Raw genomic sequence first — 115,343 nt, forward strand, 5'->3', positions numbered from 1 at the left:
TTTGACTACAGGCTTTTCTTGTTTCTGAAAGTCTCTTAAATCCGCTCTTATTTATCATAAACTTATATGAGGCCAAAAAAGATCCATTGCCACTATGGCGCCCTGAGCTGTGGAAATATGATCGGAAAAGTACTATAACAATAGCCTTTGGGATAATGGATTGAGTTAGTACAGAAGCAATCAGAACATGATTGATCAGCTGCATTTGCGGAGTGTTAAAAAATGCTAAATTCGTATTGAAAAGGCAATAAAACCGTATTATTGTATTTTACGTTTATTTTATAAGGGAATTTTATTATGAATTTGAAGCGGATTTCTGTATTGATTTGGTGCATTGGATGGAGCTTTACTGCATCTCCTCAGAATAAGGATGTTAAACTTCCTGCAAACTGGTATAATCTTGATTTAATTCAGGATGGATATTTTGGGATCAGCACCGAAAGAGCTTATAAAGAACTGCTAGCTGGCAAGAGGCCAAAAGAAAAAATAATAGTTGCCGTTATTGATGGGGGCGTAGATATTAAACACGAAGATTTAAAAGATGTTTTGTGGGTCAACAAGAAGGAAGTTCCGGGTAATGGGATTGACGATGATGCGAATGGGTACATTGACGACGTAAATGGATGGAATTTTATTGGGTCAAAAAAAGGTAATCTAGCCTATGATAATTTGGAAATGACAAGAATTAGGCGGTCTCTTTTGCCTAAATATGCTTCTACAACAAATATGACTGTTTTGGATAGTGTGCAAAAAGAGGAGTTTGAATTGTATAAAAGGGTCACACGGGAATTTGGCAAGAAGTATAATGAAGCCGATCGAACATTTTCTGTTCTAAGCGTCATTAACAAGGTACTTGATTCTGTAGCGCTGATCAACAAGAAGAAAATACCTTCTCTTGAGGATATTGATAAATATGTAGCCGACAATGAAGAAGAGGAACAGGTTAAAAAAATTATAAGGGGAGGAGTAAAGGAGAGCGGGAGTATTGAAAAGTTCTTTAAAGAAATAAAGGATGGCTATAAACAGTACGATGTTATGTTGAGGTATAATTTGAACTTGGATTACGATCAAAGAGAGGAGTTGGTGGGCGACGATTATGCAAACTCAAGAGAGCGTAATTATGGAAATAATGATGTAGCCGGACCTAATGCCGAGCATGGCTCACACGTTTCAGGAATTATTGGGGCCAACAGAACTAACGGCATCGGTATTAATGGAGTCGCAAATAATGTTAGTATTATGGCCATCAGGGTAGTTCCGGAAGGCGATGAAAGAGACAAAGATGTAGCCAATGGAATACGTTATGCTGTGGATAACGGAGCCAGAGTAATCAATATGAGCTTTGGTAAAGGATTTAAATGGGACAAACAAGTCGTAGACGAAGCAGTTAAATATGCTGGGGATAAAGGCGTATTGCTTGTGCATGCTGCAGGCAATGATAACTTAGATACTGACCTGGAGGAGAATTATCCCAATAAGTTCTTTGATTCCCCAGAATCAATTGCTTATAAGAAGGCTCATAAACGGATAGAGCCAAAAATTCCTTTGCTGCCGGTACAAGGCCAGATGCAAAACCAGAGCATGTCCCGGAATCAGGGACCGGGGATAGTTAAACCTGTTCCTGTAGATACCGCAAAGTTTAAGCTCCCGCATGCCAGCAACTGGATTGAAGTAGGCGCGAGTGCTTACGCCGATGACGCATCGTTAAAGGCTTCGTTTTCTAATTATGGTAAGTATATGGTTGATGTTTTTGCTCCTGGTTTTATGATTAGATCTACGGTTCCGGGTTCAAAATATGAAGAATTTGATGGTACAAGTATGGCCTCCCCTGTGGTCTCCGGACTGGCTGCTATGATATTATCCTATTATCCCGATTTAAAGCCACAGCAGGTCCGGGACATCATTATGAAATCCGTTACCAAAGTAGACCGTAAAGTAAAATACGTTAACAGCAGAAATGAAAGTTCAAGAATTGCTTTTTCCGAGCTATGTGTTAGTGGTGGTATTGTGAATGCCTATAATGCAATGAAGATTGCTGAAAGTTATTCTTCTAATAAGAACTGACAGTGCTGTTCCGGATTGATTCAAGAGGTGTTATTTAAATAAAAAAAGCCGGTGTAAACCGGCTTTTTTGTAGCGGGGAGCAGGATCGAACTGCCGACCTCAGGGTTATGAATCCTGCGCTCTAACCATCTGAGCTACCCCGCCGGAAATCTTATTTTTAAAGAGTTGCAAATATAGAATAAATTACTTTTCTTTAGAAACAAATAATAAAAAATAGTCTAATTAATTCAGAATATAAGGATTTAACGATGTCAGAAAAGAAGAAATTTACATTGGAATATGAATTGAGATCGTCTCCACGTATTTTGTTTAGCTTTATTAGTGAGCCGAATGGTTTGTCTCAATGGTTTGCCGATGATGTTATTTTCAGGGATCAGGTATACACATTCACATGGGATGATGAAATTCAAAAAGCAAAGCTTTTAAGCGTCAAAGAGAATAAGTCTGTAAAATTTAAATGGGTTGATGATGAGCCGCACTGCTATTTTGAAATGGAAATAGTTCAGGACGAACTTACAAACGATGTGGCACTTTCTATAACGGACTTTGCAACTGAGGAAACGCTGGCTGAACGGACTTTGATTTGGGATAATCAAATAAACTATCTGCATAGCGTGATAGGAGCATAGTTTTTCAATCGCTTTGTGTAAATTTGTACATTGAAAAAGATTCATTTACTTCTGCTCAAAGCATTCATAAGACCTTTTTTCGTCACATTTTTTATTGTGATGTTCATTCTGTTGATGCTTTTTTTATTTAAGTACGTTGATGACTTAATTGGAAAGGGTTTTGAATGGTATGTCATATTGGAATTGATGTATTATGCATCTGCGTCTAATGTGTCGATGGCCTTGCCATTATCTATTCTCCTTTCTTCTATTATGACTTTTGGGACGCTTGGTGAGAACTATGAACTCGTAGCAATAAAATCTGCCGGAGTTTCGCTTCAAAAGGCGATGACGCCGCTCCTTATATTAATTATAGGGATTGCGATCAGCTCATTTATGTTTTCCGATTATATTTTACCAAAGGCTAACTTAAAATTTGGCTCTTTGCTCTGGGATATTACCAATAAGAAACTATCTTTTTTAATTAAGCCTGGGGTATTTAACAATAGTATACCGGGTTATTCCATAAGAGTTAATAAGAAGGGTAGTGATGGTGTATCGTTATATGATGTAATGATCTACGATCATACCAGCACAAGCGGAATTGCTAAGATCATTATTGCCAAAGAGGGAACAATGTCCAGCAATGATAAATACCTGTTTCTGAAATTAAAAAACGGTGTTCGGTATGAGGAGTCAAGCAACAGAAATACCTTCAATAATCCAAGACAGGAATTAACCAGGATGCGTTTTTCCGAAACTGATCAGAAGTTTGATATCTCGAGCTTTAAAATGAACAGAACAAACGAACAGGATTTTAGGAACAATACCGCAATGCTGAATCTGAAAGGATTAACCAGGAAACAGGATTCTTTAGTTAAAGATCTTGATAGCATTAATAAATTTGCCGCAATTAACACCGGTAGTTATTATAAACAAAACAACTATACTAAGGGTTATACCAGGTTTAAAGCTCCTGTTAAGGAGATAAAAGGAGATATTTTAAAGGCTATTCCTGTCGCTAGCCGTCTTTTTGCACTTCAGTCGGCATTTGACAATGCAACAACTATAAAGCAAACCACTTCTGCCAGGACAGCAGATTATGAAGACAGGTTGAAGAGTATCACTAAAGTTGAGCTTGAATACCAAAGAAAGTTTACTTTGGCTGCATCATGCTTATTGCTTTTTTTTATTGGTGCCCCTTTGGGTGCGATAATCAGAAAAGGCGGTTTGGGGCTTCCGGTGGTGATGGCTATTGTGTTTTTTTTGCTATACCATATCATAGCAACAGTGTCTGAAAAATCTGCAACTACAGGTTCACTGAGATCTTTTTTTGGAATGTGGCTCGCCATATTTATATTGTCGCCACTAGGCGCATTCCTGACCTATAAGGCAACGGTTGATTCTGCCTTGTTTGATGTTGACTATTTCAAACAGCTTATTATAAATCTTTTTAAGAATAAAAAAAAGAAGGATATGGCGCCGGCTTCAGAATAATTTTAGGTTAAGGCGATTGCGGGCTTATTGATTACTTATATATGATATTTTATTAAAGAATATTGAAGCGTAACATTGTAACTTTGTAGCAAACTTAATATATAATCAAATTGTCTGTTAAGATTTGATTATTGATAGATTCATAGAAGATGGAGATTAAATTAAATGCGATAGAAGATGCTGTTGCAGATATAAGGGCAGGTAAGGTCATTATTGTTGTTGATGACGAGGATAGGGAGAATGAAGGTGACTTTCTAACGGCAGCAGCCAATGCTACACCTGAAGTGATAAATTTTATGGCTACTTATGGCAGAGGTTTAATCTGTGCTCCCTTGACTGAAGAAAGATGTGATCAGTTGGGGCTTGAACCAATGGTGGGAAAGAATACGGCAGCATATGAGACAAATTTTACAGTATCTGTAGACTTGCTTGGTCATGGCTGTACAACCGGAATCTCGGCTTCTGACAGATCAAAAACCATTTTGGCATTAATTGATCCTGATATCGATCCGGCAGAGTTAGGCAAGCCTGGCCATATTTTTCCGTTGAGGTCTAAGGATGGGGGTGTGCTCAGGCGGTCAGGACATACAGAAGCCGCTGTTGATTTGGCGCGATTGGCTGGAATGGAGCCGGCTGGAGTTTTGGTGGAAATCATGAAAGATGATGGTGAAATGGCCAGATTACCTGATCTTGTTAAAATTGCTGCCCAGCACCAGCTTAAAATCATTTCTATTAAGGATCTCATCGCTTACAGGCTTAGTAAGGAAAGTTTGATAAAACAAGAGGTTACAGTAAATTTGCCGACTCAATGGGGCGATTTTAAAATGACAGCGTATACTCAGCTAGATACAAACGCTACTCATTTGGCGATAAGTAAAGGGGAGTGGACTGAAGATGAGCCCATACTGACCCGTGTTCATAGTTCATGCGTTACAGGTGATATATTTGGCTCTTGCAGGTGTGATTGCGGCCCCCAGCTGCATAAAGCGATGGAAATGATCGACAGAGAAGGCAAGGGCGTTATTGTTTACATGAACCAGGAAGGAAGAGGGATTGGATTAATAAACAAGCTTCGTTCCTATAATCTTCAGGATGCTGGATTTGATACTGTTGAAGCAAATATTAAGCTTGGATTTAAAGGGGATGAAAGAGATTACGGTGTCGGTGCACAAATATTGAGGGCCCAGGGGATTACAAAAATGAAATTGATGTCTAATAATCCAACCAAAAGAGCTGGCTTAACAGGCTACGGACTGGAGATTGTGGAAAATGTGGCAATTGAAATTGAAAGTAACGTTCACAATGAGCATTATCTTAAAACAAAACGTGATAAAATGGGACACCAGATCATGAAAGGATAGAAGAATTATTTCTTCCTGTTCTTCTTGTCTATAATAACGGCCTCTTTATTAATTGAATTTTTTGAAGCGGCGCGTGTCGGTTTTTTAGCATCCGCTTTCTTTTTTTCGACCTTTTTGTATTGGCCTGTAATTCTTTGTAAAAATTCCTGGAAGCTGTCAAATTGCTGTGTATAAATCAAACCAAGGGAGGTTACATTATTATTTTGGTTGTTAATGTTTGCAAATTTGTATTGTTGGGTTTGAGGTTTATTTGCCAGTTTACCTACCAGTGTCCCGTCCTTTTTTATTAGTGTCAGTAGCTCCACTTCCCCGCCGACATTATTGCTGGTGAAACCAATAGGGGACAAATCACTTGTGCTCGCTTTATCAACTATTCCAGCATTTAATATGACCCGGTTGTTGAAGAATCTAAATGACGCATTGGCTTCGCTCAGAGAACGGATATTGATGTCTACAAAATCCAGATTAAGTGAGGACAAAACATTATTGAATTGGTTAAACAGGAGTTCGGTAGCTGTACTGGCTACTCCGGATGTCAGCTGCTTACCCAAATCCTCTTTTCCTGTACCTGGCGCAAAACTTCTTCTGATAATCAAACTGAGCGCTTGCAGATTTCTGTTATTGTCATCATTGAAATAAGATTGCATTTCTTCCTTAATTGAGGGGTCTGAAGGGAAGAAGATATCTAACTTAATATCTGGTTTTAAGAGAAGCCCGGATAACCCCATTTCCACCTCTGTAAGTACACGGCTGCTTGCTCTATCTGTCCCAGCATCTCTGTTGGCAGCAATATAAAGGTCGGCAAGGCTGGCTCTTACCGCATATATGGCCTTTAAATTTATTTGGGCCGTCGTAGGATTGCCAGTCCATCTGATTGTGCCCCCCTGCCTGATGCTAAATTTTTTATTTATAATTTCCTGCGCCGTAAAGTCAAAGCTTCCTGATTCAATAATGTAATCACCAGACATCTCGAAATCGCCCAAACTATTGATATTCAATTCAAGATTTTTGGAATTTCCTTTGCCGCTTAAGTTTCCAAGTGTAGTAAATATATTGGCTGTGCTATTGGGGTCAACACTCAGCCTTAGGTTCATGGTCAGCCCGTCAAAGCTCGTTTGTTTTTTAACGACCTTTGTGGTGTCTTTACTTACAAATGTGATAAAGTCTTTGCTGGATACCATTTCTGAGCTATTTAAAGGAAGATTAAAAATCGTTCCTTTTTCAGTCTTGGCATCGATGTCAATAAACATTTTGTTTGTTGGCCCTTTGAACTTGAATGTACCGGTTCCATAGGCCTTTCCAAAATACATGCTGTTGTCCTTTTCTGTAGTATTTAGCGCCATAAAGTTTTTGGCATTTACAGTAACGTTTAGTATAGGCGTATTGATATCATTGAGATCTACAGATCCGTTTGCGATGGCCTCGTTATTATCTGCGTCAAGTAATTTAAGATCGCTTAGCCTGATAACACTATTATCTACAACCACCTCATCATTTAAGGTATAGGTGGTTCTCAAATAATTTATGGTCATCGTTCCTTTGTCAAAAGATATTTCACCGTTTATTGATGGTTTTTCAAAAGGGCCTTTTACTGAAAGGTCAGCTGAAATGTGACCTTTCAAATCTGATACTAATTTTTTAACAAAAGGACCCAGCACCGCAAGTTCACTCTCGTCTAATTTTATGTTGAGGTCAATTTCCTTTTTATCCAGGTCAAGGTTACCCAATACCCGGAGCGTTTCCTTATCCGTGGTCACTATATTGGTGAAGACATTCGCTATATTATTCATCTTGTCGTAGGATGAGGTATCTGTTAGATCTCCGATGTAAGTCTTGTTAAATGCCAGCGAATCTATTTTTAAGTTATCAGATATCCGTGGCGATTTTAAAATGTTATATAGCTTAGTTTCACCATTTACATTTCCTGAGAGTTGTACTCCAAGTGTTTTTACAAATGGATTAATGCTTTTCAAATCGAAGTTTTTAAAGCCGACCTGTAAAAGATCGCCCGCATCGCCAGATACAATTCCATTGATAGTAAGCAACTGATTTCCATTGCTCAGATCAAAATTATTGATATTGGTTTTTCCATCCTGGAATCTGATACTTACTTTTTCCTGAATCTTCCAGTCTTCATTGTTTATTTTGAGAATAGAGGGTAAAATACTTACACGAGCGCTGGTGTCATTTGCAAATTCAACAAGGCCGTTCAAATCGAGCTGATTCGCATCATCAGAATTTGCAAGCTTTAAGTTTAATGCGAGGCTGTCATTGCGGAGGATATTTGAAATATTCACATTTTTAATGTACAAACTATCATTCAAATCCACTCTGTCTGAGGTGATGATGGCCTGGAGTTGGTTTGTCGATGCATTTTCGTCTACAATAATGTTATTTATAGTTATTCCTTTGTATTTTAGTTTTTTAACAAAGCCATTAATTGTAGCCACATTGTGTTGTGAGTCAAAATCTCCTGAAAAAACAGCCTGATCATTAATTTCCAGACCAGGAGCTAGAAGCTGGGCAATGGGCTCAAATCTTTTGATCTTAAGATTGAATTGAAAGATCTGATCCCCATAGGGTTTAATATCTGTCTTCAAAGAAGGAATGTATTTTCTCGCCAATGCCTTATAGTATGAAGGTATAGTATTAAGGTCGTACTGGCCTTTTATACTGGCTTCAAGGACATCGGAGTTGATCATCAGACTTCTGCCCTTTCCGATTCCGCTGGCCTCTAATTTTACGGAGTCAATATTATATATACCTTTTACATTGTCTAATCTTACCTGCTGGATCAGTAAATCACCCTGAATATTGTTTAGGTTAGTGCCTGAAAAGTTCGTTTTAAACTTCGCATCTATCATTAAGGAGTCTTTGTAAATTTTTAAGGCTTTTAGTTTTGCGTTGGTAATTGTGGCGTCGAAATTAAATACAGGCAGTTTTGGATTTAGGTTGACCCCGCCATCAAATACCAGTTGAACGTTTTTGTCATTTATTTTTAAACTTCCATCGAAATATTTTTTGTTAAAAGTTCCATCAATTTTTACATTTCGATACCTGTAATTGTTGAAGTCAATATAGTCAATGTCACCATCGAGTTCTTCAGTGAGGTGTTTAACTTCTGTGCCCCTTCCTTTTACGAATAAAGAAGCAGAAATTCGACCCAGGGTTTTTTCATTTAGCAATGTTCCCAGATTAAAGTCGTATGTTTTAATATTGCCTGTATAGGAAGGAATCCCCTCCTTGTCGATTCGCATATTTACATCAGAAACAACCCGGCCCAATTTGGTTTTAAATTCTCCATAAGCGATAAAATCATTCTGAAATCCTGTAAATGACCCCTTGAAATTGATGTTGCCAAATTTGGAGATTATAATGGGTATTGCCCCAGTTCTTTTTCCCTTAATGTTGCCTACAATATCATCTAAATCAGTTTTATTTGTGCCTGCCATCTCTATTTTCAGATCCACAAACGTTTCTTTAAGATTGGGCAGCCCTTTCAAAGAAAAATCTCCCTTTATGTAGGTCGCCTTTCCAGCCTTTACCAATAGTTTTTTAGCTTTGAGATTATTAACTAAACCTGACATTTGTCCGTCAATTTCGACATCCAGGTTTATGTTGTTGAGTTCAGGAGCAAAAAATGCTACATCTCTTGATGCGAGAAAGCTATTTTTGAAATTTGCTTTCATCCGGATCTTGTTTACATAATTACTAAAGTCTTTAAATTTATCGAAACGCATTCTGAAATAATCTGATAGTCTGCTTTTATTAGTCACCAGCATTAACCTTTCCAGTTCAATACTATTAGTATCAATAGTTGCAAAAGCCGTTAAATTCTTTAAGTAAAATCCACTTTTTTCTTTAAAGGTTAAATTCTTTATGTCAGCCTGAAAGATATGATCAGCGGTATTTAACTTCTCAAAAATTCCGTTGAAATTGGTAAGATGTACATCATCAAAATTTACACCTTTGATAATGGTATCCACTCTCAGGTTCTTGTACCTGAAGTCGAAACTGTTGAGAATCACTCTATCAAAAGATATTTTATATGGCTTTTTCTTTTTCTTTATGGGTGTTGTACCTGAGTCGAAATAATTAATTATAAAATCAAGGTTTGTTGATCTATCCTTGTACGATTTCAGATAAAATGTACCTTTATTGATCTGAACGGTATTGATGTCTATTACTCTCTGTTTAACGGAGAGACGATTTATGTCTACCAGAAATTCAGGTGTATTTAGCAATGTGTCTTTTTGCAGATCAAGAACGAGCAGATTTTCGATTACGATTGATTTAAACGGTTTTATGTAAATGCCGGTTAAAGAAATTGTGGTGTTAAGCTCCTTTGACAAATAATTAGCGGTCTTCTTTGCGACGAAAGTCTGTACCGTTTTAAACTGAAGAGAAAACAAAATGACAGCAAACAGTAATAATACCGATGCAAGGGCCAAAAGCAGTATTTTTAATAGTTTTTTAATAATTTTGTAGCTTAATAATAATAAACGTGTCGGTAATACTTGCTATAGAATCTTCTTGCGATGAAACATCAGTTGCTATTTGTAACAACGGCAAAATTACAGCCAATGTTATTGCAAACCAAACAATTCATCAAAATTATGGTGGCGTTATACCCGAACTGGCGTCCCGGGTGCACCAGCAGAATATTGTTCCTGTCATACATCAGGCTTTACTCAATGCTAAAGTTAACAAAAATGAGCTAAATGCTGTCGCATTTACCCAGGGGCCTGGCCTGCTTGGTTCTTTACTTGTAGGAGTGTCGTTTGCAAAATCGTTTGCCCTTGCTCTTGATCTGCCTTTAATTTCGGTAAATCACATGCATGCGCATATTTTGGCTCATTTTATCGATGATCCTAAACCTGAGTTTCCATTTCTTTGCCTAACGGTTTCAGGAGGTCATACTCAGATTGTACTTGTCAAAGACTATTTTGATATGGAAATTATAGGTGAGACATTAGATGATGCAGCCGGGGAGGCGTTTGATAAAACTGCGAAGTTACTCAAGCTGCCGTATCCAGGCGGACCATTAATTGACAAGCATGCAAAGGACGGTGATCCTTTGATGTTTAAATTTGGAGAGCCTCAGATCAGGGATCTGAATTACAGCTTTAGTGGTTTTAAAACTTCCGTTTTATATTTTATTAGAGATAGAGAGAAAGAGAATCCAAATTTTATTGCCGAAAATTTAAATGACATATGTGCTTCTGTACAGTACAGTATAGTTTTCATACTGCTAAACAAGCTTAAGAAAGCTGCAAAACAGCTAGGAATTAAAGAAATCGCTATTGCAGGAGGAGTCTCAGCCAATAGCGGATTGAGAACTGGATTAAGGGATCTTGCTAATGAACACAATTGGAATGTATACATTCCAGCGTTTGAATATTGTACAGACAACGCAGCTATGATTGCTATGGCTGCACATTATAAGTATATAAATAAGGAATTTGTAGGGCAGGGCATTGCGCCTTTGTCAAGAATGGAGTTTTAAACAGATGAATATGAGTACAGTGAGTTTGATATTTTTTGGGTTAATGCTTACGCCGTTAATTGCATTTTTATTTTGGCTGATAAAAAAGGACAAGAAGAGAAATTACATTGGGCTTTTGGTCCTGATTCTTATGGCAATTTTAGCTATAGTCACCATTGTGAAATTCGATTCCAAATTCATGGAATCCAGAAATGGATTAACTGATAAGAGTCAGTCACCTAGTTATAAATAGTCGTTAAAAAAGCAACACTTTTGTGTTGCTTTTTTAACGACTATTATTAAAGTTTTTCTTCTAATTTTTCACCTGTTACCTCTGATCTGATCTTAGCCTCTATTTCCTCCGATAATTCAGGGTTATCCATTAGCAATTGTTTTACTGCATCTCTTCCCTGGCCGAGTTTAGTGTCGCCGTAAGAGAACCAGGAGCCCGCTTTTTTGATAATGTTAAAATCAACACCAAGATCAATGATCTCACCGGTTTTAGAAATTCCTTCTCCAAACATGATGTCAAATTCTGCAAGACGGAAAGGAGGGGCAACCTTATTTTTGACTATTTTTACTTTTACCCTGTTTCCGGATACCTCATCGGAATCTTTGATTTGAGAGGTTCTGCGTATATCCAGGCGGACTGAAGCGTAAAATTTCAATGCGTTACCACCTGTAGTAGTCTCTGGATTCCCGAACATGACACCAATCTTTTCCCTTAGCTGATTGATAAAAATACAGCAACAACCGGTTTTTGCAATGGTGCCCGTTAACTTACGTAATGCCTGGGACATTAGGCGTGCGTGCAGTCCCATTTTAGAATCACCCATTTCACCTTCAATTTCAGCTTTAGGAACCAAAGCTGCAACTGAGTCAATTACAATTACATCAATTGCTCCTGACCTGATCAGGTTATCAGCGATTTCCAATGCCTGCTCTCCATTGTCAGGCTGAGAAATTAATAAATTATCTACATCAACACCAAGCTTTTTTGCATACCCTTTATCAAAAGCATGTTCGGCATCGATTATAGCGGCGATACCGCCTTTTTTTTGGGCTTCCGCAATAATGTGAGTGGCCAGTGTAGTTTTACCCGAAGATTCCGGCCCGTAGATCTCAATGATCCTTCCTTTTGGCACACCGCCAATTCCCAAAGCAATATCTAAACTGATCGAACCGGTGGAAATAGATTCAATAGGCTCTACAGCGTTGTCTCCAAGTTTCATCACGGCGCCTTTGCCGTATGATTTTTCTAACTTATCCAGTGTAAGTTGTAATGCTTTTAATTTGTCTGCACTTGCGCTCATATTGTTATGCTTATTGAGATAAGTATTTTAAGTTGCTGTATTTTTACTAATTATGTTAGCAAATATAAATATTATTAATTTGAAATAACAAATAAGATTCAATTTTTTTTTAATCCCAAACCTATTTCACTAAATATTTTAGTTATTTTCTCATTTTTTTGAAAATATTTACAAATATGTGTAATCTCGCAAATGCTGCATTTTGGCGATCTGGCTACACAAACGTATCTGCCATGCAAGATCAACCAGTGATGGGCGATATGAATGGTATGCTCAGGTAGATTCTTTACCAGTTCTTTCTCCACGGCAAGCGGAGTTTTTCCTGTTGTTAACCCTATTCTGTTTGCCACTCTAAAAACATGTGTATCGACAGCCATAGTGGGTGCACTATAAATTACAGATGCAATTACATTTGCGGTTTTTCTTCCTACACCTGGCATTTTTTGTAATTGGTCAATATCTGAAGGCACTTCACTACTGAAATCATCAACGAGCATTTTTGCCATTCCCACGAGATGCTTTGCCTTATTGTTAGGATAGCTTACACTCCTGATATAGTCAAATACAATGTCGGGCGTAGTTTCTGCCAGGCTTTCAGGAGTTGGAAAACGCTGAAAAAGAGCAGGAGTAACCTGATTTATGCGTTTATCTGTGCACTGGGCCGACAAGATCACCGCCACAAGTAACTGAAAAGGGTTATTGTAGTTTAATTCTGTTTCTGCATTGGGTTGTTTTGCGGAAAAATGAGAGACAAAGTGTCTATACCTTTCTTTCTTGAGCATAGACAAACATAGATAAAACATTAGAAATAAAAAAAGCCGCCAAATTTTGGCGGCTTTAGATCGTTATTAAATTACTTAGCTCTGGAGTATGCCAGAATTTTTGATACAGTCTCGTCAGAAGGATTTCTGCTCAAACCGTCTAATTGTGTTTTAATGTTTTCGTAAAACACAATATCGTGTGCTTCTAAATCTTCAACAAGCATTTCCTGTTGTTTGGATTGTTCGTAATTTAATTTGTTAACTGAAGTAGAGGTTTCCATCATAAGCAATATACATATATTAGTTATTACTAATAAACGCTATTGTTATTAATTTATTTTAACCGTAACAACAATTATTATAATTTATTTTTTGCCTTCAAATTACGAGATCTCTTTTACTTTCATCATCTTTCTGAGGTTGCTTAAAGCATACCTCATACGCCCCAATGCGGTATTTATACTTACCTCGGTCAGGTCAGCGATTTCTTTAAAGCTTAAATCTGCATAATGCCTCATAATCAGAACCTCTTTTTGGTCATCGGGCAGCAATTGGATCATCGCCCTCAGATCTGTATGTGTCTGTTCTCTTAGCATCCTATCCTCAGCACTCTCTTCATAGAACTGGAGCATATTAAATACATCTGTGCCGTCAGCACTTGTTATAACGGGGGCACGTTTCTCACGTCTGAAGTAGTCTATTACCAAATTGTGCGCAATCCGCATCACCCAGGGTAAAAACTTCCCCTCCTCATTGTATCGCCCTGATCTAAGTGTATTTATTACCTTAATAAATGCATCCTGAAATATATCTTCTGCCAAATACTGGTCTTTTACCAGCAGATAGATAGAAGTATAAATTTTTGACTTGTGTCTTCTCAGCAACTCCTCCAAAACAGATTCATCACCTGTGAGGTATAACTTTATCAAGTCCTGGTCACTATATTGTTGTAATTTCATAGGAGTATCCTTACTAAATCCCTTGCTTTTTGCTATAAAAAATACTTAGTAGAGGTTTGTTTCGATATGATTTCTCCTATTAGGTTTTAAGAATGCGGTTTGTTAATGTTTAGTTATTATTTCAAAAGAAGCATTTTTTTATTACAATCCAATATAAAAAGTGTTAAAAAATTATAAAAGTGGTTTCAATGCCTTATTTTGCACTCCGCCAAAAAATCATAAATTGTCTTTTTTAGGGTATATTTGCAATCTTTTACCATGAAATCAATGAATAAAGAATTAGACAAAAATCCGCATAAACATATAATCATAAAGGGTGCCAGAGTTCATAATCTTAAAAATATAGATGTAGCAATCCCAAAAAATAAGCTGGTTGTCATTACGGGGATGTCAGGATCCGGTAAATCTTCCCTGGCTTTTGATACTTTGTACGCTGAAGGGCAGCGCAGATATGTAGAAAGTTTATCTTCATATGCGAGGCAGTTTATGGGCCGTATGAATAAACCTGAAGTTGACTATATTAAAGGTATTGCACCGGCAATAGCAATAGAACAAAAGGTCATTACTTCAAATCCACGTTCTACGGTAGGGACTTCGACTGAGATCTATGACTACCTTAAACTTCTGTTTTCGAGAATAGGAGAGACATATTCACCGGTATCCGGAAAGATTGTGAAGAAAGATACAGTAACCACTGTTGTAGATTTCATTTCCGGTATGGAAAAAGAAAGTACAGTGACTATATTTTGTCCCCTGTTTCCCCACAACAACCGATCGATTAAGGAAGAACTAGCTGTATTGCTTCAAAAGGGGTTTTTAAGGGTATCTTTGAATAATAAGGTTCAAAAGATCGAAGGCATTCTGGAAGACGGGTCTTTTAGAGACTTTGAACTTGCCGATGAACATACAGTCAGGATTCTTATCGACCGTGTCGTTGTTAACACAGATGATGAAACACTGAGCCGTATTGCTGACTCCGTGCAAACTGCTTTTTTTGAGGGCAAAGGAGACTGCTATGTAGAGCATGAAGGCAGTACCACACATTTTTGCGATCGGTTTGAGCTCGATGAAATGCGTTTTGAGCAGCCCACGCCTAATTTTTTCAGTTTTAATAACCCATATGGAGCCTGCAAAAGATGTGAAGGTTATGGAAATGTAATCGGAATTGATGAAGATCTGGTCATACCAGATAAAAGTAAAAGTGTGTTTGATAATGCCATAGCTCCGTGGCGCGGTGAGAAAATGCGCGAATGGTTAAACCGTCTGGTCAAAAACGCTTCAAAATTTAACTTTCCGATACACCGTCCTTACAACGAGCTTACAGAAAAGGAACAGCGATTGATCTGGACGGGCAATCAGTACTTTGCCGGACTTGATGCATTCTTTAAGGACCTGGAAGAACAGACCTATAAAATTCAGTACAGGGTGATGTTGTCGCGCTACAGGGGTAAAACATCCTGTCCCGATTGCAAGGGCTCGCGTTTACGTAAAGACGCATCTTATGTAAAGATCGGGAACAAGTCAATTATCGATATTGTACTGATGCCCTTGTCAGTCATCCTGGATTTTTTTGAAAACCTCAACCTTTCCGCCACTGCAGAAAAAATAGCCAAACGCCTGCTTGCCGAGATCAGCAACCGCGTGTTGTACTTGAACAATGTCGGCCTGGGTTACCTCACACTCAACAGACTCTCAAATACCCTGTCGGGAGGAGAATCTCAGCGGATAAACCTGGCCACATCATTGGGCAGCAGCCTGGTAGGGTCCATATATGTCCTTGACGAACCCAGTATCGGTCTTCACCCGAGAGACACCAATAAACTGATAGAAGTACTGATCTCTCTCAGAAATGTGGGCAATACGGTATTGGTCGTAGAGCATGAAGAGGAAATGATGAGGGCTGCAGATTATATTATTGACATAGGGCCGGAAGCAGGCACACACGGCGGAAACCTCGTTTTTAGCGGCACATATGAGCAGATCATTAAGGATAGCAAGAGCCTTACCGGCCGGTACCTTTCCGGTGCAGAGCAAATTGCAGTTCCTTTAAAGAGGAGAGGGTGGAAGGATCACGTACTCATCACCGGGGCAAGGGAAAATAACCTTAAAAATATTGATGTTAAGTTTCCTCTTGGTGTGTTCACTGTTGTCAGCGGCGTGTCCGGCTCCGGTAAAACCAGTTTGGTCAAAAAGATATTATACCCTGCACTTCAAAAAGCGATAGGAAACTATGCTGGTGAACAGACAGGGGCGCACAATGGAATATTTGGCAATTATGATTTGGTCAGCCAGGTAGAAATGGTTGACCAAAACCCGATAGGTCGTTCGTCCAGATCAAACCCGGTAACCTACGTCAAAGCATGGGACGATGTAAGGGCACTATTCTCAGCGTTGCCGGCTTCTAAAGCAACAGGTTTAAAACCGGCTGCTTTTTCTTTTAACGTTGAAGGAGGGCGATGTGATGTATGTCAGGGCGAGGGAGAGGTAAAGATAGAGATGCAGTTTATGGCCGACATCTATTTGCCTTGTGAGGCGTGTGGAGGCCGGAGATTTAAACAGCAGGTCCTTGATATTACATATCAGGATAAAAATGTTGCAGATATTTTAGACCTCACAATTGACGAGGCTGTAGATTTCTTTAAAAATGAACCTAAAATACTGAACAAATTACAGCCACTGGTCGATGTTGGCCTGGGTTACGTACATTTGGGTCAGTCATCCAATACCTTATCCGGAGGAGAAGCGCAGCGCATCAAACTTGCTTCATTTTTAATCAAAGGGAATAACGCCAACAAGACCTTTTTTATATTCGATGAACCTACAACCGGATTACATTTTCACGACATCAAAAAGCTCCTTATCGCACTAAATACACTTATTGAGCAGGGCAATACGATATTAGTGATAGAACACAATATGGACATGATCAAGTCTGCTGACTGGGTCATAGATATTGGCCCCGAGGGAGGGGACAAAGGCGGTAATCTTGTTTTCGAAGGAACGCCAGAGGATCTGCTCAATGCAAAATCTTCTTATACAGCCAGGTTTTTAAAAGCACATTTATAATAATTGTATCTTAGCGCATGCTTTTTTTGACACTCTTTTTAGGAATCATCTTGAACATGTTAGGGTACATTCCACCCGGAAACATAAATCTGACGGTAGTGCAGATCACCATTACGAGGGGCATCCGTCAGGCCTTATATTTTATAGCCGCCTTTTCAGCGGTCGAGGTTTTGTTCACTTTTGGCGTGATGCGTTTTGTCCAGTGGCTTTCCAGCGAGATCAAACTTGGAGACATCATAGATGTCATCATGATCCTGATGTTTGGGGTTCTTGGTGTCATTACCTGGCGGTCGCGCAAGGAAATGCCCAAAACTGATTACTCAAATAAAGATAGCATCAGGTACGGGATGTTACTCGGGGTGCTCAACCCCATGCAGATCCCTTACTGGTTATTTGTTGGTACTTATCTCATCTCCCATGAATGGATAGATATTGGTTATTTGTCCCTGAGTATTTTTAGTATAGGCTCAGGAATTGGTGCAGGGCTTGCATTGTACGGTTTTGCAAGATTTGCCCAATATATTCAGGAGAAGTTCGCTCTGAGCAGTTATATCGTTAACAAAAGCATCGCCATTCTTTTCTTTGCATTATCCGGGTACCATATCTGCAAAATCGGTTATATTCATTTTATCAAGTAAACAGTTTAGGAACCCTTTTATTATTTCCTACAATCCAGACGATGTCCCCGTTTTCGAAAATCAAGTTGGAGTCAGGATTTAAGATTCGTTGTCCGTCCCTTTCAATACCGACTACCAGGCCTTGTGTTGACTCTCTGATACCCGATGTACGAATACTTTGCCCGAATACCGGAGAAGTGCTGCTGATAACAATTTTCTGTAAAGCCATATCCTCTCTAGGGAAGCTTGACTCCATATTTTCATTTGTACTTCCTTCAAAAAGTTCCTTTATAGCGGCAAGCTGATCATCAGTACCGATCACCATTACTTTGTCATTTGGATATAATCTTTCGTCTCTGCCAGGTGTCGGGATCATAATCTTCCCTCGTTCTATCAATGCGATGTTAACACCATATTTCTCTCTTACAGATAATTCCACCAAAGTTTTCCCAACTAATCTGGATTCCGGAGCTACAACCAGATCTGCAAGGTGTGTATCCCAGGGGAGTATCTCTGGTTGTGAGTTTTGTCTTTCTCGCGCATTAAGATTCAACAAAAACCGGCTTTCGAGTTTGTTATAGAAGCTCTGCAGTTTCCTGGAGAATATAAACATACCTAGTATAATCAGGGCGATGGCAATACTGATAGAGATCCAAGTACTGTAAAACTGATAAATCAGAAAGCCAACAAAAAATAATGCCAATGCTATACGCAAAACCTCCAATACGATCAGTGGCCCCCGGGTATATTTTTTATTTAGCCATAAATGAGAGTAGGCGGAGCGTTCCAATCGCCTGATAGCCAGTGCCCAAAGGAACGGTGTCATAATGATCAGGCTCAAAACCAAACTTAATATGATGCCATTATTGCCGTCGATCAGATTCTTTGTGATAAAAGGCTGAAGGTACCGTGCTCCTAAAAATGCAAGGGCAATCAGGATCACCGAATGGACAATGGTATTAAAAGTATAAGACTTTAACAGTATTTTCCAGTCGCTGAGTGTAGTGATACCAGCAGTACTTGAACTGTATCGGTTGATCCCTTCTACCCATTTCCTGGGTAAGTTACGTTCCAGAAAAAGATAAAAAGGTTCTGAGGCCTTAATCAGGTAGGGTGTTGTAAATGTAGTGATTGCCGATACGGCTACCGCGATCGGGTATAAAAAGTCACTCGTTACCTTCAATGTTAGACCCAGGGTTGCAATAATAAATGAAAACTCACCTATCTGGGCAAGACTCATCCCGGTTTGCACGGAAGTCTTTAGCGGCTGCCCCGACAATAATGCACCCATTCCCGAACTGAGGAATTTGCCTAGAACCGTTGCAAGCGTGATTACGACTATCGGTACGGCGTATTCAATCAGGATACCTGGTTCTATAAGCATCCCTACCGAGACAAAAAATATGGCTGCAAACAAATCTTTTACGGACTTTGTCAAATGTTCAATTCTTTCAGCTTGAGTAGTTTCTGCGAGGATAGAACCCATGATAAATGCACCAAGAGCAGGAGAGAAGCCAACCTTAACCGCCAGCAACACCATAACCAGACAAAGAGCTATAGATACTACTAGCATAGTCTCGTCATTCATCAGTTTTTTAGTCACTTTCAAAAAAGAAGGTATCAGAAATATACCTGCAATAAACCAAAGAACCAGGAAAAAGCAGAGTTTAAGAATCGACCCCAGCATTTCTCCACCAGCAAACTGTTGGCTCACCGCCAATGTAGACAACAATACAAGAAGTAAAATTGCCACCAGATCTTCTACGATCAGTACTCCAAATACCAGCCCGGCAAATTTCTTATGTTTCACTCCCAGTTCTTCAAAAGCCCTGATGATGATTGTGGTTGAAGATACAGATAAGATGCCGCCAAGGAATATACTGTCCATAGTAGACCAGCCCATGGCCTTTCCCGACACAAAACCGATCAGAAGCATAAATACAACCTCTACAATTGCCGTAATGGATGCTGAGCCGCCAACTTTTACAAGTTTTTTAAAGCTAAATTCCAATCCAAGACTAAACAAAAGAAATATGACACCGATTTCTGCCCAGATATGTATACTTTCATTATCTGTAACTGTTGGTATAAATTGGATGTGCGGACCAACGAGGAGCCCTGCCAGGATATAACCCAAAACCAAAGGTTGTCTGATTGCTTTAAACAGCAGAGTAGTAATAGCAGCGGCTGCCAGTATCAATCCCAAATCAGTTATTAAAACTGGTAAATGTATCATAGGCAAAAAAGATTTTGTCGTAAAATACGAAAAAAATGCCTTTTTTATCCCGAAAAGGACCTGAATTTGCCGTTATGACAATTTATTGAAGTAATCCAGCGTTGCAGTCTTATCTTTATGAAGTTGCTCCTTCAGTGCCTCCAGTCCTGTAAATTTAACATCATGTCTTAGAAATTCCAGAAAGTTCATCTTTACATCCTGGCCATAAATTTCTTTACTGAAATCAAATATATTCACTTCAATGTTCCTGGTCATTCCATTTATAGTGGGGCGTTGACCGATGTAAGCCATTCCTTTGAATACCTCATTGCCCATTTCAACAGTTACCACATAGATGCCATCAGAAGGAATGAGTTTATAGGTTTCCTCCACAAAAATATTTGCAGTGGGATAACCGATAGTCCTTCCGATTTTATCCCCTTTTACCACCTGTCCTGACAATGAAAAATGATAGCCAAGGTAACTTGCCGCCAAGGCTACTTCTCCATTTAGCAATGCTCTGCGAATCTTGGTAGAACTTACTGCCACATCATTGATGTCCTGTTCAGGAATCTCTTCGATCTTAAAATCAAAAAGTTTTGAGAATTCTTCCAGTTCCTTCATCCCACCTTTTCTGTCCTTTCCAAAACGATGGTCATAACCTACTATAAGGTGTTTGACCCCAATGGTATCAACTAATATATCCCTAATGTATTCAGCGGGGCTCAGGTTTGAAAAGTCACGGGTAAAAGGGGTAATAATCAGATGATCCACGCCAAGATCTGCCAGGATCCTGGCTTTTTCACTAATGGTATTGATCATTTTTAAGTCCTGATTTTCCGGATCAATGATCAGTCTGGGATGAGGGAAAAACGTCAGGATCACACTTTCCCCACCGGTTGTTTTTGCCAGTTCACACAATCGTTTAATAATCTTTTGATGCCCATAATGCACACCGTCAAATGTTCCGATGGTAACAACCGCGTTGTTTAGCTTTTTGAATTCAGAAAAATGATTGTAAATTTTCAAGACTAATATTTAATTAATGTAACGACTGGCGTTTTACTACACCGCCTTTTATATCGGCTATTTGCTGCTGTATCACAAAAGCATCAGGATCCAGCTGTCTAATCGCAGCTTGCAGTTTGCTCATTTCAAGCTTGGTAACTACTGTATAAAGAATATTAATGTCCTTCTTTGCGCCATAACCACCTTCACCTTTATAAATGGTCACTCCCCGTTTCATCTGGTTGATGATGTATTTTTTAATGTGTTCATTCTTTTCAGAAATTACAGTAACGCCTGTGTATTGCTCTATCCCGTTCACAATATAATCAACGGTCTTCGATGCAGATAAATACGTAAGGATAGAATACATGGCCGTGACCAGGTTAAGATAGTAGGCAACAACACCAAAAATAAGAATATTCAGGATCAGTATAATATTTCCAACAGTGAGAATGCTGTTCCGACTGATGTACAGGGCCAAAACCTCCGTCCCGTCAATAACACATCCGCCCCGCATTGCAAGACCAATACCTGCACCTAAAAACAATCCCCCAAAAACAGCAATCAGCAATTTATCACTGGTTACAGGCTCAAAAGGAGCGATCAAAAGCATTCCTGCCAAAAGGGTGATAGCGACACCTGTTTTAATGGCAAAGCCTTTTCCTATTTGCCGGTATCCTAAAACTATAAACGGGATATTGATCGCGATGATCAGATAAGACAGTTTTAAGCCGGTTAACCGGGTGATCAGCAAGGATATTCCGGTTACCCCACCATCAATAAAATTATTGGGCAACAAAAAACTCTTCAAGCCAAAACACGCGGATGTAATGCCACATGCAACCAGAAACATATTCTTAACAAAGTTTAATTTTCTTGATTTTGCCTGCCCCCGCATAGTTACTCCTTTTTGTTTCTAAGATAACTAACCAGATCGTTTACCTCAAATGCGTTCTCTAATAAAAAATCACCACTTCTGGTACGTGTCAATTTAGAAAGATAGGCTCCGTTATTCAACTGTTTCCCAAAATCTGAGATGATTGAACGGATATAGGTACCTTTACTGCATACGATCCTGAAATCAATTTCAGGTAGAGCTATCCGGGTAATTTCAAATGCAGATACTGTTACATTGCGCAGGCGTAACTCTGTTTCTTCTCCAAGTCTTGCTTTTACGTATAACCGTTCCCCATTTATTTTTACCGCAGAATGGGCCGGCGGATACTGTTGAATATCACCTTTGAAAGGAACGATGGCCTGATATATGGCTTCTTCTGTAATTCCGGCTAACGGGAATTCCTGATCGATCATAGTTTCCATATCAAAAGAAGGGGTAGTTGCTCCAAGTACCATAGTTCCCGTGTACTCTTTTTCCTGTGCCTGAAAAGTATCTATTTGCTTGGTAAGCTTACCGGTGCATATGATTAACAATCCTGTTGCCAGCGGGTCCAGAGTGCCGGCATGGCCAACTTTTAGCTTAAGCGGCTTCAGTGAATTCCTGATTTTGCCCACCACATCAAAACTTGTCCATTTATAAGGCTTGTTGATGAGCAGCAATTCGCCAGCGGCAAAATTAAACGTTCTGTCTTCTATTTTCTGCATATTGATATATGTTTCAATCTGCCCCTTTATGCTGTCTGCGCTCAATTGAAGTGTTAAATTTGCTGCAAAGCTACGAATTAAATAATTTGCAGTGACTGCCCGCTCAGGATTAAAGCGATCAGGATTAACCCGACTACAATCCTGTACCAGCCAAATATTTTGAAACCGTTTTTATTAAGGTATCCGATGAAACTTTTGATGGCAAGCATGGCTACAATAAAGGCAACAATATTTCCAAAAGCAAGTATCTGTAACTGATCGGAACTGATCACATGTCCCTCCTGATAAAAATCAAGGAGCTTCTTAGCTGTCGCCGCAAACATCGTAGGTACAGCCAGAAAAAAAGAGAACTCAGCTGCCAGTTTCCGGCTCAGGTTTTGCGACATACCGCCCACGATGGTTGCGCCTGATCTGGATACACCCGGAACCATCGCAAGACATTGGGAAAGACCTATCTTAAGGGCTGTTCCGTAGTTTATTTCTTCCTCTTCAGAGATTGATGCGCCGCTAAACCATTTGTCGACAAACAGCAGGATAACCCCGCCTATAACCAGGGATACCGCTACCGTCAGCGGGCTTTCCAGCATCTTGTCTATGCGGTCACTCAGCAAAAAGCCAAAAAGAGCGGCCGGTATAAAAGCAATGAACAGTTTGAAATAAAAATTGATACTTTTAAAGAACCGCTTAAAATACAGGACCAATACAGATAGAATAGCTCCCAGCTGGATCACAATGGTGAAAAGCTTCACAAAAGGATCTGTGGCAATGCCCATAAATGCCGAACCAATAATCATGTGGCCGGTAGAAGAAACCGGTAAAAATTCCGTTAGCCCCTCTATCAACGCGAGGATAAACGCCTGAAAAAAATCCATTAAACTATTTCTTTAAGATGGCGTAGACCCCAAATGCGAAGCCTGCCAATACGACCATTGGGGCAAGCAAAGTCTTTCTGAAATCGTAGATGTCTGCAGTGCCGATCATGAGGATGAAGCCCAATACAACAATGGCAATGCTGATCAGCAGCAACTGATAGTTTTTTTTATTGAATACCAATTCTGTTTTAGTATCCTGACCGGCAGGAGTTGATTTTTTTTCTATCATTATCTTATCTGTAAAGGTCATAAATTTTTAAACGTAAGTATCTGCTCACCGCAAATGATGTACTGATGGCCGTAATAAAAATGCCGACGCCAACCAGTCCCAGCAAAACAATTCCAAATTCGGTATAATTTCTTAGAATCACAATTTCAGGAATTTCGCGCTGCGCATAGTATAAGATGCCAAGAAGGATCAATATTGCAATAAAGGCTGCGATCAGGCCATGCAGTGCTGCCAGCAGTATGAATGGTTTGCGAATAAAGTTTTTGGTAGCGCCGACCAACTGCATGCTTTTAATTAAAAAACGCTGCGAGTAAATAGCGAGCCTGATGGTGTTGTTGATCAAAGCTACCGAAATGACCAGTAAAATAGCTGCAAATCCAAGGATGATCAGGCCGATTGTGTTAATATTTTTATTCACCATGTCAATCAGTGAGCTTTGGTAGATCACCTCTTTTACCACCGGATTTTTAGCAATACTTGCTTTTAAAACCTCTATACTTTTATTATTGGCATAATCTGCTTTTAAATACACATCAATTGTCGAAAGCAGCGGGTTGTAGCCAAGGAAATTGACGAAGTCTTCACCCAGATCGTTGGTCAGGTTTCTGGCAGCCATTTCCTTATTTACATATTGAGTCGTTTTTATGGCCGGGTTAGCGTTCAGGTCTTTTTGAAACTGCAGCACATCAGTTTCCTTGGCGCCTTCATCCACTATAATATTTAGTACTATATTTTCCTTTACGTAGTTTGAAAGGTTTTTTGCGTGTACCAGGATCAAGCCCAGCATGCCCAGCATGAGCAATACCAGTGCAATGCTAAAGATAGTAGAAATATAAATGGTTTTTGTCTTCTTAGAAGCATCGCTCACTTCAAATTCTTCCATGTACTTGTCTTTATGTTTCTGCGAAAATAAAAATATAAAATTTAATAACGTAAATCTATTCCTATTAGTTTAAGAATGATGCCATTCCTGTACCAAAATGAGATGTTTTCCGTTAAAGTTGATAATATATCCTAATGAAAGCATGGAAAGGCATCATTTTTGATGTCAACCGAAGAAAAAAACAAACCACAATGAAGAAACAATTATCTCTAGCTGCCGCATTTCTATTTGTCCTTACCGGAATAGCCGGATGTAAAAAAGAATCCCTTGATAAATTCAAGACAGACATAATCGGACAGTGGCAGATTTCAAAAGTAGATGCCGCTTCCGGACAGGAAGTTGTTTTGCCTGTTCTCCCTGGCGATTATTATGATTTCAAAGAAGGCGAAGACGATATCGTTGAAGTCAGAAGAAATGGAAACCTGCAATCAGGAACTTACGTGGCTACAACCTCACGCGAGATCAACATGACCGTAGGCGGCAAACTTTATACCTGCAAAGTGACCGCACTTGATGGCAATAAACTGGAGTTTACCTCAACACAAGGAAGCACATCTGAAAAAGTGTACCTTAAAAGATAAAGCTGAATTGTTTTATATTTACAGCATATCCATATGTCTGTAAAACAAAAGTCAGGAACAATCCTGCCCGTACTTGCTAAGTGGCTGGCGCTGATTATTACCGTGAGCGCCGCTGCAGGTACCTTGTCTGCTATTTTTCTGAATTTGCTCAGCCGGGCTACTCAATTCCGGGAGCATCATCATCAAATGCTTTACCTGCTGCCATTTGCAGGACTGGGGGTTGGCTTGTTGTACCACTATTTGGGCAAAGGGACCGAACGCGGGAATAATCTGGTATTTGATACCATTCACAATCCAAAGGATGTTATTCCTTTTAAGATGGCCCCACTGGTGCTTTTTGGTACAGTAGTTACCCATTTGTTTGGTGGTTCCGCAGGCCGTGAGGGTACTGCTTTACAGATGTCCGCTGCCGCTGCTGATCAGCTGCACGGCCCTTTCAAGCTAAATACAGCTGACCGTACCATCCTGCTCATTGCCGGCTTAAGTGCAGGTTTTGCCTCAGTATTTGGTACACCACTTGCCGGAGCTATTTTTGGCTTGGAGGTATTGTTGTTGGGCCGGGTGCCGTATAAAGCCATCATCCCTGCTGTTGCAACCGCATTTCTTGCTGCCCGTGTGACAGAACTCTGGGGAGCCGGACATACCCATTACAAGATAGATCTGATTCCGTCCTTTACGCCAACCAGGTTATTCTATTGTGCACTTGCCGGTACGGCCTTTGCCATTGCTGCCATCGCATTTGTGAAGCTTACCGGGTTCTTTGCCATTCTCTTCAAAAAAATTCCATATGCCCCGCTGAGGCCTTTTGCCGGTGGAATAATCTTTGTTCTGCTCGTTTTATTGCTGGGTACTTATAAGTATAACGGTCTGGGGATTGCCGGCATAGTCGAATCTTTTGATCTGCCCGCTGCTCCGCAAGACTTTGCGCTTAAGATACTCCTTACGGCGATCACGCTCGGTGCCGGTTTTAAAGGAGGGGAGGTTACTCCTTTATTTTTTATAGGCACTACGCTGGGCAGCACACTGTCGTTATTTTTGCCGCTGCCCGTTGGATTGCTTGCAGGTATGGGTTTTGTGGCAGTTTTTGCGGGGGCCGCCAAGACTCCAGTGGCATGCTGTATTATGGCAATTGAGCTTTTTGGAATGTCGTGTGGTATTTATGTTACCATTGCCTGCGTAATATCCTACCTGCTTTCTGACCGTTACAGCATCTATAACACACCCGAAAACAAGGAGCCCAAACACTTTCTCTTCGGTAAATTTCATAAACCGTTTCTATAACACCCTTTAATTCATTATTTTCGCGCTTTATATTAAGGAAATAGTAGTAATGGATTACCAATTTAAAGAAATAGAGCAAAAGTGGCAAAAACACTGGGCTCAGAACAGGACCTTCAAAGCAGATCAAGATACCTCAAAGCCTAAATTTTACGTCCTCGATATGTTCCCTTATCCATCAGGGGCGGGATTGCATGTAGGTCATCCCCTTGGTTACATTGCTTCAGACATATTTTCAAGATACAAGAGATTAAAAGGATTTAATGTACTACATCCAATGGGCTACGATTCTTTCGGATTGCCTGCAGAACAGTACGCGATTCAAACCGGTCAGCACCCGGCCTTAACTACCGAAACCAATATCAATACTTACCGGGGACAGCTGGATAAGATCGGTTTTTCGTTTGACTGGAGCAGAGAAGTGCGTACCAGTGATCCGGAATATTACAAATGGACACAATGGATCTTTATGCAGCTATTCAACTCCTGGTACAACCTCGAAACAGACAGGGCTGAAGATCTCACTACATTAATAGAAAAATTCAATGCCTCAGGCAGTGCTGATGTCAGGGCTGTTTGCGATGAGGATACCGCATCATTTTTGCCCAGTGACTGGGCTGCAATGACTGATAAGGAAAAGCAGGAAGAGCTTTTGAAATACCGCCTTACTTATCTGAGGGAAAGTACCGTAAACTGGTGCCCGGCCCTTGGGACAGTGCTGGCTAATGATGAAGTAAAGGACGGATATTCAGAACGCGGCGGCCATCCGGTAGAGCAGAAGAAAATGATGCAGTGGAGCATGCGGATCTCTGCTTATGCCGAGCGATTGCTGCAAGGCTTAAATACCGTTGACTGGCCGGAGCCGGTTAAGGAGATGCAACGCAACTGGATAGGTAAAAGTGTAGGTGCAAGTGTAAGGTTTGCGATAGAAAACGCCCCTGAAGATATTGCAGATTACATAGAGGTTTTTACCACACGTGTAGATACCATATTTGGGGTTTCTTACCTGGTACTGGCTCCGGAACACGAACTCGTTTCTAAATTAACTATCCCGGAGCAATTAGTAGATGTCAACAATTATATTGCACAGACCAAAAAGAAATCTGAACTGGACCGGATGGCTGATGTTAAAAGCGTTTCGGGGGCGTTTACCGGCAGCTATGTGATCAATCCAGTAAGCGGCGAACGGATCCAGCTTTGGATAGCCGATTATGTATTGGCCGGATATGGAACAGGGGCGGTAATGGGTGTCCCGAGCGGAGACCAGCGGGACTGGCTGTTTGCTACCCATTTCAATTTACCAATAGTTCAAATCCTTGATGCGCAGAAAGACATCGCACATCAGGCAGACCCTACAAAAGAAGGCAGGTATATCAATTCCGGATTTATCAACGGAATGGATTATTCGGCGGCCGTCCAAACGTTAAATACCTGGCTGGAAGAAAAAGGAGCAGGTAAGGCAAAAATTAATTACCGTATGCGCGATGCCATTTTCGGCAGACAACGTTACTGGGGCGAACCAATTCCGGTTTACTTTAAAGACGGGTTGCCATACCTGATCAAAGAAGAAGAACTGCCGTTAATTCTACCTGAAATTGACAAATATTTGCCAACAGCAACCGGAGAGCCACCTTTGGGCAGGGCTGAGGACTGGACTTATGACGATCAGTATGAATACGAACTGAGTACCATGCCGGGCTGGGCTGGATCAAGCTGGTACTGGTACCGTTATATGGATGCACAAAACAGGTCTGATTTTGCCTCTAAAGAAGCTATACAATATTGGAAAGACGTGGACCTGTATATCGGTGGTGCCGAACATGCTACCGGACATTTGTTGTACAGCCGTTTTTGGAACAAATTTTTAAAAGATCTTGGTTATGTACAGGAAGAAGAGCCTTTCAAAAAACTGATCAACCAGGGAATGATACAAGGGCGAAGTAACTTTGTATACCGTATTGTAGATGAAGAAGGAAGAGGCACCAATACTTTGGTTTCCTATGGGCTGAGAAAAGAATATAAAACATCAGCCCTGCATGTTGATGTCAATATTGTTGAAAACGAAATACTGAACATAGACAAATTCAAGCTTTTCCGTCCGGAATTTGCCGATGCAGAGTTTATTCTTGAAAACGGAAAATACATCTGCGGTGTCGAAGTAGAGAAGATGTCCAAATCGAAGTTTAATGTGGTAAATCCCGATGTGCTGATCGAGAATTATGGCGCAGACACTTTAAGGATGTACGAAATGTTCCTTGGCCCGCTGGAGCAAAGCAAACCCTGGAATACAAATGGGATAGAAGGGGTTTTTAAATTCCTTCGCAAATTCTGGCGTTTGTTTCACAATGAACAATGGATATTTAATGTAGAGGATTCAGTGCCATCAAAAGCTGAACTGAAAGCCCTGCACAAAATCATTAAAAAAGTACAGGATGACATAGAACGGTTCTCATTTAATACCTCTGTTTCAAGTTTTATGATTGCCGTAAACGAGTTAACAGATCTAAAATGTAAGAATAGACAGGTACTGGAAGATCTTGTTGTAGTGCTTTCTCCTTATGCACCCCATATTTGTGAAGAACTTTGGGAGGCATTAGACCATGAACCGGGAAGCCTGTCATATGCCGAATATCCTAAATTCAACCCGGTTTATATGGTAGAAGATGAATTTAGCTACCCCGTTTCTATCAATGGCAAGACCCGTTTAAATTTAAGCCTGAGCCTTTCTTTAGATACCACTGATATCGAAACAGCTGTCCTGGCCAATGAAGATGTACAAAAATATCTGGAAGGCAAGACACCTAAAAAGGTGATTGTGGTAAAGGGCAGGATCGTAAATATTGTTATTTAATAAAAATCTCAAATTAAATTTGGAGATATCATAGAACGTACATATATTAGCGTCATCAATAGGGATGATTATATGAGGGGAGGAAGATTTATATCGACTTCCCTTTATATTTACTGCACATCAAACTATCAGTGATCAAATTTCTGATTCAATAGTCCACTTTAACTTTTCTCCACCAAATTGGAACAACCCGTCCGGGGTCACTTCGAAAGAAACCTTTTTAGATAAACGGAAGTATACTTAAGGCAAAAAATAGGCGAAGATGAAACTTCTGCCCGGAAAAGGCTTATGGCATTTTGGAGACAACCGGACGTACATCTCTCCAGGCACCCCCCTAGAAAAGGTTGTAAAGAAATTGAGAAAGGGTTGTGATTCTATAGGCTAGGATTTCTAAGTTAAAGCAGGAGATACCTCTATGACAGGGAACACTTAAAAGTGGATTGGGAGAAATGCCATTAATTAGTCTTAACCTTTATGTCCTTGAACATGAACAGATTATCGCTGATCCTTAGCGCTTTTTTGCTGGTCGTTGTGATGTTTTTTAGAATGACCTCTTTGGTTTTGACATACGGGAACTTTTCCTTGTAGGTATTGTCGGTCATTTCCGGATTGAAATTGCTGAAAATAGCAGGCCCCTGGTAATTATCCGGATGCATGGAATCCTCAATCCGTAGATTTTCAATGGTGATTCGTTCCGGCATATAACACGTATAACCGAAATTATGCTGACCTGAATAAGATCCGCTGATCACAGAAGCATTGACCGGTTTGCCGTTTGCCGGCACAAAGACACAGTTGCGGATTACAAGCTCTCCCTGCCACGTACTCCCGTAGTCGGGACGCAGGTTGACAAAGCTCCGTCCACGGCCGGTGGAATTTTCAATTGTTAAGCGTCCGCTGCCAATAGCATTGATTCCCATGTGTCCGAGGGTTGAGTTGCGGATGGTGGCATTGGCTACCCCCTGGTGGGCATCAAACCGGGAGAGGGTACAACTGTCATAAAGAAGATTTTTGCAAAAGTTTGAACCCAGAATGCCCCAATACCTGTTGTCATTGATGTCATTGGTCTGGCTGCAATTTACGAAAGATACATTAAGCGCACGATTGACAGAAAGGTCGTAGGTGCCCATTTTGACGGGCTTACCCGCCGCACCAATAGTGCTATAGGTCCGGTGTCCTGTAAGGATGGTGTTTTTTACCGTTACGTAGGCACATTCACCGATGTTGATAAAGCCTCCGTATGGCGCACCGTGGTCTCCTTCGTCACTGATGTGGTGCTGCAGTCCGTCTACAAGCACATGGGACCGCCTGATTGCGATGTTCCGGTTATAATAGGTGTACTTTGATTCATCTTTATTGGCAATTGTGATGAAACGGCCTCCGGTGATCTTCAGCAGGCGCTCATCAATGGGCAGAGCGGTGATACTCGTGATTTGCCCAAAGTCCCAGATGATTGGCGCGTTTATATCCACGTTGCCGTTTTTGTCCGCGACAAAGATGTCGGTCTTCGAAGAGCCGTTGTTTTGGTTTGGCCCAAACCGGATGTATTGTTTTATATTGGAATCCGTGACCGTAATTAAACACTGGCCGGGTAAAGAAACGTCGATTTTTTTCTGGTTCCTCTTCAATGAAGATACCGTTTCCAGTTTAAACGGTTTCAGGTCCGAACTCACCGTAAAAACAGACGCACTGCGATTTTTCACTTCGGTATCATCAATGATGAAGGTCGCCGTACCGAAGTCGGTGTCTGTCCGGATGGCCGCCGTGCGATTCTTCCCTCCAATATAATAGCTAAGTCCATTGTCTGCTTTAACCGAAAGTCCGTGCATGTTGGCAAATGCATGGGTTGCGACGATAAGATCTATATCATCAGTCTTTCCATCGCCTTTGGCACCAAAGTCACTGTAGCGAACCGTTCCGGCGGCTTTAAACTTAAGAACATCCTTTGGCGATACGTTGACATGCAACTCCTCATTATCACCGGTATATACGTGGGTTTTCTGTTCCTGGGATGTGATCACTACATTATTTTCAAGTGGGGCTTGGTTCTGTGCCTGTGTCACAAATGCACAGGTTAAAAAGAAGAACATCAGGAGCGTATATCTCATGATAAGAATTGTGTATTCACTTTTCTCATCCAGAAAAAATATGCCCTTTGAATTTGCTGCATTTACCTTTGGGATTGTGATATCCAGCTGTGGCTCAAATGCATCGTCGCAGGTAAGTACCGTGACTGCTTTTTGATTGGATGTTTGTTTGCTTACCCGGGTGGATGCGTTTAACTGGAACGGCAACAAAGAGATGGTCAATTGGTTCATTTTTATGTAGTTGGAAGATCAAAGATATGGTAGAAATTTTGAAGTAGTTATTACATTTCAAGTATCGGGGGAATTATTGTCGTTTTCGGAATATGGGCCTGATCGTTTTTGGATAGATGGCTTAGGATACTTTTTGAAGGTGCTGTCTAATCTGATCGCTTCTTTTAAAAGCTTTTTTATTGGATCTTCATCAATCTCCTCCGCAGTCTGGTAGATTCTATAAAAAATTTGCTTGTTGGTTCCATGGGATAGAAAGCAATCGTTGTCATTTAATTTGTGGCCATACCAAAAACCTAGAAGAACTCCTTTTTTGATCCCTCCTCTCGGAACAGTTGAGGGCCAAATAATACATATGCCTTTGTTGCCGTAAAAAAATGGAACATTGTATGATATTTTCTCTTTGCAGTATTCGGGAAGAGACTCAATAATTATCTGTCGCAACACGTCTACAATTATTTTTTCGTCTTCAGGAAGGATAGTAAACAGATCTACAAGGTTTCTGATTTTCATCGGAATTGGTTTGGTAGAATGCAAATCTCGGCAATAGGAATTGTTTCTGGAAATCTAACTGTATCGTTTGCTCAAACGGGACGCGTTCTGCCACATGCGAAAATACAATCAGCCATGCTATGGAAGCGACCTTGCTTCAACGCAAGGTCGGTAATTGACTGAAAATATACTAGGACACTGCTGTTTGATCAAAACAAGCTGGAACACAAGTGGGGCTTCATCTTTAAACCTCGCGGAAAGCCGTAGGTGTAATTGCTGTATGTTTTTTAAAAAAATGGTTGAAGTGTGCCGGTTCTTCAAAACCCAGGCAATAACTGATCTCTGATATATTCCAGCTGGTGTGCTTCAGCAGTGCCTTAGCTTCGGTGGTAAGCCGTTCTGAGATGTGCTGGGATGTGGTTTTTCCGGTGGTTTCTTTAATTGCCCGGTTCAGGTGATTCACATGCACAGCAAGCTTTTCCGCATAGTCTTTTGGTGATCGCATGCTGAATTGCTGAGATGGTGTTTCTATGGGAAATTGTCTTTCAAGCAGTTCGTTGAAAACTGCGGTAATCCGGGTATTGGCATCAGTATGCTGGTAGATACGTTCGGTGGGCTGCATCTTTAGTGCCACATGAATCAGTTCGGTCACATGGTTGCGGATCAGGTCAAATTTAAAACGATAATCGGAATTGATCTCGGTTATGACCTTCTCAAAGATCTGAACAATCAGGCCTTCCTGCTCCGTATCCAGGCTATACGACGGTTTCCCCGAGGGCATAAACATAGGCAGATCTTTAATGTTGCTCCTTAGGTTTTCGGTAAAGAATGCTTCTTTGAAAATGCAAAAATAACCGGTTGCCTCCGCAGATGCGGGCTGCCAGGTATAGGGGACCTGTGGATTGAAAAACATCAGAGCTGTCCCTGATGTTTCGATGCTTTTGTCTGCATAATGATAGATGCTTTTACCGCGGATCATACTGATCTTATAAAAATCCCTGCGGCTGTATTTTACCGGAACGTTACCTCCGATATCTGCACAATCCTCAAGCTTGAAGACATTAAAATGTGACCCGTCACTCCAGCCTTCAGGCAACCAGTTGAGCTTATGCTGGTAAAATTCCGCTAAACTTTCAGTACGGTTAATCATATTTCAAATATAAGATTTATACATCAAATGCAGTAGCTGTGGCTGTAGCGTGCATTTTTTCCAAATCGGCTTTAATGAGGGCTATCTTTGCTTCGGCGAGGTCATAAGCATCCTGGCCAAGGAAAAGATGGAGTGGTGGCTGTTCCTGTCCGGCTACTGCGATCATCTCTCTGGCTGCTTTTTCCGGATCTCCCTGCTGGATTCCATTGATGCTGTTTTGGTGTGTGTCCTGAATTTCTCTTACATTCTGATATTCTTGTATCGGGTTTTGAGGCACACCAAGGGAAGACGCCTCAAGGAAGCTGGTGCGGAAATAGCCGGGAGATACGATAGTGACATGAATACCAAAGGGCTTAACTTCCGCTGCAAGGGATTCTGAAAAACCGTGTACTGCAAATTTTGTCGCGCAATAAATCCCAAAACCAGGAAAAGCACCTGAAAATCCACCAATGGACGCAATATTAAAGATATGTCCTGATTTTTGTTTGCGCAACAGCGGCATGGCAGTGCGGATTACATTTAAGGAACCAAATACATTGATTTCAAAGTTTTGTCTCGCTTCTGCGTCGGTGAGTTCTTCAAGTGCACCTGTCAATCCGTAACCGGCGTTGTTGACGATTACATCTATATTGCCGAAATATGCAGCGGTCTGATTTATTGCTTCTTCAACACTGCTTTCGTCAGTAAGATCTACCTCCAGTGGCAGGAAATTGTCGTTCTTTTCGCCGATTGCTTTTTGAAGCTCACTAACACTTCTTGAAGTTGCCGCTACTGCATAGCCTTTTTTTAATAAAGTTTTTATCAGGATAAGTCCCAGTCCTTTGGAGGCTCCGGTAATGAACCATATTTTCTTTTTCATATACTTGTTTTTTGATACCCCAAAGTTACCTGGGAGTTGTAGGTGCCGTTTGCGCCATTCAAGCCAATACTTGTAGAAATCAAACAATCGGATCAATGAAAAATCATTCGCCGATGAAATAATCCCTTTTACCGTTAGGGAATTGTCAATTGTCTAAATTGTATGGATACTGAATGTAACAATCCCGACCTTGCGCCGACTAATTGAAGAAACTTAAATTTTATGAAACGAATTATACTTTTAATAGCTGGAGTAGTGATGATGCTGAGTGCGAATGCACAATTTTCAATGATGGGAGGAGGGCCTGCCAAGCCCAGGGTTACCGGAAAGATCACCGCGGTTGTGCTGGATTCTTTAACTAAAAAGCCTATTGATTATGCCAGTATCTCACTGACTAAGGTGACTGATAATAAATCTGTGAACGGTGGTGTAACTGATGAAAGGGGGAAAGTTTCCCTCCAGAATGTACTGCCTGATCAGTATAAAATGTCAATTGGTTTTATGGGCTATAAGACCAAAACCATCCTGGTAAAAACCAGTCCTGAGAAACCCGATCTGAATGCCGGGACAATTTATATCAGCCCGACAGAGAGCAGCCTGAAAGAGGTGGCCATTGTTGGCCAGCAAGCATTGATAGAAAACAAAGTTGACAAACTGGTGTACAATGCAGAAGCCGATATTACCAATGCAGGTGGAGATGCCACTGATGTGATGCGTAAAGTACCGATGCTTTCGGTTGATATGAACGGAAATTTGCAACTACGCGGAAGTTCTGTGCGTGTGCTGATCAACGGGAAACCGTCAGGCACGATGGCCAACAGTGTGGCTGATGCGCTGAAGATGATTCCTGCAGAGCAGATTAAAAGTGTGGAAGTGATCACAAGCCCCTCGGCCAAGTACGACGCGGAGGGATCCGGTGGTATCGTCAACATCATCACTAAAAAAAGTTCTGCTGAAGGTACCAGCGGAAGCGTAAATGCTTCGGCCGGAACGAGATCAAACAACGGCGCCTTCAACCTCAACGTGAAAACCGGCCGTTTGGCTGTAACTACCAGTTTGGGAGTAAACCATGCTTATCCGCAGAATTCAAGTGTGGTTAATTTTAACAGCTCTACATTAAATGGAGTGACCAGTACGGTAACCCAGAATGGATTTTCCAAATGGTCGAGGGTTGGTTATAATGGCAGTGCTGGTCTGGATTATGACCTTAATGGCTACAATAACTTCACCACCAATGTAAAACTGAACAGTTTTTCTAACGGTGGCCCGGGAAGCTCTGATGTTTTCGTGAACCAGGATTTTTCAAGAAACATCAGGGATATGGATATGAGTTTCAAAAACCTGGACTGGACCATGGATTACCGGAAGACCAGTAAAAGAGAAGGCGAGGAGTTTAGTGTATCGGCACAGCTTTCGACCGGGCGCAATGGCAGTGATTTTTCCAACCGCTTCATCGCTGCTGGAATACCTGACGTGGAGGTGATCGGTTCTAACACCGGAAAAAACAACGAATACACTTTGCAAAGTGACTATGTCTATCCGTTTAGTAAATCGACGACTCTGGAGACAGGTGCTAAAGGGATTTTCAGAAAGATCAACAGCGACTATGACAATAGCGCACAGGATTTTGATTATGATCAGAATGTCGCCAGTGCTTATGGGGTGCTTGGTTTTAAACTGACCAAAAAGATTACTGCTAAGGCGGGACTTAGGGCAGAGTATACCAAAATCAATGGTCTGGCAGGGAATGCTGTTCCCTTTGACAACGATTACTTCAATGTGTTCCCAAGTTTGATCTTGTCTCAAACATTAAAGGGAATGAGTACCGTAAAAGTGAGTTACAACCGGAGGGTTCAGCGTCCAAGCCTGTTTTACCTAAATCCGTTCCGAAATGAGAGTGATGTGTTCAATCCTATGGAAGGTAACCCTAAACTTTCTCCTGAGCTGACAGACAATATTGAACTGGGTTATTCCACCTTTATTAAGGGGTCAGTGATCAACGCCTCGGTTTTTTACCGCAATACACAGGATGTAATTGAAAGTAAAATTGCACCTATTGAAGGCAACAGGAACCTGACTACCTATGACAATATCGGTACAAGCAAGTCTTACGGTTTCAATGTTTTCGGATCTTACAACCCGAAACCGAAATGGACATTGATGGCAAATTTTGGTTTGAATACTTACGAAGTGAACAATATCAGCAATGATGTAAGCACGGGTACGTTTTTAAATTACAATGCGTTTATGCGTTCTGCGTACGCATTCACAGGCGGATGGAATATGGAGCTTTGGGGTGTGATCAACTCACCGAGACGGACTTTCCAGGGAAAAACTGACATGATGTACTTCTATGGCGGTGCCATCAAAAAAGAAATCATGAACAAAAAAGCAACAATTGGTATTAATGTACTAAATCCGCTAAGCAGAGACCTCAACATTAAAACCGTAAATAATACTGATATTTCTACACAACGTACTGACATTCATTATCCTTTGCGTTCGTTTGGGCTAAACTTCAGTTACAATTTCGGTAAACTCAAGTTTACACAAAAGAAAAGCATTAAGAATGACGATCTGAAGAAGGAAGAGGGCCAGCAGGGCGGCATGGGCGGAGGCATGGGCAATGGAAGTAAGTAATTACTTTTTTTTCACGGTTTTCAGGATCATCCAATTCAGCGGGTTTATGGCATACCCGCTGATGTTGTTTTGGGTCATCACCACCGACTGGTCGTAAAAGAGCGGGACTACATTGGCATTGTCCATGATCATACTGTCCATCTTGTGGTAGAGCTTATACCTTTTCTGATCGTCAGCTTCGTAATAGCTCTTTTCGAGCAACCTGTCAAATTCATCATTGTAATAGGCCGTATAATTTGGCCCGTTTGGAACTTTGTTTTTCGAGTAGAACATTGCCAGGTAGATTTCGCCGTCCGGATAATCGGCTATCCAGGAACCACGGAAAAAATTTACCTCGTTTTTAGACATCAGGTCGCGAAGACTGGCACTCGGGCTTACGTCAACCTTGGTCTTGATGCCGATTTCCCCCAGCTCGCCCTGTACGAATTCGATCAGATCCTTATATGTGGTGCTGGTGCTCAGCATAACCTGGGGCATTCCCCTTCCATTTGGAAAGCCGGCTTCTGCCAGCAGCCGGGCGGCTTTTTTGGGATTGTAGTGATATCCTTTTACGGCGGCGCTGTCAAATCCAGGCATCCCTTGCGGAATAAAACCTGAAGTTGCCGGTATGCCTATGCCATTGCGGAGGTATTTGATCAGTTTTACCTTGTCTATAGCATAGTTAATGGCCTGGCGTACTTTTTTAAACCGCAGGGGAGAATGCTTGGTGATGGCAATATTGGTGTCGACCATTACGCCGATGTATTCGGTGCACAGGTAAAGTCCCTTCCGCAATACAAATTTCCTCTTGTACTTAGCAGTCATCTTCCCGCTCTTGGTCAGGATATCGTCCCGGTAACTGCCATCAACTTTCTCGAAAAAATCAAGCTCTTTTTTAATAAAATTCATAAATGCACTTTGCTTATCACTTATGAATGTTACATTGACGGCATCAAGAAAGGGAAGCTGTTCATTTCCCTGTTTTTCCCAGTAGTGCTCGTTCTTGAGCAGGACTAGAATTTCATCTTCTTTCCAGTATTTAAATTTGAAGGGACCAGTTCCTATCGGATGGCTTCGAAAATCTTTTCCATAGTGCTCTACGATCTCTTTGGGTACAACAGAGCAATATTGTGTGGTCAGGAGATTTAAAAATGCCGGAAAAGGCCTGGTCAGTCTGATCTGAAATGTCGAGTCATCAATGGCTACGAAGCTGTTGATGTCTTTTACCTTATCACTGAATATCCATCCGCCGGAAGAAGCGACCTTTGGATCTATCAGCCGGTAAAAGCTATATACAAAATCGGATGCAACTACCTTTCTCCCTCTTCCTTTCGGAAATAAGGGGTCGTCGTGAAAGTAAACATCACTGCGCAGGTTGAAAGTGTAAGTCAGTTTATCGGCCGATACCTGCCATGTTTTGGCAATGCAGGGCAGTGTATTCAAAGCGCTGTCGATCTGTACCAATCCGTTAAATATCTGGTTGATCATCCATGTGGCGTTTTGATTCCTTGCAAATGCGGGATCGAGGGAGGTCAGGTTTTGATCAAGATTCATATTGAATACCTTCTTGCCGTCGTCTGAAGAAGAATGTCCGCAAGAAATGATGCAGGTCAATAGTAAGGCTGAAAAAAGATGGGTGATGATACGGTGCATCAGCATAGGAATACTAATTTTGCACAAAATAATAAATAAATCGGTATGTCTTTTTTAAATGCGGTGATAAATAAAGTTGAGGATGAGGTCTCCCGTGAATACTTGCAGGAACGGGTCGAAATCGTACGGCATAAGATCAAGTTTATGGACCGTGTAACGGTTGCCGTTCTGGATACAAAAAATGCACTCAGTACCGAGTTGGGGTGGCTGATCGATGCTGCAGGAGGGGAGCTTCAGGATGATGCGCTCAATGCCCGTGTAATTATCTATTATGAAGACGGGGTGGGAATGCTGCAGCTAATGGGGGCCGTGCCCGCTCTTCTGCAAAAAGAATGGCCTTCGGTAGAATACGACAGGGTTTACCTGCTCGATGACCGGTCAATTGGTTCAATTGGTGCTGCGCAGGCTGTTGATGTGCTGGAAGACCTTGCAGAGCTGCTGCATCCGGGTTATTTTGTATTCGGGAATGAAGGAAAAACCTGGATCAGTTTTAAAACGCAATAAATTTATCCATCTGCTGGTCAGTGAACTTCAATGTGTCCTCTTTAAAAAGATTGCCCTGTTCATCCAATTCCATTCTGATGGTGGCAATGTGCAGCCTCAGGGGCAGGACATTGAGGTGAAGGTAGCTGCAGACACCACCAAAATGATCGATTCCCCTGATGTTGCCATATTTCCCCGATGATACGCCTACCAAGGCAGCTTTTTTGTCGTAAAAACTGTCCGGAAAATTGCATGCATCTATAAAAGTTTTGAGAACACCCGGAAAACTGCCATTGTATTCGGGTATGATAAACAGGAATTTGGTTGTTTTCATGATCATTTCCTGGATGGCTTCAAACTCAGGGCTGCGTTTTCCGTAGAGGTCAGAAGAAATGAGTGTCGGGGGCAGATCCTCCAGGTTAAAAAGATGGGTTTCCAGGCCTTTTAGCTTCAATGTTCGCTGATAATATTTAGCAACTTTTAGCGTATTACTTGAAGGTCTGTTTGTGCCTGATATGATCGTAACCATGTATAAATTGTTAATAAGATGTGTAAAACACTTGTAGCTTTAATGCTAGTTTTGCCTTTTAGTTTGTATCTTAGCTATTCGTTAAAATATGCCTGAATCATCGCAAAAATAGCATTTTTTATAGATTTACCACGAGTAAAAGCAAGCCTTAAACGAATAATTGAAATTATTAATAAGATAGATGAGTAAAATTATTGCACTGGCAAATCAGAAAGGCGGAGTAGGTAAAACTACCTCATCGATCAATCTGGCCGCAAGTTTAGCCGTACTGGAATATAGGACCTTATTGGTTGATGCCGATCCCCAGGCCAATTCTACTTCTGGAATTGGATTTGACCCAAGAAGCATCAAGAACAGCATTTATGAGTGTATCATCAACGATGTGGAACCCTCCGAAGCCATTCAGAAAACAGACACCCCGAATCTTGACCTGCTGCCCGCACACATTGACCTGGTAGGCGCGGAAATAGAGATGATCAACCTGAACAACAGGGAATATAAAATGAAGGCAGTGCTGGAAAAGGTAAAAGATCAGTATGATTTTATTATTATAGACTGCTCCCCCTCTTTGGGCCTGATCACTATTAACGCCCTGACTGCCGCTGATTCGGTGATCATCCCGGTACAATGCGAATACTTCGCTCTGGAGGGATTAGGGAAACTGCTGAATACGATAAAGATCGTGCAAAGCCGCTTAAACACTGAACTGGAAATAGAAGGCATATTGCTGACCATGTATGATGTTCGTCTGCGTCTTTCCAACCAGGTAGTGGAAGAAGTGAAAACACATTTTCAGGACCTGGTATTTGATACAATTATTCAGCGCAATACACGTTTAAGTGAGGCACCTAGTTATGGTGTCTCAGTAATCATGCACGATGCAAATTGCAAGGGTGCGATTAATTACCTGAACCTGGCACGTGAGATCGTGAGCAAAAACGGGATGGTGAAAGAAGTGGCAGATTCAACAACGGCGATAATCTAAAAATATATTAATGACATCTTTTCAGCGAAAAACAGGTTTAGGTAAAGGATTAAGTGCGCTCTTGGATGATTCTGATGCTGTTAACCCGCCAAAGAACGGTGTTAATCCGGTAAGTGAGGCCAAACATGAAACCCATAACAATAGTATAGGCCTGATAAATATCAGTGATGTGGAAACGAACCCATATCAGCCGCGTACGGAATTTGATCAGGTTGCTTTAAATGAGCTTGCTGAGTCTATCAAAGTACAAGGGCTTATCCAGCCCATTACCGTTCGCAAACACACAGGCAGCAAGTACCAGCTGATTTCAGGTGAACGGAGATTAAGGGCTTCAAAGCTTGCAGGCCTTAAGCAGATCCCGGCCTATGTCCGCACTGCGGATGACCAGCAAATGCTGGAGATGGCGCTGATAGAGAATATTCAGCGTGAAAATCTGAATGCGATAGAGGTCGCCCTCAGCTTTCAGCGGATGCTTGATGAATGTAACCTTAAACAGGAGCAGTTGGGCGAGAGGGTAGGCAAGAACCGTACGACCGTAACCAATTACCTGCGTTTGCTAAAATTGCCCCCTGCCATTCAGATTTCTATTAGGGACCAAAAAATATCGATGGGCCATGCCCGTGCACTGATCAATGTGGATCAGGCAGATAAGCAGCTTTTTATCCATGACGAAATCATAGAAAAAGGCCTTTCTGTGCGTAAGGTGGAAGAACTGGTCAGAAGCATTAACAGTATACAATTAAAGCCCAAACAGAGTAGGCAGTCTCCTGGTGTCTCTTTCGAATATCAAAAACTTCAGCGGGACCTGGCTTCTAAATTTGCCACCAAGGTCAAACTAAAAGTTGGCGAAAATGGTAAAGGCGCGATCGAAATCCCTTTTGTATCGGAAGATGACCTGAGCCGTATTTTAGAATTATTAGATTGGTAATGCGCAATTTTTTTCTGTTGTCGGTACTGGTACTTTTTTCTGCCTTGTCCTTAAAGGCCCAGCAGCCGGTGAACATTAAAAAAGACAGCACGGTCCAGACTGCTGGGAAAGCAGATACCCTGAAAAAACGGCCTGTTTACATCAATCCGGGAAAGGTTGCCGGAAGGAAGGCTGCATTCCGGTCTATGATATTGCCTGGCATGGGACAGATTGGAAATGGCGTTACCGTCTACCGTCTTGCCAAGGTCGCGGGAATTTATACAGGTGCTACACTCCTTACGCTTTCCTATATTGAAAACAGCAATAACTATCACCTTGTGCTTGATGAACTCGAATTTAGAGTAAAATTTCCCGGACAGCGTAATCCGGAGGGTTTTCTTCAGGACCGTCAGCAGGACGGGCTGATCCTTGCCAAAGATACTTTCCGGCGCAACAGAGAAGTCATTGTCTTCTCATTTGTAGGGCTTTACCTGCTCAATGTAGCAGAGGCTTATATTGATGCGCGTCTTAAATACTTTGATGTGGGTGACATTGCTTTTAAGATCAGCCCCGGCATAATAGACACCAATACGATGTATGGATACAATCAGCCTGTGCCAGGGGTAAAACTTACACTTAAATTTTGATACTTTTGATTCGCAGATAAATTGCCCGGCATATTTATCCGCAAATGGATAATAACGAATAAAAAAATAAACAGATGAAGATAGCATTGCTTGGTTATGGAAAAATGGGGCAGATCATTGAACGTTTTGCTTTAGAGCGAGGGCATGAGATCGTATTAAAAGTCACCATTGACAACCAGGAGGACCTGACAGAAAGTAATTTACGCAAGGCCGATGTAGCGATAGACTTTAGCGCCCCGGATGCTGCTTTAGGAAATATTTATGCCTGTTTTGATGCCAATCTGCCGGTAGTAGTCGGTACTACCGGATGGTATGGACAGCTACAGGAAGTTAAGAATGAATGTTTAGTCAGTAACAATGCCTTGTTGTACGGGTCTAACTTTAGCATCGGGGTTAATCTCTTCTTTCACATGAATAAATTGCTGGCTAAACTAATGAATGATTACCCCGCTTATGAGGTGCAGGTAGAGGAAATCCATCACATCCAGAAGCTGGATTCTCCGAGCGGGACTGCAATGACCATTGCAGAAGATATTATTGCCAATTTGGACCGGAAAAGTGAGTGGGTGAACGAACTGACAGGAACTCCATTTGATGATGTGCTGAAAAAAGAGCAGCTGCTGATCGAGTCGCACCGGATTGACAGTGTCCCCGGAACCCACACCGTGGTCTACAGTTCAGAGGTAGATGAAATTGAGTTTAAGCATACCGCGCACAGTCGTTCGGGTTTTGCGCTGGGAGCGATAATTGCTGCAGAATGGCTCGAGAAAAGACAAGGTTTTTATAACATTACCGATATATTTAATTTTAAATAACAACATCATATGAGTTGGAAATTCTGGCAAAAGAATAAAGCCCAAAACGACAAGCCAAAGAAGAAAAAAAGCAAAAGCAGGGAATGGCTGGATGCAATTCTATTTGCTGTAATTGCTGCAACCATTATCAGGGTATTTTTTATTGAGGCTTACACCATCCCTACAGGTTCGATGGAAAGGTCACTTTTGATTGGAGATTTCCTCTTTGTAAGTAAGGTAAACTACGGTCCCCGCATACCGATGACCCCTGTGGCATTTCCGTTTGCACATCATACTATGCCGCTTACAGGTACCAAGGCTTATTGGGAAGGAATCCAATGGGATTACCGCAGGTTACCCGGACTGTCAGATATCAAGCGCAATGACGTCGTGGTATTTAACTATCCGCAGGGCGATACCGTAGCCCTGGAACAGCAGGAAGTAGATTATTATCAAATGGTAAGACATAGTGGCTGGAAAAGTGTCAATTCCCAGTTTACTATAGTGAGTCGTCCTGTTGATAAACGTGAAAACTACATCAAACGTTGTATTGCAATAGCCGGTGATACGGTAAGTATGAAAGCGGGAACTGTCTCTGTAAACGGTAAGCCTGAAAAATTGAAAAAAACGGGTAATTTTACTTATGAAGTAACCTTTAAGACTGCTGACATTAATTTCGGTATTTTTCAGGATATGGGCTTTAGCATGAGGGATACAGATCCGGACATTACACAGCTCAGCGCTTCATCTTATTTATTTACCGGTTCAGAAACCATGATGGATGAAGTCAGAAAACTTGATTTTGTACAATCCGTAAAAGAGATGACCAGACCTGAAGGGGAAATGGAGATTGATGTTTTTCCTCATGATCCCAATAGAACCTGGAATGTCGATAACTTCGGGCCTATTGTTATTCCTAAGAAAGGCTGGACGGTCAAACTTGACAGCGCAACCATGCCGCTTTATGAAAGAAGTATCAGGATCTATGAAGGAAACAAGCTGGAAAAATCAGGTAATGGCTGGCTCATTAACGGCAAACCTGCTGACAGTTATACTTTTAAAATGGACTATTACTGGATGATGGGAGACAACAGACACAATTCCCTTGATTCAAGATATTGGGGTTTCGTGCCTGAAGACCATATCGTAGGTAAAGCACTGTTTATCTGGATGAGTTTTGATACGAATGGTTCGTTCTTTAGTAAGATAAGATGGAACCGGCTGCTAAGAGGAATTCATTAATAACATTTTTTTTGATATGCCTGCTGGCGCCATTAGGGATTTTTGCGCAGCAGCAGCAGATCCAGTTTTCCAAGATCGATCTTTCCAGCGGGCTTTCTCACAACCAGGTAAATGCGATTTTTAAAGATGACAAAGGCTTTATCTGGATAGGTACATTATCCGGTTTAAACCGTTTTGATGGCTATCAGTTTAAAATTTTTAAACATGATCCCAGAGATGTGAAATCTTTGTCCGATGATTTCATAGTTAATATCTTCGAATTACCGGATCATAAATTGTATCTGGAAACCCGGGGAGCCCCAAATGTATATGATCCTGAAGCGCAAACCTTTATCAGGGACGTGAGCGGTTACCTGAAAAAATTAGATATCAGCGCAAAAAAAATCCGGGAAATTCTGAAAGACAACCAGGGAAACTTCTGGTTCAACGCACTTGAGGAGGGCATATTTAAGTATGACGCATCAAAGAAAACAACATTACATTACAAGTGCGGTGGCACAGGTTTAAAATCCTTATCTGCAAGTCCCGTCTCTTCCATTCAGAAAGACTCGAAGGGCCACATTTGGGTGATACACAGGGATAAAACCATCGAGATGCTTGATATGAATTCTGAGCACACAGTAAGACGGATCACATCACTTCGTTTGCAAAAAACTTCAGAATTTCAGGATTTTAAATTATTCGTAGACAATACTTTTGATCTGTGGATTTATACGGTGAACAATCAGCGGGGGATCGAATATTATGATCCCTCAACCGGAAAGAGAAGATTTATAGACAAGGGCCCGGGTGCTTTAAAGAGTAACCTCATCAATGGGATGATCCAGGATGGAAACGGTCTGATCTGGATAGGCACAGATCACGGTGGTGTGAATTTACTCAGCAAAAAGGATTTCAGCATGAGGTATCTCGTGTCCAATGAGGATGACGTAAAAAGTATTGGCCAAAATAGCATCACCAGTCTTTACAAAGATGCCTCAGGAATCATATGGGTAGGTACTTTCAAAAAAGGAATAAGCTACTACCATGAAAAAATCCTGAAATTTCCGCTTTATCAGCATCAGGCAGGGCGTACAGATGGTTTGGTATATGACGATGTGAACCGTTTCACTGAAGATGATCTGGGCAATATCTGGATTGGCACGAACGGAGGGGGGCTGTTTTATTTCAACAGGAAATCAGGTCAGTTCAAAAAATACATCCACCAGCCCGGCAATATCAATAGCCTGGCAAATGACATTATAGTCAGCCTTTTTATAGATCATGAGAAGAAACTATGGATCGGCAGTTATTTTGGGGGACTAAGCAGCTTCGACGGCAGGGATTTCAAACATTATAAACACAACAGTAATGATCCAAAGAGTTTAGCTGATGACCGGGTATGGGACATCATGGAGGACAATAAGCATCGTTTATGGATTGCTACGCTCAGCGGCGGACTTGATCTGCTCGACAGAAAGACAGGGACATTCACCCATAAAAGGGCCGGACAGCCAAATAGTATCGGTTCAGATTTCATTTCCTGCATTATCCAGGACAAAAAAGGCAACATCTGGATTGGCACTTCGCTCGGCGTGGACCGTATGGACATTAACGGACGTTTTACCCATTTCGCCAACAAGCCGGGGAATGCCAACTCCCTGGTCAATAATATTGTATATGATGTGATGGAAGATAGCCGGGGCTTTATCTGGATCGCGACACGTGATGGTCTAAGCAGGTTTAATCCAGTAAAGAACGAATTCAGGAACTTTGATTCAAAAGATGGCCTTACTGAAAAGGCCACACTTAAAATAGTCGAAGACAATAATAGGAACCTCTGGCTAAGCACATCAAACGGATTGTTTAACATCATAGTCAGTAATGAAAAGAATGGCGGCCTCTCCTATTCTTTCAGAAAGTATGATGAGCATGATGGCTTGCAGGGAAGTGCCTTCAATGCCAACGCCGGCTACCGCACGAGGTCTGGAGAACTGATATTTGGAGGAGCGAACGGCTTTAATATCTTTCAGCCGGAGCGCATTAAGAACGATGACAGTAAACCGGAACTTGTACTTTCTGATCTGCAGATTGCGAATAAAAGCATCAATATTGGAGAACGTGTTGATGGCCGGGTGATCTTAAAGAAATCCATAACTTTCAGCAGCACGCTGGAACTGGCCTATGCACAGAATGGGTTTACACTGGAATTCGCTGCACTAAACTATTTCAATCCGCAGAAAATAAAATACCGGTACAAGCTGGTCGGTTTTGATCAGGAATGGCAGGAACTCCCGGGCAATAACCGCAGGGCGACCTATACAAACATCGATCCGGGTGAGTATATTTTTAAAGTAATCTCTACCAATTCCTCGGGAAACTGGGTTGACAACGAAATAAACCTTAAAGTTTCTGTACTTCCCCCTTTTTATAGAACCTGGATAGCCTATGCCATTTATATTCTAATAGTTGGGGGTACATTATTGTTCATCAGGGACAGGGGTATCAGAAAAATAAAAAAGGAATTTCTCCTAGAACAGGAAAGGCAGCAGGGCAAAAGAATGCACGAACTGGATATGCTGAAAATCAAATTTTTTACAAACGTTAGCCACGAGTTCAGGACTCCGCTTTCGCTGATCATTACCCCGCTGGAAAAACTGATCAGGCAGGCGAAAGACCAGGAAAAGGAACAATTGCAGATGATCCACAGAAATGGCCGGCGCTTATTAAATCTGGTTAACCAGCTACTGGATTTTCGCCGTATGGAAGTGCAGGAACTTCGTTTGCAGCGCAGACCCGGCGATATCATTCAGTTCGTTAAAGAGCTTTCCCTTGCCTTCAATGACGTAGCGGAACGCAAAAATATCCGGCTGGATTTTGAGAGTGACCGTTCACATCTGATTACGACGTTTGATCATGATAAGATTGAAAGGATTTTATTCAATTTGCTTTCCAATGCATTTAAATTTACCCCAAATGGAGGCAAGGTCACTGTGGGCTTGCAAGCAAAACCCGCCGGGAACGGGCAAACCGAACTGGCGCTCAAAGTGAGCGATACCGGCATAGGCATTGATGCCGATAAAAAGGAACAGATCTTTGAACGCTTTTTCCAAAGTGATCTTCCTGATTCTATTGTGAATCAGGGAAGCGGTATCGGTCTTTCCATTACCAGGGAATTCGTAAAGCTTCATGGGGGCGAAATTCGGGTAGAAAGTGAACAGAACAAAGGCAGTGTTTTTACAGTATCTTTTTTATTTTCAGAGGAACTTAGTCAGACCGTTGTTCAATCGGAACAGTCAGAACCGGAGGTTATAATTGAGAACCATTTGACAGAAAAGCTTTCTGAACCAGAGGTTAGCTGGAGAAGCAAAAAACCGATCCTGATGCTGATTGAAGACAATGATGATTTCCGTTTTTACCTGAAAGACAATCTGAAAGAACATTACCAGATTGCCGAAGCGGCAAACGGAAAGGAAGGCTGGCAAAAAATACTTTCTGGGCATCCTGATCTAATTGTAAGTGACGTGACCATGCCTGAGCTGAACGGAATTGACCTGTGCCGGAAAATTAAGGCTGACAACCGGACTGCTCATATCCCGGTGATACTGCTCACTGCGCTGAGTACAGAAGATCAGCAGTTGACTGGTCTGGAGACCGGGGCCAGTGACTATGTGACCAAGCCGTTCAACTTCGAGATTCTGTTGTCCAAGATCAGAAACCTGCTGCAGCAGCAGGCGCTTTCAAAAAAAACTTACCAAAAACAGCTGGAACTCAGGCCTTCTGAAACAGAAGTGGAGTCGGTCAATGAAAAATTTCTACGCCAGCTGTCCCTTCACCTGGAAAAACACCTGTCCGATTCATCTTATACCGTGGACCAGCTGAGCACAGATATGAACATGAGCAGGGTAGGCCTCTATAAGAAAATAATTCCGCTCACCGGAAAATCTCCGATAGAATACATCAGGTCATACCGGCTTCAGAAATCAAGGTCATTATTGCTGAAATCGCAGATGACCATTGCCGAGGTAGCCTACCAGGTCGGGTTCAGCAACCCGAAACATTTCAGCAAATATTTTAAGGAGGAATTTGGCGTGCTGCCATCAGTATTTGCCTTCCAAAATCGGGGATCAGCCCCGCAATTGCCCTCCTAAGGCCGGTTTGTTAACATTTTAATACCTAGTTGTTATCATATGAATGCCCTTGGCGGTTTCTTTTCCTGCTACTTTTAGCAGCAAAATAACCAAGTATAAATTGCATTTTTCTATGAACAAAGTCAGGGCCAGTTCCGCGATCTTTATTTCCGCAGTATTTTATTCCATTATAGTATGCGGACAGGGAAGTAAACCATATCAGCAAACTGCAACAGGAGTCGAAGTAGACATTCACCACTCGCTCACGGGCATAAAAAAGATCCGCCTTCAACCCGTAACAGACCAGATCATCCATGTTACCGCCGTCGCCGCAAATGAATTCCCGGAAGACAATAGCCTGATGTCCGTCAGGACAAACAACAGTGATCTTAAATTCTCAGTGAGCAGCACCAGTGATCTTGTTGTTTTAAGCACCGGATCGGTCAAAGCAGAAGTGTCTCCAGAAACCGGGCTGATCACCTATAAGGACAAGAACGGTAATGTGATACTCAGTCAAAGCAAAATTGCCGCAGCTGCACTGACACCGGCGATCTTCGATGGCCAGCCTTCTTACCAGGTATCCCAATTTTTTGATGCCGGGGAGGATGAAGCTTATTATGGCCTCGGCCAACACCAGCAGGGACTGGTCAACTACCGGGGTCGCAGAGTGGACCTGGTTCAGTACAATACGGAAATCGCTGTTCCATTTATGATCTCCAATAAAGGCTATGGCCTGCTTTGGGACAATTACTCTATTACAAGAGCTGGTGATGTCAGGGACTATGAGCCTCTGAGCGCTTTACGCCTATTCGCTAAAACCGGCGAAGAAGGCTGGCTTACCGCAAGCTATATACGTAAAGACAAACCCGATGACATACTTTTTACACAGCCCGTGTCCGAAATTTCCATGAACTGGCTTAGTGACCAGCATAAATTTCCAGCAAAAATTAAAATGCAGGACGCCATCGTGAATTATGAAGGAGCTGTAGCAAGCGGGCTGGCCGGCTTGTATCAACTGCAGCTTAAATATGCCGGCTATGTCAAAGTTTGGTTTGATGGCAAACTGGTTGCAGACTACTGGCGTCAGGCATGGAACTCCGGGCTGGCTGTTCTGGACCTCCACCTCGAGAAAAACAAAAAGGTTAAAGTCAGGATAGAGTGGACACCCGATGGCACAGAATCCTACCTGGGCTTAACCTGTCTGCCCCCTGCGCCTGAGACATTAAAAAATACTTTTGCTTTTAGTTCCGAATCAGGAGCTGCCGTAAATTACTATTTCATTAGCGGGGAAAATGCCGACCAGGTGATCAGCGGCTATCGTACTATAACGGGAAAGGCAGTGCTGATGCCCAAATGGGCCATGGGATTCTGGCAAAGCCGGGAGCGGTACAAAACCCAGAACGACATCTTATCTACTGTAAAAGAATTCAGGAGCAGGAAGATCCCTCTTGACAATATTGTGCTCGATTGGTCCTACTGGAAGGAACCGGAATGGGGAAGCCAGCAATTCGATCCGGCACGATTCCCAGATCCGGAGGGAATGATCAGATCACTGCACCAGCAACATACCAAACTGATGATCTCGGTATGGCCCAAGTTCAACAAAGGCTTTGATATTTATAATGATTTCAATAAGGATGGATTCCTGTATAAGAGAAACATAGCGGAAGGGCGTAAGGACTGGATCGGAAAAGGATATTCCAATACTTTTTACGATGCATTTAATCCCGAAGCCCGGATAAAGTTCTGGAACCTGATGAACAAAAGGCTTTACAGCAAAGGCATAGATGCCTGGTGGATGGATGCCACGGAGCCCGATATGCACTCTAATCTGCCTGTTGAAAACAGGAAAGAACAAATGACCCCAAATTTCCAGGGTTCGTCTACTACTTATTTTAACGCATTTCCCCTGGTAAACGCCAAAGGGGTATATGAAGGCCAGCGTAAGGTCAATCCGGCAGATAGGGTATTTATCCTTACCCGTTCCGCCTATGCGGGGCTTCAGCGGTATGCTGCTGCCGCCTGGAGTGGAGACATTGCATCCAGATGGGAAGACATGAGGGCCCAGATCGGAGCCGGCATTAACTTTTCGCTGTCAGGGATGCCATACTGGACTATGGATATCGGTGGTTTTTCTGTGGAAAAACGCTATGAAGATGCAAAAGGAGCGGACCTTGAGGAATGGCGGGAACTCAATACCCGCTGGTACCAGTTTGGCGCATTTGTTCCCCTGTTCAGGTCGCATGGGCAATACCCTTTCCGCGAGATTTATAACATTGCACCGCAAGATCACCCGGCCTATAAAAGCATGCTTTTCTATAATAAGCTGCGGTATCGCCTGATGCCATATATCTATTCGCTGGCAGGGCAGACCTATCATCAGGACTATACGATCATGCGGGGCCTGGTCATGGATTTTCCAAATGACCTAAAGGCCTGCAATTCAAAGGATGCCTATATGTTTGGCCCCTCCCTGTTGATCAATCCGGTGTATAAATACAAAGAAAGGAGCAGGAAAGTATACCTGCCTGCTGGTCAGGGATGGTACAACCTGTACACCGGCAAGTATTACCCGGGAGGACAGGAGATCGATGCTGAAGCTGCCTATGAAAAAATGCCGGTATATGTCAGGGCCGGATCTATTGTGCCATTTGGCCCCGAACTGCAATACACAGATGAGAAACCTGCAGATCCTGTAACCTTATTTGTTTTCACCGGCAACGATGCTTCATTCTCTTTATACGAAGATGAGGGGACCAATTACAATTACGAAAAAGGGAAATTTTCAACCATAGCCTTAAACTATAATGAAAAAACCAAATCGCTGACCATCGCCGGCCGGAGCGGAAGCTATGAAGGCATGAAAAAGGAAAGGACATTCAGGATAATCGTCCGGAACCCGAAAACTGCAAGGGAACTGAACGTTGACCAAAAGGCAGATTACATCATTCCATATAATGGCAGACAAAAAGTGATCAAATTTTCAACCCATTAATTCGCAACCAAATTAAAATCCAGATATAAATGAATCTATTATTTACTAAAACTCTATGAACGGCATGAAAAAGAATTCTATTGTTAAAAGAGAAAGGGTATTTCTGCTGATGTTTCTTTCTCTGCTATTTTTTAGTCAGACATTGCTCGCCCAGCAGCGGCAGATCAGCGGGAAGGTAACCGGGAGCTCAGATGGGACACCAATACCGGGAGCTGTGGTGAAAGTTAAGGGCAAAACCGGTGGAACCAGTACCAGTTCAGAGGGAGCCTTTACCATTAGCGCTCAAACGGGTGACATTCTTGTCATCAGTTCAGTAGCCTACCTCACCAAAGAGGTTACGGTGGCTCAGAGCAATACCATCAATATAAGCCTCGACGACGATAATAAGAACCTGGAAGAGGTGGTTGTTGTCGGATATGGCGTACAGCAGAAAAAACTGGTGACGGGGGCTACCGTACAGGTAAAAGGGGAAACCCTTCAAAAACAAAGCACTACCAATGCCCTGCAGGGGCTTCAGGGACAAACTCCCGGTGTTCAGATCACTTCGACTTCTGGTCAGCCTGGCGAAGCAATGAAAGTGAACATCAGGGGACTTGGTACCATTGGCAACTCAGGTCCACTGTATGTCGTTGATGGAGTGCTTACCGGCGACATTACCTACCTCAATGCTGCAGATATCGAGTCTATCGACATTCTAAAAGATGCAGCCTCGGCAGCAATTTATGGTTCACAGGCTGCCAACGGGGTAGTTCTGGTGACTACCCGAACGGGAAAACGTGGTCAGGCTTCGCAAATTACTTTTGATGCCTATGCGGGCGTGCAGAATGTGGCCAGAAAGGTTGATTTGCTCAATGCTTCTCAGTACGCTGCTATCATGAGTGAAGCAGCGATAAACGGCGGCAAACAGCCGTTGTTTACGAACGAACAGATCGCTGCTTTTGGTGAGGGCACCAACTGGATGGACGAAATGTTTTCCGGCGATGCATTAACTCAAAATTATTCCATTGGTGCTTCGGGTGCATCTGAAACATCTGTGTATTCAACCGGGCTTTCCTATACCGGACAAGAAGGGGTAGTAGGCGGTAAAAGCTTGTCCAACTATCAGCGCTACAGCTTCAGGATCAATTCAGAGCATAATTTTTACAAAGAGATCATCAAGATCGGGCAGCACCTGACCTATACAGATATCAAAAACAACGGTATCGGTGTGGGCAATCAATACAACAATTCTTTAAGGGCTGCTTTCGGTGCAAGCCCCTTCCTGCAGATGTATGATGAGAATGGCAATTTCTTTGACAACAGCAATTCCACCTGGAACAACGGTGAAGCCAATCCATATGCCGTGATGGTATATACTAATCAAAACAGAAGGAATAGCCAGCGCATCCTTGGCGATGTTTATGCCATTATAGAACCCATTAAAAATCTGAAGATCAGGACCAGTTTGGGGATGGATTACAATGCTGGCGAAAGCCGTTCATTTACGCCAATCTACAATTTGTCCGCCTATGCTTATAGCACAACCACCAAAGCGAGCCAGTCCATGAACAAGGGTAAGTCTTTTATTTGGGACAACCTGATTACCTATAAATTTAATGTTACAACGGATCATACTTTTGAGGCTATGGCGGGTAGTTCTGCTTATCAGGCGGATGGGTCAAATATTTTTGGCACCAACACCAACCTGATCTTTGATGGTCTTGATCATGCCTGGCTGAGCAATGCAACGGGGAAAGAAGTGGCCGGCATTACCATTGGCGGAAGGCCTGATGATCCGGACCGGAGAATGTCGTATTTCGGAAGGTTAAATTACAACTACAAAGAGAAATACCTGATCAATGCCACTTTCCGTGCGGACGGTTCATCCAGATTCTCCAATCAGAACCGCTGGGGATATTTTCCTTCTGTATCTGCAGGATGGGTGGTCACCAATGAGAAATTTATGGAAAGTCAAAAAGGCTGGCTTGATTTTCTTAAAGTCCGCGCAAGCTGGGGGCAGGTTGGAAACCAGAACATCGCGGCTTTTCAATACCTGGCGCCGATCAAGCTTGACAACACCAATTATACTTTTGGTGATAAAGAAGGCGCGCTCACTCCTGGTGCTTATCCCATCAGGCTGAGTAACCTGGGGGTAAAGTGGGAAACATCAGAGCAAACCAATATTGGTTTTGATGCAAACTTCTTGCAAAATAAGTTCACATTAAACTTCGACTGGTATGACAAGACAACAAAAGACTGGCTGATCAATGCACCGATACTGGCTACAGCAGGAGCTGATGCACCTTTTATCAATGGTGGAAACGTCAGCAACAAGGGGATCGAGCTGGGGCTGACATACCGGAGTAATTTCGGGGAGTTTAATTATTCGGTAGGCCTGAACGGAGCCTACAACAAAAATAAGGTCGGGGAAATTCCTACTGCCGATGGTATTGTTCACGGCCTTTCTAACCAGCTTTTTGACAACGCGCTTGAGTTTTGCCGTGCGCAAAGCGGATTCCCGATCGGGTATTTCTGGGGACTGAAGACTGCTGGCATCTTTCAGAACGAAGCTGAGGTATCGGCCTACAGATCGGCGGACGGTAAGGTCATTCAGCCATCAGCGCAGCCCGGTGATGTAAAATATGCAGACCAGAATGGTGATGGAGTAATTGACAACAGCGACCGGGGCATGATCGGAAATCCCAATCCGGATTATACTTTTGGGATTACCTTGTCTGGCGATTACAAAGGCTTTGATTTCTCCGTGGTAGCTTCGGGCGTGGCAGGCAACGACATTGTCCAGTCATACCGCAATCAATCCAGTCAATATGGTAATTATACCACCAGGATTCTTGACAGATGGCATGGAGAAGGCTCGTCAAATACACTTCCGAGGGTAACCGAAGACAACAGGAACTGGACTAATTTTTCAGACCTGTATATCCAAAAAGGAGATTTCCTGAGAATCAGTAATGTAACTATAGGTTACGATCTGGGCAAAGTGTTTAAAAAGAGTTACCTGAAACAAGTACGGCTATATGCAGCAGCCCTAAACCTTTATACTTTCACAAAGTATGATGGTATGGATCCCGAGATCGGCTATGGTTCAGAGGGCTATGCCTCCGGTATCGATGTGGGCTACTACCCAAGACCGAGAACATTCATGTTTGGCGCTAACCTAAAGTTTTAACAACAGATCTAAAAGAATTATGAAAGCTATAAAAATATACGCAGTTGTACTGATCCTGTTTGCCGCAGGGGGCTGCAAAAAGAGTTTCCTGGATACGGAGCCGGTGACTTCAGTAACGGATGAAAATTTCTACAAAACGCCAGCTGATGCGTTCAAAGCATTGGTAGGATGTTACGATGGACTACAAATTGTATGGTCAGAGGGAGTCGCGCTGCCGGTAGCGGCTGAAGTCATGTCCGACAATACATTTGGAGGTACCGGAGCTTCCGACGGTTTCGGCTACCAGATGATCGATGAGTTTGACAAGGCCCGCTCGCCTTCAGATCAAAATGTATACGAGCGCAACTGGGCATTGTACTACAAGGCGCTCTACCGCTGCAACATGCTGATCAGTAAAATGGACCAGATCCAATGGGGAGCAAACCCGGAACTCAGGAAAACCTACGAATCTGAGACCCGTTACCTGCGCGCCTATCTGTTGTTCGATATGGTCAGGCTATGGGGAAACATACCCCTGCTTACAACTCCCTCTGCAGAGAACTTGCCGCAGGCCAATCCCGATGACGTCTATAAAGTGATTGCTGAAGATCTGAAGTTTGCAGCAGAAAATATGCAGGGTGTGACTTATACCGCGCAGCCTGTCGCTGAACGGGGAAGGGTTACCAAATATGCCGCGGAGGCGCTACTGGCAAGAGTGTATCTTTTTTATACCGGCTACTATGCAAAAACCGATCTGGTTGGTGTGGTAACAAAAGCAAATGCGCTCACATACCTTGAAGATGTGATCTCCAATAGTGGTTATGGCCTGCTGGATGATTATGCCAATTTATGGCCTGCAGCATCCCTGGCCAGTTATGCAAAGGAGGACAATAAGGAAACCATTTTCGCGGTCAAATATACTTATACCAGTGATTACAATGGCAACACAGATGGAAACCACTGGATGATCATGACAGGAATCCGTGAGCAGGCCTTCTTTCCTTATGGAAACGGCTGGGGAGCAGAGACTGTAAATCCGAAGCTATGGGCCGCATACAGCGCCGCTGATACCAGGAGAGTAGCATCCATTACCTCAATTGTGGATGAAAAGCTTGCCTTTACAAATCAAAGCAAACAAAGGGAGTATACCGGCTATTATGCAAAAAAATACAGCCCGATGATCGATGAAAACGGAAAGCCCCTGCCGGAAGGATACGGAAACACCAGCTTTCAGATTGGTCAGTTCCAGGATTATGTATCCATCCGCTACGCCGATGTATTGCTGATGGCTGCTGAACTCGGAAGTGCAAATGCCCAAACTTATTTTAACGAGGTCAGACAGCGTGCTTATAAAGGGGCATTTACACCACTCGCGGTCAATCAGGACAACATCATGAAAGAACGCAGACTGGAGTTTGCCTTCGAGGGTATCCGTTATTATGACCTGCTTCGCCAGGGCATCAATAAAGCGGCGCAGGAAATTGCGGAGAGCACCACCGTTTTGAATGGGGGCAAGAGTGCAGAGAAGAAAATATTGGCGGGCAACGTAATTGCAACAAAAGGTTTGCAGCAGATACCGTATACCCAGATCAATCTTTCGAACGGTGTCCTGAAACAAAACGCCGGCTGGTAATCCATCATTTATTAAATCATTACAAAAATGAAACTATATCAAAAAATACTGGCAATGTTAATGCTTCCTGTAATGTTCAGCGCCTGTAAAAAAGACGGACACAATATAGGAAAGGTGTTAGATAAATCCGAGATTCAGTACTCGGTCACCCAGGATCTCACAGCGGATCCGGGCGGTAATACCGTGATCCTGAAAAATGCTACACCAGGCACCTTATCCATGTGGGATTATGGGACAGGGACGTCCAACCGCATGCAGGATACTGTAAAATATGCTTTTGCCGGAGACTATGTCATCAGGTTCTCTGTAGCAACAGGAGGAGAAGTTGTAAAACTGGACTCGGTTGTGGTTAAAGTCACTAAAGACAACCTCAACTACGTCAATGATCCGCTATGGACAGCAGTTTCAGGCGGGGTGGGTCAGGAAAAAGAATGGCTGCTGGATACTAAGGGTATTTATTTTTCCGGGCCTCTTGCTTTTTACGGAGTCAATATTGGCTGGCTTAAGGCAGGTGGTCCATGGGCTGATGGTGCTTTTGCTACGGGATGTTATGGCGGGGACTGCTGGAACTGGGGTCCAGGAATAGCCGATATCTATCCAAACATGATGACCAGCGGAGAATATGGGAGTATGACTTTTGGGCTAAAGGGAACGGCTTCTTTTAAAGCGGTTAAGACGATGGAAAACGGTGTTGTACAAAACGGCACCTACTACCTGAATGTCGGTACAAAAATGCTCACTATAAACAACGCATCAATTTTAAGAGGTTATAAGCCCGCAAAAAATGGGATTACTGGTATAAGCGACTGGACCAATTACAAGATCATCTCACTGGATGAAAATACCCTGCAGCTCGGTGTGATCCGGGATAAGGATGTCGACGGTGAAGGGAAGTGTATGCTGGTATACAATTTCATTTCTAAAGAGTTCTCTGAAAATTATGTACCACCGGTAACGGGACCTGACGAAGGTTTTGATCCGACATTTAAAGCAGGGGAACTGCTGGCGATGCTTACAGGTGCCACTTCTGGCAGATTATGGAAATTAGATGCCGCAGGCAATCCGATCGACTGGATTGCAAAAGGTAAGGGCTGGACGAAGACCCATGCTGATTCCAGGGACTGGGGCTGGAACAATTCCTGGGACCTTGTCGCAGCCGATTCCTGGATTTTATTTAACCGCATCGGGGGGCAAAAATATACCCGTAGCCAGAGCGGAGTTGTGACCACAGGAACCTTCACGATCAATGAAGCCACCAATGAGGTTACCTTAAACGGGGAATTGCTGATACAGAATCCGGGAAGCTGGATGACTCCGGCCAAACATACGTTTAAAGTGGTCAAGGCATTTCCCGGAAAAGTAGAAAGTAAGGGAATCTGGTTTGGGGTAGATTACAACACAGACAAAGACGAGTGGTTCTCGTTTCACTACATCTTATAGTTTGGCGCTATAGTATCAAGCAGAAGGCCCTGGTCGAGATCCTCACCGGGGCTTTTCTATACCAAGTTTATCAGCCAGGTCATTCAGGTCATTAACCACAGCATCAATGATAGGGATGCCGTTGATCCTGCGTTCTTTTTCGAAGTCATACTCAGGCTCACCCGGAATAATTACTTTATGCGCCTCATCCACCGGTCTGGCAGATTTAAATCGTGCTATCCAATTGTCCAGATGATCTTTGAACTCTTGCGCCGGACGGAACCCATCGACACGCATGGCGCCAAAAAAGTGTCCTATGCCTGCCCCGACAGGGTTTGCGGATGGTTCCAGGAAAGCTACAAAGGGAGGTACCCAGGGCCCATAGTTTGCACCTGAAAGCACAGCCGACAAAATATCTACAGTGGCACTCAAACCATAGCCCTTATGGCTGCCATGGTCTTTGTCGCTGCCAAGGGGCAATAAAGAACCACCTTGTTTCAACTGATGGGGATCTGTTGAAGGATTCCCAGATGCATCCTGTGCCCAGCCTTCCGGAATGGATAAACCCGAACGCTGCGCAATTTCCAGTTTGCCGTTTGCAGCCGCCGCAGTCGCCATGTCTACCACTACCGGAGGGTATTTTCCGGCAGGAAAAGCATAGCACATCGGGTTGGTACCCAGCAAACGCTCACTGGAGTAAGTGGGAGCAACCAGGGGGCTCGCATTGGTCATGCTGATGCCGATCATATCTTGTTCCACGGCCATTAAAGCATGATATCCAGCTATTCCAAAGTGATTGGAGTTTTTGACAGATACCCAGCCGCTGCCATAGGCCTTCGCTTTTTCAATGGCGATCTGCATGGCAAAAGGGGCTGCCACGAGTCCCAGACCTGCATCTCCGTCCACTGTGGCCGTGGTTGCGGTTTCATACACTACCCTTACATTGGGTGTCGCATTAATGCGCTGTTTTTCCCAAAGACGGACATATCCGCTCAGGCGGGCTACACCATGCGAGTCGACACCCCTTAAGTCAGATTTCAACAGTACATCAGCAGCCAGTATCGCATCTTTTTCGGGGCATCCCATTTTCAGGAATACATGCTCAGTAAACTGGCGCAGGTTTTTTTCGGTAAAAGTATAAAAGGTCATTATTTCTTAGGCAAATAGGACTGTAAATTCATGATCCAGCGGCTTAAAACTGCTGATCAGTGCTTCAATAAAGTCAGGACCATAAAGTACATACATCGGAGCAATATTCAGAACCCGCTCCTGTAAAACTCCTGAAGGGAACAATCTGTCCTTCAGGCTGTCGATCTGGGCAAGTGAAGTTGCATGCTTTCGTTTTTCAGCCCTCAGTAATTTCTTTTCCAGCGTCGCAATCAGTTTAAAAGTCCTGGTCTTAGCTGCATCTGCCGATTCAGAAAGGGTCTTGTCAATCTTGTAGGCCGTCAGTTTGATCTGCTCAAATATGAAGCTGATGGCACGCTGCTCATCCTCCAATGCGAACCGGAGCGGCACATGGGCTTTGACCCATTCGTTCTTAAGGGTATTGGTATCCTTAAATATATCTTTGTGACTGATGCCTAAAATGTGCATTCTGGTTTCAGTCCTTTTGTCAATGATCAACGCAGAATTTCTTAGTATCAAAACAGGGAAATCTACACCGTAATGATCGAAACCAGCTTTTAGCTGCAGCCAGTACGTGGTCTCGGCACCGCCGCCTATATAGGCCAGGTTGGGCAGGATCACCTCCTGGTAAACCGGCCTCATCACCACATTCGGACTAAATCTTTCGGGATAAGTATCGATCTCCTCCTGCAGTTCCTCAGTATTGAAACCAATATCAGTATTCATTACTTTATAAATGCCGTTCTCTTGTATGATTCGTTCCCGCAGGCCATCGATCATGTAAAAGAAGTTGATCTCCCTTGGGTTGACTTGCGGTTTATACCCCAGGTCTTCGATGGACTTATTACTTTCAGAAATCCGCTGAAAACTGCTTTGTTCTGTAATGTCTTTAAAAATAATCTCCGAAAACTGCTGTTTCAGTGCCGGGTCATCCGCATTCACACACACCAGCCCATACTTTCCGAACAGTGCATCTACGAGTATTCTTGTCGCATCGCTCAGCTTATGCTGACCGGAATAAGCCAGATCTGCCATGTCCGCCAGCTTCAGTCCGTTCTCACTGATCCCCAGATAGCCTTTATAAGCTACCAGTACTTCTTCAATGTCTTTGGTACTCAGCTGTCCTGTGGCGCCTGCTGCCTGTTTGTTCCAGGTCAGCATTCTGTCTTCGATCTTTACATGATTGATTTCTTCAAAATCATGATCTTCGGTGGCCATCCAGTAGACCGGTACAAAATTATAGCCGGGAAATTTTGCTTCAAGCTCTTTCGCCAGGTTGATGGCCGTAACGATTTTGTAGATAAAATAAAGCGGACCGGTAAATATATTGAGCTGATGCCCTGTGGTGATGGTAAAGGTTTGTTTGCCGGATAGTAAAGCTATGTTTTTCCGGACCAAATCAGAGGTTTCAACTCCTGAATACTGTTTGTTAAGGGTGTCGGCCAGAACAGAACGGTCTCCTGTAAAATTCCGTTTTTCTATAGCTTCAGCGAAGCCCTGTTGATCCGGGGAATACTGATAAAAAGGGCGCAATGATGATTTACCATCGATATAATCCAGTACTATCGAAGAGAAAGCGCTGGTTTCCTTGTAGGAGATGTATTTAGCTTGCATTGCCACGAATTTAAGTTAATAAACTATAACTCATAGTTTCAAGCCTTTATTTTACAATCTGTCCATACAGGTCAAAATCTTCTGCCCGGTCAATCTTTACCTGCACAAAGCTGCCGATCGCCGCATAACCAGTGGTTGCATCTATCAACACCTCATTGTCCACTTCCGGCGAATCAAATTCTGTACGGCCGATAAAGAAGCCACCTTCTTTTCTGTCTACCAGAACTTTATAAGTATTGCCAATTTTTTCCTGGTTGATCTCAAATGAAATGCCTTGCTGCAGTTCCATGATGGCATCTACACGTTCCTGTTTTACTTCTTCAGGAACATCGTCAATGAGACTGTGGGCGTGTGTTTTTTCTTCATGAGAATAGGTAAAACAACCCAATCTGTCAAAACGGGTCTCTTCCACCCAGTTCAGCATTTCTTCAAAATCCTGTTCAGTTTCGCCGGGATAACCGCAAATCAATGTGGTACGCATAGCGATATTGGGTACTTTGTCCCTGATCTGGTTGACGATATCAATTGTTTTTTGTTTGGTAATGCCCCGGCGCATAGATTTCAGCATATTATCTGTGATGTGCTGTAATGGCATATCCAGGTATTTGCAAATGTTCTCACGCTCATTCATGGCGTCCAGGATTTCCATCGGGAAGCCGGAAGGGTAGGCGTATTGCAGCCTGATCCATTCTATGCCGTTCACATCGGAAATTCTCCGCAGCAATTCGTCCAGGTTGCGTTTGCCATAGATGTCCAGGCCATAATAGGTCAGATCCTGCGCGATCAGGATCAGTTCCTTCGTGCCATTGGCCGCCAGAATTTTAGCCTCATTTACCAGCTCGTTCATGTCTCTGGATACATGTTTGCCGCGCATTAAAGGAATGGCACAAAAAGAACAAGGCCGGTTGCAGCCTTCGGCAATTTTAAAATAAGCGAAATGAGAAGGAGTGGTCAGCAACCGCTCACCGATCAGCTCATGTTTATAATTCGCACCCAGAGAATGCAATAAATTGTTTAGGTCATTGGTACCAAAGTAAGCATCTACGTTGGTAATCTCCGCTTCCAGCTCAGGCTTGTAGCGCTCAGATAAACATCCGGTTACGATTACTTTTCCTACTTTGCCCTCATCCTTCAGCTGGCTGTATTGCAATATAGTATCAATAGACTCCTGTTTGGCATTGTCAATAAATCCGCAGGTATTGATGACCACAATGTCATCCTTGCCCATCTGATTGGATTCATGAGTTACATCCAGGCTGTTGCCGCGCAATTGACCCATTAACACCTCTGAGTCATACGTGTTTTTTGAGCAGCCCAATGTGATCACATTGATTTTAGGTTTCTTTACGGGTGCAACCCTGGATATGTTTTTTGTATTCATGTATTCTACCTGGAATGCTTTTGCCTATTTAAACAAGCTGTCAACAAAAGCTTTTTTATCAAATAACTGAAGGTCATTTACGCCTTCGCCAACCCCAATATATTTTACGGGGATTTTAAACTGATCAGAAATGCCGATCACCACGCCGCCCTTGGCTGTACCATCGAGTTTAGTAATGGCCAGTGCATTTACGTCTGTCGCTTCTGTAAATTGTTTACACTGCTCAAAAGCATTTTGACCGGTGGAGCCGTCCAGTACCAGCAGGATTTCATGTGGTGCCCCCGGAACAATTTTTTGCATGACATTCTTTATCTTACCAAGCTCGTTCATTAACCCGACTTTATTGTGCAAACGGCCGGCAGTATCAATAATTGCTACATCTTCACCGTTTGCTACCGCAGATTGCAGGGTATCATAAGCTACTGAAGCAGGATCTGAACCCATAGCCTGTGCCACAACACGGACACCTACACGCTCGCCCCAAAGTTTGATCTGATCCACTGCCGCCGCCCTGAACGTATCTGCAGCTCCTAAAACCACCTTTAGATTTTCCGCTTTGAGTTTATGTGCCAGTTTGCCAATGGTCGTAGTCTTACCCACCCCGTTTACACCGACAACCATAATCACGTAGGGCTTGTGGTCGCCGCCGTATTCAAAATTCCTGAAATCATTGCTGTTGTTTTCAGCAAGGAGCAACTGGATCTCATCCCGCAACATGCCATTGAGCTCTGAGGTAGAAAGATATTTATCTTTAGCAACCCGGTCCTGAATGCGCGCTATGATTTTTAAAGTCGTGCTTACACCCACATCAGAGGTTACCAAAACCTCTTCCAGGTTGTCCAGCACATCATCATCAACAGTGGATTTACCGGCTACGGCTTTGGTGATCTTGCTTAAAAAACCTTCTTTAGTTTTCTCTAATCCCTTATCGAGAGCATCCTGCGCTTCTGGTGCAGTCTCCTTTTTCTTAAAAAAATCGAATAAACCCATATGAATGTTTTAATAAAATAAAAAAAGCCCTCCCAGTATAAAGGGACGGCTTTAATATTAGCTAATATTAATATTATTTTTTAGATGCAACAATAGCATCCTGAACGTGATCGTTGTGAACAATAACTTCTTTAAAAGAATAAGCACCTGTTTTTGGTGATTTAGTCATTGTGATAACCTTTGAATATTCTTTTCCTTTTCCCGTTTTAAGGGTTGCAACTACCTTTTTTGCCATGATCTAAATAGATTGTGTTTAGTTGTTAGTACTAAACGTATTACTTAATTTCTTTATGTACAGTTACTTTCTTCAAAACCGGGTTGAATTTTTTCAACTCTAATCTTTCAGTAGTATTTTTACGGTTTTTAGTAGAGATATATCTAGACATACCAGGCATGCCACTGGTTTTATGTTCTGTACACTCTAGAATAACTTGTACCCTGTTACCTTTTTTTGCCATTTTCTTATGATTACGGTTGATTTCACATCAACCAGTGTTTTCTACAAATATCCTTTTTTCATGAAGCGGTTGATTGCTTCTGTAATACCAATTTTATTGATGGTTTTGATAGCTGAAGTAGATACTTTCAGTGTTATCCAACGATCTTCCTCAGGAATATAAAATTTCTGAAGTTGTAAGTTGGGATAAAACTTACGCTTAGTTTTAACGTTTGAGTGAGAAACATTAAAACCTGTCATTGCCATTTTTCCGGTTAAATCACAAACTCTAGACATGCCTTATAATATATTGTTAATTGTTCTTCGCTTAATTTTTTTAAGAGTGTGCAAATATCTGTAAAATATTTGTAATCATCAAGTAGGCGAATAAAATATTTTAAATTTATTAAGCAGACCTTATGGTCTGAACCCGGTGAAGGCGCTGTATTCTAATATCCAGGTTCACACATTCTTCACACCTTGTTCACACCAAAGCCACAAACAGGTACCTTTTTGTGAAGAAAGTGTGACTCAGGTGTGTTTCATGTGAGGACTTGCCCTTATTCAGGGTGGTAAAAGATCAGGACTGCAATTGGGGCTGACCGCAATAAAGGGCTGGTCAAAGTATATGATTAGACATTGGATTGATTGAATTTAAAATCAATTTTGCTAAGTTTGGGCTTCAGATTTTCAGACCCGGAAAATCTGGAACATACCTGATTAACCTGAATATAACCTGAACAATGCAAATTACCACACTTGAAGATTACAAAACGACCTATCAGTTAAGCGTAGACCAGCCCGAACAATTCTGGGCGGGCATAGCAGATAATTTCCTCTGGCGTAAAAAATGGGATAAAGTATTGTCCTGGAATTTTTCAGAGCCTGACATCAAGTGGTTTGAAGGCGCAAAGCTCAACATCACGGAAAACTGCCTGGACCGTCACCTGGCAGAGCATGGCGATAAGCCTGCCATTATTTGGGAGCCCAATGATCCGCAAAAAGACAGCATCACTTTAAGTTATAAAATATTGCATGAGCAGGTTTGCCGCTTTGCCAATGTCCTGAAAAAGAACGGGGTACAAAAAGGTGACAGAATCTGTATCTATATGCCTATGGTACCGGAACTGGCTATAGCGGTGCTGGCCTGTGCACGTATTGGTGCAGTACATTCGGTAGTGTTTGGCGGTTTTTCTGCGAAATCTATTGCTGACAGAATTAATGACGCGGAATGCAAACTGGTCATTACCGCCGACGGGGCCTTTAGGGGCAACAAGCAAATCCAATTGAAAGAAGTGATTGACGATGCGCTCATCGGATGCCCTACAGTCGAAAAAGTGATCGTTCTGACCCATACCAGGACACCAGTGTCTATGCTGAAAGGACGTGACATCTGGTGGGAAGATGAGGTGAAACTGGTAGATACCAATTGCCCGGCCGTAGAGATGGATGCTGAGGATATGCTGTTTATACTCTATACCTCGGGCTCTACCGGTAAGCCAAAAGGGGTGGTGCATACTATTGGCGGTTACATGGTCTATGCCGGTTATACTTTTTCCAATGTATTCAATTATCAGCCTGGCGAAGTTTTCTTCTGCACGGCAGATATTGGCTGGATTACGGGTCATTCTTATATCGTGTACGGGCCGCTATCACAGGGTGCTACGACGCTGATGTTTGAAGGAATCCCTACTTTTCCAGATGCATCCAGGTTGTGGCAGGTAATAGATAAGCACAAGGTAAATATATTATATACAGCACCTACCGCCATCCGCTCACTCATGAGCTTTGGTCTGGAGCCGGTAGCAGGTGCGGACCTGAGCTCGTTGAGGGTACTGGGTTCTGTTGGTGAGCCGATCAATGAAGAGGCCTGGCACTGGTTTGATGAAAATATCGGTAAGGGCAACTGCCCGATAGTTGACACCTGGTGGCAGACGGAAACAGGAGGGATCATGATCTCACCAATTGCGTTTGTAACTCCGACCAAACCAAGTTATGCAACTCTGCCTTTACCGGGTATTCAGCCCATCCTGGTTGATGAACAAGGGAACCTGATTGAAGGCAATGACGTAAGCGGTAATCTGTGTATCAGATTTCCGTGGCCAGGGATGCTGCGTACCACTTATGGCGACCACGAACGCTGCAAGCTCACCTACTTCTCTACTTATAAAGATCTGTATTTTACGGGCGATGGCTGTCTGAGAGATGAAGACGGGTACTACCGGATTACCGGAAGGGTCGACGATGTAATCAATGTGTCCGGCCACCGTATTGGTACTGCAGAAGTGGAGAATGCGATAAATATGCATGCCGGAGTTGTAGAAAGTGCGGTCGTGGGTTTCCCGCATGATGTAAAAGGACAGGGAATCTATGCCTTCGTTATTTTTCCAAATACCCACAGCGATGCAGACCTGACCCGTAAAGACATCCTGCAGACGGTAACCCGTGTGATCGGTGCAATAGCGAAACCTGATAAAATATTATTTGTTTCCGGACTACCTAAAACCAGGTCCGGTAAGATTATGCGCAGGATCCTGAGGAAGATCGCCGAAGGTGATACTTCCAATCTGGGCGACATTTCTACTTTGCTTGACCCTGCTGTTGTCGAAGAAATCATCGAAAAATCTAAACAATAAAAACTTTCCTTTGCTTCTGCTGTTCTTTAGTTTACATAACCGATTGTAAAACATAAATTAAGGAACATGGATAAGTTAGAATTGAAAGGAAAATGGAATGAGATCAAGGGTAAGGTGAAACAGGCGTATGCGGATCTGACCGATGATGATTTGAAATATGAAGAAGGGAAGGACGATGAATTGTACGGGAGGTTGCAGCAAAGAACCGGCAAGACCAGGGATGAACTGGTTGACTGGATAAAAAGTTTGTAAGCTTTGGCTTTTTTAAAATTACAACGTAGCTTTGTGTTTAAGGTAGGGAATAATTTTAAAAGGGTACTTTCATGGTTAAATTGTTTGTCGCGGGGATTCCCGACAACTTGCAGGAAATAGGATTGATAGAAATGTTTAGTTTGTATGCTTTGGTCAGCAGCATTACCGTGGTGACTGATAAGCAAACCGGCAAAAGCCTGGGCTACGGCTTTATAGAAGTTCAGGATATGGCTGCTGCAGGCAGGGCCATTGAGGCGCTGAACGGTCTAAAAGTTGGCGCCAGAAAGCTGGAAGTTAAAATAGCAGAGGAGCGCAATAAACCCTTTTCAAAACGACCACAGGAGAGACCTGCACAGAAAAACAGTTCAGGCCTTTCAAAAAGCAATGCCCGGCAACCCGTGCAGGGTAAGTCAAAAAGGCCCAGAGTAAAATCTGGTTTATAAAATATAAGGCCAGCCGGTACCGGCTGGCCTTATCAGTAAAAAACAATTCCTTAATAGCCGAATATCTGTTCCAAAGTCAGTTTATGAACTGTTCCGAATTTCTGCATGTCTTCCAGTTTAACTTTTTTCTCTGAAGCAACGATGCAGTAGTTGTAGGGTTTGCCTGATACATTAGTCCTGTGGAATGCGTTGATGTCGTCAAAGGTCAGGGATTTCAGGCCATTGTATTCATCAATCCTCGAATCATGGTCAATGCCCAGCTTCTGGTTTGCAAAGTAGCTTCCAATGATGTCATCTTTGGAAATCCGGCTGGTTTCTATTGCATTCAGGGCATTGTCTTTCGATGCTTCAAAAGATTTGTCCGCACGGGGGAGGTCATTTAGCAATTCGTTCATGCCAGCTACCGCATCGTTCATCTTATCGGCCTGGCTGCCGACATAGGCAATCATGGCATATTCTTTTTCTTTCTTGTCAGGCGATGAATAGACCGCAAAAGTAGAGTAAGCCAGCGCCTTGGACTCTCTGATTGTTTGAAATACAATAGAGCCCATGCCTCCGCCAAAGTAACTGTTAAACAGGTTTACTTTAGCCGCCAGCGTCGGGTCGTACACACCACCATTGCGGATCCAGCGGATTTCCGATTGTACCATGTCATAATCAGCAAAGTATACCTGATTGCTGGTGTTATTGGTGTATGTAAATTCCTTTGCTGGTGCGATAGGTGTAAATTCAGCAGGCAGTTTGTGCAGCCTGGCAATACTTGTTGTAAAAGTACTTAAAGTCTGAGGGCCATAGTAAGTAATGGTATGTTTGTAGTTGTTGATGTTGTGCAGGATATAGAGCAGCTGCTCCGAAGTGATTGCTTTGACCTCATCATTGCTCAGTGTATAGTTTGAAGGATTGTCCTGGCCGTATTGTGCGTAACTCATCAAGCCGTTCAAAATAGCCCCTTTGTTGAGTTTGTTGTTTTCCCTTGATTTGAGGATGCGGCTTTTCAGCTCGGCCAATGCTGTTTCATTGGGTTTGCAATTGGCCAGGATGTGTTCTACCAGGCTCACTGCCTTGTCAAAATTTTCCTGCAGGCCACTGATGCTGATGGTCGCCACTTCATTGCCTACATTAAAGCTGTAACTGCAGGCGATATTATAAAATTCTTTACTGATCTGCTCTGCGGTATATTTGTCTGTAGCCAGAAAAGTCAGATACTGGGCAGCATATGGCTGCAATTTATAGTTCCATGCGCCCATATCAAAACGGTAGGACATCCGGAAGATGCTGTTGTCCCTGTTCTGTACAGCGATCACATCGGCGATACCCACTTTGCCAAAGTTCAGGTCTTTTTTATAATCCAGAAACTTAGGTGCAATTGGTTTTACAGGTGCTGCCAGGAGGTTTTTTGTGAAATCTGAGGTTTCGCCGGCATTGGTATTAACCGGGGTAATGGCCGGTTTTTCTACTTTCAGGGTATTTTTGTCTTCGCCTTTATGTTTGAAGCCGGCCACATAATTGTCTCCAAAAAATTGTTTGGCAAAACCTGTTACCTGCTGTTTGCTGATCTTGGCCATTTGATCAGGGCCGCTCAGGGATTTGTCCCAGTTTACCCCCCTGTTCAATATGAATTCATTAGTAGCAGACTCGACACGATAGCCGTTGTTGTCGAAAGCCTGCAGCAGGCCCAGTTTGCTGTTGGCTACAGTGGCCTTGATAAGGCGCTCATCCCAGTTCCCGCTTTTGAGTAAAGCGATCTGGTCCAGCAGGAGTTGCTGTGCCTGTTCCAGAGATTGTCCTTCCTTTGGTTGAGCGGTCAGGCTAAATACGCCATAATCTTTCATCTGCTGATAGCTTGCCCCGGAACGGAGTACTTTCTGCTGTTTGTTCAGGTTGATGTCCAGTAAGCCTGCTTTGCCGTTTGAAAGGATACTGGAGATCAGGTCCAGCATCATAGTCTGTCTGGTATTCTGGGCATAGCCTCTATAGTTGAGTTCTACGCTTTCGGCGCTCGGGCCATATACATCCACTTTTTGAATGTTTGTCAATGGTTTTTCAGGAGCCGGTTTGTACTGGCTGACGGGTTTTGCTTGCATAAAGGCAAACGACTGGTCTACTTTTCCGATCATTTCATCGGGATTGAAATCACCGGCCAGTACTACTGCCATATTATTGGGTACGTAATATTTATTGTAATAATTTCTGATCTCCACCAGTGAGGGGTTTTTCAGGTGTTCAATGCTACCGATGGTAGTCTGCTGTCCGTAGTTGTGTGTTGGAAACAGGAGTTCAAACATCTTTTCATTCAATTTCCAGCTGTCATTGTCCAGCCCACGGTTCTTCTCTTCATATACCGCCTCAAGTTCCGTATGAAAAATTCTGAATATAGGATTGCGGAAGCGTTCCGCCTGCAATGCCAGGAATTTGTCCGTTGCATTGGCCGGAAAATCTTCATTGTATACAGTTTCTTCATACCAGGTGTGCGCATTGGTAGACTGTCCGCCAATGGCTTTCATCATTTTATCATACTCGTTGGCAATCGAAAAATTAGAAGCCTGTCCCGAAGTCTTGTCGATTTCCGCATAAATCTCCTTGCGTTTAGCGGGATCGGTAGTTTTGTTGTACCGCTCATAAAGCGAATCGATCTTATCCAGCAGGGGTTTTTCTTTTGCAAAGTCCATAGTCCCGAACTTATCGGTTCCCTTAAAGAGTAAATGTTCCAGGTAATGTGCGAGTCCGGTTGCATTGCGGGGATCGGTGTTACTGCCCGCCCTTACCGCCATGCGGAATTCTATAGTAGGTTCTTTGGCGTTTTGTGATAAAATAACCGTCAGGCCATTTTTCAAAGTATAGAACCGGGATTTGGTAGGGTCGTTGGTCACATATTTATAAGTGTATCCACCGGATGTGGCTGTTTTCCACTTATAAGCAGATTGAGCCATAACACCCGAACCAATAAGGAGGAAGCAGGCCAGCAACAGTTTGTGTTTCATGTTTGATAAGTTATGTTTCAAACTTAGATAAAAACTCGTTAACATTGTTTCGAATTCTCGTACTTTTACGGTTATAAATCATTCTAACTATAAAATCTCCCGAAAAAGGTGATTTTGACACATTACACAGAAATTCCGATGAAACAGCAACAATCCAGACCCAATATTTTAGTAGTAAATGATGATGGCATCACAGCCCCGGGGATAAAAAACCTGCTGGAGGCTGTACAGGAATTTGGAAATGTGGTGGTGGTAGCGCCAGATGGCCCGCAGTCGGGCATGGGGCATGCCATTACGATAGGAAAGCCACTGCGTTTTGACAAGGTTGACCTTTACCCCGGAGTGGAGATGTACAAATGCTCGGGCACACCAGTAGACTGTGTGAAACTGGCAGTCAATAAGATCTTTAAAGGGAAAAAACCTGACCTTTGCGTCTCCGGGATCAACCACGGGCTGAACAATTCCATCAATGTCATCTACTCCGGTACCATGTCTGCTGCGGTAGAGGGTGCTATAGAAGGGATTCCTTCGATTGGTTTTTCACTGGACGATTATACCCAGGAGGCTGATTTCAGCCATTGCAAAAAATACATTAAAACCATCTGCCAGCAGGTGCTGGAACATGGATTGCCGGCGGCAACATTGCTCAATGTAAATTTTCCTCAGGGTGCTGATCTCAAAGGGATAAAAATCTGCAGACAGGCCAATGCCAAATGGGCAGAAGAATTTGATGAACGAAAAGATCCTTATGAACGTCCGTATTACTGGCTGACGGGTGTTTTTCAGAATAACGATAAAGGTGAGGATACAGATGTCTGGGCATTGGAACATGGTTTTGTATCGGTCGTCCCCGTGCAGTTTGACCTTACGGCGCATCATGCCATACCAGTGCTGAACACCTGGACTTTTGATACACCTGTTGCTAAAGCAGGGGACAAAATACATAAGACCCTTGCACCTGACGGCCCTTCACTTGGTTAGCCAATGGAAAGCAAGCTGAGGAACATAAGGAATTCGGTATGGACCGGACTCGCGATCGGCATTACGCTCCCTGGGATATTGCTCAGTGCTGTATGGTACCTGATGCATAAATATGCTTTTTTAGCAAAGGCCGACCTGCTGCTGATCGGTTGTATCTCCCTTAATGCATTACTGATGCATTACTTTTTTAAACACGATAAGGACAATACTGGCAGGGGAATAATCAGCGCTACTTTTCTCTGGGCTTTTGTTTTCTTTTTTTATAAAATCAACAGGTAATGAAATACTATTTAGTTGCCGGTGAGGCCTCAGGCGACCTGCATGGTGCCAACCTGATGAAAGCATTGAAACAGGAAGACCCTGATGCGCAATTCCGCTACTATGGAGGAGACAGGATGCTGGCAGAGGGCGGGACACTGCAAAAGCACTATTCTGAAATGGCGTTTATGGGTTTTACGGAAGTACTGCTAAACTTACGCACCATTCTAAAAAATCTGAAAGCCTGTAAAGCTGATGTGCTGGCCTACCAGCCGGACGTGTTGATTCTGATTGACTTTCCGGGCTTTAACCTCAAGATCGCTGATTTTGCTAAACAGAACGGGATCAATACTGCTTATTACATCTCTCCGAAAGTATGGGCGTGGAACCAAAAACGTGTATTGAAGATCAAAAAAACAGTGGACCGCATGTTTTGTATCCTGCCTTTTGAAGTTGATTTTTATAAGGAATGGGGTATGGATGTCGATTATGTCGGGAATCCTTTACTGGATGCCATAGACCAGTTTACCCCAGATCCCGCTTTTAAGGATATTTATAACTTGACTCACAAACCTGTGATCGCACTATTGCCGGGCAGCCGCAGGCAGGAGATAGAAAGGCTGTTGCCTGACATGCTGAGCGTGACTCCGGCTTTTCCGGATCATCATTTTGTAGTGGCTGCCGCACCAAGTTTTGACAAAAAGTATTACGAGCAGTTCATCAGTTCTGCTAACGTTACCCAGGTTTTTAATCAGACCTATGACCTGCTTCATGTCGCTTCGGCTGCTATAGTGGCATCAGGAACAGCGACGTTGGAAACGGCGCTCTTTCATGTGCCGCAGGTAGTGGTCTACCGGGGCGGCGCGATATCTGTCGCCATCGCCAGGATGCTGGTTAACATTAAATTCATTTCGCTGGTCAACCTGATCATGAATAAAAAAGTTGTTACAGAACTCATCCAGAAAGATTGTAACCAGACAAAAATTACTGCAGAATTGAAGGCCATTCTTGAAGGGCCCGGGCGACAGGATATGCTTTTGAATTATAAGGAATTATCCTCCATAATGGGCGCTGCCGGAGCATCAAAAAGAACCGCAAAACTGATAATTCAATATTTCAAAAACAATTAATATAGGAAGTTGTTTAAGAGGTTAATCAATAAATTTTTTTGACCAAACATTTTGTCTTAAGTTATTTTACTCTATTTTTGACAGTGATAAAACGTTTTACTTAAATATAGCTACCCTGTATATTATGAAAGATACTCTTTGTGAATTTCCGGTAAACGCCCTCAACCCAATCCATCTGAATAAGTTTTCAAGGCACATAAGTTCGCCTTGCTGATCTTTTAAAAAATATAAAGGTTAAACCTTTATCATCCATCTGAATTTCTCGGTCTCAAGCCTTCTCCGGCAAGTAGTTGCTTTTTCCATTTTGGTATCTGCCAAGGTCTTGTTTTGATTAGGTTTTCATCTTTTTAGCACTCTTTCTGGTTTACGCTTTTATGCAGGTGCTGCACCTGTATGATGCCTTGTTGTGCCCCGATTAAAACGAATACTTTGAACTATTAACTATAAAACAACGTCTATGAAAATTAAATTACTAACAGGTATCGGGATATTTTTTCTCTTTGCCGCCGGCTTTCGGGGTAATGCCGCTAATATCCGGGCATCTGAAAGCAAAAGCCTCCTGACGGAGCATTCGATGTGGCAACAGGATACCACAAAGAAAGATACGACCAAAAAAAGTGGTATTGTAACTGGTATAGTCGTCGACGAGAATTCACAGCCGATCCCCGGCGTAGGGATCAAATCGGCTTCCGGTAAAGGTGCTGTAACCGATGCAACAGGAAAGTTTGGTATCGCCGTGACGGGGCCTGCAGAAGTGCTGACTTTTACCTATTTGGGGTATGCTTCTGTTACACGGCCGGCAGGAGCCGCTAATGTTCCCCTCAGTATAAAGATGCAGCCTAGCGCAACGACTCTGAAAGATGTACAGGTGGTGGCAGTGGGATATGGTAATCTGGCTGCCAAAGAAGTGACCTCATCCGTCGCCCATGTTGGTACTGAAGATTTCAGGCAAAGCGGCGCAAGAAACCCTCTTGACCTGATCCAGGGTAAGGTCGCCGGACTGCAATTGTCGCGTCCCGGTGGTTCCAACCCAAATTCATCTGTTAGTGTACAGCTCCGGGGAGCTGTAACAACTCAGGGAAGCGGGACCCCTTTATATGTAATTGACGGTATCCCAGGAGGTAATCCTAACCTGTTGCAACAAGACGATATTGCATCAGTAGATATTTTGAAAGATGGATCAGGTGCTGCTATTTATGGTACAAGTGCAAACGCTGGGGTAATTATTATTACAACGAAGAAAGGTAAGCCCGGAGCACCGTCATTCGATTATTCTTCCTATGCAAGAAAGGAATATCTTCAGAACCGGCCGGACTTTCTTACAGCTGACGAGTTCAGGCAGCGGGTAGTATCAGGAGATATTCAACAGGATGACTTTGGCTCCAATACCGATTTCTTCGATGGGCTTATCAATCATGATAACATTTCGCAGAATCATAACCTGGCACTTTCAGGAGGAACGGAGCAAACGACTTACAGGGGAAGTATCAACTATAGAAACCTTCAGGGGCTAAGCAGGGAGAACGGACGTGAAGAATACACTGTCCGTCTGAACATTAATCAAAAGGGGCTTGACAACAAGTTAAATGCACAGCTCAACCTGGTGACAAATATCAATAAAATCAACCAGCTTGGCGGCGGCGGCTGGGAAAGTGAATCGGCCAAGAACCCGACTTTATCTAATTATAATCCTGACGGAAGCTTCAGGTATGATCTGACAAGTACTAATGAATTTGCACGGCTGGAAATGGAGACAAATCATCGCAAGCAACAAATTTCATCGGCGGATGCTAAAATCGATTATGATATTATACCTGGTTTGAAGGCTTCAGTGTTTGGTTCTGTGACAAGAGATAGTTATACTGATGGTCAGTACAGATTCAAGGGAAGTGAAGATTCGATGGAAAACTCTGATTTTCCTGGCGGAGGTTATGCTTATAAAGGAGACTTTCTTTCTCAGAAATATGCAATTGAACCAACCTTGACCTTTCAGAGAAAGATTGCGGAGAAGCATGACCTGACAGCAGTTGCGGGATATAGCTACCGTTATGATATTGAAGAATCATCATCCGCATCGAACCGTGGCTTCCTGAATGACCAGTTCCATGAAGACAATTTAAACGCGGGTGCTGCGCTGAGCCTGGGAAAGGCGGGAATGAGCAGTAGTAAGTCTGACAATACTTTAATCGCTTTCTTCGGAAGGATAAATTATTCCTTTAATAACCGGTATCTGCTGCAATTCATCCTTCGTCATGAAGGATCTTCGAAATTTGGTGCAAACAACCGCTGGGCGAATTTCCCTGCTGTATCTGCAGGATGGAATCTGTCGGAGGAAGAATTCATGAAAGATGTTAAATTTGTGAATTACCTGAAATTGCGTGCGGGTTATGGTGTTACCGGAAATGCGCCGCTAATCAACAATGTTTCAAGGGTGACCCTAAGCACCGGTGGTAAATATATTTTCCCCGATGGCAATTATTATCAAACATACGGTCCCGACAGAAACTCCAATCCTGATCTGCGCTGGGAAAGTAAAAGAGAGCTCAATATCGGTATTGACTACCGTTTGTTCGATAACAGGCTGAGCGGCTCTGTGGACGTTTTCAAAAGAACGACTAAAGATTTGCTCGATACTTATGATTCTCCTCAGCCAGCATATGTCCGGGAAAGTATATTTACCAACGTTGGAACAATTTCTTCACAAGGTATAGAGCTTGCTTTGGGTTACCAGGCGATTCAGGGAAAAGAGTTCAACTGGAATTTTGATGTCACTGCAAGTACGACTAAAAATGAGTTGGAAAGCTATTCTAATGCCCTTTACAAACGTACGTTTATCACTACTGGGGGTATCGGCGGTGCGGGTGATCTTGGAAACGCATTTACTACTTTTGAGGGCGGAAAGATTGGTGTATTCTATGGCAAACGGTTTGCCGGTTTTACCGGGGATGGCAAATGGCTGTTTTACAATAGAAATGGGGAGGCCATTAGAAACGACCAGATCAACAACTCACGTACTGACTTAAATGCGACTGATCTTGCTCCCATAGGTAATGCTGTTCCCAAGTATTACATGTCGATGACGAATAACTTTAATTACAAGAACTGGGACCTCAGAATCTTTGTAAGAGGTAAATTCGATTTCGATATTCTTAATACTACGGCGCTTAGTTATGCCAATAAGACCTGGAGTGGTAACTTATTGAAAGAGACTTTTACCAAGTACGCGGAAATAAATGATACTTATATGTATTCAGATTACTACTTGGAAGACGGAAGTTTCCTGAAAATAGATGAGATCACACTTGGTTATAATTTTAAATTCAAATCCAAAGGATTTCGCAATCTGAGGGTGTATGCAACCGGCCAGAACCTGGTCACGTTTACCGGCTATTCAGGGAATGATCCCGATTATGTGTTAGATACCGGTATCGGAAATGAAGTAGACGGAAAAGTACTGGGTATTGACACAAGAGGGCCGTATCCAAGCTCGCGTTCGTTTTTATTAGGTGTAAATGTTGGGTTTTAAAAAATTGGAAATGAAAAGTAAATATTTGATATATACAGCAATGGCAGGAGCCTTGCTTTTTAACGACGGATGTACTAAACTGGATGAAAATGCCTATGATGTTATTCCCTCAGAAAACTTCTACAATAATAAGGATGAAGTATTATCTGCTTTATTGAGGCCGTATACACATGCCAATGCCTGGGTAACCCCGTCCGGACAGGACAATTGGTGGAGGCCTGCAGAGCTTTCGGCCGACCAGCTTGCCTGGCCAACAAAAGGCCGCCATGGTGAGGATGGCGGTAAATGGAAAAGGTTGCATTATCATACATGGACAGTTGACGAGGGCGGATTTAACCAGGCCTGGATACTGATGTATGGAGGTGTTGGTTATTGTAATGATCCGATTGAGAAAATTGGCACCCTTGATCTTACCAGGATGGGCATTACAGAAGAAGAAAGACAGTCTTACCTTGCAGAGCTGAAACTTTTCAGAGCTTTCCACTATTTGAAGATAATGGATCTCTGGGGCAACGTACCGATTGCCACCAGAGTTGCTGATCCAAATGATCCTGAAGGCGCGCCTGCCAGGCCATCTACAACTGAAAGAAAGGAAGTTTTCAACTTTATTGAAAAAGAAATCAAAGAAAATATTGAGAAGGCCCCTAAGTTGTCCCGCAGCATGCTGGGCAGAATGAGTCAGGCTGGAGCATATGCCATGCTGGTAGAATTGTATCTGAATGCTGAAGTCTGGACAGGTACAGCCCGCTGGGACGATTGTATTGCTGCGGCAGATATGCTCATTTCAGGTCAGGCAGGCGGTCAAAATGGTGCAATGCAGTTGGATCCTAATATTGGTGACCAGTTCAAGCCCAATAATGATCTTTCGAAGGAAGTGATTTTTTCAATCGCCTATGATTACACAGTGGCCCAGTTTGAACCTTCCTGGACAGGTGAGTTTTATCATTTCAAGCAGCGTGAAATATATGGAGGGGGAAGGAATGGTAACGATGGAATTGTACTGATACCTGGAGTTTATACTACCTATGGAGCAAAAGACCTGCGTAAATCCGGTTGGCTTTTGGAAGGACCAATGGTCAACTTCGCTACCAATCAGCCGGTCACCGGATCAGAAGAATACAATGGTCAACAGCTGACCTTTGTTGATAACATCCGGAAAAATAAATCAGGTTCAACGGTGTCTAACATGAGTGAAGGAGAAGAGAACAGCGGTGTACGATTCAATAAATATAAACTCGGCAATCAGGTTGTCGGGTTTGACGGCACCCCTGCGAATGTTAACTACAACAATACCGACTGGAATGTGTATCGGCTGACCTGGATTTATTTTGCCAAGGCTGAAGCGTTGATGCGTAAAAATGGAGGTGCAGCAACCCAGGACGCCGTAGATTTAATCAACACGTGCAGGAAACGTGCGTTTGCAACTATTGATCAAGCGGCAAATGCTTATACAATTGCAACTTTGACCATGGATGAGTTACTTGCTGAGCGCGGCCGTGAATTTATATTTGAAGGCTTCAGGAGAGATGACCTGATTCGCTGGAATAAGTTTACAACAGCATCCTGGTGGGACCACCAGCCTTCTTCTGCCACAAAAGTGCTTTTCCCGATCCCACAACAGCAACTTAACCTGAACTCTAATCTGACACAAAACCCAGGTTACAACTAAATACACAAATCCCAATGGGAAAAAGGCGGTCATTTGTGGCCGCCTTTTTTTGTTTTAAGAATTTGCAGAAAGTTACGAATACGATTAAGTAAATTCTTTTGTGCAAAACATAGGACAGGTAATTTATTATTATTATTATTGAGTAGTAAAACGTTTTTTCTAATTAAAGAACACATATTTATTATAATCGTCCCATTGTTTATTCTATGTATGTCTTCGACAATTTATTCACCACATTTTGAAAAGAATGAATATCAAACGAATCAAATTAAGTAAGCCATGCAAAACCAAAACTAGAAGAACAATTTCCTAAAAAGATTCACGGGATTTTATATAAAGTTCAGTTACTGACCAGGCGGATGCATTCCTGCATCCCGTCAAAATTCAGAATTTCCTAAAACTCAAACTAAATATAAAGCCAATGACAATTAAACAATTACTCATTGCGGGGATTCCTATGCTCTGTCTAACCAGCAAGCAATCCCTGGCCTTTACTGCTTCTTCTGACATGCGTGTCACCTCCAGTATGGGCAGTGCCTCCTTCTTTCAGGCACAGAAAATCTTAATTACGGGAACAGTTGTTGATGAAAATTCACAACCGGTCCCTGGTGTAGGGATCAAATCCCTCAAAACAGGCAAGGCAGCGGTGACCAACGCGGCAGGTAAGTTCAGCATCGAGGTGGAAAGTGCGACAGAGCAGCTTACATTTACCTATATCGGTTATGCGGCACAGACACGGGCTGCGGGGCCAGGTACCGCGCCGCTGAACATTAAACTAGTACCTGCGGCGGGTGTAGACCTTGCAGATGTTGTGGTGATCGGTTATGGTACATCGCGAAAATCAGATCTGACCGGTTCAGTCGGCTCGGTTAGAGAAGGGGAACTACAGGAACGTCCGGCGTCATCATTAAACCAGGCACTGGCAGGCAGGATCTCCGGTGTACAGGTCAACACCAATTCAGGCCGTCCTGGCGGCAGGGCCAATGTCAGGGTTCGTGGTTTTAGTTCCATCAATTCCTCAAACAATCCCTTGTATGTAGTTGACGGCGTGCAGTTGCCTATGGGTAATCAATTGCAGGCTAGTCAGGCCATTGATTATATCAACCCTAATGACATCGTATCCGTCGAGGTATTAAAGGATGCCTCCTCCACGGCTATTTATGGGTCCAGGGGAGCAAACGGTGTTATCCTGATCACGACCAAACGCGGAAAGACCGGAGAAAGCAGAATAGACTACAATGTTGATTTCAGCGTGCCTACAGTCGGCCCCAACTTTCCTAAGGTGCTCAACGCCAAAGAATTCCTGGCTGTAGAAGACCTGGCGTACAAAAACATGGAAAAGTACGATCCGGTAAACTGGGCTGCAGGCAAATATGCAGGCAGAAATCCGGCCCTTGCCAGAAAAGACCCGAGGTTATTTGACGCTAACGGCAATCCATATTATGATACAGACTGGCTGAAAGAAGCTACTCAAAACAAATTATCACAAAATCATGAGCTGGGCTTCAGTGGCGGTAACGACCGCACAGTATATTCCTTTTCCATCGGACACCGAAATGATCAGGGACTGGTAAAAACCTCATTTCTTAAACGTTACTCAGGAAGGTTTTCCATCGATGACCAGATGAAAAAGTGGTTAAAGGTCGGCGGTACGCTAAGCTATACCAATCAGAATGAGAACCTTGTAGACCAGAGTGACCAGGTTGCAAGAAGTATTGTAGAAGATTTTCCTTTTTTACCTGTGAAGTATCCCGACAATGGACTTTATGCTGATAACCGTGACTATCCAAATGCAGAAGGGCGCTTTAACGTGGTTCACAGGTTAAACGATACTAAGTTTTTATTGGGTACACAGACTACGCTGGGAAGTCTCTATTCAAACATCACCTTCACAGAAGGACTTGAAATGAAGACCATTATTGGTGCAAATATTATTACGCAGGAAAACAATGAATACAGTAGTCGTACATTAAATATATCTGATCAGGGTTATGCAGCTGTCCGCACCAGGAAAGAGGCATTCTGGTCGATCGAAAACTTCCTGACTTACAATAAGAAATTCAACGAAAACCACTCTATTAATGCATTACTGGGAATCTCATGGCAGAAAAGCGGATTCAACAACAGCAGTGCTGAAGTACGGGGTTTCGCTACGGATTATTTATTGTATAACAACCTTAGTGCGGGAAGTCTAAATCCGCAGGTAGGTTCAAACCGGTATTTTCAACAGCTCAATTCTTATTTTGGCAGGCTGAACTATAACCTTAAAGACAAATATTTATTCACAGTTACCGGCCGTGCAGATGGTACTTCCAGAGTTGGTGAGAGCAATAAATATTCATTTTTTCCTTCAGCGGCCGTGGCCTGGAGAGTTTCTGAGGAGAACTTCTTAAAAGACAACAATACCATTTCCAATTTAAAACTTCGGACCAGTATTGGAGTTGCCGGTAACTCAGAAATACCTGCATATTCTTCCCTCGCCCTTTTGGGTACCAATTATCCGGCAGTTATCAATGATACACGGGTTGTCGGCACAGGTCTGAATAGGCTGGCTAACCGCGAACTTCGCTGGGAAAAGACCACGCAAAGTGACATTGGAGTTGAGCTCGGCTTATTCGATGGACGGATAAGTTTAGAACTCGATGCCTATTACAGAAAAACTACCGATATGCTGCTGGATGCCCCTGTGCCACGTACCAGTGGTTACGAAAGGATACGCAAAAACATTGGTTCGATGGAAAACAAAGGTATAGAACTTGAACTGAATACAACGAACTTCAATTCAGAAGATTTCACCTGGAAAACGGCTTTTAACATATCGTTGAATAAAAATAAAGTGCTTTCCCTGGCAACCCCTGCGGATATATTCGGTATAGGCGGCCCTAACTTTACCAATCCAACCAATATCATCCGTGTCGGAGAAGCTGCAGGTTCTTTTTGGGGCCTTACTCGTTTAGGGGTTTGGACTGAGGCAGAGCGGGCAGAAGCCGCGAAATATGTGAGTTATAGAAATGGACTTACCATGCTCCCAGGTGACATCAAGTACCTGGATGTGAATGGCGACTATGCCATCAACGATGCCGACAGGTCAATCATTGGAAACGGCAGCCCTGATGCATGGGGTGCATTCTCCAATACGTTCAGGTACAAAAAAGTTGACCTGACCGTTGAACTTCAGTATTCCTACGGTGCCGACGTAATGGACATGACGACACACTCCAGTGAAGATCGTCAGTCCCTGGCCAACAGTTACGCGACCGTATTGGATGCCTGGACGCCCCAAAACCAGAATTCACAGATTGCGGAGATCCGTGATACCCGTGCTGGTTATGTGACCAATGTCGATACGCACTGGATCAAGGACGCTTCATTTATACGGGGCAGGAACCTGTTACTTGGCTACACCTTCGGCAATGAGACCGTTCAAAAAATGCGCCTGAATAAACTGAGGGTTTACGTTTCTGCACAAAACCTTTTCCTGATCACCAGTAAGGAACTTCAGGGAGATCCTGAAACCACGCCTACCGGCGGATACGCAAATGACGCCAACAATGTGTTCTCGCAGGGAATGAACTGGCACAGCTATCCAAGGCCAACCATTTTTATGCTGGGCTTGAACATAGGACTATAATGTATTTCATTTATTATTTAATTATGAGATCACTACTTAAAAAAGATATACTGATGAAAATTAACATCATAAAACAGATTTGCAGCATAACCCTTCTTGGACTATTGCTGCTTGGATCAGGCTGTAAAAAGTTCCTGGAAGAGCAAGATCCCTCAAACCTGACGCCAGATAACTTTTATACTTTGCCAGACCATGCTGAAGCAGGCATTGCTGCTGTATATGCCGGGACCAGGTTTGTCGGCGACGGAGCAGGCATCTTTTCTTCCAACTGGCAGCTGCTGGAGGCCGTGACGGGGACTTCTACTACCGAGACTGCCCAAAACTCTGACCTCAATAACCTTTACGGATTAATACATGATGCCAACACCGGCCATATGATCAACTGGTGGAATGGGGTGTACAGGGTTATCGCACAGGCCAATTTAGTGCTGGACAGGGTACCTGCCATTTCCATGGATGAAGCCCAAAAGAAACGTATCCTCGGTGAAGCAAGGTTTTTGCGGGCATGGGCCTACTTTTACGCAGTGAGGTTATGGGGTGACGTGCCTCTGATCACCAAATCCCAAACCCTGGAATCTGAAGACTTCTATCCAAAGCGTGCTTCCTCAGAAAGTGTCTATGCGCTTATCGTTGAAGACCTGATCGCTGCTGAGAGTTCGGGTTTAAACTGGATGAATAAAAACGGCCGGGTATCGCTCGCAGCTGTAAAGTCAGAACTGGCGCTCGTTTACCTAACCATGGCCGGTTTTCCTATGAGCAAAGGAGCTACACATTACAAACTTGCCGCCGATAAAGCCAACGAGGTAATCACCTATGCCAAAGCTAATCCGGCTTCTATAGATCTTTTTGCTACCTATGCAGAAGTCCACAGAGAAACATTGAAAAATGAAAAGGAACATCTTTTCATGATCCAGTACAATTCAGTGGTTGCGGGCAACCCAATGGACAACATGTACCCCAACTTTAAACCCGTAACTTTCAACGGTGCATCAGGTACAGGAAGTACGGTTCCGACCCGGCAGTTTTATAACTCCTACGAAGCTGGAGATGAACGTACCAAGGACAGGGAAGGGTATTTCTACACCAGCTACTTCACCAATGGTAACGGGGCGCTGTTCCAATTGGGTGCACCTTATATTTTCAAGCACTTCAATACCATCGCCAATGGTTCATCTGGTGTAGCCGGTACCCGCAACAACAATTTGAATGTACCGATAATCCGCTACGCGGAAGTTTTGCTGGTCTACGCTGAAGCTCAAAACGAACTGGGCGCCCCTACGCTGGATGCCTACAATGCATTCAAACGTATCAGAGACCGTGCTAAACTCGTCACACCGGCATTTGGTACGTATAATCAGACGACATTCCGTGAAGCAGTGTGGAGAGAGCGCTGGCACGAGCTGTGCTATGAGCAGATCACCTGGTTTGACATGGTGCGTTTAAGAAAGGTATTCAATGAAACTACCAAAGGCTTTGATAATTTCGTAGGGCACGTCAACCTGAGCTCCAACCAGACTCTGCAGACTAAACACCTGCTGTTCCCATTACCAAGACCTGAGATGCAGAACAATCCTAATCTTACTCCTCAGAACCCGGGATATCAATAGATTTTGAACATTTAAATATTCACACTCTGTACAGAAAAGGTGATTGCATGAAGCAATCACCTTTTCTTTTGAAAAGCCATTTTTATTTTTCTTTATGATTTTATTTCTTATTATTGAATACTAAAACGATTTAAAACAACCAAATATCCCCCTTATGTAGGTGTAAGGGAACACACACAACACATGAAACCAAAAATCACATTTTTCACACTTTTACTGCTTGGGCAAGCTGCTCTCGCACAACAAAAGGACCTGGTCAGCTATGTAAACACGCTGCAGGGTACCAATTCCAAACATGAACTCACCAGGGGGAATACATACCCAACCACTGCGCTTCCCTTTGGTATGCACACCTGGACACCCCAAACCGGCAAAAACGGTGACGGTTGGAAATACCAGTATTTCCTGGACAAGATCAGGGGATTTCAGCAGGCCCACCAATGCAGCTCCTGGACCCGTGACTATGCGGTATTCTCACTAATGCCCATGTCTGAACTGGTTGTTGATGAAAATAAGCGCGAAGCTAAATTCAGCCACAGCAATGAGGTTGCAAAGCCAAATTATTACAAAGTCGAATTCGACAACAAGATCGTTACAGAGATTTCCCCCTCAGAACGCGGTGCCCATTTGAGGTTCAGTTATCCGGCAGGAGGAAAAAGCTATTTGGTGCTGGACGGCTACAACCGCATGAGCGGAGTCACAATTCATCCAAAGGAAAACAAGATCACCGGATACGTAAGCAATGGCCAGGGCTTTAAACGTGGCTGGAAAAGCTATTTTGTGCTGCAATTTGACCAGCCCATTGTCGCTTACGGCACCTGGGAAAATAAACAAAATACCATCAAAACGGACTCTACAACAGCAGAGGGACTGGGCAAAGGTGCTTATCTGGAGTTCAAGGCAGGCTCTAAAGTCCAGGTCAAAACGGCCTCCTCCTACATCAGTCCGGAACAAGCAGAACTGAACCTGAAAAGGGAGCTTGGCGCAGACAAAAACCTCGAAGTAACCAAAGCCAAAGCCGCTGCGGTATGGAACAAAGCATTGGGCAAGATAGTTGTAGAAGGCGGATCAGAAGCTGATAAGGCGACTTTTTATTCTTGTTTCTTCAGAGCCAGCCTGTTCTCGCGTAAATTCTACGAGATCGGCGCAGACGGAAAACCTTATTATTTCAGTCCTTATGATGGCAAAGTACATCCCGGACATATGTTTACCGATACCGGTTTCTGGGATACTTTCAGGGCGCAGTTTCCGCTTAACTCACTGGTACAAACTGAAATGCACGGACAATACATGCAAGCGCTGATCGATGCCTACAAACAGTGCGGCTGGCTGCCTTCCTGGTCCTTCCCGAGCGAAGGCGGCAGTATGATCGGCAACCATGCCATTTCCCTGCTTGCCGATGCATGGGCAAAAGGCATCCGTACATTTGACCCTAAAGAAGCTTTGGATGCCTATTACCATGAGGCCATGAACAAAGGTCCGTGGGGCCCTGCCAACGGCAGGGACGGTGTAAAGGAATACAATGAACTTGGCTACGTGCCTTATCCTAAATACAGAGAATCAACAGCAAAAACACTGGAGTACGCCTACGATGATTTTTGTGGTTATCAACTGGCAAAAATGACCGGCAACCAGCATTACATAGATGTCTTTCAAAAACCGATGTACAACTACCGCAATGTATATGACGCCTCTACAAGATTTATGCGGGGTAAAGGCATCGACGGGCAATGGACCGCAAACTTTGACCCGATAGAATGGGGCGGACCCTTTACCGAAGGCAATGCATGGCATTACCAGTGGTCAGTTTTCCAGGATACCAAAGGCCTGATCAAACTAATGGGCGGAGATCAAAACTTTACGGCCAAGCTGGATTCTGTATTTTCAGTGCCCAACAAAGTTAAAGTGGGCACCTATGGCGGTATGATCCACGAAATGACCGAAATGGTGATGGCCAATATGGGTCAGTATGCACACGGCAACCAGCCGATCCAGCACATGGTTTACCTGTACAATTATGCCGGTCAGCCCTGGAAATCACAGTTTCATGCAAGAAATGTCATGAGTAAACTGTACGATGCTACTGAAAACGGTTATCCCGGCGATGAAGACCAGGGACAGACCTCTTCATGGTATGTACTTAGTGCCATGGGGATCTATAGTGTAACTCCGGGTACAGGTGAATATGTATTGGGGAGTCCGATGTTTAAAAAGGTCACGATTAACCTGGAAAACGGTAAGAAATTTATTATTGAAGCACCAGATAATAGCAAGGAAAACGTTTATATTAGTAAAGCAACCTTTAATGGTAAGCCGTACGGGAAAAATTTTATCACACACGCCGACATCAACAAAGGCGGTGTACTTAAACTGGAAATGAGCAATAAACCAAATATGCAGAGAGGCCTGGCTGAAGACGATAAGCCATTCTCTTTATCAAAATAGAACCATGAAAAGAAGAATTTTTTTACAGAACACCGGTCTTTTAGCCGCCGGATTAATGGCAGACAAAGTTTCATTTGCAGCAGCTGCGCCTGATTTTCCTGTAGTACGGGTCGCCGCCTCAAAAAGACATTTTTCGAGCAAAGCTGTTGAAAGCGCTATTGCCGAGTTTCACAAAAATGTGAAGAATAAGGAACTGGCCTGGTTATTTGAAAACTGTTTTCCAAACACGCTGGACACGACAGTGACCCACACACAGGTCAACGGCAAACCAGATACTTACGTGATCACCGGAGATATAGATGCCATGTGGCTGCGTGACAGTACTGCACAGGTTACCCCATACCTCCCTCTGGTAAAAGGCGATAAAAAACTTCAGGAGCTGATTGCCGGCGTGGTCAACCATCAGGTGAAAAGCATCATTAAAGATCCTTATGCCAATGCGTTTTATGGTGACCCGGACAAGGTTGGAGAGTGGAAAACCGATAAAACGGATATGAAGCCGGGTGTGCATGAACGCAAATGGGAGATTGATTCTTTATGTTATCCGATCCGTCTGAGCCACCATTACTGGAAACTGACCGGCGATACTTCTCCGTTTGATGCAACCTGGAGAGAAGCGATCGCAGTGATCTTAAAAACTTTCAAAGAGCAGCAAAGAAAGGACGGTCAGGGCCCTTACCACTTCCAGCGTGAAACCATGTTTGCTACCGATACCACTCCACTGAGCGGATACGGCTACCCGGTAAAACCGGTAGGACTGATCTGCTCTGCCTTTAGACCGAGTGATGATGCAACCATTTATAACTTCCTGATCCCATCTAATTTCTTTGCTGTAGTGAGTTTAAGACAGGCTGCAGAGATCCTGACTGCTGTCCATAAGGATGCCGCGCTGGCAGCGGAATGTAAAGCACTGGCCACTGAAGTAGAGACTGCCCTGCAGAAGCACGCCATTGTCAGCCATCCTGCCTTTGGCAAAGTCTACGCATTTGAAGTCAATGGTTACGGCAGTTTCAACATCATGGACGATGCCAATGTACCAAGTTTACTTGCTTTGCCGTACCTGGGTGCAGTGAAACACAATGATCCGGTTTATATCAATACCCGAAAGCTGATCCTGTCACAGGAAAACCCATTCTATTTCGTAGGAAAAGCAGCCAAAGGCATAGGCAGCCCGCATACCGGCATCAACAAGATCTGGCCTATTGCCGTGACCATGCAGGGACTGACCAGCAGCAGCGATGCGGAAATCAAATCTTGTTTGCAGATCTTGCAGACCTGCCATGCGGGAACGGGTTTTATGCACGAATCCTTCAATATGGATAACCCTAAAGATTTCACCAGATCATGGTTTGCCTGGGCAAATACCATTTTCGGAGAGTTCTTATGGAAGGTCTACAAAGAAAGACCACACTTGCTGGTTTAACATCAAAGAAAGCTGTTTTAAAAAAGGGCATTCAAATTCGCCAAAGGCGGTTTTGAATGCCCTTTTCATTAACAAGAAAATAAGTTTAAACACACAAATAAACGTAACACGCAATAATACCCCCTAAGAGCTGCCCATAAAGGCAGCTCTTTTCTTATATTTATGGTAATCAAATAAATAACCCTATGAGAATACATTCCGCGGTACTGATTATAGGGCTGTGCCTTGGAAAAGCATATGCCCAAAACTATGCCGAGTCAAAAGTTTCTGCGTATGCCCTGCCCGAAGTATTGAAGGCTGCCAATGGAAAAATAATCCGCAATAAAGCATCATGGGAAAAGACCAGAAGACCCGAAATATTGAGGCTGTTTGAAAACAACGTCTACGGGGAAATGCCTAAGGACTACGAAGACATAAAATTTGTTGTGACAAACGACGAACCTATGGCCATGGAAGGTAAAGCGCATTTGAAGGAGGTGGCAATTACAGTAAGCAGACTTGGCAAAACCGTCGCCATTCACCTGACGCTGTTTATTCCTAATAACCGTAAAGGACCGTCACCTGCATTTTTACTGATCAATAACCGGCCACCCGGCAATACACAAGCCTCAAGAGAAACTAAAAGTGAATTCTGGCCCGCCGAAATGCTGATCAGCAGCGGCTACGCCATCGCAGCTTTCCATGTTGCCGACGCTGCGCCTGACAAAAAGGAAGAATATATGAACAGGGCTTTGCAGCTATACCCTGAGCAGCTGACCAAAGACAATGGCATGAAGGCTGTGGGTACCTGGGCATGGGCGGCGAGCAGAGTAATGGACTATTTTAAAACAGACAAGGACATAGATTTCAAAAAGGTAGCGGTAGTTGGTCATTCCAGAGGCGGCAAGGCTGCCTTATGGGCCGGTGCCCAGGACCAGCGCTTTGCCATGGTCATTGCCAACTGCTCAGGCAATACCGGGGCAGCACTCTCCAGAAGGAAATTCGGAGAAACGGTAAAAGTAATCAATACCAATTTCCCGCACTGGTTTGCCACCAGCTATAAACAATATAACGACAATGAAAATACCCTGCCAGTCGATCAGCATATGCTGATCTCCCTGATCGCACCAAGACCGGTCTACACCACCAACGCCACAAAAGACCTTTGGGCAGACCCCAAAGGCTCTTATCTTTCCCTTATCAATGCAGAACCTGTTTATGCGCTTTACGGTAAGCATTCTGCGCTTACTGCCGAACCACCCGCCATAAATGACGCCATTATCAATTCTGCGATCGGGTATCATAACCGTGAGGGAATTCATGACATGACAGCTTTCGACTGGGCAAATTTCATCCGCTTCGCTAATTTTCATAAGCACGAATAAACGCTAGAGCTGCCTGGCGATATCTCCAAAGAAAGTCCATTTGTTGTACACGCCATAGCCTTTGCTCAGTTTGACCATGACCAGGTTTTTTGCCGGATTCACATAAATGAACTGGTTGATGATCCCTTCGGCAAAAAATTCTTTGGTTTTGGAAGAAAGCCACCACTGGTATTTATAATATTGACTGCCGCCATCTGTGGTATCGGCAGTAACCGACTGCCTGGCCCATTGTTCTGGAACAATCTGTTTGTTTTTGAATTTTCCTTTATGCAAATAAAGATTGCCAAACTTTGCAAAATCACGTGCTGTCGCATTCAGACAGCAGAACATTTTTTCGATGCCCTTGTTTTTCCGGTCTGTGTTCCATTGGGCTGCGCTTTCCATGCCCAGCGGATTCCATATTTTCTCCTGCAGGTATTCCGTAATTGTTTTGTTCTTTAAGGCCCTTTGCAAAATGAGCCCAAGCAATTGTGTATTGCCGCTGGCATATTCAAATTTTGCTCCTGGTGTTCTGGCCAGCTTGAGGTTTAGTGCCCGTTTAGTCAGGTTGCTGCCATAGTAAAATTTTGCATCCTCATGAAAGGGACTTCCTTTGTCTTCCCTGAAGCGGATCCCGGAAGTCATCTGCAGCAAGTGCTTAATGGTTACCTTGTCAAAACCGTTTTTCCTCATCTCGGGGAGATAATTGGTAACCGGATCCTCTACAGATCCGATCAGCTGGTCATTAATGGCCAGCCCGATCAGGGCTGAAGTAAAGACTTTTGAAATGGAGAAGGACAGCACTGCTGAATCTTTGGTCAAACCATCAAAATATTTCTCATAGATCAGCGAGTCATTTCTGATGATCACAAACGCTACGGTGTTGTTTCGTTGCAGAAAATCCTCAAAAGACAACGTGTTGGGCACAGAAAATTTCCTTGGGTCAATGACCGCCGGGCCGGGCCTTTCTGGAAAATAATACGGCTCTTTAGATGCACTGAGCAGCCGTGCAGGAAATTTTTCGCCGTCTTCTATCCCCGGCGACCAATACTTGAGCGTTTTGATGAGTGTGCAGGAAGACAGGAACAGGAGCAGAAAAAGGGAGCAGTTAATATAAATTCTATTCATTGGTCAGGGGTTGAGTGGCATTGGAATTTAATTCGATGGATTTGGTTCATCCGAAGGCTCATAAAACCTAAGGACCTGATAATTTTATTTTGGCGCTTCGGCACTTCGGATCATCTTATCCAGTAAAGCAAAAATACCTTTTAGTGTTTTCTCCGTAGCACTGTTGGCAATGACAATATAAGCCAGGTTCTTTTCTTTATTGATAAGCGTATAGCAATAAAAAGTTCCTGCAGAACCCGCATGTTCAGTAATTTGTTTCTCCGGAGTATTGAGCCAGCCGATGGCATATTTTCCCAATCCATAATGCAGGTAATTGTAGGTCTCAGACTTTAAGAAATTGCTTTTTCCTTTCAAACCAGATAAGTTCATCTGTACAAATTTTGCATAGTCATCCAATGGCATGCTGATGTCTCCGGCAGGTTCAATGAGATTTAAGTTATAGCTTGTAGCAGGGGGCAGCGCGGCCAGCAGATCCTGTTCTATCCAGTGGCCCCAAGGCTGATCCGTATCAATTCTGTTGGGCCAGCTCAGCTTATATTTCAGATGCAGTTTTTCTCCAAGGACCTCTTTGAGCAGCTGCTCCCACGTTTTGCCCGATACTTTTTCAAGCATGGTTGCCGCAATACTATACCCGGCATTGGAATAATTGTAAACCTCCTTGTTTTTAGGCAGCGCATCGTTTTTTACCAGATAAGCTGCAAATTGCCTGCGCTGCTCAGCCTGTAATCCGTTGAATTTTGGCAGGGACTGAAATTCTGTTCCACTGGTATATGGTTTGATCCTCGCACGGTGTGACAAAAGGCCGGCCAGCGTGATCTCATAAAAATCAGGATTGGCGTCTTTTTTCAGTTCGGGGAATAAGCTGAAAAATTTGGTAGACCAGCTGATCTTTTTGTTCTCGACCAGATAAGCCGCAATAAAACCGGTAATGGCCTTTGTGTTGGATCCTAAATGAAAATAATCTGTAGCTTTGGCTTTGGTCTGGTCATTCTGGAGGTCGCTGCGGTGGTAACCGAGGATGTCTTTTTCCAGAATGCTATCTGAGCTGAGGACCACATAGGCAAGTTCAGGTATGGCGCTTTCTGTTCTGATGCTGTCTGCTGTTTTTGCCAGGTCCGTTTTTTGGCTTTGCGCCTTAACAGAAACAGATGCCAGAAGGAGCAGTATCGCTGCGACGATTGATTTCATAGGTATTCTTTCATTGGGCTATGCGGCCAATTTACACATTCTTTTTATCTGATTTGATATTGTCAGTACCTGGATAGTATCTGTGTAGTATATGCGTACTCAGTACGAACGCATATACTACACAAAGTAGAGACAGGTACAATAGAGAATAGCCCGAATGAAGACGAAGGAAAATTGACGGGATTACAATGACAATTTTAAACATTTAATTTGCAGGGTTTATAAAATTAGTTACTTTTGCCCCCACTACGGTAATTTAATTGCCATTTCATGGGGGATTAGCTCATTTGGCTAGAGCGCTTCGCTGGCAGTGAAGAGGTGATCGGTTCGAATCCGATATTCTCCACCAATAAAAATGCCTTCCAGAAATCCTGGAAGGCATTTTTATTTTCAGGGCTTTTGGTTTATAAGCCGGACTGTTGATGACAGGCTGCTTTTTTAATGGGAATTCCCCCGTTGGCCAGTTGAAGAAATCAGATATTTCCTAAGCCCAAGTTCCAGGCCCCGGAGTTCTGCCAGGCCCTTTAGCCGGCCGATAACCGAATAACCCGGATAAGTATTGTAGTTTTTGTCATCAAGAATTTTATGCCCGTGATCCGGACGCATGGGAATGGATACGTCTTCCCGACCTTCAGCAAGTCTCCGCTGCTGTTCCAGGATGACCTGCTCCATGACAGACACCATGTCGTTGTCTCCATCGAGATGCTCAGCCTCATAAAAGCTCCCGTTGGGTTCTCTCTTTACATTTCTCAGGTGGAGGAAATGAATATGAGGGCCAAATTGTTTGAGCATAGCGGGCAGATCATTCGCTTTATTTGCACCCAGCGAACCGGTGCAAAAAGTAATGCCATTGCTTGGCGACGGAGCTGCGTTTACGATATATTCCAGATCTTCTGCGTTGCAAACTACCCTGGGCAAACCCAGAATAGGAAATGGCGGATCGTCGGGATGGATACACATCTTTATCCCGACGGCCTCTGCCGCCGGGATAATGGCCTGTAAAAAATATGCCAGGTTTTCTCTTAATCCTGAAGCATCAACATGTTCATATTTCTTCAGATGAACTTTAAATTCATCGGGTGTAAATACCTCATCAGTGCCGGGCAGTCCGGCCATTATAGTTTGCTGAAGGGTTTGTTTTTCCTCCGGGCTCAGCTTGCGGAAGTAATTTTCAGCAGCCCTTTTTTCTGTTTCGTTAAATTCTGCTTCCACGTTTTCTCTCTTCAGGATAAAGAGTTCAAAAGCGGCTAAGGCGGTGGCATCATAGCGCAACGCACTGGCATCGTTGTCCAGCCTGAAATCAAGATCGGTTCGGGTCCAGTCCAGCACGGGCATGAAATTATAACAGACAGTCTTCAGTCCGCAGGCAGCGGCGTTTTTCAGTGATGTAATGTATTTTTCGATCCAGTGGTCACGGTCAGCTGCGCCGGTCTTTATAGATTCATGGATATTTATGCTTTCGATGACCGACCAGGTCAGGCCGGCGGTTGCGATGGTTTGTTTTCTCTCCCGGATCTGTTCTTCGGGCCATATTTCGCCGCAAGGTATGTCGTGCAGCGCGGTTACGATGCCTGTTGCACCGGTTTGTTTTATGGCAGCAAGGGTGACCTCGTCCTTTGGACCAAACCATCTGAAAGTTTGTTCTAATTTTTGCATGGATTATTGATGTTTCTAAAGTGTTCGACGGGAGGAAGCCCTGCTGATGAGCTCAGCTTTTAATATAATTGAATCGGTCATGTTGATGTGATTTTCAGTATTCAGGTGGTTGATTAGTTTTTGGGCGGCGATTTGCCCCATTTCAAAACCAGGATAATTTATTGTGGATAAATTTGGTTCAATGACTCTCGAGATCGGGTCATTGTTAAAACCAACAAAGGCAACATCTTCAGGAATCCTGAGGCCGCTGCGCTTTAAAGCAGACATGCAGCTTACAGCTGAAGTATCATTGGATGCAAATACGCCGTCCGGGCGGGAACTCATGGCCATGATCTTTTCTGCGGCATCAGTCCCCGCTTTTTCGTCGAGCCTGGTGATCAGTACATTTGCTTCATTGTATTCCAGTCCAAAATCCTGCAGCGCGGATTTGTAGCCGGAGAGCCTTTCGGCATAGACAGTCCTGGTGAGCTGGCCGGTAATGTGAAAAATATTCTTACAGCCTTGTTCCAGCAGGTGTTTCGTCGCCTCGTATCCGGCTTTTCTATTGTCAATCATGACACATGTGCATTGAGGGAGTTCAAGTACTCTGTCAAAAAATAGCAGGGGGATTCCTTTTTTTAAAAGAAGTTCAAAATGTGAAGTATCTGTGGTATCGTAAGCCAACGAGACCATGATCCCGTCAACGCGGTTATTGAACATGGTCTGTACATTCAGGGCTTCTTTTTGTGCGGATTCCAGGGACTGGCTGATGATCAGGTTATAACTGGCCTCATTGGCAACCTTTTCCATGCCGGAGAGCACAGCTGACATGAAATTACTGTTGAGCCTGGGAATGATCACTCCGATGGTATTGGTTCGTTTGCTCCTGAGGTTGCTGGCGAAAGTATTGGAACGGTAGCCCATTTCCAGTGCAGTTTCCCTGATTCTCTTTTTTGTTTTTTTGTTTATGGAGGGATGGTCCTTTAGTCCCCGGCTAACAGTAGCCGCAGAAATGTTCAATTCAGCAGCAATATCGTATATAGTTACTTCTTTATTGGATTTCATTCTGGTGTGTTTGGATAAGCAATTTACAAATAAATTGCAAGAGTATAAATACAATCGGTTGCATTATATATTTGTTACATGATTGTGCTGTGTTTTTATCATAAACAGGTTTTTTTATTGTTTTTAAAGTACTATTATTAAGGATTTTCAATAGAGGGAGGTATAGTGTGGGGCGTTTTGCCATGAAAAATAAAATAATTACTGCAATCGGTTGCAAATGTTAAAATAATAGCTAACTTTAGTTTGATAACCAAATTGTAAAACTGTAAAATATTGTTTATGAGCTATATACGGAAAGACACGTCCTGAGGTCAGTATTAAAATTAACCTCAAAATCCCTAATCTAATCATCACCTAAAACTAAACTTAATGATACTGAATTTACAACACCGGAGGGTATTGTTTGCTCGCGGGCTTCTGTTTTGCGTTGCCGCGCTCTGCATTTCATCTTTTACTTCAATAGCAAGCCCATTGCTCGTTGCCCGGACCATTCGCGGCAAGGTTACAGATTCAAAAAACCTGCCGCTGCCAGGTGTAAGTATAACTGTTAAAGGCAATAAACAGGGCACCATGACCAATGCTGCGGGACAATATGTGCTCGCCGATGTGCCCGATAACAGCGTTCTTGTATTTAGCTCTCTGGGTTATGAAACTCAGGAAGTACCCATTGCAGGTAAAGGAACGACGGTCAATGTCGTTCTGGCTGATAAGAATAATGATTTAAACGAAGTTGTTGTGGTTGGCTATGGTACAGCCTTGAAAAAAGACCTTACCGGGGCAATCTCCCAGGTGAAAGCAGCTCAATTAGAAAACCAGCATCCCAATAATGTGCAGGATCTGTTACGTGGAAATGTTGCGGGAATGAACGTCGCTTTTTCCGCGTCGCCAAAGGGCGGTAACAATTCAGATCTGCAGGTGCGGGGAAAATCATCGCTGATCGCAGGAGTAACGCCATTGCTTGTCGTGGACGGGGTAATTTATCCCGGACAGCTGAGCGATATCAATCCGAGTGACATCGAGACCATTGATGTGTTAAAGGATGCGAGCTCTGCTGCGGTTTATGGAGCTAAAGCTGCCAGCGGGGTTGTGATCATCACAACAAAGAGAGGGAAATCTGGTAAACCGATAATCACAGTTAATGCAACAGCGGGTTTTGCTTCAAGAGAGGTAACGGAGCATGTTTATGATGCAAATGGATTTGTGAACTGGCGCAGCGATGTTCTGAAAAGTGTAAATGCGGGAACTGTGGCAACTCAGCCGTCCCGGTTTAATGATCCGCGTACGCTTCCTTCTAATGTAACTCTGGCGCAGTGGTTTGCTTATGACAATACGCCTGTTACTGCTGATCCGGTTGAGACCTGGCTCAACAGGCTTAAAATGTTTCCGGTAGAAATAGCCAACTATAAGGCTGGCAGAAGTACAAACTGGGAAGATCTTATTTATCAAAATGGTTTTCGTCAGGACCATACGATAGGTCTTTCGGGTAAGAAAGATGAAGTTTCTTATTATCTGTCGCTGGGATACACCGACAACAACGGTTTGACTGTCGGGGACCGGTACAAAAATGCCCGCGCCAGGCTTAACCTGGAAGGGAAAGCAACCAAATTTGCTACTGTTGGGGTGAACTTTCAGTATGCCAGCCGTGATGAAAGTGCTGTCCCGATTGATTTCGGACAGATCAGGAATGCTTCCCCGCTGGGAGAAAAGTATAAGGATGATGGCGTAACCCTGCGGCCAAGTCCAAATGATGATCTCGGGAATAACAGAAATCCTTTTCTCGATAATGTTTACCGGGAGCGCATGCTGAAATACAATACGATATTTTCAACATTATTTGTGAAGGGAGACCTGCCGTTTGGATTCTCTTACTCCGTCAACCTTACTCCGAGTTATGACCAGACCAGGGAGTTTAACCACTATTCTGCAGATCATCCGGACTATGTCGCCAGGAGAGGGTTTGCCAACCGTATTGAGACCACACGCTTTCACTGGCAAATTGACAATATATTAAAGTGGAACAAAACATTCAATAAAATACATCGCTTTGATGTGACGCTTTTGGCGAATGCGGAAAAACTGAAACAGACTTCGTCGAGAATAGAAAACGAAGGTTTTGATCCGAATGATGACCTGGGTTATCACAATATCGGCTCGGGAACGAGGCCGATAGTGAGCAGCAATGACATTGCAACCACTGGTGACGCGCTTATGGCCAGACTGAATTATACGCTTAATGATAAATACATGCTGACTGCCACGATCAGACGTGATGGTTATTCTGCTTTCGGACAACGAAATCCGCGGGCAACTTTTCCTTCTCTGGCGCTGGGATGGGTATTCAGTGATGAGAATTTCATGAAGTCTGTGACCTGGGTGAACCGTGCAAAGCTGCGCTTGTCTTATGGCGCAGTGGGTAACCGCGACATTGACGGGTATCTGGCGCTTTCCAATCTAAATACCGGAAAATATTTGTATGTGAACGATGCGGGCGCTGTACTTCCGGTGACGCAGTTGTATGTTGACAGAATGGTGAATAAAGATCTGAAGTGGGAATCTACGACTTCGTTTAACGGGGGGCTTGACTTTACTGTATTCAATAATGTCATAGACGGATCTCTGGAGGTCTACAGGAAAAATACAAGTGATCTTTTGCTGTTGCGGGCACTTCCGAGTGTGACCGGTTTTTTTAACGTGGCCTCCAATTTAGGGAATGTGACCAATACGGGGTTTGAGCTGGCCTTGAGCAGCAATAATATCAAAAGAGAAAATTTTTCCTGGAGAACTTCCGGGAATTTATCTGTGAACAGGAATAAGATTGTTCACCTGTTTGGTAAAGTCAACAAACGCGACCAGCAGGGCAATGTGATCGGGCAGGTAGAAAATGACGATCCGGGCAATGGCTGGTTTATCGGGAAGGATATTAATGCGATATGGGACCTGAACGTTCTCGGTGTATGGCAGCAAAACGAAGCTGCGGAAGCTACTAAATATGGAGTCAAACCGGGTGATTTTAAAGTGGAGGATGTCAATGGCGACTATAAGTATACAGATGCAGACAAACAGTTTCTCGGCTCCAGAAATCCTAAGTTCACGGCGGCGCTGAGAAATGAGTTTACCTTTTTCAGGCGGTTTGACTTTTCCTTTTCTATGTATTCCTATTGGGGTGCGTTGACAGATTTTAATGAAGCGAAGAATAATTCTGGTTTCCAGGACAGACAAAACTCTTATAAGCTGCCTTACTGGACGCCCGAAAATCCTATTAATGACTATGCAAGGCTATATTCGAGTAACGGAAGTGCGAATTACAGTGTATATAGAAAAACCTCATTTATCAGGCTTGACAATGTTTCTCTCGCTTATACTTTGCCCAAAAGTCTGGTTGAAAAGGGCAGATTGAATAGCGTGCGGATTTTTACAACAGTTCAAAACGCAGCAATTTACGCTCCTGACTGGGATTATTGGGATCCTCAAAATAAGAACCCTACTCCGAGGTATGTCACTTTGGGTTTAAATGTAACCTTGTAATTAATTTAATGACTCCTACGATGAAAACTATATATAGAATACCATTTGCCTGTCTGATATTGATAATGACTATTGGTTTTGGCTGTAAGAAAAGCTTTTTAGAACCTGATCCGCTTTCATTTTATACTGATGAAGATATCAAGTCGCCGGAGTTTTACCGTGCGGCTCTGATTTCCTGCGCAAGAAATTTAAGAAATGAATATTTCGGCGATGGCCCGCCCTGGGTTACGGAACAAATCTTTTCTGAAGTTGCTGTGGAGGGAACAACCGACAAATCGGGACCTGCACAGGACCTGAACCTGCTGATCACGCCTGACGCCAATTTAAATTCCATCGATTTCAATAAGATAGGGTATTATTGGGATGAAGGTTACAAGGGGATTAAATATGCAAATACCATCATCAGCCGCATAGACAGTGGTGTATTTAAAGATGAAGCGGAGCGCAATTCTATTCTGGGTTCTGCCTATTTCCACAGGGCCTTCCGGTACTATCGTCTTGTAAACCAGTTTGGCGATGTGCCGCTGTTGCTAAACGAAGTGACCAGGCCCAGGTTTGATTTTTATACCACAAAAAGGGAGGTGATCCTGCAAAAGATGAAAGAGGACCTGGAGTTTGCGGCATTGTGGGTAACTGACAATGTGAATAAGGGTGAAGTAACCAAAGGTGCTGTTCAACATTTGCTTACAAAGGTCAATCTTTGTCTGGGCAAATTTGATGATGCCATTGCTTCGGCTAATGCGGTAATTGACGGCGGCCGTTATGTGCTGATGACCGATCGTTTCGGATCTGTGGAAGCTGATCTGAGCAGAAACGTGATATGGGATCTTCACAGACCAGAAAATAAATCTCTGAATGAGAATAAAGAGGGGATTTTTATGATCATCGACCGGCAGGTAGACGGAGGGTACGAAGGCGGATCTAAGATCATGCGGAATGCTGTGCCCAACTGGGGATCAAACATCAATACCCCTAACGGCAAAAAGGGCACCAATGACGGCATAAATCTGGAGATCACGCAATCGAATATGTATGGAAGGGGAATTGGCAGGGTCCGCGGAACATCTTACAGCACCCAGGCCATTTGGGATGACCCTAATGATCTGCGGCACATCAAAGGCAACTGGATGAACATGGAAGACCTGGTCTATAATGATCCGAATTTAAAGAAATCTGACCCAGAGTACTACAATAAGCCGGTCAGACTGCGCAACGCTGCGGGCGGACTGATTGTTACGGATACCATCAGGAGTTATTTTGGCTGGCCGCAATATAAATTGTTTATTCCTGATTTTGAAAATGCGCCTATGCAGGGCGGTCATACGGACTGGTATGTTTTTCGCCTGGCAGAAACCTATCTGCTCAGGGCGGAGGCGTATTACTGGAAGGGTGATCTGGCCGGTGCGGCTGCAGATATTAATAAAATAAGAGCGCGTGCCAAGGCTGCTCCTTATGATCCGGGAAGTATCACGATCGGGACTATTCTTGATGAACGTGCCCGTGAACTTTACTACGAAGAGCCCCGCAAAACGGAACTGGCGCGTATCGCCTATATTTTTGCGCTTACCGGCAAAACCGCATACAATGGCAAGGCATACAGTCTGAACAATTTTTCGGAGAACAATTTCTTTTATGACAGGGTCATGGAAAAAAACGTTTTCTATAAAAATGGTGTGAAGACCAATCATGGTGACCAATATACCATGAGTCCGTACCATGTGCTCTGGCCGGTGCCCCAAAGTGCAATCCGTGCTAACGTAGAGGGACATATCAATCAGAATAAAGGGTACTCCGGTTCTGAAAGTAATATTCCGCCTTTAGATAGAATAGAGTAGTACACAAATATGCGTTAAATGTTAGCTTTCGGCCAGTCTGTGGATTGGCCGAAAGCATAAGCAGCTACTGCACATGTTCATTAATTATTAAAGAAACCTTAATATATTAGAAATCGATTGCATATTTGTACAAATGAAATTATCATTAGCTTAATGAAAAAAGGATCAGAAAATACGATGAAGGATATCGCACTGGAACTGGGTTTGTCATCATCCACGGTGTCGAGAGCATTGCAGGATCATCCGCACATCAGTCAGGAAACAAAAATAAAAGTCAATGAGGCAGCTAACAGGCTCGGCTATAGTTACAATGCGGTAGCTGCCAGTTTAAGAAACAGTAAATCCAACACCATAGGCCTGATCATTCCCAGGATCTCTAAATACTATCAGTCGACCGTAATTACCGCGATACAGAATAAGCTGCACGAGCATAAATATAATTTGATGATCTGTCAGTCTAATGAATCACCCGAACTGGAAAAGGAGTTGGTCAATGCACTTTATGCTTCGAGAGTAGAGGGGCTTATCGTCTCATCTACCCTAAATACCACTGATTTTACGCATTTTGATGTTTTTTCGCGGAGCAACAGGCCTCTTGTTTTTTTTGACAGAGTTCCTAAGAATTATCCGGCGCACAGAATACAGGGTGATGATTATCATGGCGCAAATATGGCTACCGACCATCTGCTTGCACAAGGCTGCAGGAAAATAGCTTTTATAGGCGGCCCTTTGTTTTGTAATCTGTACAGAGAAAGATACGAAGGCTATACTGACGCCTTAAAAGCACGTAATCTGGTCCCCGATGCAAGCATGGCATTTTTTCATGATTTAACTAAGGAGAATGCATTGTTAAGTTGTGAAAAGTTATTCTCAGGAAAAAAAGACAGCTGGCCGGATGCTGTTTTTTGCTGTAATGATACTGCTGCTCTGGCGGTTACGTCATATGCAAAAAAACGTAAGATGGACATACCCGGACAGCTTAAAGTAACGGGCTATTCAAATGATCCGCTTACGGAAATTATTACTCCGACCATTACATCTGTAGAGCAGTATCCTTCTGAAGTGGGTGCCCAGGCTGCAGGAATGATCATGAACCTGATACAACAGAAATTAAAGCCGGGCAAGAATTTCATTTCTGTTACCATAGCAGTTGACCTGGTTAAAAGAGATTCTACCGATAAATAAATTTCTGTTTTTTCTTGTAATATGCAATCGATTGCATATATTTACTTTCAAAATAAAAGCAATTGGAATAATCCGGTAACAAAAAGGGGTTATTACATTTGTTGTAATCAAAAAAATATTTATAGATCAAATGGAACAAAACGACCAATTCTCACTAAAAAATAAAGTAATTGTAATTACAGGGGCGACAGGAGTATTAGGAGCTGCCTTTTCTTTGTATGTGGCTAAGGCAGGTGCTAAAGTTGTTGTGATCGGAAGGAATAAGGAAAGGGCTGACAATTGCGTTGCTTCAATTAGAGATACCGGAGGAGAGGCGATTGCCGTGCTGGCAGACGTCATGGATGAGGATCAGGTTATTGCTGCAAAAGATGAGGTGTTGAAAATATGGGGAACAATTGACGGGCTTGTAAATGCTGCGGGAGGCAACATCGCTGGTTCGGTAATCAATCCTGAGGATAACCTGTTTGATGCCAAAGTCTCTGATATAAAAAAAGCCGTAGATCTGAATCTTTTTGGTACAGTAATTCCAACGCATATTTTCGGAAGGGTCATGGCTGAAAAGGGAAAAGGTTCAATTGTCAATATTTCTTCACTGGCAGCGCAACGTCCTATTACCAGGGTGCTGGGATATACACTCGCCAAATCGGCAATTGAAGCTTATACACAATGGATGGCGGTAGAGCTGGGACTGCGCCATGGCGGAGGCATCAGGGTGAACGCCATTGCGCCGGGTGTATTCTTGTCTGAACAGAACAAAGACCTTTTATTGAATGCTGACGGCTCATATACAGACAGAGCGCAAAAATATATTACCAATACTCCGTATCGCCGGTTTGGCGACCCTAAAGAGCTGACAGGGACCTTAATCTATCTTCTGAGTGATGCCTCTTCATTTGTAAGCGGCGAGACCGTATTGGTCGATGGCGGATTCAATGCATATTGCGGAGTATAAGTAACGCTTTCGCTATGTGGCTATCGTTGGTTTTAATGCTTTCGATTGCATATTTATGCGGATACTCTTTAAATTAGCTATAATACTATATAATAGCTGTTTAAGCGCATTTAATATTTCTTAATATTTATTTGATAATTAAATATTTTGGATTACATTTACTTTATATATGCAATCGATTGCATATTGAAACCAAATAAAATTATGAACGGACACCACATTTTAAGCAAGTTTTTGAAGTTGCATCCAGGTTAACATTTAAATGGAAAGATCTAATAAACAGGTCTTTATCGTATGATTTGATAGAACCACCTAACCAAATAGTAAGAAATTATGCTTAAAAAACTACGAATCGCCGGAAGTTGTCAAGGACTTCTGTTAACATGTTGCATTTGCATTGCCGGACTGGTTGTGCATGCAAAAAAACCAACCCCTAAAACCATACGGATCAATCTTCAGTCTGTTCTTCTAAAGAAAGAGGTACGGGGATTGGTTTCTGACTCTGCGGGTGCTTTGCCCGGGGTTTCAGTTCTGGTAAAGGACAAATCAAATATCGGAACTACAACCGACATTAATGGCCGGTATTTCCTTGAAGTGCCTGATGAAAATTCGGTGCTTGTGTTCAAGATGGTAGGATTTGAAACCCAGGAAGTCACTGTTGGAGCAAAGTCAGTGATCAATGTAGTCCTCAAGCCTGCCCAAAATATGCTGGATGAGGCTGTAGTGGTGGCTTTTGGAAAACAAAAGAAGGAGTCAGTAATTGGTTCCATCACCACCATTAATCCTAAAGAACTGAAAGTGCCCTCCAGCAACCTTACCACTGCACTCGCAGGGAGGGTCGCGGGTATGATTGCTTATCAGCGGAGCGGAGAGCCAGGTCAGGACAATGCCAATTTCTTTATCAGGGGTATAACTACATTTGGTACAAACAGAAATCCCCTGATCCTGATCGACGGTGTGGAGCTGACTACTACTGACCTTGCAAGATTAAACCCTGATGATATTGCGAGTTTCTCTATTATGAAAGATGCCACAGCGACAGCACTTTATGGCGCACGGGGTGCCAATGGAGTGGTATTGATTACCACAAAAGAGGGTAAGGAGGGTAAGGCGGAAATCTCACTTCGACTGGAAAATTCTTTATCGGCTGCCACAAAAAACGTGGAGCTTGCAGATCCGGTAACCTATATGCGCTTACATAACGAAGCGATACTTACCCGCGATCCCTTGCGTGAACTTCCTTACAGTGATGATAAAATAGACAATACCGTACCGGGTTCCGGCTCACTGATTTATCCTTCTACAGACTGGCGTAAGGAGCTTTTTAAGGACTACACCATGAACCAGCGTGCAAATTTAAGCGTGAGCGGTGGGGGTGCAATTGCAAAATATCGTGTAACGGGTGCCTTCAACCAGGATAATGGTGTTTTAAAAGTAGATCAGCGAAATAACTTTAACAGCAACATCAAGCTTAAGAATTATTCTCTCAGAACTAATGTCAACGTCAATCTGACTAAGTCCACTGAAATGATCATCAGGCTAAGCGGAAACTTCGATGATTATACGGGTCCGGTGGATGGCGGCGAGGCCATGTTCAGAAGGGTGATGCGTACTAATCCTGTATTGTTCCCGGCTACATACCCCAAAGATGCTGATCATCAGTTTGTCAAACATATTATGTTTGGTAATGCCGTTGATGGTAATTATTTAAACCCATATGCGGATATGGTTAGCGGATATAAAGATTATTCAAGATCAAGTATGGTAGCTCAGCTTGAGCTCAAGCAGAATCTCTCCGCGCTCGCACAAGGTCTGTCTTTCAGAACGATGCTTAACACAACCAGGGGTGCATTTTTTGATGTTGGGAGAGTATATTCTCCATTTTATTACTCAATGGGCCAGTACGACAGGCGTGAAAATACTTACCGGGTAAATGTAATTAATCCCGATTCAGGTACAGATTTCCTAACCTATTCGCCCGGGGATAAAACGATCAATTCAACATTCTACATGGAATCTGCGGTAAATTATATGCGCGATTTCAACAAACATACCTTAAGTGGTTTGCTGGTTGCTATCATGCGACAGAGTCTTACTGCAAATGCACCGACATTGCAGGAGTCACTGCCGTTCAGAAATCTGGGTATTTCAGGCAGAGCGACCTATGCTTATGATAACAGGTATTTTGCCGAGTTTAACTTTGGATACAATGGAACAGAACGCTTTTATAAAGATCATAGGTTTGGATTTTTTCCTTCTGCGGGAGTAGCCTGGAGTATTTCCAACGAAGAGTTCTGGAAGCCGCTAAAAAATACGGTGAATAATTTCAGAATAAGAGGCACCTATGGATTAGTAGGAAATGACAATATCGGAAGCGGACGTTTCCTGTATCTGTCGGAGGTAAACATGAACAATGCCAGTTACGCAGCGATTTTTGGACGGGATAATGGTTATACAAGAAATGGAATTACCGTAAGCAGGTATTCAGATCAGGACATTACCTGGGAAACTGCTAAAAAAATGAACATGGCGGTAGAGTTAAGTTTATTTAACAAGTTAGATGTCATCGCTGAATATTATACCGAAAAAAGAGAAAACATCTTGCAGCAACGAGTTTCTACACCTGCTTCAATGGGGCTTTGGGTGCAGCCTTATGCCAATATAGGCAAAGCCAAGGGAAAAGGTGTTGATGTTCAGCTTGCCTACAATCATTCATTCAATAATGCATTTTGGATGCAGGGACGCGCAAACTTTACCTATGCAACCAGTCAGTATACGGTATTCGAAGAGTATGATTATTTAAACGAACCTTGGAAGTCCCGTATAGGCTATCCGATCAGTCAGGTCTGGGGTTACATAGGCGAAAGCTTATTTGTGGATGATGCTGAGGTGGCCAACTCTCCGCAGCAGAGTTTTGGCGGCGTGGTAATGGGCGGCGATATTAAATACCGTGATGTAAATGGTGATGGTAAAATAACGGTCCTTGACCAGGTTCCGATAGGTTTTCCTACTGAACCAGAGATTGTTTATGGATTTGGACTTTCTGCAGGGTTTAAAGGATTCGATATGTCCGCGTTCTTTCAAGGCCTTACGCGTGAGTCTTTCTGGATAGATCCACAGGCTACTGCACCTTTCGTTTCGTTTTACTATCAGTCTGAGCGGGACGCTGGTGCCAGAATTCTTGGAAGCATAACACAAAACCAGCTGTTAAAAGCTTATGCTGACGATCATTGGTCGGAGGAAAACCGCAATGTATATGCACTGTGGCCCCGTCTTAGTGCACCGGAAGTGAGTCAGAACAATTCTCAAACCAGCACCTGGTTTATGAGAAACGGGGCGTTTCTTAGATTGAAGCAGGTAGAAATTGGTTATACCCTTCCCAAAAGGATCGCCGACCGCCTTCGTATGAAAGCGCCGAGGATATACGTGAGCGGGACCAATCTTTTGACATTCAGCAAATTTAAGTTATGGGATGTGGAGATGGCAGGAAACGGGCTTGGATACCCGGTGCAAAAAGTATTTAATTTAGGTATTAATGTAGCATTTTAAATAGAACGAAGATGAAAAATATAAAAATAGGTCTTTATATAGTGTTATTGACTATATGCAGTTCATGCAAGAAATACCTGGATATTGTTCCGGATAATATACCAACTATAGAAAATGCGTTTACCATGCGTACCAGTGCCGAACGGTTTTTATTTACCTGTTATGCATATATGCCACAGCAAAGCAGCCTGACGGCAAACCCCGCCTTTACTGCTGGAGATGAGTTTTGGCTGCACAATGACTATACTACTACAGGATATAGTATAGCAAGGGGTTTTCAAAATGTAGTAGATCCATATTTAAACTACTGGCAGGGTAGTCAGGGGGGAAGAGATTTGTACCAGGGCATCAGAGATTGTAATATCTTTTTGGAAAATGTTGGCTCAGTGCCCGATCTGGATGCTTACGAGCGCGACCGCTGGATAGCAGAAGCTAAATTTTTAAAAGCTTACTACCACTTTTGGTTGATCAGGATGTACGGCCCGATTCCTTTGAAAAAAGAAAACTTGCCGGTATCTGCCGGTATTGAAGAGGTAAAAGTAAGGAGGGATAAAATTGATGACTGCTTCAATTACGTAGTTCAGCTACTGGATGAGGCAGCTGAACCTGGATTGCTTCCAGACAGGATAGACAACGAAGCTGCGGAGCTTGGACGGATCACCAGACCAATCACATTGGCCTTAAAGGCATATATTTTAGTCACGGCAGCAAGTCCTTTGTTTAATGGCAGTGCAGATTACGCCGGTTTTGTCGACAATCAGGGAACGAGCTTGTTCAACCCAACGCCTGACCAGACCAAATGGGATAAAGCAGTGGTGGCTTGCAGACAGGCAATCGAACTTTGCGAACAGAATGGAAACAAACTGTATTATTACAGTCAGAGCGGTCAGCAGTATAATGTGTCTGATACTACCAGGATACAGCTGAACATCCGCAACAGTGTTACAGAAAAATGGAACAGTGAAATTGTCTGGGGAAATCCGAACAGCCTGGCTAATACCATCCAGATACAGGCCACGACAAGGGGATTAGATCCGGCCAGAAGAGCCAATGGGGGGGTAGCAGGCAATCTGGCAGTACCAATTAAGGTGACCGAAGTATTTTACTCTGACCGTGGGGTTCCGATTACGGAAGACCCACAGTGGGATTATGCAGGAAGATTTAACCTGAAAACAGCGACTGTAGACGACCGTTTTAATTTAAAGCAAGGTTATACTACCGTTGCGCTTAACTTCAACCGTGAACCAAGGTATTATGCAGATCTTGGATTTGATGGAGGTATCTGGTACGGACAAGGAAGGTTTGATGATAAAGATACCTGGTATATTTCGGCTAAAAAAGGTCAGCCGGCTTCTACCATTGCCAACCATTCACATAATACCACAGGATTCTGGCCAAAAAAACTGGTTTATTATACCAATGTGATAGGCGATGGGAACACTTATACAAAGATCAATTATCCCTGGCCTGTTATGCGCCTGTCAGATCTTTATTTGCTGTACTCCGAAGCCCTTAATGAGGCAGGCGGCCCAGGTCCGGAGGTTTATAAATGGATAGATATGGTACGGGAGCGGGCAGGACTGAACGGCGTCGTTACTTCCTGGCAGACAGCCTCTGTAAACCCTTCAAAACCTACTACTAAAGAGGGTTTGAGGGATATCATCAGGCAAGAGCGCCTGATAGAGCTTGCTTTTGAAGGACAGCGTTATTGGGATCTCCGCCGCTGGAAAACAGCAATTGTGGAGCTTAACAAGCCAATTACCGGATGGGACCTGGCTCAGCTGACCAGCGATGGCTATTATAGAGAAAAACAAATATTTAAACAAGTCTTTACGACCAGGGATTACTTATGGCCTATCAGGGAAACTGAAATGCTTGCAAACAAGAATACGGTTCAAAACCCGGGCTGGTAGTTAATGGATGTTATAAAAGAAATATTATGAATATGCGGAAAATATTAAATACAGTACTGATCCTGCTGCTGGCATTATCGGGATGTAAGCAAGACAAGGAATATATCAACCTGACTGAGGATGCTGCTCCGGGCCCTGTCAGCAATGTAAGAGTAGAAAACATGCCCGGCGCCGCAAAGATCTTTTATTCTTTGCCATCAGATGAGAGCCTGCGCTATGTAAGGGCTGAATATGAAATCAGACCCGGAGAATTCAAAGAAGCCAAATCCTCCAATTTTACCAACTATCTGGTAGTTGATGGCTTCCCGAATACGGACGAGCACGAAGTAAGACTCTATTCAGTCAGCAATGGCGAAAAATCTTCGTCTGCCGTGACCGTCAAAATCAAGCCTTTGACCCCTCCGTTGCAGGAAGTATTCAGTACGCTGCAGTTCAAAGAGACCTTTGGCGGAATATCTGTTACTTACCAAAATCAGGGAGAAGCCAGTATGGCCGTGACGCTGTTCACGCCTAATGCATCGGGGGAGATGACCGAAGTTGACACCTACTACAGTAAGGTTAAAGAAGGTAAGTTTTTTGCCCGCGGTTTTGAGGCTGAAAAGCGAAAATTTGGGGTAGTTGTAAGAGACCGCTGGGGCAATGTTTCAGATACAGCATATACCGAACTAACCCCGGTTTTTGAAGAATTGATCCCTAAGCCTTTTCAAACCTACAATCTCCCAACAGACACCTACGAACCCCATGCAGGTGCCGGCAATACGGTTGATAAAATTTGGGACGATGTAAGCGGGCCGGCAGGTGTTTCCGTATTACACACCAAACCAGGTACCGGCATGCCACAGCATTTTACATTTGATATGAAGGTAAAAGCAAAACTCAGCCGTTATAAATTCTACCACAGGGGACCGCCAAACACGTATGCCTTCAAACTCGGAGCTCCAAAAAAATGGGAAATCTGGGGAAGTAACAGCCCAGATCCACAGGGCAGCTGGTCAGGATGGGTAAAGCTGATGGATTGTGAATCTGTTAAACCGTCCGGAAATCCAGTTGGTATCAATACGGATGAAGATAACCTGTATGCCAGCACTACCGGCGAGGATTTCATATTCCCTGAAGATGCACCCGCTGTAAGGTATATCCGGTTTAAAACACTGGAGACCTATGATTACCTGGATTATATATATATAGGCGAACTTACTTTCTGGGGAAAAAGAGAATAGGGGATAAAACGATTATGATAACAAGGATTTTAAAATATGAATGTTATGAAACAAAGTAAAAATATACTCATCCTCTCTTTCATTGCACTGGCTGGTTTAATATTTAGTTGCAGCAAGATGGACAGTACTTATTCGGATTTCACGAAAGACGGGCCAATCAAATACACTGGCCGGCCGGATTCGCTGCGCATCCATCCAGGGAATAATAGATTGAAGTTATCATGGGTAATATTTGCCGATCCCAAGATCAACAGGGCATTGGTCTACTGGAATAACCGCAAGGATTCTGTGAACGTTCCGATCACAAGGACAGGGGGAACAGATACCGTAAATGTGCAACTGGACAATATGAATGAAGGTACTTACGTGTTTGAGATCTTTACGTTTGACGGTAATGGCAATAAATCTGTTAAAACAGAAGTCGTAGCAAATGTGTATGGCGAGAATTATCAAAAAAGTATTTTGATCAGACCCGTGAATGTGGCTTCTGTCATCGGTGATGACACCGCGAGGATAGATTGGGGCGCTGTTTCTTATAAAGAAGCCGTTTCATCAGAACTTAGCTATACAGATTTGTCGGGCAATTATCATGAACGCGTGATTTCCTCGGATACGCCAAGTACTGTATTACCAAATGTTAATTCAACGACTACTTTTACCTACAGGACAAAATACCTTCCGTCGCCGTTGGCGATAGATAGTTTCTATACAAATTATAAAACTGTGAAGATCAAGGGTGCTCCATTCGAAGTCAGTAAAACGGGCTGGACAATCACGGCATCAAGTGAAGATGTGGCAAATAAGCGTTATGCAGTCAATCTGATAGATGGTAATGTGACCAATTTATATGTCAACCAAATTGTGTCCGGTAACAAATATCCGCATTGGGTAATTGTGGATATGCAAAAGGTTGTGGAGGATGTAGAAGGTTTTTATTTCTACCAGAGAAATACGAACCCTTTAAAAACACTGGAGATCCTTATCAGCAACAATGGTACCGACTGGGAGACGCTTGGTGACTTTGTCATCGCCAATACGCCCACAGTTAGCACCAGCAGTCCACAGACCGCAAAACCTGTGTATGCAGACCTGACAAGGCCAAGGTCGTTCAGGTATTTCAAGCATATCTATAAAAATGACTACACATCTACTTCTGTGAATGTGAACATTCATGAGGCCGGAGTATTCACCAGGTAATTTTGTACAGACGCATGTATATATTCGTAAAAGTAAACCAGGAAGTATGAACAAACAATTTAAAATAGCCGTGGCCCTCACTGTATTTTTTTTCGCATTTTCAGCTGCATCTGCACAAAAGATCGCTGTGCTCGAAGTGATGCAGAAAAAAGACAATCAGTCCTTAGATATGCCGCTGAGCATTCAGCTGGATAAAATAACCTATCTTCCTGATTCAGTGATCAGTCTGGTTGAAGTAAAGAATGGCAGGCGGGTCCCCGTGGCCTGCCAAATTGAAAACAAGGGGCAGCGGATTTTATACTGGATGCTGAAGCAGGAACAAGGTGCTACAGCAAAGCGGATTTTTGAACTTGAAAAAGGAATTCCGCTTAAAATAGCTGACCACATCAAAACTGTTACAGAAAACGGAGCGCTGATTGTCAGCGCCAATAATAAAAATTTACTGCAGTATAATTTCAAGACCATGTATCCGCCCAAAGGAGTGGACACAGCATTCAAAAGAAGCGGCTTCATTCATCCGCTGTGGACGCCACACGGACAGCTGCTCACCCGGATCAATGCGCCTGATCATTATCACCACTATGGCCTGTGGAACCCCTGGACACATGTGATGTTTGAAGGGGAGATGATCGATTTCTGGAACCTTAAAGACAAGAAAGGAACTGTTAAGTTTGCCAATTTTGTGTCTGTGAACGAAGGTGCTGTCTATGCGGATTACCAGACGCTGCACGAGCATGTCGCTTTTAAAAAGAACGGAGAAAAGAAAGTGGCGTTAAACGAACTGCAGTCTGTCAGGATTTATCAGCCGCAATCCGGTCAGGATTATTACATTGCAGACATCACAATCCAGTTAAACTGCGCCAGCGATAGCCCGGTTACGCTCAAAGAGTACCGTTATGGAGGGCTGGGATGGCGTGCTACTGAAAAGTGGAACGACAACAATAGTGAGACACTCACGTCTGAAGGTAAAACCCGCAAGGATGCTGACGGATCAAAAGCACGTTGGGTTATTGTTCAGGGCAGCCTTGACAGCGATTATGGCGGTGCGGTGATGATGTCATATCCTTCCAATTATAACTATCCCGAGCCCTTGCGGATCTGGCCTGAAAAGATGAACGGCAGAGGGGATGTATACGCCAATTTCTCACCTACAAAAGACAAAGACTGGCCACTTGTTAAAGGCCGTGACTATATCCTTAAATACAGGTTTATGGTATTTAATGGTAAATTTAATAAAGAAAAGGCAGAGGCGGCATGGCAAAGTTTTGCGAATAGCCCCTCAGTAACCGTCAAATTAGTAAATAAATAATAACAGTAAAAAACAACGCAAATGATGACTACCTATTTTTTCAGACAAAAAACGCTTTTATTGCTCGGTATGTTTTTTTTACTCTTTGCAACAGTTGAGGTACAGGCAGCTCCTGACCAGGCCGATCTCAAAGGAATCAGGGTTTTGGTTTATACCAGGAACGGGAAAGGGTTTATCCACGATAACATTCCCAGTGCAGTAAAATGTGTGCAGAAGCTTGGGGCTGATCATAAGTTCAGTGTAGATGTTTCAGATGATCCTTCAATATTTACCGAAGACAACCTCAAAAAATATAAAATGCTGATTTTTACCAGCACCAATAATGATGTGTTTAATGATGACCAGCAAAGGCTGGCTTTCAGAAGATACATTGAGGCAGGCGGCGGGTTTGTAGGCATCCATTCCGTGACTGGTACTGAAAGAAACTGGACCTGGTTTAAACAAATGATTGGCGGCACATTTGTATGGCATGCCAAAAATCAGAAGTTCAGCGTTAAGATCATCGATCCGGGTCATCCGAGTATGCAGGGCCTGCCCAAAGTATGGGAAAGAAGTCTGGGTGATGAATGCTATTTTACCAAGGAGCTTTATCCCGGCATCAAGGTGATGATTGCGCATGACCTGCATTCACTGGCTAAAGATGCTGATACAGTTAAAGTAGCCAAATTCTCGGCACCTTTTAAAGATCTGTATCCGGCAGCATGGTATCAGACATTTGACGGGGGCAACATCTGGATTACTACCCTTGGACATAATAAGGAATATTATCAGGAGCCAGTGTTCGTGAAACATATCCTGCAGGGGATAGCATACATTTCATCCCAGACTAAAAAGCTTGATTTTGCAAAAGCATACGCTACATCAAGAGACACACCGGTAAATTATTAATCTGTATACACAAATCTTAACCAAATAATTATGAGTAATCTCGAAAAACCAATGTATGACCGCAGGGGGTTTATGAAAACAGCTGCGAAAACCGCTGTAGTAGGAGGCGTAGCTTTAACAGGTTTTCCTACTATTGTCCCGGCATCCGTGTTCGGAAAAAATGCGCCAAGCAATAAGATCAATATTGGCCAGATCGGCTGTGGACGTATTGCACGTACGCATGATCTTGCCGAGACTTTCAAATATGATGTTGCGCACATCATGGCGATTGCCGATGTTGACAGCGTCCGTTTGAAAAGCGGGAAACAAATGATCGAAAGTTGGTACACAAAAAAAACAGGCAAGGCGGATTACGTTGACGTAAAGACTTATGACGACTACCATGCGCTGCTTGAGAACAAAGATATTGATGCGGTGATGATCAGCACTCCTGATCACTGGCATGCACAACCTGCGATTGAAGCTGCGATGGCCGGTAAACACATTTACCTGCAAAAACCAACATCACTGACTATAGAAGAGGGCCGCCAAATGAGTGATGCCGTACGTAAATCAGGTGTCACTTTTCAGCTAGGAAGCCAGCAGCGGTCTGTAAGACCCTGGCCGCAGTTTAAAAAGGCATGCGAACTGGTCAGGAACGGCAGAATTGGTAAACTCCATACGGTCCGTGTCGGGCTGCCTTCGGATCCGGCGGGAGGCAATACGAGTGCTATGCCAATTCCGGCAAATCTGAATTATGACATGTGGCTGGGATCGACGCCGTATATCTATTATACCCTGGACAGGGTGCACTCGCAGACCGATTTCGATTCAAGAGGAGGCTGGCTGCGCTGTGAACAGTTTGGAGCGGGCATGATCACGGGCTGGGGCGTGCACCACATCGACATTGCCCATTGGGGAATGGATACGGAGCTTACGGGGCCTTTGGAAGTAGTTGCTACTGCAGAGTTTCCTAAGAATGGTTTGTGGAATGTCCATGGCGACTATGAGGTACACGCAAAATATGCTAAAGGTGTAGACATGTTCATGAGCAGCAAAAATCCTAACGGGGTTCGTTTTGAAGGAACTGACGGCTGGATCTTTGTATCGAGGGGTGATGTGGCGGTAACTGCCTCAGATCCAGGTGCAACTGGTGGTAAACTAAAAGCCCTGACGGCCAGTGATCCGAAAATACTTACTTCAGTAATCGGTCCGAACGAGATTCACTTATATGAAAGCCGCGAACAGCATGGCAACTGGCTGGATTGTATCCAAAATAAAAAGCAGACCATCAGCCCGGCCGAGGTGGCGCACCGTTCATGCAGCGCATGCCTTGTTGCACATGCCGCTATGAAATTTAACGGGCAAAAGCTATATTGGGATCCGAAAAAGGAAATCTTCAAAGATAATGTGGAGGCCAATAAATTATTGTCAAGACCTCAGCGTTATCCGTACGGAACCAATTATATTAAAAAGAAAGCCTGATATGAAATCAAAATTGTTGATACTGGCGCTGCTGGCGCTTGCAGGATGTGAAGATTCACAGGATGAAAAAAATACCAATCAAATGATCAGGCTGATTACACTGGATCCCGGACACTTCCATGCTGCACTGGTACAAAAATCGATGTACCCCCAGGTAGATTCGGTAGTGCATGTTTACGCCCCTGAAGGTGAGGAGCTGACATCGCACCTGAAAATGATAGATCAGTACAACAGCCGTCCGGATGATCCTACAAAATGGAAAGAAGAGGTGTATAAAGGTGCTGATTATTTTGAAAAGATGCTGGCTGACAAGGCGGGCAATGCCGTAGTGCTCGCAGGTAACAATCAGAAAAAAACAGATTACATCAAAAGGTCAGTCGATGCGGGACTCCATGTTCTGGCAGATAAACCCATGGTGATCGACGCTGCGGCTTTTGAAGTTTTGAAACAAGCTTTTCAAAGTGCAGCGGCAAAAAAAGTGGTATTGTACGACATCATGACTGAGCGTTATGAGATCAGCACCATGCTGCAGCGCGAGCTGTCCATGATTCCGGATATCTTCGGCACGCTGGAAAAAGGAACACCTGATAACCCGGCGGTAACCAAGGAAAGTGTGCACCATTTTTATAAGTTTGTGTCCGGCAATCCGCTGAAGCGGCCGGCATGGTTCATGGATGTAAGCCAGGAGGGCGAAGGCATTGTAGATGTAACTACGCATTTGGTCGATCTGGTACAGTGGGAATGTTTTCCTGAACAGATCATAAATTATCAGAAAGAGATCCAGGTAAATTCGGCCAAACGCAGCAGTACAGAAATGACGCTGAGCCAATTTACTGCCATTACTAAGCTCAGCAGTTTTCCTGATTACCTGAAGAAAGACATCGTAAAAGACAGTGTGCTGAATGTGTTTTCTAACGGTGAGATCAATTACACGCTTCGTGGCGTACATGCCAAAGTATCTGTGAAATGGGCATATAAGGCACCTGAGGGAACGGGCGATACGCATTATTCTATCATGCGCGGTACTAAAGCCAATCTGATCATAAAGCAGGGCGCTGAGCAGCAATACAAACCCGCATTGTATATTGAACAAGCAGGAAAGGCAGACACCGCTTATGAGACAATGCTTACTGCAAAGTTCAAATCGGTACAAGATAAGTTTCCAGGTGTGACGCTAAAAAAACTGGCTAAAGGATGGGAGGTCGTTATACCAGAAAAATATAAAGAAGGGCATGAAGCCCATTTTGCACATGTGACAGAGAAATTTCTGGAGTATGTGAAGATGGGGAATATGCCTGCCTGGGAGGTGCCTAATATGATCGCGAAGTATTACACGACTACTAAAGGGCTGGAACTTGCCAGAACCAGCAAGGCAAAATGAGAAAACTGTATATTACTTTATTGCTGATATCTCTGACGGCGCTGACTTATGGTCAGCGCCGTCCAAATATTATTTTTGTGTTAACTGACGATCTCGGTTATGGAGATCTGGCCTGCTATGGGAACCCGCTGATCAAGACGCCGTTTCTGGATAGCATTGCCAGGGAGGGCGTGAAGGCCAACAGTTATGTGGTCACCTCACCTATTTGCACACCCTCACGTGCATCACTGCTCACCGGCAGGTATGCCGACCGGATGGATTTACTGTTTCCACTCGGTCCGGGAGCAAAAAGGGGAATTCCTGAAGAGGAGGTGACTATTGCGCAAATGCTGAAGAAATCAGGACACAAAACAGGAATGGTCGGTAAATGGCATCTTGGTGATCAACAGAATATGATGCCTAATGCCAAGGGTTTTGAATATTTTTATGGGATGCTGTACAGTCATGACTACCGTGCTCCTTATGTCAATACAGATACGACGATTAAGATCTTTCGAAACCAGACACCGGTGATCTACAAGCCAGCTGACAGTGCGCTGATCGATCTTTACACTGATGAAGCCATTGGCTTTGTCAAAAAGCAATCGGCAAAGCAGCCTTTCTTTCTTTACCTGGCGCACAACATGCCGCATTTGCCTATTGCCTATGCGGCTAAGAAGTCAAGAAAAATTCATTCTGATGGTGGTGAGTATGGTGACATCATTGAAGAACTGGACAGAAGCCTGGCAAGGCTTTGGTCTGAGGTAAAAGCTAAGGGAATGGCCGATAACACCATCTTTGTGTTTTCCAGCGACAATGGCCCCTGGGTCAATATACCGGCCCGGGTATATGCCGATGGGGTGACCAGGCAGTATCACGCAGGGTCAAGCGGGATCTTTAGGGGAGCGAAATTTGATACTTATGAGGGGGGTGACCGCGTTCCGTTTATCATTTACTGGAAAGGCCATACGCTCAGGAACAAAGTGCTGACCACACCTTTCTCCTGCCTGGATATTTTGCCGACGTTGGCAGAATGGACGGGTTCAAAATTGCCGGAAGGCCGGCTGCTTGACGGACAGTCCGTGGCAGGTATGCTCACTGATGCAAAATATAACGGGACGCATAAACCGATCTACTACATTAACGGAACTCCTGAGGTGGTCAGGGATGGAGCGTGGAAACTGAGAAGAAGAAAGGAGAAAGAGCAGACTACTATCGAACTTTTTAATTTGTCCTGGGATCCGGCAGAGCGTGTCAATCTTGCGGCTAAATATCCGGATCAGCTGGTTCGTCTCACAAAGCTGCTGGATGCTTATCCGGGGAAATAATATTATTGTGAAGCTTGCTTTATGATGTTATCTTTAAGATTCAAAAACACATCAATGAAGCAAACCTTATTAAACCTGTCCATTTTATTCTCGCTTTTTTTTGCAGCTGAGGCTGCTGCACAACACCAGTTCCCGTTATATCCGGAGGGTAAAATCCCAAATTCAAAATCGGTTAAAGATGCTGAGGAACATAAGGCAGACGCTTTGGTTGATTCGCTTACGTTTAACGTATCCGTTCCAACCCTCACTGCCTTCATTCCGCAGAATGCCTCCAATGGTACTGCGGTGATCATTTGTCCTGGCGGCGGCTACCATGTCCTGCTGACAAAAAGAGAAGGAAGTGATGCGGCAAGGGCTTTTAATAAGCTGGGTATTACTGCTTTTGTTTTAAAGTACCGTCTGCCCAATGACAAAACCATGGAGGATAAGACCATTGGTCCATTGCAGGATGTCCAGCAAGCCATTAAGATGGTAAGGGGGCACGCAAAAAAGTGGGGGCTTGATCCGGGTAAAATCGGCATTATGGGTTATTCGGCTGGCGGGCATTTGGCCTCTTTAGCGGGAACACATTTCAACGATCCAAAGATGGAGAACAAAGACAACACAAGTCTGCGTCCGGATTTTATGTTGCTGATCAATCCGGTCATCAGTTTTACGGATGGGATAGGGCACAGAGGTTCCAGGGACAACTATCTTGGCTCAGGGCCATCCCCGGAAAAGGTTACTTATTATTCTTCCGAATTGCAGGTGAGTAAGGAGACCCCGCCGACTTTTCTGGTCCATTCAGATGCTGATCAGGTTGTCCCTGTGGCCAATAGCCTGGAGTTTTACCAGGCGCTTAAAAGTAAAGGCGTTCCGGCAGGTCTGCACATTTATGCCAAAGGCGAGCATGGCTTTCTTACAGCCCCGTCTTTTGATGAGTGGTTTGGCCGCTGCATTTATTGGATGAGGAGCATGTCATTCTTATGAAGGTCAACGATCAGTTTTACTCGGACCTGCCGGTAAATTATCTCTCGCTGCCTGATCTTTTTACAAAACAGGAACTCTTTTTTGACATACCCGGGGACTGGCATGTGATCCTTACTGACATCAGAAATTCAACGGCGGCCGTTCTCGGCGGAATGCATGAAACCGTTAACCTGGTAGCTACAGGCAGTATTGTTGCTGTGCTGAACATTGTATTCAAGGCGGGGATTACCATCCCTTTTTTCTTTGGCGGTGACGGGGCTACTTTTATCGTTCCATCTGCTGTAGCCGGGAAGGCGCTCCAGGCGCTGCGGTTGTATAAAGACAATACGATGAACAGCTTTGACCTCGACCTTCGTGTCGGCACTTTACCTGTATCTGACATCTACGGGAGGGGTGAAGAACTGCGTATCAGCAAGTTTAACTGTTCAGGGGCTTTTGTCATTCCGGTGCTATTGGGCAACGGCCTCAGTTATGCGGAAAAAGTGATCAAAGGCGAGGATTATCTGCTGGAGGAAACTGAAGCTGCCAAT

General features: G+C 43.4%; 80 protein-coding genes and 2 tRNA genes (1 of these 82 running past the window's edge). 51 read left to right on the forward strand and 31 right to left on the reverse strand.

Annotation, left to right across the window (positions count from 1 at the left end):
- The first annotated feature begins 297 nt into the window (after nucleotides 1-297).
- Nucleotides 298-2,064, forward strand: a complete 1,767-nt coding sequence (locus tag QEP08_RS00005) for a S8 family peptidase (RefSeq protein WP_285054317.1) — start codon at nucleotides 298-300, stop codon at nucleotides 2,062-2,064.
- A 70-nt stretch (nucleotides 2,065-2,134) separates the two neighbouring features.
- On the opposite strand, the gene QEP08_RS00010 is transcribed toward QEP08_RS00005, so the two are convergent.
- Nucleotides 2,135-2,208: transfer RNA gene (locus tag QEP08_RS00010), tRNA-Met, on the reverse strand.
- Nucleotides 2,209-2,312: 104 nt separating this feature from the next.
- Here QEP08_RS00010 and QEP08_RS00015 point away from each other — a divergent pair.
- The 3 genes from QEP08_RS00015 (at nucleotide 2,313) to QEP08_RS00025 (ending at nucleotide 5,530) form a co-directional block, all read left to right on the forward strand.
- Nucleotides 2,313-2,693: an START-like domain-containing protein gene (locus tag QEP08_RS00015; RefSeq protein ID WP_285054318.1), complete on the forward strand. Its 381-nt coding sequence runs from the start codon at nucleotides 2,313-2,315 to the stop codon at nucleotides 2,691-2,693.
- 30 nt (nucleotides 2,694-2,723) lie between these two features.
- Complete coding sequence (locus QEP08_RS00020) at nucleotides 2,724-4,169, forward strand: LptF/LptG family permease (RefSeq protein WP_285054320.1); 1,446 nt, start codon at nucleotides 2,724-2,726, stop codon at nucleotides 4,167-4,169.
- A 149-nt stretch (nucleotides 4,170-4,318) separates the two neighbouring features.
- Nucleotides 4,319-5,530: a bifunctional 3,4-dihydroxy-2-butanone-4-phosphate synthase/GTP cyclohydrolase II gene (locus tag QEP08_RS00025; RefSeq protein WP_285054322.1), complete on the forward strand. Its 1,212-nt coding sequence runs from the start codon at nucleotides 4,319-4,321 to the stop codon at nucleotides 5,528-5,530.
- Between the two features lie 5 nt (nucleotides 5,531-5,535).
- Here QEP08_RS00025 and QEP08_RS00030 read toward each other — a convergent pair whose 3' ends face one another.
- Nucleotides 5,536-9,981: a translocation/assembly module TamB domain-containing protein gene (locus tag QEP08_RS00030; RefSeq protein WP_285054323.1), complete on the reverse strand. Its 4,446-nt coding sequence runs from the start codon at nucleotides 9,979-9,981 to the stop codon at nucleotides 5,536-5,538.
- 53 nt (nucleotides 9,982-10,034) lie between these two features.
- Between QEP08_RS00030 and tsaD the strand changes: the two genes are divergently transcribed.
- Complete coding sequence (tsaD, locus tag QEP08_RS00035; protein ID WP_285054325.1) at nucleotides 10,035-11,036, forward strand: tRNA (adenosine(37)-N6)-threonylcarbamoyltransferase complex transferase subunit TsaD; 1,002 nt, start codon at nucleotides 10,035-10,037, stop codon at nucleotides 11,034-11,036.
- 278 nt (nucleotides 11,037-11,314) lie between these two features.
- Here tsaD and recA read toward each other — a convergent pair whose 3' ends face one another.
- The 4 genes from recA to QEP08_RS00055 all read right to left on the reverse strand — a co-directional run bounded on the left by recA (nucleotide 11,315) and on the right by QEP08_RS00055 (nucleotide 14,048).
- Nucleotides 11,315-12,328 (reverse strand): recombinase RecA, encoded by a 1,014-nt coding sequence (recA, locus tag QEP08_RS00040; RefSeq protein WP_285054327.1) that lies wholly within the window; start codon nucleotides 12,326-12,328, stop codon nucleotides 11,315-11,317.
- A gap of 98 nt (nucleotides 12,329-12,426) precedes the next feature.
- On the reverse strand, nucleotides 12,427-13,110 hold the full coding sequence (gene nth / locus QEP08_RS00045; RefSeq protein WP_285054328.1) for an endonuclease III: 684 nt from the start codon (nucleotides 13,108-13,110) through the stop codon (nucleotides 12,427-12,429).
- Nucleotides 13,111-13,181: 71 nt separating this feature from the next.
- A complete protein-coding gene (locus QEP08_RS00050) occupies nucleotides 13,182-13,373 on the reverse strand; it encodes a hypothetical protein (protein WP_285054330.1) in 192 nt (63 codons plus the stop codon).
- A gap of 99 nt (nucleotides 13,374-13,472) precedes the next feature.
- Nucleotides 13,473-14,048, reverse strand: a complete 576-nt coding sequence (locus QEP08_RS00055) for an RNA polymerase sigma factor (protein WP_285054332.1) — start codon at nucleotides 14,046-14,048, stop codon at nucleotides 13,473-13,475.
- Between the two features lie 267 nt (nucleotides 14,049-14,315).
- Here QEP08_RS00055 and uvrA point away from each other — a divergent pair, with 267 nt between their 5' ends.
- Together uvrA and QEP08_RS00065 are read left to right on the forward strand one after the other, a co-directional pair.
- Complete coding sequence (gene uvrA, locus QEP08_RS00060) at nucleotides 14,316-17,114, forward strand: excinuclease ABC subunit UvrA (protein ID WP_285054333.1); 2,799 nt, start codon at nucleotides 14,316-14,318, stop codon at nucleotides 17,112-17,114.
- Between the two features lie 56 nt (nucleotides 17,115-17,170).
- On the forward strand, nucleotides 17,171-17,752 hold the full coding sequence (locus QEP08_RS00065) for a LysE family transporter (RefSeq protein WP_285054335.1): 582 nt from the start codon (nucleotides 17,171-17,173) through the stop codon (nucleotides 17,750-17,752).
- On the opposite strand, the gene QEP08_RS00070 is transcribed toward QEP08_RS00065, so the two are convergent.
- The 7 genes from QEP08_RS00070 to QEP08_RS00100 all read right to left on the reverse strand — a co-directional run bounded on the left by QEP08_RS00070 (nucleotide 17,745) and on the right by QEP08_RS00100 (nucleotide 24,540).
- The gene (locus QEP08_RS00070; RefSeq protein ID WP_285054336.1) at nucleotides 17,745-19,967 is read right to left on the reverse strand and encodes a cation:proton antiporter domain-containing protein; all 2,223 of its coding nucleotides are present in this window, start codon (nucleotides 19,965-19,967) and stop codon (nucleotides 17,745-17,747) included. The two genes, QEP08_RS00065 and QEP08_RS00070, sit on opposite strands and share 8 nt — an antisense overlap.
- A gap of 72 nt (nucleotides 19,968-20,039) precedes the next feature.
- Entirely contained in the window at nucleotides 20,040-20,975 is a 936-nt protein-coding gene (locus QEP08_RS00075; protein ID WP_285054337.1) for a bifunctional riboflavin kinase/FAD synthetase, read from the reverse strand.
- Nucleotides 20,976-20,988: 13 nt separating this feature from the next.
- Nucleotides 20,989-21,807, reverse strand: a complete 819-nt coding sequence (locus tag QEP08_RS00080; RefSeq protein WP_285054339.1) for a YitT family protein — start codon at nucleotides 21,805-21,807, stop codon at nucleotides 20,989-20,991.
- A gap of 47 nt (nucleotides 21,808-21,854) precedes the next feature.
- Nucleotides 21,855-22,556, reverse strand: a complete 702-nt coding sequence (gene truB, locus QEP08_RS00085; protein WP_285054340.1) for a tRNA pseudouridine(55) synthase TruB — start codon at nucleotides 22,554-22,556, stop codon at nucleotides 21,855-21,857.
- 77 nt (nucleotides 22,557-22,633) lie between these two features.
- Nucleotides 22,634-23,428, reverse strand: coding sequence for an undecaprenyl-diphosphate phosphatase (locus QEP08_RS00090; protein ID WP_285054341.1), 795 nt, complete (start codon nucleotides 23,426-23,428; stop codon nucleotides 22,634-22,636).
- Nucleotides 23,429-23,432: 4 nt separating this feature from the next.
- The gene (locus QEP08_RS00095; protein WP_285054343.1) at nucleotides 23,433-23,657 is read right to left on the reverse strand and encodes a DUF3098 domain-containing protein; all 225 of its coding nucleotides are present in this window, start codon (nucleotides 23,655-23,657) and stop codon (nucleotides 23,433-23,435) included.
- Nucleotides 23,658-23,661: 4 nt separating this feature from the next.
- Nucleotides 23,662-24,540 carry a cell division protein FtsX gene (locus QEP08_RS00100; protein WP_285054345.1) on the reverse strand — a complete coding sequence of 293 codons (879 nt, stop codon included), beginning with the start codon at nucleotides 24,538-24,540 and terminating at the stop codon, nucleotides 23,662-23,664.
- Nucleotides 24,541-24,731: 191 nt separating this feature from the next.
- On the opposite strand from QEP08_RS00100, the gene QEP08_RS00105 reads away from it, so the two are divergent.
- From QEP08_RS00105 to leuS, 3 genes are read left to right on the forward strand one after another with little or no spacing between them, the layout of a single operon-like run.
- On the forward strand, nucleotides 24,732-25,121 hold the full coding sequence (locus tag QEP08_RS00105; protein WP_285054346.1) for a hypothetical protein: 390 nt from the start codon (nucleotides 24,732-24,734) through the stop codon (nucleotides 25,119-25,121).
- 33 nt (nucleotides 25,122-25,154) lie between these two features.
- Nucleotides 25,155-26,402 carry a chloride channel protein gene (locus tag QEP08_RS00110; protein ID WP_285054347.1) on the forward strand — a complete coding sequence of 416 codons (1,248 nt, stop codon included), beginning with the start codon at nucleotides 25,155-25,157 and terminating at the stop codon, nucleotides 26,400-26,402.
- A 49-nt stretch (nucleotides 26,403-26,451) separates the two neighbouring features.
- Entirely contained in the window at nucleotides 26,452-29,250 is a 2,799-nt protein-coding gene (leuS, locus tag QEP08_RS00115; protein ID WP_285054348.1) for a leucine--tRNA ligase, read from the forward strand.
- A gap of 455 nt (nucleotides 29,251-29,705) precedes the next feature.
- Here the strand turns inward: leuS and QEP08_RS00120 are convergent, their stop codons facing one another.
- From QEP08_RS00120 to QEP08_RS00135, 4 genes are all read right to left on the reverse strand, one after another.
- On the reverse strand, nucleotides 29,706-31,568 hold the full coding sequence (locus QEP08_RS00120) for a hypothetical protein (RefSeq protein WP_285054350.1): 1,863 nt from the start codon (nucleotides 31,566-31,568) through the stop codon (nucleotides 29,706-29,708).
- Between the two features lie 57 nt (nucleotides 31,569-31,625).
- Nucleotides 31,626-32,078: a DUF1801 domain-containing protein gene (locus QEP08_RS00125; RefSeq protein WP_285054352.1), complete on the reverse strand. Its 453-nt coding sequence runs from the start codon at nucleotides 32,076-32,078 to the stop codon at nucleotides 31,626-31,628.
- Nucleotides 32,079-32,301: 223 nt separating this feature from the next.
- Nucleotides 32,302-33,207: a helix-turn-helix domain-containing protein gene (locus tag QEP08_RS00130; RefSeq protein WP_285054353.1), complete on the reverse strand. Its 906-nt coding sequence runs from the start codon at nucleotides 33,205-33,207 to the stop codon at nucleotides 32,302-32,304.
- A gap of 16 nt (nucleotides 33,208-33,223) precedes the next feature.
- Complete coding sequence (locus QEP08_RS00135) at nucleotides 33,224-34,066, reverse strand: SDR family oxidoreductase (protein WP_285054355.1); 843 nt, start codon at nucleotides 34,064-34,066, stop codon at nucleotides 33,224-33,226.
- A gap of 222 nt (nucleotides 34,067-34,288) precedes the next feature.
- Here QEP08_RS00135 and QEP08_RS00140 point away from each other — a divergent pair, with 222 nt between their 5' ends.
- Nucleotides 34,289-36,706 carry a TonB-dependent receptor gene (locus tag QEP08_RS00140; RefSeq protein WP_285054357.1) on the forward strand — a complete coding sequence of 806 codons (2,418 nt, stop codon included), beginning with the start codon at nucleotides 34,289-34,291 and terminating at the stop codon, nucleotides 36,704-36,706.
- Here the strand turns inward: QEP08_RS00140 and QEP08_RS00145 are convergent, their stop codons facing one another.
- The gene (locus QEP08_RS00145; RefSeq protein ID WP_349019015.1) at nucleotides 36,707-38,344 is read right to left on the reverse strand and encodes an ABC transporter substrate-binding protein; all 1,638 of its coding nucleotides are present in this window, start codon (nucleotides 38,342-38,344) and stop codon (nucleotides 36,707-36,709) included.
- Between the two features lie 39 nt (nucleotides 38,345-38,383).
- Between QEP08_RS00145 and QEP08_RS00150 the strand changes: the two genes are divergently transcribed.
- The gene (locus QEP08_RS00150; protein ID WP_285054358.1) at nucleotides 38,384-38,842 is read left to right on the forward strand and encodes a substrate-binding domain-containing protein; all 459 of its coding nucleotides are present in this window, start codon (nucleotides 38,384-38,386) and stop codon (nucleotides 38,840-38,842) included.
- Here QEP08_RS00150 and QEP08_RS00155 read toward each other — a convergent pair.
- Complete coding sequence (locus QEP08_RS00155; protein WP_285054359.1) at nucleotides 38,829-39,350, reverse strand: NADPH-dependent FMN reductase; 522 nt, start codon at nucleotides 39,348-39,350, stop codon at nucleotides 38,829-38,831. The genes QEP08_RS00150 and QEP08_RS00155 overlap by 14 nt on opposite strands.
- A 181-nt stretch (nucleotides 39,351-39,531) precedes the next feature.
- On the opposite strand from QEP08_RS00155, the gene QEP08_RS00160 reads away from it, so the two are divergent.
- From QEP08_RS00160 to QEP08_RS00205, 10 genes are all read left to right on the forward strand, one after another.
- Nucleotides 39,532-40,335, forward strand: coding sequence for a ParA family protein (locus tag QEP08_RS00160; RefSeq protein WP_285054361.1), 804 nt, complete (start codon nucleotides 39,532-39,534; stop codon nucleotides 40,333-40,335).
- Between the two features lie 10 nt (nucleotides 40,336-40,345).
- On the forward strand, nucleotides 40,346-41,263 hold the full coding sequence (locus tag QEP08_RS00165) for a ParB/RepB/Spo0J family partition protein (protein WP_285054363.1): 918 nt from the start codon (nucleotides 40,346-40,348) through the stop codon (nucleotides 41,261-41,263).
- Nucleotides 41,263-41,889 carry a DUF5683 domain-containing protein gene (locus QEP08_RS00170; protein ID WP_285054365.1) on the forward strand — a complete coding sequence of 209 codons (627 nt, stop codon included), beginning with the start codon at nucleotides 41,263-41,265 and terminating at the stop codon, nucleotides 41,887-41,889. The genes QEP08_RS00165 and QEP08_RS00170 overlap by 1 nt, the downstream gene beginning before the upstream one ends.
- Before the next feature lie 74 nt (nucleotides 41,890-41,963).
- Nucleotides 41,964-42,704, forward strand: coding sequence for a 4-hydroxy-tetrahydrodipicolinate reductase (gene dapB, locus QEP08_RS00175; RefSeq protein WP_285054367.1), 741 nt, complete (start codon nucleotides 41,964-41,966; stop codon nucleotides 42,702-42,704).
- A gap of 9 nt (nucleotides 42,705-42,713) precedes the next feature.
- Nucleotides 42,714-43,925: a signal peptidase I gene (gene lepB / locus QEP08_RS00180; RefSeq protein ID WP_285054369.1), complete on the forward strand. Its 1,212-nt coding sequence runs from the start codon at nucleotides 42,714-42,716 to the stop codon at nucleotides 43,923-43,925.
- Between the two features lie 11 nt (nucleotides 43,926-43,936).
- Nucleotides 43,937-48,055: a hybrid sensor histidine kinase/response regulator transcription factor gene (locus QEP08_RS00185; protein WP_285054370.1), complete on the forward strand. Its 4,119-nt coding sequence runs from the start codon at nucleotides 43,937-43,939 to the stop codon at nucleotides 48,053-48,055.
- A gap of 112 nt (nucleotides 48,056-48,167) precedes the next feature.
- Nucleotides 48,168-51,029 (forward strand): TIM-barrel domain-containing protein, encoded by a 2,862-nt coding sequence (locus QEP08_RS00190; RefSeq protein WP_285054371.1) that lies wholly within the window; start codon nucleotides 48,168-48,170, stop codon nucleotides 51,027-51,029.
- Between the two features lie 64 nt (nucleotides 51,030-51,093).
- A complete protein-coding gene (locus tag QEP08_RS00195; RefSeq protein ID WP_285054372.1) occupies nucleotides 51,094-54,198 on the forward strand; it encodes a SusC/RagA family TonB-linked outer membrane protein in 3,105 nt (1,034 codons plus the stop codon).
- Nucleotides 54,199-54,217: 19 nt separating this feature from the next.
- On the forward strand, nucleotides 54,218-55,810 hold the full coding sequence (locus tag QEP08_RS00200; protein ID WP_285054373.1) for a RagB/SusD family nutrient uptake outer membrane protein: 1,593 nt from the start codon (nucleotides 54,218-54,220) through the stop codon (nucleotides 55,808-55,810).
- A 27-nt stretch (nucleotides 55,811-55,837) separates the two neighbouring features.
- The gene (locus QEP08_RS00205; RefSeq protein WP_285054374.1) at nucleotides 55,838-57,250 is read left to right on the forward strand and encodes a hypothetical protein; all 1,413 of its coding nucleotides are present in this window, start codon (nucleotides 55,838-55,840) and stop codon (nucleotides 57,248-57,250) included.
- A gap of 42 nt (nucleotides 57,251-57,292) precedes the next feature.
- On the opposite strand, the gene QEP08_RS00210 is transcribed toward QEP08_RS00205, so the two are convergent.
- The 7 genes from QEP08_RS00210 to rpmB all read right to left on the reverse strand — a co-directional run bounded on the left by QEP08_RS00210 (nucleotide 57,293) and on the right by rpmB (nucleotide 63,075).
- Nucleotides 57,293-58,378: an Ldh family oxidoreductase gene (locus QEP08_RS00210; protein WP_285054375.1), complete on the reverse strand. Its 1,086-nt coding sequence runs from the start codon at nucleotides 58,376-58,378 to the stop codon at nucleotides 57,293-57,295.
- A 6-nt stretch (nucleotides 58,379-58,384) separates the two neighbouring features.
- The gene (gene bshC, locus QEP08_RS00215; RefSeq protein WP_285054377.1) at nucleotides 58,385-59,971 is read right to left on the reverse strand and encodes a bacillithiol biosynthesis cysteine-adding enzyme BshC; all 1,587 of its coding nucleotides are present in this window, start codon (nucleotides 59,969-59,971) and stop codon (nucleotides 58,385-58,387) included.
- A 46-nt stretch (nucleotides 59,972-60,017) separates the two neighbouring features.
- Nucleotides 60,018-61,352 carry a 30S ribosomal protein S12 methylthiotransferase RimO gene (rimO, locus tag QEP08_RS00220; RefSeq protein ID WP_285054378.1) on the reverse strand — a complete coding sequence of 445 codons (1,335 nt, stop codon included), beginning with the start codon at nucleotides 61,350-61,352 and terminating at the stop codon, nucleotides 60,018-60,020.
- A gap of 24 nt (nucleotides 61,353-61,376) precedes the next feature.
- Nucleotides 61,377-62,342, reverse strand: a complete 966-nt coding sequence (gene ftsY / locus QEP08_RS00225; RefSeq protein ID WP_285054380.1) for a signal recognition particle-docking protein FtsY — start codon at nucleotides 62,340-62,342, stop codon at nucleotides 61,377-61,379.
- 73 nt (nucleotides 62,343-62,415) lie between these two features.
- Nucleotides 62,416-62,577 carry a DUF4295 domain-containing protein gene (locus QEP08_RS00230; RefSeq protein ID WP_285054381.1) on the reverse strand — a complete coding sequence of 54 codons (162 nt, stop codon included), beginning with the start codon at nucleotides 62,575-62,577 and terminating at the stop codon, nucleotides 62,416-62,418.
- A gap of 40 nt (nucleotides 62,578-62,617) precedes the next feature.
- Nucleotides 62,618-62,800 carry a 50S ribosomal protein L33 gene (gene rpmG, locus QEP08_RS00235; RefSeq protein WP_008242799.1) on the reverse strand — a complete coding sequence of 61 codons (183 nt, stop codon included), beginning with the start codon at nucleotides 62,798-62,800 and terminating at the stop codon, nucleotides 62,618-62,620.
- A 41-nt stretch (nucleotides 62,801-62,841) separates the two neighbouring features.
- Nucleotides 62,842-63,075, reverse strand: coding sequence for a 50S ribosomal protein L28 (gene rpmB, locus QEP08_RS00240; RefSeq protein ID WP_285054390.1), 234 nt, complete (start codon nucleotides 63,073-63,075; stop codon nucleotides 62,842-62,844).
- A 446-nt stretch (nucleotides 63,076-63,521) separates the two neighbouring features.
- Here rpmB and acs point away from each other — a divergent pair, with 446 nt between their 5' ends.
- The 3 genes from acs to QEP08_RS00255 all read left to right on the forward strand — a co-directional run bounded on the left by acs (nucleotide 63,522) and on the right by QEP08_RS00255 (nucleotide 66,109).
- Nucleotides 63,522-65,414, forward strand: a complete 1,893-nt coding sequence (gene acs, locus QEP08_RS00245; RefSeq protein WP_285054391.1) for an acetate--CoA ligase — start codon at nucleotides 63,522-63,524, stop codon at nucleotides 65,412-65,414.
- Nucleotides 65,415-65,480: 66 nt separating this feature from the next.
- Nucleotides 65,481-65,666: a CsbD family protein gene (locus QEP08_RS00250; protein WP_285054393.1), complete on the forward strand. Its 186-nt coding sequence runs from the start codon at nucleotides 65,481-65,483 to the stop codon at nucleotides 65,664-65,666.
- 71 nt (nucleotides 65,667-65,737) lie between these two features.
- Nucleotides 65,738-66,109 carry an RNA recognition motif domain-containing protein gene (locus tag QEP08_RS00255; RefSeq protein ID WP_285054394.1) on the forward strand — a complete coding sequence of 124 codons (372 nt, stop codon included), beginning with the start codon at nucleotides 65,738-65,740 and terminating at the stop codon, nucleotides 66,107-66,109.
- A gap of 50 nt (nucleotides 66,110-66,159) precedes the next feature.
- Here the strand turns inward: QEP08_RS00255 and QEP08_RS00260 are convergent, their stop codons facing one another.
- Nucleotides 66,160-69,090, reverse strand: coding sequence for a M16 family metallopeptidase (locus QEP08_RS00260; protein WP_285054395.1), 2,931 nt, complete (start codon nucleotides 69,088-69,090; stop codon nucleotides 66,160-66,162).
- Between the two features lie 138 nt (nucleotides 69,091-69,228).
- Here QEP08_RS00260 and surE point away from each other — a divergent pair, with 138 nt between their 5' ends.
- The 10 genes from surE to QEP08_RS00310 all read left to right on the forward strand — a co-directional run bounded on the left by surE (nucleotide 69,229) and on the right by QEP08_RS00310 (nucleotide 87,124).
- A complete protein-coding gene (surE, locus tag QEP08_RS00265) occupies nucleotides 69,229-70,071 on the forward strand; it encodes a 5'/3'-nucleotidase SurE (protein ID WP_285054397.1) in 843 nt (280 codons plus the stop codon).
- 3 nt (nucleotides 70,072-70,074) lie between these two features.
- Nucleotides 70,075-70,350 carry a stationary phase survival protein SurE gene (locus QEP08_RS00270; RefSeq protein WP_285054399.1) on the forward strand — a complete coding sequence of 92 codons (276 nt, stop codon included), beginning with the start codon at nucleotides 70,075-70,077 and terminating at the stop codon, nucleotides 70,348-70,350.
- A complete protein-coding gene (gene lpxB, locus QEP08_RS00275) occupies nucleotides 70,350-71,459 on the forward strand; it encodes a lipid-A-disaccharide synthase (protein WP_285054402.1) in 1,110 nt (369 codons plus the stop codon). Before QEP08_RS00270 ends, lpxB begins: the two co-directional genes overlap by 1 nt.
- A 457-nt stretch (nucleotides 71,460-71,916) precedes the next feature.
- Nucleotides 71,917-74,985 (forward strand): SusC/RagA family TonB-linked outer membrane protein, encoded by a 3,069-nt coding sequence (locus QEP08_RS00280; protein WP_285054404.1) that lies wholly within the window; start codon nucleotides 71,917-71,919, stop codon nucleotides 74,983-74,985.
- Between the two features lie 10 nt (nucleotides 74,986-74,995).
- Nucleotides 74,996-76,654 (forward strand): RagB/SusD family nutrient uptake outer membrane protein, encoded by a 1,659-nt coding sequence (locus QEP08_RS00285; RefSeq protein ID WP_285054406.1) that lies wholly within the window; start codon nucleotides 74,996-74,998, stop codon nucleotides 76,652-76,654.
- Nucleotides 76,655-77,075: 421 nt separating this feature from the next.
- A complete protein-coding gene (locus QEP08_RS00290; RefSeq protein WP_285054408.1) occupies nucleotides 77,076-80,285 on the forward strand; it encodes a SusC/RagA family TonB-linked outer membrane protein in 3,210 nt (1,069 codons plus the stop codon).
- Nucleotides 80,286-80,338: 53 nt separating this feature from the next.
- Nucleotides 80,339-81,892 carry a RagB/SusD family nutrient uptake outer membrane protein gene (locus QEP08_RS00295; protein WP_285054410.1) on the forward strand — a complete coding sequence of 518 codons (1,554 nt, stop codon included), beginning with the start codon at nucleotides 80,339-80,341 and terminating at the stop codon, nucleotides 81,890-81,892.
- Nucleotides 81,893-82,075: 183 nt separating this feature from the next.
- Nucleotides 82,076-84,337 (forward strand): GH92 family glycosyl hydrolase, encoded by a 2,262-nt coding sequence (locus tag QEP08_RS00300; protein WP_285054413.1) that lies wholly within the window; start codon nucleotides 82,076-82,078, stop codon nucleotides 84,335-84,337.
- 4 nt (nucleotides 84,338-84,341) lie between these two features.
- Entirely contained in the window at nucleotides 84,342-85,760 is a 1,419-nt protein-coding gene (locus tag QEP08_RS00305) for a glycoside hydrolase family 125 protein (RefSeq protein ID WP_285054415.1), read from the forward strand.
- A gap of 185 nt (nucleotides 85,761-85,945) precedes the next feature.
- The gene (locus QEP08_RS00310) at nucleotides 85,946-87,124 is read left to right on the forward strand and encodes a glucuronyl esterase domain-containing protein (protein ID WP_285054418.1); all 1,179 of its coding nucleotides are present in this window, start codon (nucleotides 85,946-85,948) and stop codon (nucleotides 87,122-87,124) included.
- A 3-nt stretch (nucleotides 87,125-87,127) separates the two neighbouring features.
- Here QEP08_RS00310 and QEP08_RS00315 read toward each other — a convergent pair whose 3' ends face one another.
- Nucleotides 87,128-88,231: a serine hydrolase domain-containing protein gene (locus QEP08_RS00315; RefSeq protein WP_285054421.1), complete on the reverse strand. Its 1,104-nt coding sequence runs from the start codon at nucleotides 88,229-88,231 to the stop codon at nucleotides 87,128-87,130.
- Between the two features lie 84 nt (nucleotides 88,232-88,315).
- Nucleotides 88,316-89,419: a serine hydrolase domain-containing protein gene (locus tag QEP08_RS00320; RefSeq protein ID WP_285054424.1), complete on the reverse strand. Its 1,104-nt coding sequence runs from the start codon at nucleotides 89,417-89,419 to the stop codon at nucleotides 88,316-88,318.
- A gap of 272 nt (nucleotides 89,420-89,691) precedes the next feature.
- On the opposite strand from QEP08_RS00320, the gene QEP08_RS00325 reads away from it, so the two are divergent.
- Nucleotides 89,692-89,768: transfer RNA gene (locus QEP08_RS00325), tRNA-Ala, on the forward strand.
- An 89-nt stretch (nucleotides 89,769-89,857) separates the two neighbouring features.
- Here QEP08_RS00325 and uxuA read toward each other — a convergent pair.
- On the reverse strand, nucleotides 89,858-91,075 hold the full coding sequence (uxuA, locus tag QEP08_RS00330) for a mannonate dehydratase (RefSeq protein WP_285054425.1): 1,218 nt from the start codon (nucleotides 91,073-91,075) through the stop codon (nucleotides 89,858-89,860).
- Nucleotides 91,076-91,090: 15 nt separating this feature from the next.
- On the reverse strand, nucleotides 91,091-92,119 hold the full coding sequence (locus QEP08_RS00335) for a LacI family DNA-binding transcriptional regulator (RefSeq protein WP_285054426.1): 1,029 nt from the start codon (nucleotides 92,117-92,119) through the stop codon (nucleotides 91,091-91,093).
- A 369-nt stretch (nucleotides 92,120-92,488) separates the two neighbouring features.
- Between QEP08_RS00335 and QEP08_RS00340 the strand changes: the two genes are divergently transcribed.
- From QEP08_RS00340 to QEP08_RS00410, 15 genes are all read left to right on the forward strand, one after another.
- On the forward strand, nucleotides 92,489-95,644 hold the full coding sequence (locus QEP08_RS00340) for a SusC/RagA family TonB-linked outer membrane protein (RefSeq protein ID WP_285054429.1): 3,156 nt from the start codon (nucleotides 92,489-92,491) through the stop codon (nucleotides 95,642-95,644).
- A 20-nt stretch (nucleotides 95,645-95,664) separates the two neighbouring features.
- Nucleotides 95,665-97,479: a RagB/SusD family nutrient uptake outer membrane protein gene (locus QEP08_RS00345; RefSeq protein ID WP_285054430.1), complete on the forward strand. Its 1,815-nt coding sequence runs from the start codon at nucleotides 95,665-95,667 to the stop codon at nucleotides 97,477-97,479.
- A 153-nt stretch (nucleotides 97,480-97,632) separates the two neighbouring features.
- Complete coding sequence (locus QEP08_RS00350; RefSeq protein ID WP_285054432.1) at nucleotides 97,633-98,664, forward strand: LacI family DNA-binding transcriptional regulator; 1,032 nt, start codon at nucleotides 97,633-97,635, stop codon at nucleotides 98,662-98,664.
- A gap of 130 nt (nucleotides 98,665-98,794) precedes the next feature.
- On the forward strand, nucleotides 98,795-99,616 hold the full coding sequence (locus QEP08_RS00355) for an SDR family oxidoreductase (protein ID WP_285054434.1): 822 nt from the start codon (nucleotides 98,795-98,797) through the stop codon (nucleotides 99,614-99,616).
- A 333-nt stretch (nucleotides 99,617-99,949) separates the two neighbouring features.
- Nucleotides 99,950-103,165, forward strand: coding sequence for a SusC/RagA family TonB-linked outer membrane protein (locus tag QEP08_RS00360; RefSeq protein WP_285054437.1), 3,216 nt, complete (start codon nucleotides 99,950-99,952; stop codon nucleotides 103,163-103,165).
- Between the two features lie 11 nt (nucleotides 103,166-103,176).
- Complete coding sequence (locus QEP08_RS00365; RefSeq protein ID WP_285054439.1) at nucleotides 103,177-105,078, forward strand: RagB/SusD family nutrient uptake outer membrane protein; 1,902 nt, start codon at nucleotides 103,177-103,179, stop codon at nucleotides 105,076-105,078.
- Nucleotides 105,079-105,110: 32 nt separating this feature from the next.
- Nucleotides 105,111-106,298, forward strand: a complete 1,188-nt coding sequence (locus tag QEP08_RS00370; protein WP_285054441.1) for a DUF5000 domain-containing lipoprotein — start codon at nucleotides 105,111-105,113, stop codon at nucleotides 106,296-106,298.
- A gap of 45 nt (nucleotides 106,299-106,343) precedes the next feature.
- Nucleotides 106,344-107,495 carry a DUF4998 domain-containing protein gene (locus QEP08_RS00375; RefSeq protein WP_285054444.1) on the forward strand — a complete coding sequence of 384 codons (1,152 nt, stop codon included), beginning with the start codon at nucleotides 106,344-106,346 and terminating at the stop codon, nucleotides 107,493-107,495.
- Between the two features lie 46 nt (nucleotides 107,496-107,541).
- Nucleotides 107,542-108,804, forward strand: coding sequence for a DUF6807 domain-containing protein (locus QEP08_RS00380; RefSeq protein ID WP_285054446.1), 1,263 nt, complete (start codon nucleotides 107,542-107,544; stop codon nucleotides 108,802-108,804).
- Between the two features lie 21 nt (nucleotides 108,805-108,825).
- Nucleotides 108,826-109,692 carry a ThuA domain-containing protein gene (locus tag QEP08_RS00385; protein ID WP_285054448.1) on the forward strand — a complete coding sequence of 289 codons (867 nt, stop codon included), beginning with the start codon at nucleotides 108,826-108,828 and terminating at the stop codon, nucleotides 109,690-109,692.
- 30 nt (nucleotides 109,693-109,722) lie between these two features.
- Entirely contained in the window at nucleotides 109,723-111,156 is a 1,434-nt protein-coding gene (locus tag QEP08_RS00390; protein WP_285054450.1) for a Gfo/Idh/MocA family protein, read from the forward strand.
- Nucleotide 111,157: 1 nt separating this feature from the next.
- The gene (locus tag QEP08_RS00395; RefSeq protein WP_285054452.1) at nucleotides 111,158-112,537 is read left to right on the forward strand and encodes a putative oxidoreductase C-terminal domain-containing protein; all 1,380 of its coding nucleotides are present in this window, start codon (nucleotides 111,158-111,160) and stop codon (nucleotides 112,535-112,537) included.
- Nucleotides 112,534-113,844, forward strand: a complete 1,311-nt coding sequence (locus QEP08_RS00400) for a sulfatase-like hydrolase/transferase (protein ID WP_285054454.1) — start codon at nucleotides 112,534-112,536, stop codon at nucleotides 113,842-113,844. The genes QEP08_RS00395 and QEP08_RS00400 overlap by 4 nt, the downstream gene beginning before the upstream one ends.
- Before the next feature lie 54 nt (nucleotides 113,845-113,898).
- Nucleotides 113,899-114,813 (forward strand): alpha/beta hydrolase, encoded by a 915-nt coding sequence (locus tag QEP08_RS00405; RefSeq protein ID WP_285054455.1) that lies wholly within the window; start codon nucleotides 113,899-113,901, stop codon nucleotides 114,811-114,813.
- Nucleotides 114,810-115,343: the beginning of a DUF3095 family protein gene (locus QEP08_RS00410; RefSeq protein WP_285054456.1), read on the forward strand. It continues 621 nt past the right edge of the window; 534 of the gene's 1,155 nt are visible here — the first part of the coding sequence; the start codon lies at nucleotides 114,810-114,812; its stop codon lies beyond the right edge, outside the window. Before QEP08_RS00405 ends, QEP08_RS00410 begins: the two co-directional genes overlap by 4 nt.

It is taken from the genome of Pedobacter ginsengisoli (assembly GCF_030244015.1).
Lineage (GTDB): Bacteria > Bacteroidota > Bacteroidia > Sphingobacteriales > Sphingobacteriaceae > Pedobacter > Pedobacter ginsengisoli.

Excerpts from the sequence above, each read along its gene's own strand:
- QEP08_RS00295 (WP_285054410.1), top strand. The coding sequence starts at position 80,339 with ATGAAAATTAACATCATAAAACAGATTTGCAGCATAACCCTTCTTGGA.
- QEP08_RS00005 (WP_285054317.1), top strand. The coding sequence starts at position 298 with ATGAATTTGAAGCGGATTTCTGTATTGATTTGGTGCATTGGATGGAGC.
- QEP08_RS00050 (WP_285054330.1), bottom strand. The coding sequence starts at position 13,373 with ATGATGGAAACCTCTACTTCAGTTAACAAATTAAATTACGAACAATCC.
- QEP08_RS00140 (WP_285054357.1), top strand. The coding sequence starts at position 34,289 with ATGAAACGAATTATACTTTTAATAGCTGGAGTAGTGATGATGCTGAGT.
- QEP08_RS00395 (WP_285054452.1), top strand. The coding sequence starts at position 111,158 with ATGAAATCAAAATTGTTGATACTGGCGCTGCTGGCGCTTGCAGGATGT.
- QEP08_RS00100 (WP_285054345.1), bottom strand. The coding sequence starts at position 24,540 with ATGGAAGAATTTGAAGTGAGCGATGCTTCTAAGAAGACAAAAACCATT.
- QEP08_RS00305 (WP_285054415.1), top strand. The coding sequence starts at position 84,342 with ATGAAAAGAAGAATTTTTTTACAGAACACCGGTCTTTTAGCCGCCGGA.
- QEP08_RS00125 (WP_285054352.1), bottom strand. The coding sequence starts at position 32,078 with ATGAAAATCAGAAACCTTGTAGATCTGTTTACTATCCTTCCTGAAGAC.
- QEP08_RS00405 (WP_285054455.1), top strand. The coding sequence starts at position 113,899 with ATGAAGCAAACCTTATTAAACCTGTCCATTTTATTCTCGCTTTTTTTT.
- QEP08_RS00135 (WP_285054355.1), bottom strand. The coding sequence starts at position 34,066 with ATGAAAAAGAAAATATGGTTCATTACCGGAGCCTCCAAAGGACTGGGA.
- QEP08_RS00355 (WP_285054434.1), top strand. The coding sequence starts at position 98,795 with ATGGAACAAAACGACCAATTCTCACTAAAAAATAAAGTAATTGTAATT.
- QEP08_RS00315 (WP_285054421.1), bottom strand. The coding sequence starts at position 88,231 with ATGAATAGAATTTATATTAACTGCTCCCTTTTTCTGCTCCTGTTCCTG.
- QEP08_RS00200 (WP_285054373.1), top strand. The coding sequence starts at position 54,218 with ATGAAAGCTATAAAAATATACGCAGTTGTACTGATCCTGTTTGCCGCA.
- leuS (WP_285054348.1), top strand. The coding sequence starts at position 26,452 with ATGGATTACCAATTTAAAGAAATAGAGCAAAAGTGGCAAAAACACTGG.
- QEP08_RS00370 (WP_285054441.1), top strand. The coding sequence starts at position 105,111 with ATGCGGAAAATATTAAATACAGTACTGATCCTGCTGCTGGCATTATCG.
- QEP08_RS00160 (WP_285054361.1), top strand. The coding sequence starts at position 39,532 with ATGAGTAAAATTATTGCACTGGCAAATCAGAAAGGCGGAGTAGGTAAA.
- QEP08_RS00150 (WP_285054358.1), top strand. The coding sequence starts at position 38,384 with ATGTCTTTTTTAAATGCGGTGATAAATAAAGTTGAGGATGAGGTCTCC.
- QEP08_RS00025 (WP_285054322.1), top strand. The coding sequence starts at position 4,319 with ATGGAGATTAAATTAAATGCGATAGAAGATGCTGTTGCAGATATAAGG.
- QEP08_RS00190 (WP_285054371.1), top strand. The coding sequence starts at position 48,168 with ATGAACAAAGTCAGGGCCAGTTCCGCGATCTTTATTTCCGCAGTATTT.
- nth (WP_285054328.1), bottom strand. The coding sequence starts at position 13,110 with ATGCTCAAGAAAGAAAGGTATAGACACTTTGTCTCTCATTTTTCCGCA.
- recA (WP_285054327.1), bottom strand. The coding sequence starts at position 12,328 with ATGAGCGCAAGTGCAGACAAATTAAAAGCATTACAACTTACACTGGAT.
- QEP08_RS00065 (WP_285054335.1), top strand. The coding sequence starts at position 17,171 with ATGTTAGGGTACATTCCACCCGGAAACATAAATCTGACGGTAGTGCAG.
- bshC (WP_285054377.1), bottom strand. The coding sequence starts at position 59,971 with ATGCAAGCTAAATACATCTCCTACAAGGAAACCAGCGCTTTCTCTTCG.
- QEP08_RS00300 (WP_285054413.1), top strand. The coding sequence starts at position 82,076 with ATGAAACCAAAAATCACATTTTTCACACTTTTACTGCTTGGGCAAGCT.
- QEP08_RS00400 (WP_285054454.1), top strand. The coding sequence starts at position 112,534 with ATGAGAAAACTGTATATTACTTTATTGCTGATATCTCTGACGGCGCTG.
- QEP08_RS00080 (WP_285054339.1), bottom strand. The coding sequence starts at position 21,807 with ATGTTTCTGGTTGCATGTGGCATTACATCCGCGTGTTTTGGCTTGAAG.
- QEP08_RS00260 (WP_285054395.1), bottom strand. The coding sequence starts at position 69,090 with ATGAAACACAAACTGTTGCTGGCCTGCTTCCTCCTTATTGGTTCGGGT.
- lepB (WP_285054369.1), top strand. The coding sequence starts at position 42,714 with ATGAGTTGGAAATTCTGGCAAAAGAATAAAGCCCAAAACGACAAGCCA.
- rpmB (WP_285054390.1), bottom strand. The coding sequence starts at position 63,075 with ATGTCTAGAGTTTGTGATTTAACCGGAAAAATGGCAATGACAGGTTTT.
- QEP08_RS00320 (WP_285054424.1), bottom strand. The coding sequence starts at position 89,419 with ATGAAATCAATCGTCGCAGCGATACTGCTCCTTCTGGCATCTGTTTCT.
- QEP08_RS00270 (WP_285054399.1), top strand. The coding sequence starts at position 70,075 with ATGGAAAGCAAGCTGAGGAACATAAGGAATTCGGTATGGACCGGACTC.
- QEP08_RS00350 (WP_285054432.1), top strand. The coding sequence starts at position 97,633 with ATGAAAAAAGGATCAGAAAATACGATGAAGGATATCGCACTGGAACTG.
- lpxB (WP_285054402.1), top strand. The coding sequence starts at position 70,350 with ATGAAATACTATTTAGTTGCCGGTGAGGCCTCAGGCGACCTGCATGGT.
- QEP08_RS00090 (WP_285054341.1), bottom strand. The coding sequence starts at position 23,428 with ATGGATTTTTTTCAGGCGTTTATCCTCGCGTTGATAGAGGGGCTAACG.
- QEP08_RS00165 (WP_285054363.1), top strand. The coding sequence starts at position 40,346 with ATGACATCTTTTCAGCGAAAAACAGGTTTAGGTAAAGGATTAAGTGCG.
- ftsY (WP_285054380.1), bottom strand. The coding sequence starts at position 62,342 with ATGGGTTTATTCGATTTTTTTAAGAAAAAGGAGACTGCACCAGAAGCG.
- QEP08_RS00070 (WP_285054336.1), bottom strand. The coding sequence starts at position 19,967 with ATGATACATTTACCAGTTTTAATAACTGATTTGGGATTGATACTGGCA.
- QEP08_RS00335 (WP_285054426.1), bottom strand. The coding sequence starts at position 92,119 with ATGAAATCCAATAAAGAAGTAACTATATACGATATTGCTGCTGAATTG.
- QEP08_RS00390 (WP_285054450.1), top strand. The coding sequence starts at position 109,723 with ATGAGTAATCTCGAAAAACCAATGTATGACCGCAGGGGGTTTATGAAA.
- uxuA (WP_285054425.1), bottom strand. The coding sequence starts at position 91,075 with ATGCAAAAATTAGAACAAACTTTCAGATGGTTTGGTCCAAAGGACGAG.
- QEP08_RS00280 (WP_285054404.1), top strand. The coding sequence starts at position 71,917 with ATGAAAATTAAATTACTAACAGGTATCGGGATATTTTTTCTCTTTGCC.
- QEP08_RS00345 (WP_285054430.1), top strand. The coding sequence starts at position 95,665 with ATGAAAACTATATATAGAATACCATTTGCCTGTCTGATATTGATAATG.
- QEP08_RS00170 (WP_285054365.1), top strand. The coding sequence starts at position 41,263 with ATGCGCAATTTTTTTCTGTTGTCGGTACTGGTACTTTTTTCTGCCTTG.
- QEP08_RS00290 (WP_285054408.1), top strand. The coding sequence starts at position 77,076 with ATGACAATTAAACAATTACTCATTGCGGGGATTCCTATGCTCTGTCTA.
- QEP08_RS00360 (WP_285054437.1), top strand. The coding sequence starts at position 99,950 with ATGCTTAAAAAACTACGAATCGCCGGAAGTTGTCAAGGACTTCTGTTA.
- rpmG (WP_008242799.1), bottom strand. The coding sequence starts at position 62,800 with ATGGCAAAAAAAGGTAACAGGGTACAAGTTATTCTAGAGTGTACAGAA.
- QEP08_RS00145 (WP_349019015.1), bottom strand. The coding sequence starts at position 38,344 with ATGCTGATGCACCGTATCATCACCCATCTTTTTTCAGCCTTACTATTG.
- QEP08_RS00130 (WP_285054353.1), bottom strand. The coding sequence starts at position 33,207 with ATGATTAACCGTACTGAAAGTTTAGCGGAATTTTACCAGCATAAGCTC.
- surE (WP_285054397.1), top strand. The coding sequence starts at position 69,229 with ATGAAACAGCAACAATCCAGACCCAATATTTTAGTAGTAAATGATGAT.
- QEP08_RS00120 (WP_285054350.1), bottom strand. The coding sequence starts at position 31,568 with ATGAACCAATTGACCATCTCTTTGTTGCCGTTCCAGTTAAACGCATCC.
- QEP08_RS00380 (WP_285054446.1), top strand. The coding sequence starts at position 107,542 with ATGAACAAACAATTTAAAATAGCCGTGGCCCTCACTGTATTTTTTTTC.
- QEP08_RS00375 (WP_285054444.1), top strand. The coding sequence starts at position 106,344 with ATGAAACAAAGTAAAAATATACTCATCCTCTCTTTCATTGCACTGGCT.
- QEP08_RS00155 (WP_285054359.1), bottom strand. The coding sequence starts at position 39,350 with ATGGTTACGATCATATCAGGCACAAACAGACCTTCAAGTAATACGCTA.
- QEP08_RS00015 (WP_285054318.1), top strand. The coding sequence starts at position 2,313 with ATGTCAGAAAAGAAGAAATTTACATTGGAATATGAATTGAGATCGTCT.
- QEP08_RS00105 (WP_285054346.1), top strand. The coding sequence starts at position 24,732 with ATGAAGAAACAATTATCTCTAGCTGCCGCATTTCTATTTGTCCTTACC.
- QEP08_RS00385 (WP_285054448.1), top strand. The coding sequence starts at position 108,826 with ATGATGACTACCTATTTTTTCAGACAAAAAACGCTTTTATTGCTCGGT.
- QEP08_RS00365 (WP_285054439.1), top strand. The coding sequence starts at position 103,177 with ATGAAAAATATAAAAATAGGTCTTTATATAGTGTTATTGACTATATGC.
- QEP08_RS00205 (WP_285054374.1), top strand. The coding sequence starts at position 55,838 with ATGAAACTATATCAAAAAATACTGGCAATGTTAATGCTTCCTGTAATG.
- QEP08_RS00340 (WP_285054429.1), top strand. The coding sequence starts at position 92,489 with ATGATACTGAATTTACAACACCGGAGGGTATTGTTTGCTCGCGGGCTT.
- QEP08_RS00230 (WP_285054381.1), bottom strand. The coding sequence starts at position 62,577 with ATGGCAAAAAAGGTAGTTGCAACCCTTAAAACGGGAAAAGGAAAAGAA.
- QEP08_RS00250 (WP_285054393.1), top strand. The coding sequence starts at position 65,481 with ATGGATAAGTTAGAATTGAAAGGAAAATGGAATGAGATCAAGGGTAAG.
- QEP08_RS00055 (WP_285054332.1), bottom strand. The coding sequence starts at position 14,048 with ATGAAATTACAACAATATAGTGACCAGGACTTGATAAAGTTATACCTC.
- QEP08_RS00285 (WP_285054406.1), top strand. The coding sequence starts at position 74,996 with ATGAAAAGTAAATATTTGATATATACAGCAATGGCAGGAGCCTTGCTT.
- truB (WP_285054340.1), bottom strand. The coding sequence starts at position 22,556 with ATGCAGAAAATAGAAGACAGAACGTTTAATTTTGCCGCTGGCGAATTG.
- rimO (WP_285054378.1), bottom strand. The coding sequence starts at position 61,352 with ATGAATACAAAAAACATATCCAGGGTTGCACCCGTAAAGAAACCTAAA.
- QEP08_RS00310 (WP_285054418.1), top strand. The coding sequence starts at position 85,946 with ATGAGAATACATTCCGCGGTACTGATTATAGGGCTGTGCCTTGGAAAA.
- uvrA (WP_285054333.1), top strand. The coding sequence starts at position 14,316 with ATGAATAAAGAATTAGACAAAAATCCGCATAAACATATAATCATAAAG.
- QEP08_RS00210 (WP_285054375.1), bottom strand. The coding sequence starts at position 58,378 with ATGACCTTTTATACTTTTACCGAAAAAAACCTGCGCCAGTTTACTGAG.
- dapB (WP_285054367.1), top strand. The coding sequence starts at position 41,964 with ATGAAGATAGCATTGCTTGGTTATGGAAAAATGGGGCAGATCATTGAA.
- QEP08_RS00095 (WP_285054343.1), bottom strand. The coding sequence starts at position 23,657 with ATGATAGAAAAAAAATCAACTCCTGCCGGTCAGGATACTAAAACAGAA.
- QEP08_RS00110 (WP_285054347.1), top strand. The coding sequence starts at position 25,155 with ATGTCTGTAAAACAAAAGTCAGGAACAATCCTGCCCGTACTTGCTAAG.
- QEP08_RS00195 (WP_285054372.1), top strand. The coding sequence starts at position 51,094 with ATGAAAAAGAATTCTATTGTTAAAAGAGAAAGGGTATTTCTGCTGATG.
- QEP08_RS00255 (WP_285054394.1), top strand. The coding sequence starts at position 65,738 with ATGGTTAAATTGTTTGTCGCGGGGATTCCCGACAACTTGCAGGAAATA.
- acs (WP_285054391.1), top strand. The coding sequence starts at position 63,522 with ATGCAAATTACCACACTTGAAGATTACAAAACGACCTATCAGTTAAGC.